The following is a 115,343-nucleotide window of genomic DNA, read 5'->3' on the forward strand; positions in this document are numbered from 1 at the left end:
CAATAACATGTGTATGGCTTGAGGTTCGCTAAACATGAGCTTTTTAACTTCACTGAAATTCTTCGTGCTGCCGCCTTCAACCATATAAGTCGCTAGTGTCCACGGGCTGCCTGAGAAGCCAATCAGCGGCACTTGACCATTCAGCTCGCGCCGAATAGTACGCACCGCATCCATCACATAGCGCAACTCTTGCTCAGGGTCTGGCACACCCAGTTTCTTGATACTATCTAAATCGCGCACTGGTCGAGCAAACTTAGGCCCTTCTCCGGCTTCAAAATAAAGGCCCAGCCCCATCGCGTCGGGAATGGTTAAAATGTCTGAAAATAGGATAGCTGCATCCAGAGCAAAACGACGCAGCGGTTGCAGCGTTACTTCGCAGGCGAGTTCAGCATTTTTGCATAAGGCCATAAAGTCGCCGGCTTGCTTGCGAACTTCACGATATTCAGGCAAATAACGCCCTGCCTGACGCATCATCCAAATGGGAGTGCGTTCGGTCGGCTGGCGCAACAAAGCGCGAAGATACAAATCATTTTTTAATTCAGACATGTCTATGATTATCCAATTTAACCATTAATTAATGCGCGCATTTTAGCAGTATTAGGATTTGCTTTCCTGATCAATTTCAGCTTTTAGCCGCATGATTAATTTATTTGCAATGGTACCTTCGGCCGGAATTCGCGGTAGATTATCAATGTCGTACCAACCGCCCTCTTCCAGCTCAAACGGATCAATCCGCACATCGCCACTGGCCCACTCCGCGATATAGCCAATCATGAGGGAGTTAGGAAAAGGCCACGACTGGCTACTTACATACTGGGCATTTTTTATCCGCACGCCAGCTTCTTCCATCACTTCACGTTCAAGGGTTTGTTCCAACGGCTCGCCAGCTTCAACAAAGCCGGCTAATACCGAATACAGTCCCTCTGGGTGTCTTTTCCCACGGGCCAGTAATATTTGTCTGCCTTTTCGTATGGCAACAATGATACATGGCGAAATACGTGGGTAGCAGCGATGTTGGCAACTGTGACAATGCATTGCTATTTCCCAATCAACAGCTTGCATACGCGACCCGCAGCGCCCACAAAACCGATGTGTTGACAAAAAGTCGGCGACTTGTTTTGAGCGTGCCGCCATAGCAAACATTTCAGTATCGGTGCCAATGATTAACTCACGCACACTGAGGAATTCACCAACCGCAGAAAAATTGGTGTCGGCAAAATCTGCTACCACCAGATAGCAATGACGCTCTCTGAGTTCACCGATGAATACCGTTTTATATTCTGATAAATCAGGGAATGGCATTTCGTCCAGCAAGCCATGAGGAATTTGCTTTTCTTCAGTAAGAAGAATCTCACCGCCAGAAATGACAAACCACCACACTGGTTCATCCTGAGCTGGGCGTTGATAGGGTTTATTCATGTAAATTAGCCCGCGATTAATCGAAAACAGTTGACGCTAGCTTAGCATCATCAGTAGATTGGTTGCTATCAAACAAACGGAGATGAACATGTTAAAACGTAACGAGCAGGCCAAGCAACGCTGGGGAGGCGACCACGCTGCGGTGGACACTTGGTTACACGAACGACAAGCCCTGCTTATCGAATATTGTAAGTTGGCTGGATTGCCACCGTATGAGCGTGACGCTCATGCCCTACCCGCGGCTCAAGACATATCTAATTTTTGCGGGTTACTCATGGATTACGTTTCGTCGGGCCACTTCGAAGTTTATGACTCAATTATACGCAACAGTAAAAATGCTCCGGAATCAACCCGAGCCTTAGCTGAAGAACTGTTCCCGTTAATTAGCGACACCACGGAAATTGCACTGGATTTTAATGATAGCTATGCCGACGTGACACCTGAAACGCAGTTGAATGGGTTTGACGGTGACTTATCGAATTTAGGCGAGGCGCTTGAACTGCGCATGGAGTTCGAAGATAGATTATTAAAGACGTTAGAGCAGCATAAGCTACTCTAACGTTCTTGCGTTCAAAGCGGATTATTGCTTCGCTTCGATTTCAACCGGTTGCTCTTCCATTGCTTCTGGATTAACAATATTCAGAAGCTCAACTTCAAATACTAAAGTGGCGTTCGGTGGAATTTGGCCATTACCAGCGCCGCGTTCGCCGTAAGCTAAATCAGCAGGAATCACGAAACGGTATTTATCACCAACGCTCATCAATTGAACACCTTCAGTCCAACCGGCAATAACACGATTTAATGGCAGAACTAACGGTTCGCCGCGCTCTACTGAGCTGTCAAAAACTTCGCCGTTGATTAAGGTGCCATGATAGTGAACTTCAACTAAATCAGTTGCTGACGGTTGTGCACCGCCCTCAGGGCCTTCTTGCATAACTTCATACTGCAACCCAGATTCGGTTACCGTTACACCTTCTTTCTTGGCGTTTTCAGCTTGATAAGCTTCGCCTTCTTCCAATGCTTTACCGCCAACAACGGTTGCACGTTGCTCGGCAATTTGCGCTTGCATAGCAGTGATTAACTCTTCAGCTTCTGCTTGTGAAATTTTTGCGTCGCCTTTCACTGCATCAACAAAACCGGCAATAACCAAGTCACGATTCAACACAAACTCGGCTTCTTCCTGACGATTCAGTGTGTCACCAACATATTCACCAAGTGTAGAACCAAAAGCGTAGGCCATTTTGTCCTGTTCAGCCTCTGGCGCAGCTTCGCTCACAGGGAATTTCTCTTGTTGCATACAACCAGTTACTGCAAGCGCTACAACAGCCAGCGCCAATGGCTTTTTAAATTGCTTCATTTATTGTCTCCAGGATTGAATTCTGTGTCAGAGTAAGTTGTAATTCGTCGCGCTGAATATACTACACATAAATAGGGGTGTTTGCCTATGGCTGCGCAACACGATGATGAATTATCGCGACGTATCGCAGACCTTGAGAGCCAATTAGCTTTTCAAGAAGATACGATTGAGACTCTTAACCAGCTAGTCACTCAACAGGCGGGCGAACTCCAACTCTTGCATCATCAGATGCGTTTATTGGGTGAAAAGTTCCAACAAATAAGTGATCCCGAAGGTTCCTCTTCCAATGACCCGTCTCAGGAAGTTCCTCCACACTACTAATATGCGCAAAACTTGACCCGATGTGACTGACCCCGTATAACATTCTTTCTACGTTTTCGGAGGTTTCATGTCGGTACAACACCCAATCATCGCAGTCACTGGCTCATCAGGAGCTGGGACCACTACAACGAGCCAAGCGTTGCGGCATATTTTCCGCTCCCTGGACGTTAAAGCTGCGTGTGTTGAGGGCGATAGCTTCCACCGATACTCACGACCCGAAATGGAGCTGGCAATTCGAAAGGCCCAAGAACAAGGGCGCCATATCAGCTATTTTGGCCCTGAAGCTAACGATTTTACGCGCTTAGAAGCACTGTTTCGCGAATACGGTGCCACCGGCAACGGGCAGATTCGTCGTTATTTACACAATTTTGATGATGCTGTGCCCTACAACCAGGTGCCTGGCACCTTCACTCCGTGGGAGCCACTCACTGCCGGAACGGATCTGTTGTTTTACGAAGGCTTGCATGGCGGCGTATCAGGCGAAGGCTACAATGTCGCTCAACATGTCGATTTACTCATCGGCATGGTACCTATTGTGAACTTGGAGTGGATTCAGAAGCTGCTGCGGGACACCTCTGAACGTGGTCACTCGCGTGAAGCGGTAACGCAAAGCATCGTCCGCAGTATGGAAGACTACATTCACCATATTGTGCCGCAGTTTTCACGTACCCACATAAATTTCCAGCGTGTTCCTACGGTGGACACGTCAAATCCATTTAGCGCCAAAGACATTCCGTCACTTGACGAAAGCTTTGTCGTTATCCGGTTTCGGGGCATGAAAAATGTCGATTTCCCGTATTACCTACGCATGATAGATGGCTCATTCATGTCACGAATGAATACGTTGGTGGTTCCGGGCGGAAAAATGGTGTTTGCCATGGAGTTAATTTTAGCGCCACTTATCGAGGAAATCATCGATAAACAGCGCAAAGGTGGATAGAGCTCGCCGTTCGTCTACAGCCAGAGGCTTTGGTATTCAGCACCCCGATCTTGGGCAAGAATTGGGGTTAAATAATCCATAATGTCGTTTATTTGCTGCGTTAATCCGAAGGGCGGATTAATAAACAGCATACCGCATCCATTTAACTTGCTTGAGTCTGTTGCTGCACGAATTAACAAATCCACCGCGAATAGTTTTTCCACCCCAGGTATAGATTTCACCTTTTGATGAAAGTCACCGACGGTTAACGGATCTTTGATTGGATACCATACCGCATAAATACCAGTGGCCCAGCGCTTGACGCCTTCTTGCAATGCTTTAACAACGTGCTCAAACTCGTCACGTTGCTCAAACGGCGGATCAATGAGCACCATGCCACGTTTCTGTGGGGGCGGTAGAAGAGCTTTTAACGCCCCATAACCGTTGGTATGTTCAAGTACCTTAATTTGCTTCGCCGCCGGAAATTCATTGCGTACATTTTCGCTCAATGCACCGCTGTCTACCCGGTGCATTTCACATAAGGTAAGTTGGTCTTGTTCGCGCAAATGCTGCGCACTAAACCATGGCGAGCCAGGATACCAGCGTAATTGTTCCGGCTGGTTTGGGTTGTTTACCTCACGAACCAGATTCACGTAACGCTGAATTGCCTCGGGTAGGTCACTGCGATTCAATAAGCGACCAATGCCTTCGACTGCCTCGCCGGTTTTCTGCGCTTGCTCACCGGTTAGATCGTACATGCCGATACCGGCATGGGTATCGAGCAGCCAAAACGGCTTTTCTTTTTGCTGCAAGTAATCAAGTGCGACGCATTGCAATACATGCTTCAGCACATCGGCAAAATTGCCAGCATGGTAACTATGCCGATAATTCATTTAGACGTTCTCAATACTATAACTGTGAGTGAGTTGCACCGATGCTTCGAGCATTTTCGCAACCGAGCAATACTTATCTGCCGACAACGCGACAGCACGCTCAACATGCTTGTCCGCAATATCTTTGCCAGTCACTACAAAATGCAGATGTACTTTCGTAAAAACTGCGGGCACAGCGTCAGCGCGTTCGCCGGTAACTTCACAACGCACTGCTGAAACGTGTTGGCGCGCTTTTTCTAGAATACTCACCACATCCACTGAGGAGCAACCTCCAGCCGCCATCAATACCAATTCCATTGGGCTTGCAGCCTCGGCTTTGTTACCGTCCATTGTTACCGAATGACCCGAACCCGACTCAGCTTCAAATACTAAGCCGTCGCGCCAATTAACCGTTGCTTGCATTGCTGCTGCCATCAGGGGCTCCTTCGTGAATGTGTTTTATAACTAAAATTTAAGGCCTGGTGCGAGTTTCTCAGGCATCGCAACATGCTCAGCTTCAACTGAAGCAACTGGGTATGCGCAATAATCAGCGGCATAATAAGCACTGGCACGATGATTACCACTGGCGCCCACGCCACCAAATGGTGCCGCACTACTTGCACCTGTAATCGGCTTATTCCAGTTCACAATGCCTGCGCGGATGCGCTTAAAGAAATACCGGTAGGTTACTTCGCTGTCACACAGAATGCCCGCTGATAAACCGTACTTGGTATTGTTGGCTTCTTTAATTGCCGCATCGAAATCGGTGTAACGATAAACTTTCAAAAGTGGCCCGAAATGCTCTATGTCAGGCATTTCTTTAACATGCGTTACATCTAAAATGCCCGGCGTCACAAAGCCAAGATTGTGATCTTTCTGCAGCATTTTTAATAACACTTTAGCGCCAGCGTCAATGAGATCATTTTGCGCCTTGACCATATCTGCTGCTGCCTTCGCCGAAATCATTGCGCCCATAAATGGTTGCGGATCAGCTTCATAGTCGCCAACTTGGATGTTTTCTGTGACTTCAATCAAGCGCTTCAATATGGCGTCGCCCTGCGGGCTCTGTTCAATAAACAAGCGACGTGCACACGTGCAACGTTGGCCCGAGGTAATGAATGCCGATTGCACAATATCGTGCACCGCGGCATCAATATTAGCGACATCTTTTACAATGAGTGGATTATTTCCACCCATTTCCAGGGCTAAAATTTTATCTGGGCGACCGGCATACAATTTGTGAAGCACATGCCCAGTATTCGAAGAACCGGTAAAGAAAAGCCCATCGATTTGTGGGTGCGCCGATAGCGCTTTGCCGGTATCAACCAAGCCTTGAACGAGGTTTAATACGCCTTTCGGCAACCCTGATTTTTCCCACATTTTGACAGTAAACTCTGCCACTTTAGGGGTCATTTCGCTGGGTTTAAATACCACTGTATTGCCCGCCAACAATGACGGCACAATGTGCCCGTTCGGGAGGTGGCCCGGGAAGTTATAAGGGCCATACACAGCAACCACACCATGTGGTTTGTGGCGTATAAATGCTTTAGCGCCAGGCATTGGGTTTTCGACGGTACCGGTACGCTCGTGGTAGGCACGTTCAGAAATGGCGACTTTACCAATCATTGCACCCACTTCTGTGAGTGTTTCCCAAATAGGCTTACCGGTTTCTTCAGCAATGATATGAGCAAATTTCTGCTTATTTTCTTCCAACAGTTCAGCGAACCGCTTACAAATTGCCAGGCGGTCTTCGAAACTGCGGTCTGCCCAATCAACAAAGGCCGCGCGAGCTGCCATCACCGCAGCGTCAACCTGCTCTTCAGTGGCGGCTTTACCTTCCCAAACAACTTCGTTACGCGCTGGGTTAACCGACTTAAATAATTCGCCTTCTCCGGCAATCCAATTGTTATTAATAAATAAATTCTGGTCTGACATTATTGTGCTCCTGTCAATGTGACAAATCGAACGTTATCACCATTTTGAACTTGCAGTGCTGCAGCTGTTTTCGCATCAATGACCACATGGTCATCAGCGAGCTCAAGGCGCGCTTGTGCGGCGCGGAAGTTTGCCACTTGTGTGTTGCAGACAATAAACCGCGACTGTTCTTTCGCAACATCTCCAATTTTTATAGGTAAGCGCTTACTTTCGCGTACGCTCTTGATATTAGAAACTTCAGCTTCTACCGTTGGACCCGCATCAAAAATATCTACATAACCGCGACAGCGAAACCCTTCACTTTGCAACATTTTTAATGCTGGGCGCGTATTATCATGCACCTGACCTATTACCGCTTGCGCCTCTGGAGGCAGCAATTTCACGTAAATAGGCAATTGCGGCATCAACTCAGCCACAAAGGTTTTTTCGCCAATACCTGTTAAATAATCTGCTTGCGTGAAATCCATTGAGAAAAAGTGCTGCTGCAACCAGCCCCAAAACGGTGATTGCCCATTTTCGTCAGATACACCGCGCATTTCAGCAATGGCCACTTCGCTAAAGCGGTTTCTAAATTCAGCCATAAACAACATGCGGAAGCGTGACAGCACACGACCATTCATATTCTTTCTAAACGGCTCGCGTAAAAACAACGTGCATAATTCACTGAACCCGGTGTAATCATTACACAGCGTGAGTGTTTCGAGTGCGTTGTAGATATCCAATTCTTTTGAATGGTGTGTCACCTTACCTAAACGGTAATGATAAAAGGCATCGGACAGGCCAACTGCAGCTTCGATAGCGCTGCAGCCAACCACTTCTCCGGTGTCCGTATCTTCCATGACAAACAAATAGCCCTCATCACCGGGCTCACTCACCTGTTCGCGCGCAAAGGCTTCTTGAGCGCGAGCAATGCGGCGACGCAATAAATCCTCGTCTACAGGCAATGAGGTAAACCCGTGACCTGATTCAACTGCACACCGGTAGAGCGCCGCATAATCCTGCGGCTTAATCGGACGAACCACTAGCATAAGGTGTCTCCGTTTGGCTTAGCCAGCAAGCTTTGCGACTGCTCGCTCAAATCGCGCCAGCCCTTCAACAATATCTTGCTCGGGGATAATCAACGACGGTGTAAAACGGATAACGCTTGGCCCAGCAATCAGGACCATGGTGCCTTCATCGGCTGCGGCGTTTAGAAAATCACGTGCTTTGCCGTCAAACTTCTCATTCAACTCTGCACCGATTAGCAAGCCTTTGCCGCGAATGTCTTTGAAAATGCCGTATTTTTCATTAATTTCCTGCAGTTTGTTTTTGAACAACTGCTCACGTACCTTCACACCTTCAAGCACGTCACTGGTATTTACGACATCAAATACAGCTTCAGCAACAGCACAAGCTAATGGGTTACCACCATAAGTGCTGCCGTGGGTGCCTGGCTTCAAATGCTGGGCAATCTCATCCGTTGTTAACATTGCACCAATCGGGAAACCACCACCAAGCGCTTTAGCGGTTGATAGAATATCTGGGCTCACACCAAGTTGCTGGTATGCGTACAGGCTTCCGGTACGACCAAACCCTGTTTGAACTTCATCGAACACCAACAACGCATTGTATTTATCACATAGCGCACGCACGCCCTTTACGAAGTCTGCATCAGGGCTAATAACGCCGCCTTCGCCTTGCAGAGGTTCCATCATTACCGCACAGGTTTGGTCAGACATGAGCTTTTCAAGTGCAGCAAGGTCGTTATAATCAACGTGTTCTACCGCACCAGGCTTCGGACCAAAGCCCTCTGAGTACGCAGGTTGGCCACCCACAGTAACGGTAAAGAAAGTGCGACCGTGAAAGCCTTTATTGAATGCAATAATTTGATTCTTTTCTGAACCAAATTTATCAAGTGCCCAGCGACGTGCCAGTTTTAATGCTGCTTCATTAGCTTCGGCGCCTGAGTTGGCAAAATACACACGATCAGCGAAGGTCGCATCTGTTAATTTCTTGGCCAAACGAATTGCTGGCTCGTTAGTAAATACGTTGCTCAAATGCCAGAGCTTGTTACCTTGCTCTGTTAGCGCTTTAACCATCGCTGGGTGGCAGTGTCCTAAACAGTTGACTGCAATACCGCCAGCAAAATCGACATATTCTTTGCCTTCCTGATCCCAAACACGAGACCCTTCACCTTTCACTGGAATCATTTTTGCCGGGTTATAGTTCGGCACCATCACTTCATCAAATAAAGCGCGATTTACGTTGATCGTAGCAGTCATAAGGTTCCCTCGTTGCCATGCAAATTAGTTTAGTTTGGCCGCTGAATAATAGCCGTATTTAGTGCGCATATTATTGCAGAAAAAAGCATCGCTGTCGTGCTTCAAGCGTAGAAAAAACGGGGGATTTCGGAGAGTTAGTTTATTTTGCAGCGCGCCTGCATAAGTATGCATGAAGCGGCAAACCTGAGTGAATAGTTAACGCAAAAATGACACTTGTCTGGCCACACAAAAGGCTAAAAACTGCCCCAAAACCTGGTGCCCATACTCGGTTTCAATTGCCTCGGGGTGATATTGAACGCCCCAGATTGGCATCTCCGCATGGCGAATTGCCATGACCTCACGTGAGCCATCTTTAGCTTCAGTCCACGCGTCCACAATAAGTTCTTTGGGAATGGAGCTGGGCGCTAAAACGAGTGAGTGATAACGTGCAACCTGAAATGGGCTTGGTAAGCCTTTGAACAACCCGTCATTTTCATGATGCAGTACCGACGTTTTACCGTGCATTACATGCTCAGCACGCACCACGCTAGCGCCAAATGCCTGACCTATGGCTTGATGCCCAAGACAAACTCCCAGTATGGGTAACTTACCAGCAAAATGGCGAATTACCTGCAAAGAAATCCCAGCCTCATTCGGTGTACAAGGGCCGGGAGAAATAACAATGCCGCTAAGTGGTAGTTCGCTGATTTCTTCAAGAGATATTTGATCGTTACGAACAACATGCACCTGTGCGTCTAATTCCCGAAAATAACGCACAACATTGTGGGTGAATGAGTCATAGTTATCGATCATTAACAGCATAAATTATGGCCGCGGTACGAATCCAATAACGTCATAAACCTTCCGTAGCGTCTTCGCAGCATGGGCACTTGCTGCGTCGGCCCCATTCGCCATAACCTGATTCAGGTAATCACGATTATTGCGCAGCTCTTGGTATCGCTGTTGAATTGGTTCTAACATAGCCACAACGGCATCAGCCGTATCACCCTTTAAATGACCATACATTTTATCTTCGTATGCAGGCACCAAATCGGCAATTGACTTGCCTGTTGCTGCCGACAAAATTGACAGCAGATTAGATACACCAGGTTTTTCTTCGGTATCAAAATAAATGCGGGCTTGCTCATCAGAGTCAGTTACTGCGCGCTTTAATTTTTTGGTGATTTTCTTCGGGTCTTCCAGTAATCCAATAAAATTATTTGGGTTTTCGTCAGACTTTGACATTTTCTTGGTGGGCTCTTGCAGGCTCATAACGCGCGCACCAACTTCCGGAATGAACGGGTCTGGTATGGTGAACACATCACCATAGATGTTGTTGAACCGCGTTGCCACGTCCCGCGCTAATTCAAGATGTTGCTTCTGGTCGTTGCCGACCGGCACTTCATTTGCCTGATAAAGTAAAATATCTGCCGCCATCAATGCTGGATAGGTAAACAAACCGGCATTGATGTTATGTGCGTGCCTATCTGACTTGTCTTTAAACTGCGTCATACGATTCAACTCACCCATTTGGGTGTAACAATTCAAGACCCAAGCCAACTGGGCATGTTCAGGCACGTGCGATTGCACGAAAATAATACTTTTTTCTGGGTCTAAACCGCAGGCCATATAAAGCGCCAAGCCGTCTAATGTTGCCTCACGCAGTTTTTCTGGATCCTGACGCACCGTAATCGCGTGCAAATCAACCAACATAAAACGGCAATCATGAGTTTCTTGCATTTTTACCCACTGACGCAGGGCGCCAATGTAATTACCAATCGAGAGTTGTCCTGACGGCTGACAGCCACTTAATACAATGGGTTTACTCATAAATTTTTATATCCGTTATTAAGCTACAGTTGCTAATTGTTTCCGCATTTCGCCGATTACTTTGGCATAGTCGGGTTGATTAAATATTGCCGAGCCTGCGACAAACATATCGGCACCGGCTGCTGCAATTTCAGCGATATTGTCGACTTTAACGCCACCATCTATCTCTAATCGAATATCGCGACCGCTGGCGTCGATTATTTTACGTGCCTGACGCAACTTATCTAAAGTTGCAGGAATAAATGACTGGCCACCAAAGCCGGGGTTAACCGACATCAATAAGATCACATCAACTTTATCGAGTACATAATCTAAATAATGTAACGGCGTAGCCGGATTAAACACTAAGCCGGCTTGACACCCAGCGGCCTTAATTTGCTGCAAAGAGCGGTCGATATGCGTCGATGCTTCGGGGTGAAAAGTAATAATCGATGCGCCCGCAGCGGCGAAGTCATCGATCATGCGATCCACTGGCTGCACCATTAAATGGACATCTATCGGTGCTTTGATACCGTAATCGCGAAGCGCCTTACAAACCATCGGCCCAATGGTGAGATTAGGAACGAAATGATTGTCCATCACGTCAAAGTGAACAACGTCAGCACCGGCGGCTAATACATTGTCGACTTCTTCGCCAAGCCGCGCAAAGTCTGCCGATAATATCGATGGTGCAATTAAAAATTCGCGCATAATCGCCTCGCTTATCAAAAAGAGGCCATAGTGTAGCAAAGGTTGGTCGGCTTGGCAGTCAAAAAAATAATGCAATAGGCTTGGCAGGTAAGCTTATTTCCTGCTATTTTAGTAGCTCATTTATTAAGCGGAGTAGTCCATGAAGCTGTCAGTTATGTCAGTCTTATTGATTGCAAGCATTGTGCTAATTAGCGCGGTGAGTGCTGCTGCGTGGCAAAATGAACCGACTAAATCGCTCGAAGAATGCAAAGCTATGATGCATAACAGCGAACAACCCAACGCTCAAAACGTCTGCCAGGCACCAGAACAAAGTGTGACATGGACCAGTTGGTTTAGCGGTAAAAGTCGCTCAACTCAATTCCATTTCCTCGATTTATTCGAGTTGTTATTTGGTTCTGCTGAATCTAAAAAGCGCGATTACAATCAACCTATTGGTGGTTAATCCGCTAATCGACACCCCCTGAGTAGCCATGTCTTCAGATAAGCGTTCGGACAAAACTTCAGATCAACCTTCAAAACCTGGTTTTTTCGATATTGTAATTAGTGTGCTTGCGGCCTTGTTTGGTGTGCAATCAGACAAAAATCGCCAACGCGACTTTAATCACGGTAATCCCGTAATCTACGTCGCAGTTGGCGCTGTGTTTGTCATTCTATTCGTAATTTCTCTAGTATTGTTAGTTAGCTGGGTTGTTCCAGACTCGTAATACCCGTATGACGCAGCAACGCTTCAACGTCTGGCTCACGGCCTCGAAACTCCTTAAATAGCTCCATCGCATCGCGCGAGCCACCCCGCTCCAAAATCGCTCGTAAAAAATCTTGCCCCGTTTCGCGATTAAATATTCCTTCTTCTTCAAAGCGCGAATACGCGTCTGCCGACAACACTTCAGCCCACTTGTAGCTGTAATAACCCGCGGCATATCCGCCAGCAAATATGTGGCCAAAGCCATGCTGAAAACGATTGTATGAAGGCGGTTTTCTGACCGCAACCTCATCACGCACCGCATCAAGAATGGCTTGAATCTGATCGCCCTGCTGCGGGTTGTAATCGCGATGAATACGCAAATCAAACAAGCTAAATTCGAGCTGTCGAACCATTTGCATCGCTGATTGGAAGTTGCGCGCAGCCAGCATGTTATCTAATAAATCCTGCGGTAGGGGCTCACCGGTTTCGAAATGGCCAGATATCATGGCAAGTGCCTCGGGCTCCCAACACCAATTTTCAAGAAACTGTGACGGCAGTTCAACCGCATCCCAAGCTACACCATTAATTCCTGACACACCGGCAACGTCAACTTTGGTTAACATATGATGTAAACCATGGCCAAATTCATGGAATAAGGTTAGCACTTCGTCATGGGTAAACAGTGCAGGCTTATCACCGACAGGTTTATTGAAGTTACAGGTCAGATAGGCCACCGGCAATTGCAGTTGATGCGTCGCGGTAATTCGACGTACTGCGCACTCTGCCATCCATGCTCCACCGCGTTTGCCTGTGCGTGCATACAGGTCTAAAAAGAAGCTACCGCGCACATCACCGTTATTATCCGTGATGACAAAATAGCGTACCTGAGGGTGCCATGCTTTTACGTTCTCCTGTTCTTCAATGTTTATTCCAAACAAGGTTTGAACCACGCCAAATAGCCCCTGCACAACCTGTTGTTCTGGGAAATAGGGGCGTAATTGCTCATCGGAGATAGCGTAGCGTTGTTGCTTCAACTTTTCGCTGAAATAGCCGACGTCCCACGCATCTAACTGCTCAACACCAAAATTATCAGCCGCAAATTTCAGAACATCCTGGTAATCTTCATGGGCCTGCGATAAGGAGTGTTTGGCTAAGTCCTGTAAAAACTGTTCCACCTGCTCTGCGGACTCTGCCATTTTTGTCGCCAGCGACAGTTCCGCGTAATTGGCAAAACCCAGTAGCTCTGCTAGTTCATGTCGCAGTGCTAAGGTTTCAGCCATAATAGCAGTGTTATCAAATTGCCCCGCTTGCGGGCCTTGATCAGAAGCACGCGTCGTGAATGCTTCGTACATAATACGGCGCAGTTCAGCGTTGTCAGCATAGGTCATCACTGGCAAATAGCTTGGGAAATCTAAGCCGAAGCGCCAGCCTTTCTGATTGTGCTCCTCAGCAGCTGCTTTGGCGGCCGCAATCGCGCTTTCTGGAAGCCCTGCCAGCATGTCTTCGGTTGTCACCAGATAGTGCCAGCCATCAGTCGCATCGAGTAAGTTATTACTGAACTGGGAAGACAGCTCAGACAGTTTCGTTTGAATTTCAGCGTAACGTTGTTTTTTATCGGCCGGTAAAGCAATGCCTGACAGTTCAAAATCACGCAGCGTATCGGTCACAACTTTACGCTGGGCCTCGGTAAGCTGCTCAAAGTTGTCACTGTCTCGCAGTGCTTTAAACGCGTTATATAAACCTTCGTGCTGGCCCACAAAGGTGCCATATTCCGACAGTTGTGGCAGGCAGCTATCGTGCGCCTCGCGCAGCTCCTTCGAACTGACCACGGCATTCAAATGCGATACTGGCGACCAACTGCGCTCCAACAAGTCGTCAACCTGCTCTAACGGCGCCACTAATCCATCCCAGCTATAGTCACCGGCAGCTATAACCGCTTCAATTGTGTTCTTACAGTCTTTAATCCGTTGCTCAATAGCCGGTATAACATGGTGCGGCTGTATTGCCTCAAACGGGGGTAAATGGTAATCAGTGAGCAAAGGGTTTTGACTCATGGAACATCCTCTTGAATAATGCGTGGATACTTTCGTCTTCTGCATAGGTATGGGCGCCGTGCAAATTTTCAAGGTCACACCGCCCTCACAACAGGTAATTACAATGACACAACAAACAACATCATGGTTACGTCAAACCTTCATCGGCGTTGCTTCCGCTACGGTTATAGCAGGTTGTAGCACACTTCCGGGTAGCGGAGAACATCAAGACACGAATCAATCGACAGGTACAGTTGCAGTTGAATTTGACGCGCTCTATCAAGAAGGCAAATATAATGCCCGTGGCGTAGGCCCTACACGCTGGTTAGCTGACGGCAGCGGTTATACGGTATTGGAGCGTGCTGAGGACGCTGGTCATCACATTGTGCGTTACCACCCACAAACCCAGCAGCGGACTGTTCTGGTGAACGCCAAAGACCTCCGTCCCGACAATAATTCTGACCCACTCGAGGTTGCCGACTACAGTTGGTCAGATGACGGCAGTAAGTTACTCCTATTCACCAACACGAAGCGCTCTTGGCGCACCCATACTCTTGGTGACTACTGGGTATTTGATTTATCCACCAAGAAATTACAACAGCTGGGCGGTAATGCTGCCGCGTCAACATTACAGTTTGCCAAGTTCGACCCACAAGCGACCCGTGTTGCATATGTTATGAACAACAACATCTATGTTGAGAACCTTAGTTCATCACGTATTACACAACTGACGAAAGACGGCAGCGACACTATCGTCAATGGCACCTTTGACTGGGTGAACGAAGAAGAGTTTTTCTTGCGCGATGGTTTTCGTTGGAGCCCTGACGGTAGCTCAATTGCTTACTGGCAATTGGACACCGAAGGTACCCCGTTGTTTACCATGATTAATAACACCGATGAATTGTACCCAACGTTAAAGCAATTTCCTTATCCAAAGGTTGGCGAGACCAATGCCGCAATGCGAATTGGTGTAATGCCTGCACAAGGTGGCGATACAACATGGATGAAAATTCCTGGTGACCCACGCCAAAATTACTTAGTGCGTATGCAATGGGCTGGCAACAGTTCGCAGCTGCTCATTCAGCAACTCACGCGCTCACAAGCCGTTAACACCGCTTTTTTAGCCAATGCGAAAACAGGAGCAGTGCAACAGCTTTTGCAAGAAGCAACCGAGAGCTGGGCCGAATACGTTGACGATCTGCAATTTATTGACAACGGTGAGTCATTCACATGGCTCAGCGAGCGCAGCGGCTTCCGCCACATCTACGTAGTGCAGCGGGACACTGGACGACTTAGCACCATCACCCGAGGTAACTGGGACGTTATCGAAGTTCTGCAAATCAATGAAAAAAACGGTTGGGTGTACTTTATTGCCTCACCTGAAACGCCGCTTGAGCGTTATTTGTTCCGCGCCAGCTTAGACGGTAGTGGCAAGCTTGAACGACTCACGCCCGATCAGCCGGGAACGCATAGCTACCAACTTTCAGCTGATGCGAAATATGCGGTGCATACGTTTTCAAATGTCGAAACGATGCCAGTTGTCGATATGATCACGCTGCCAGAGCACGAGAGTATTCGCGTTATCAAAACCAATAATGAAGCTCAGAATTCCTTTGATAAACTCAAGCGTGGAGCCTTTGAATTTTTTCAAGTTGAGGCGCAAGACGGGCTGAAATTGGATGGCTATTTAATGAAGCCAGCAGATTTTGATCCGAATAAAGAATACCCTATCGTCTACTATGTGTATGGCGAACCTTGGGGCCAAACAGTGGCAAACAGTTGGGGTGGTGAGCGCTTTTTGTTTCATACCTACTTAACCCAACAAGGCTATTTAGTCGCTTCTGTTGATAACCGCGGTACGCGTTCACCACGGGGTTTTGAATGGCGACGTTCAATTTACAAGAATTTAGGCGTTGTCACCGTTCGCGATCAGCATGATGCCTTGCAAGCCATGCTCGACCGCTGGGACTTTATTGATGAAGACCGGGTAGGTATCTGGGGGCATAGTGGTGGTGGTTCGCAAACCCTTAATGCACTGTTCCGCTACCCAGACTCGTACCATGCGGGTATGGCACTGGCTCCGGTACCTGACTTAACGTTATACGATACAATTTATCAGGAACGCTACTCGGGATTATTGCCGGAAGCGGCCGACAGTTATCGTGAAACTTCGGCAATTACCCATGCCGAAAATTTACAAGGTGACTTGTTGCTGGTGCATGGAACGGGCGACGATAATGTTCACTTTCAAGGATCAGAACGGCTCGTTAATGCGCTGATAAAACATGGCAAGCAATTTGAATATTTCGCCTACCCTAACCGCACCCATGGTATTAGCGAAGGTGAAGGAACCACGCAACATTTGCGCACCATGATGGTTGAGTTTTTAAAGCAAAACCTACCCGCTAATTAATCACTACCTTCATCACAATAATCAAGGTAATCCGCGTTCAGCACGGTCACGCCGTGCTGACGCAACCATGCCTCAGCTGCTTGATAATCCGGTGAGAGCTGCTCAACCAACCGCCAAAACGCCTTGCTGTGATTGAATTCTTTTAAATGGCATAGCTCATGTATCACCACGTTACGCACCACCCACGACGGCGCTATCCATAACTTCCATGTAAATTTCAATGCCTGCTTACGGGTACAATGCCCCCACTTGCTGGTGAAATCACCAATGCTCCATGTACTGGGAGTTAATCCGTGGTGCTCAGGCCAAGTTGCAAAAAAGTCATCAAGCCAGGCCTCGGCTTGTCGTTTATACCAACTAACAACAGTTAAGCGCGGCTCTTTATCCGCCTGACTACGCGTGGTTTTCGTAACAAACAACTCCGTACCATAGCGCTCCGCACTTTTGCGTGTTGCGGTAGCCACTTTCAAGGTCATCGGCTCACCCAGCCAGCGTAAACGCTCACCAGACTCCCACAACCGCGGAGCCAAGGCATCAAGCTGCCGGCGTTGCCGCTGCAAATGTTTATCTATCCACGCATGCTTGTCATTCACAAAGGCACGAATTGTCGCCTCTGGCATATGCCAAGGGGCTTGAATTTCAAGCTTTCCCTTTGCCACCTTGATGGCTAGGTTGCGTCGCCGCTTGCTGCGATTGATTTGATAGATAAGGGTCATCGGTATTTTCGTCGGTTAATTGGCTGTATCCGTCCGAGCGCGCATTGCACCCATGTGCGTTTTCAGCGATCATAGGCGCATTCACTTAGCAGATACAACACTCTAGCATGTCACAGGAGTAGAGCACATGACCCGACATTACGATTATCTTGCCATTGGTGCTGGTAGCGGCGGCATTGCGTCAGCTAACCGCGCAGCCATTCGCGGTGCAAAAGCTGCGGTGGTAGAAGCGAAGGCCGTGGGCGGAACATGCGTCAATGTCGGTTGTGTACCGAAAAAAGTTATGTGGTACGGCGCGCATATTGCCGAAGCGATTAAATACAGTTCGGCCTACGGCTTCGACATTGAACAAAAAGGCTTCGACTGGAGCACGTTAGTTAAAAACCGTGAAGCATACATTCAGCGTATTCACGGCGGCTACAAGCGCGGCTTTGAGGGTAACGGTGTTGACTACATTGAAGGCTTTGCGCGCTTTGTTGATGCCAATACTGTGGAAGTTAATGGCGAACATATAACTGCGGACCACATCACCATCGCTGTTGGCGGCCGGGCTATGATTCCTGATGTACCGGGTGCCGAATACGGGATTGATTCAGATGGCTTTTTTGCGTTAACTGAGCGTCCTAATAAATCCGTTGTTGTTGGCGCAGGCTACATTGCCGTAGAAATTGCCGGTGTGCTTGATGCACTTGGTTCTGATGCGCACCTGCTGGTGCGAGGCGACCGCCCACTCAGGTATTTTGACCACGACATTACCGATGCATTGCTGGAACGCATGAAGCAAGATGGCCCGGAGCTTCATACCGGGTGTATTATTGAGCGCGTTGAAAAACATAGCGACGGCACTTTGTCAGTCCATTGCGAAAATGGTCAAAGCATTGATGGCGTTGATTGCCTGGTTTGGGCCATTGGCCGTGAACCAGCCACCGATACAATAAACCTTGAAGCGGCCGGGGTTGAAGTTGATGAACACGGCTTTATTCGCACCGACAAATACCAGAATACTAATGTGAAAGGTATTTATGCTGTTGGGGATATAACCGGTGAAGCACAATTAACGCCTGTTGCCATTAAGGCTGGTCGGCTGCTGTCTGAACGCCTGTTCAACAAAGACATGCCAGACGCGCACATGGATTACAGCTTAATCCCGACCATCGTCTTTAGTCACCCAGCCATAGGTACCGTTGGTTTAACTGAAGCTGAAGCGCGCGAAGTGCACGGCGATGCTGTAAAAGTGTACCGTTCGCAATTTGCCGCAATGTACAACGCGGTTACGCCACACCGCGCCCTGAGCACATTCAAACTGGTCTGTACTGGTCCAGAAGAGCGCGTTATTGGTATTCACGGCATTGGCGAGGGTATGGATGAAATTCTGCAAGGTTTCGCGGTAGCGATGAAGATGGGCGCAACCAAGGCTGATTTTGACGCCACAGTTGCACTGCACCCAACCAGCGCTGAGGAATTTGTTACGCTGCGTTAACCTTTAACGTCAATTGTCATCGAGAGTATCCGTGACAGATGACTGTAAGGTAATCCTGTCTCAGCATGCCATTGATTGAATGCCTGCTGAATTTGCTTGGCGCCTCGTTGACTGTACGGCGAGGCATCAAGCAAATTGTGATTGCGCATAGCAGTTAAATTATCTGGCGTCAGGATATAACCATCCCAACCCACGCGACGCAGCACATGATGCGCCGCAGTACCGCCTAGTCTCGCCCCGTGTTTTTTAAAATAGCGCAACAAATCGGCTTGTTCGCTTGACGGCCAATTCGCCAAAAACCGACCAAAGCCATCGTGCTGCTCAGAGGCCTCAACAATCATGCGAGCGTTGATAGGCACCGTCGCAATTTTCTGCGGATTACGCACAATACGTACGTCACGCGCCAATTCATCAAGCCGTTCTGGTGGCACTTGCTGCCAGTACAGCGGTAAAAACCCAGCAAACGCAGCCTCAAATCCATCCCACTTATTCTCGATAACCTGCCACGCAAAACCCGCCCGAAAAACACAGCGTGTCATTTCTGCTAAGAATCGATTATCTGTCAGTGCGCTCAGCGCTTCGGGCGATGCCAGCTGCGGCATACGCTTTAGCAATGCCTGCTCACTGCCGTGTCGAGCGACCGCACGCTCGTAAAAATAGCTAAACTTCATGGCGTTCTCTTTTTTGATTATTCTTTGAATCAAAGCAAAACTTTCTATAGTATTCGTCGATTACTCTAAGAAGACAACACCAGTTGCACGCAATAGGAACGAGATGTCACAGCCAATTCCATCAACAAAACTAAAGCAGCGCTCAGGCCGCTGGCGCGTATGGCATCGCTGGTTATCTTTGTTTTTCGGCGTACAGATGGTCCTCTGGAGTATCAGTGGCGCATATATGGTGTTTTTCGAATTAAGCTTCATACATGGCGACCATTTAGTACGGTCTGTCGCTCAACAGTTACCCGCAACAGCCCAGCCAGCGCGTTTAAACGACGTATTGAAAGCATTTCCGCGAGCTCGCGAAATCACCCTGCAGAGCACGTTAATTGACGGCCGTATGGTGCCAACCTATAAAGTTTTCGGGCATAGAACCACACGACTCATCAATGCACAAACACTCGAGTTAGTGCAGTTTTCACAAACCGATATCACAGCAATATCCAATGCCTATTACGCCGCTACTGAGACACCGAAAATTCGATCGGTTGAGTATCTCGAGCGCGAAGCGCCGAGCGAAATAAGCGCCAGCCTGCTGCCAGTGTGGCAGGTTAACTACGACGATTTTGCCAACACCAGTTTATATATCTCGCCAAGAACTGGCGAATTGCTGACAAAACGTCATGATTTTTGGCGCGGTTTCGACTTCATGTGGATGCTGCACATCATGGACTATGAAGCTCGCACAAACATCACCTCCTGGCTACTGCGCATCTTTATTTTAGGTACTGGTGTGCTGATGGTTACTGGGATGGTACTACTCATTTTCACCTTACGGCAAAAACCGACGAAGGTGGTCTCATGATGCGTTTTATGCAATGGCTGCATCGCTGGCTAGGATTGGTGCTGCTGATTCAGGTCATTTTATGGCTGGTATCGGGGTTCTATTTTTCCCTGCAAGGTCATCACGCCATGTCGGGGCATCAATATAAGACCAACCCAACGGGGCTGGTTTTACGACAATATCGGCCGCAAATTGATATCCGCGACGTGTGGGAAATGTATCCGCAGGCATTATCAATAAAGTTGTATCGTGTTGGCCAAGAACCGCAGTACCAGATCAACTTACCGCAGCAACAGTTATTCATTCATGGCAGCACTGGTGAACCTTGGTTCACCAGCGCAAAACAGGCCGAACAGCTAGCGCTGGCCACCTATGATGGCCCAGGTGAACTTGAACAAGTCAGTACTATCACAACCACAGATGAAATCTTCGGGTGGCAAGGTGCGGGATACCGCGTTCAATTTCGCGACGACCTAAACACCAGAGTCTATGTGGACGCAAGCAACGGCCGCGTGCTTGACCACAGAAATACGCCGTGGTTGCTTGCTGACTGGGCATTTAAATTGCATTTTATGGATTATTCGGGCGGTCGTAATTTTAATCACCTGCTGAACTATACCGCAGCTTTTTTAGCGCTGTGGTTCACCCTATCCGGGTTAATATTGCTACTTCGTGGTATTCGCCACGGTGACTTGAACCCTCGCCGCAAGCTTTCACTGTTGGAAGCACTGCAACGCAAGCATCAACCTATTGCAAGTGGTTGCGGTGGCGGCGGTACCTGTGGGTTATGTAAAGTTGTTGTCGATTCAAATACGCCAATAACCGACGCTGAGCAGCGCTTGATCAGTACCGCCGAACTCGCGCGCGGGGTTCGCTTGGCATGCCAACATCGCGACCACGGGCAGGCTGTACAACTGTTGAACAATGATGCTAAACGGTATGAACTTACTCTCACACAGCAGCGACCGTTATCGCCACTGATCACTGAGCTAAAATTTACCGTTGCCAACTCGTTTGCGTATCAGGCCGGCCAATTCATGCAATTCGAAATTCCACATGAATCCAGCTACCTAATGCGAAATTACTCATTTGCTCAGGCACCTGATTCGGGCCTTCCTGATAAAACGGAGCTGGTGTTTTTGATACGTACCATGCCAGCACCTTCGTCAAATGTTCCAGCTGGTATCGGCTCCAGCTATTTGTGTCAGTTACAGCATGGCGAGACGGTACACGCCACTGGCCCATTTGGTGATTTTTTAACAACTGATCCAACTGTGTCCACTCGCCCACAAGTTTATATTGCTGGCGGCGTAGGTATCGCTCCGATAAGGGCGCTGGTTCAAGCTGAGTCTGCTCAGGGACGCCCCATGCACCTGTTTCATGGCGCGCGTACCACAGCTGAACTCATTTATCGCGATGAATTTGTGGCCATGCCGAACCTGCACTATGTGCCAGTCATTTCCGACACAGCAGATCAAGATATTGAGCAGGTTCAACTAGGAAATATCGATGTGGCGGCCGCGCAATGGCTACAAAACCATCCGGGTGATTACGACTTTTATGTGTGCGGCCCGCCCGCCATGTTGCAAGCAACATTGGCGATGCTGGCCTCACTCAATGTCGACTCAGCGCGAATTCGCTTCGACGACTTCGGTATTTAACACACCGCGTTTAAAAGTCTTTCATGCGGTTTTGCCCATTGCGAGCTGGTTTTGCAGCCGGAGTAGGTACATTTGCTCGAGGCGATGCACCAACCTGCGGCCGTGACGTTTGGGTACGGTTATAGCGAGGTTGCTGCGCCGGTTTATACACCGGTGCTTTGGGCTGTGTTACGGCGCGCTGTGGCGCTTTAACTTGCGGCACTGCTCGCTGGCTACTCTGCGGCGTTGGGCGATTCACCTTTTGCTGGCCCATATACGGCTGGCGAACGTTATTTTTCCGCACTGCAGATTCACGAACTGTTGGGGTGCGAACTATCGCATCACGTTTTGGTCGTGACGTTTCACGGACAACCGGATCACGCCAGTTCGACTGTGTCACACGACGCTGCGTTGGTACACTCTTGACCTCTTTACCACGCAGTGTGCGAATCACCCGCTCTTTGCTTGGCCGTTGATCGAAACTGGTAACATTTCGTGTCGCGACACTCTTCGCAGGCATCGCGCGTGAGCTTACCGTTGGGCGGACGACTTGTTGCCCATTATTCACCATATAGTACTTCGGCCGCTCAGGCTGCAAATCACGGTGGCGATATACCACACCGCGTCGATGATTCGGATTGTGATACCAACGTTTGGCATCTTGGCCCTTCATCCAGTAATCACGGCGCTTTTTCGGTGGTGCTTGGTAATAGTGATTGTTAATCACAACATAACGCTGTGGCCAGTAGAAGTGGCTATAGTAATAATGGCTAGGCACATTGTAGCTAATGCCCCAATAGATACCGGAGCCAATACTTACCGTTAACGATGGGCGCGACCAGAACACTGGCGGATGGCTATTCCACCACCACGATCCGTATACCACGCGGGTGTCATAGTAAGGTACATACACCACTTCGCGACGAACGTTTTCGATGACAATGGTTTTGTCTTCGCGCTCAACGCTCACGTGTTTATTTGAACGCAAGTTACCTGCGGTATAGGCATGGTCACGCAGCGTTTGCACGCGCGCTAACACATCTTCTTGCTGAGCAAGAAAAGCCTCACCAACAGCTTGCGTCCATTCCAGATCATCGCTCATTTGCTTCAACACTTCGGGTGTGCCCACCAGCGCTTTCACGCTCGCATCCCACGGCTCATCTGCTGCCCGCGCTAATGCTTCCTGTGGCTGCAAATGGTCATTTTTACTGACCCAACGTTCTGCTTGAACAACTTCTAACGGGTAGGTTGCTGCAATCAACACGTGTGAAAGCAGACTGTCCGGATACAGCGCAATTGGCGCCAGCAGCCTATCCAGCTCAGCCTGCGAATAATAAACGGCTTCAGCTTGTACTGGCTCTGCTTGTGCAGCAACTGGAACCAGCGCAGCACTCATCATTGATACTGAACCAAGTAAAGCAACCGCACTCAGACGGGCTTTCAAATTAAATTTTTGCATGCTTCTTGCCTCCAAACGGCAGATAGCAACAACCGCTATCAGATACTAGTTTAGTCGCTTTTTTGCACAGTTTAGTTGCGTAGAATTTTTTGTTTTTTGTAAAGACCCACCAGTTCAATGCTAATCGATTGAAATAACTAGCATTTTATTTTGAGTTATAAAAAACAAATGAAACAAATTAAACCAAACCTTGCTCAATCATGGCGTCTGCAACACGTTTAAACCCAGCAACGTTAGCACCTAACACCAAGTTTCTTGGTTGACCAAAATCGTCCGCTGTACGGGAAATGTCAGTGTAAATGTTTTTCATCACCTGCTTTAAACGTTCATCAACCTGTTCAAAACTCCAACGCTGCATGCTGGCATTTTGAGCCATTTCTAATTGGCTCGTCGCCACACCGCCGGCATTGGCTGCTTTGCCTGGTCCATAGGCAATAGAGCTTTCTTGCACGGCATCAAAAGCAGCTTCAGTAAGCGGCATATTTGCACCTTCCGCGATACCCAAACAACCATTCGCCAGCAAGCTTTCGACATCTGCTCGGGTCACTTCATTCTGCGTTGCACAAGGGAACGCCAAATCAACTTCATAACGCCATACTTGATGGCCATCTTCGGGGTATTCTTCACGCGGCGTATATTCAGCTCCGGTATGTGTTTCTAAATACTGCTCAAGTCGCTTATGTTGTTGTTCTTTTAGCTGCTTTATCAAGTCGAGATCGATACCAGCTTCATGGTAGATTGTGCCTGACGAGTCACTGCACGTTACCGGCTTCGCGCCAAGCTCATAGAGCTTTTCCATGGTGTAAATAGCGACATTGCCAGACCCCGAAACGGCGCACCGTTTACCGTCAAGTTCCACATCGCGATCGGCCATCATATAATTAGCGAAGTACACACACCCATATCCAGTGGCTTCTTTGCGCGCGTGAGAACCGCCCCATAATAAACCTTTGCCCGTTAACACACCGTCAAAACGATTAACCAAGCGCTTGTATTGACCGAATAAATAGCCAAGTTCACGCGTACCTACCCCAATGTCGCCAGCGGGAACATCCGTTTGTGGCCCAATATGGCGAAACAATTCAGACATAAAGGATTGGCAAAATCGCATAATTTCAGCATTCGACTTCCCTTTCGGATCGAAGTTGGCACCGCCTTTACCGCCGCCTATCGGGAGACCTGTTAACGCATTCTTGAAAATTTGTTCAAAGCCTAAAAATTTAATGATGGAGCCATTGACGCTGGGGTGGAAGCGCAGCCCCCCCTTGTAAGGCCCAAGCGCCGAATTGAACTCAATTCGATAGCCCTTATTGACCTGTACTTGACCATTATCATCCATCCAAGGCACGCGAAACATAATCTGACGTTCTGGTTCCACGAGCCTCGCAATGATGGCTTGTTCGCGATATTTTGGATTTTGTTCTAACAAGGGCTCGAGACTCTCGAGGACATCTTCAACTGCTTGATAAAATTCAGTTTGCGCTGGGCTTGTTTGCTGCAGTTGCTCAATCGTGTTACGGATATATGTCATCGGTTGTCCTTAAGTCGTAAAAAAGGTAGAAATTTGGCGACCTCTTGATCACACTAGCTAATCACACTAACTATAATCTACGCGCAAAAAAAGCTTTTGGCCTAGGTAAAGCTAGTTTAGTTGACTCGATAAGGATTGTAATGGCTGCATATTCCATTCTGTTTAAGCGTGTTTATGATGCTGCGGACCCAACTGACGGCGCGCGGATATTGGTTGACAGACTGTGGCCGCGTGGTATCAAAAAGGAACAGCTTGCGCATTCAATCTGGTGCAAAGAGGCTTGTCCCTCTAACCAGTTGCGCAAACAATATCATGCCGGAGATATTGATTATTCGACGTTCGCTAAACGCTATTTTTCTGAATTGGAAACTCATCCGGAAGCGCTGGTACCTATCATGCAGCGGCTACGCGAGGGCCCGGTTACCTTACTAAGCGCCGTTAAACAGTTTGAACACTCTCACCTGCCAGTGTTAAAACATGCTGTCATGCAGGCAATTCAATGTGAAGATCAACAAGCCGACGGCAACGAGTTCAGTTCGCCCGTGTGTTTTGGTAAAGATTTTAATTACTGGGGATAATTGTGAGTAACGACGTGAGTAACGACTTTATTGAAGTTTATGATGATGCGCTTTCAGCAGAGTTTTGTGACAAATTTATCGACTTATTTGAAAACAGCCCGCATAAGCAACCTGGTCGCACCGGTGGTGGTGTCGATACGGACAAAAAATTAAGTGAAGACCTTTATTTAAATCAGCATCAAGATTATGCCAACGAGTTAAAGACCATTTGCGATGTAACCACTAAATATGCGCTGGAATATTTTAAGAAATATCATTTCGCATTGATAGCGCCTGTTGCTTTGAAAGTAAAACATCCCGTTACCGGAGCACCGGTAAATTTAACGCATGAAAATTTTGATGAAATCGCCGCGGGAAAGGAACAGGCCTACATGCAATTGCTTTATCGCCTTGGCCCTATTCAAGCTCAAAAATATTTACAAGATCAGGGCAACTATAATTACTGGCACTGTGAAGTCTACCCTGAGAAGAACAGCGTTGAAGCGTTGCATCGTAGTTTGCTGTTTATGTTCTATTTAAACGATGTAGAAGACGGTGGCACCACCGACTTCTATTATCAAAACAAAAGCATCAAACCGAAGCGCGGCCGCATGGTTATCGCACCCGGTTATTTCACACACACCCACCGCGGAACGGTGCCAAAGTCTAATGATAAGTTCATTTTAACCAGTTGGATATTGCTCAACCCAGGACAGCAATTATTCGGCTGATTTTAGAACTTGCCCTGCGTCATCCAATACGGTTACGTCAACCTTGATGCCACTTCGAACACTTTGAGTGACCACACAGAAGTTCTCAAATTGCTCCAAAACACGGTCAAGTTTGTCGATTGCATCGGCCGCTTGACCAAGGTTTAACTCAACATGCATGCTACCGATACGAAGGCGGCCATCGACGCGCTCCATGTCGCCTTGAACCTTCGCTGTCACCTTACCCGGATCACCTTTAAACTTTCGGATAGCAAACATCAAACTTGCGGCAAGGCAGTTGGCAACCGCAGCTGCGAGTAATTGACTCGGCCCCGGGCCTTCGCCATGCCCAACAGGTTCCGGTTCGTCAGTAATGATCTGTCCGAACTCGCCGAAATCAACTTCAAACTTATAATTGTCAACTAACTCAAGTTTCACTTCAAACGCCGGATTTCCCATGCCTTCCTCCCATTTTTCTGCAATAATTGCGAATTCAGTCACCAAACTGCCACCTAATTACGTCGCGCGAGGAGAATGATTCATGAAGAATCCGCTGTATATTCCTTATGCAGGCCCAAATTTGCTTGAAACACCGTTACTTAACAAAGGTAGCGCGTTTACTCGCGAAGAGCGAACTGCGTTCAATTTAACCGGTTTGCTACCACCGCGCTATGAAACTATCGAAGAGCAAGTGAAGCGCTGTTACATGCAGTATTCAAGTTTTGATACCGCCATTAATAAACATATTTATTTGCGCGCAATTCAAGACAATAACGAAACACTTTTTTATCGTCTTCTGCAGCAACATCTCGAAGAAATGCTGCCAATTATTTACACGCCAACGGTAGGCGATGCGTGCGAACAATTCTCTGATATATATCGCAGTTCACGCGGTTTATTTATCTCATACGAAGATCGCGATCAGATGGAAGACATCTTGCGCAATGCGACCAAGCAAAAGGTGAAGGTGATTGTTGTTACGGACGGCGAACGCATTCTTGGTTTAGGTGACCAAGGTATTGGCGGCATGGGCATTCCTATCGGTAAACTCAGCCTTTACACCGCTTGCGGTGGTATAAGCCCTGCCTACACCTTGCCTGTGTGCCTTGACGTTGGCACCAACAATGAAAAATTACTGAATGACCCAATGTATATGGGCGCACGCCACAAACGCATCGACCAAAGCGAGTACAAAGCTTTTGTTGACCGCTTTATGAAGGCCGTACGTCGCCGTTGGCCAGCAGCCATGGTGCAGTTTGAAGATTTCGCGCAGCCCAACGCCATGCCATTGTTACGTAAGTATCGTGATGAATACTGCTGTTTCAATGATGATATACAAGGTACCGCGGCGGTTACTGTTGGCACGTTACTGGCGGCGTCACGCAGCAAAGGCATGCAGTTAAAAGATCAAAAGGTGGCGTTTGTCGGCGCTGGGTCGGCTGGCTGCGGTATTGCCGAGCAAATTATTCAGCAAATGGTCGCTGAAGGCTTAACCGATGCCCAAGCGCGCAGTCAAATCTACATGGTCGACCGCTTCGGTTTGCTGACGGAAGGCATGAGCGATTTGCGCGACTTCCAACAAGCCCTGGCACAACCCCTGGACCAGCTAACCGATTGGCAGCACAGTGGGGAGTACGCATCGCTGCTTGATGTCATGCATTGCGCCAAGCCTGGCATTCTCATCGGTGTGTCTGGGCAACCTGGTTTGTTTACCGAACAAGTTGTTCGCGCCATGCATCAATACACCGAACAACCGATTATTTTCCCGTTGTCTAATCCGTCACGGCAAATCGAAGCGCATCCAGCACATGTCATCGAATGGACCGACGGTGAAGCCATCATTGCAACAGGTAGCCCGTTTGACCCGATAAAATATAAAGGCCAGGAATATGCGATAGCGCAATGCAACAATAGCTATATATTCCCGGGTATTGGGCTGGGCGTTATCGCCATAAAGGCGCGTATTATCTCGGATGAAATGCTGATGGCAGCAAGCAATACGCTTGCTGATGAGTCACCGCGCGTGAACGGCGAAAGCGATAGCCTGCTGCCTCGCATTAGCCACATTGCTGAGTTAAGTAAGAAAATTGCGTTTAATGTGGCTAAAGTAGCCCAACAGCAAGGTCTTGCGCTCGAAGTGAGCGATGATACTTTAAGAGAGCGTATCGAGGCCAACTTTTGGAGCCCCGAATATCGCCATTACAAACGCGTAAGTATTTAATTAATCTAACTAGCGAATCGACCTATTTCCTTGTATGTTCAATACAACATGACGCAAGGAGGTCGAATGCGCTGGAGCATTTTTTGCCTGTGTCTGCTCCTCAGCCCTGCTGTTCTTGGTCAAGCCAAAGAATCTAAGGAGCAGCCACCGGAAGAGGAGGCAATGATTGATGAATTCCGAGCAGGCTTAACCAGTTCGGTGAATGCCACTGCAGCTTGGTTAGACTCGTTTTTTGCCGAGGATATTGATCCAGAGGCCTACGATACCGCCTCGGGAAGCCTAACTCTTACGCCTGTTTGGGATGAATATGATGGCTTTAAATTAGACTCAAGCTTCCGTGCCGCTGTGGTGTTTCCGCATGCTGAGCGAAAGTTCTCAGCAATTATTGGTCGCGGTGACTTCGATGATTTCATCAACGACTCTCAGCAATCCCGCCCCTCTATAATAAGACGCAACCAATCTGACGAAGAATGGATGCTTGGCTTGGGTTTTGACCCCCACCTCAGTCAGAAACACAGTTTGTCCTTTGGCGCTGGTATTCGTGGAGGCTTAAAGCTTGATCCGTACCTTCGGGCTCGCTACCGCTATGAATCGATCCTTGGTGAAAGCACAGAAGCATCGCTGCAAAGTGTCGGATTTTGGCGCGATAGCGACGGCTTTGGTATTGCTCAAACCGCGGAGTTTGACTTTGTTTTGGCGCCAAACTGGTTTGCGAAAGTTTGGGGCCGTGCAACCTTTGCCGAACGAACCGAAGGGGTTCGCTGGAACACCTCACAAAAGCTCTATTATATTTATCATTATGAACGCGCTGTCGGCGCTGAAGTTTGGTGGTCGGGTGAATCTGAACATGAAGTGCCCCTCAGGGATTACGGCCTGCGGGCACTTCATCGTAGCCGGTTCAAACGAGAATGGCTGTTTATAGAGGGCTGGGTTGGACTCCATTGGCCACGAGAAACCCTCATTGAAACACGTAAGCCGCGATGGATTGTCGGCTTAGAGTTGGAAATGTTGTTCGGCAAATAAAGTCACAACCAGCCCATTGCCGAGGCAATACTGCGGGCGCCAAGCCCAATGGCTACAGCACATACCAACCCACCAAGAATGTTCTGCAACAGTGAGTTGCGGTGCTGCGCTAAACGCGGTTGATTGCATACCCAGACCAAAAATAGCGCCATAAATGGCAACAGCAATCCATTTGCGACCTGTGCAAAAATAATCACTTCAATCGGCTTTAAACCCAACGAGGCAATAACAACACCCACGAGAAGAATCGTGAACCAAGTGGCCCGAAATTTCTTATCCTTGAGATTGTTTGAGTAACCCAGTACACCGCTCAAGGCATAGGCTGAAGCCAGAGGTGCCGTCAATGACGAGGATAGCCCTGCCGCAAAAAGGCCTAACGCCATAAAGGTGGTTGCACTGTCGCCAAACAAGGGTTGTAAGGCTTGCCCTAAATCTGCAGCACCTTGAATGGTGATAGCCTTACCGAAGAATGCTGAAGCCGCAGTACCAACTATGGCCATCGAAATAAGCCCGCCCAAAGGTATCGATACATAAATATCTTTACGCGCAGCATTAAGGTCGTCTGCAGATTGCCACTTTTGCGCGCAACTTGAAGAATGAAGAAACAAATTATACGGCACCACAGTGGTACCAATAAGCGCCACCACCATCAATATGCCACCGCTTGGCACTGACGGTATCAACAGCCCAGCCAATAGCGCACTCCAATCGGGTTGAGTCAGTAGAAAAGTCGCCAAAAACGCGATGCTCATGAGCAACACGAGGCCTATAAGCACCTTTTCGATAACTTTATAACTGCCTTGCCATAACACCACCGCGGCTAATACCCCAAGAACCACGGGAATGTATTGCCCATCAATTGGCAACAAGTCGGCAAGACCAAGCCGTGCACCACTGATATTGCCGCCCTGATAGACGCTGTTGCCAATAATGACCGCAGCAAAAATCAGCAGTACAACCAACCGCCGTAACCAAGGTCGTGATATGCCCGCGCGAATGTTTTCACCCAATCCTTGCTGCGTTACCACACCTAAACGTGCTGCCATCTCTTGCAAAATCATGGTGGCAATAACTGAGAATACCAATGCCCACAATAAGGCGTAACCAAAATTAGCCCCGGCTAACGACGCCGTAACAACCGTGCCAGGCCCGATAAAGGCAGCCGCAACAAGGGCCGCAGGGCCCATCGTGAATCGCGCTTTCTGTTTCATTATTCACCTATTTCCTGTAATATCCGCGGCTTCTCGCAGCAGCGAGTGAATCTTCGTCTATAGTTTTGTTTTACCCTAAAAACAAAATCGATCCCAAGCAAAGAAGTGAATACTACATGCTAAAGTCTGTACACCAAAACTGGTTTTCGAACCTTCGTGGTGACGTGCTGGCAGGACTTGTTGTGGCCTTGGCCCTAATTCCTGAAGCTATCGCCTTTTCCATTATCGCTGGCGTTGATCCTAAAATCGGCCTTTATGCCTCTTTTTGTATCGCTATTATCATTGCCTTTGTGGGTGGACGCCCAGGCATGATCAGCGCAGCAACAGGAGCCATGGCACTGTTAATGGTCACCTTGGTAAAAGACCATGGGTTAGAGTATTTACTCGCTGCCACCTTGCTTACGGGTGTACTGCAGATTGTTATGGGCGTGCTAAGGCTCGGCTCATTGATGCGCTTTGTGTCGCGCTCTGTTGTCACCGGCTTTGTTAATGCGCTCGCCATTTTGATATTTATGGCACAGCTACCAGAACTAACCAATGTAACTTGGCATGTTTACGCGATGACAGCAGCAGGCTTAGGCATTATTTATCTATTCCCTTACGTGCCGGTAATTGGCCGCTTGGTGCCTTCACCGCTGATTTGCATCATTGCGCTCACCATTGTGGCTGTCATGCTGAACCTTGATATTCGCACCGTTGGTGACATGGGTGACTTACCAGATACGCTACCGGTATTTTTATGGCCAGAAGTGCCCTTAACGTTCGAAACCTTGGCAATTATCTTCCCGTACTCTGCTGCGCTGGCCGTTGTTGGTTTGCTCGAATCACTGATGACAGCCACCATTGTTGACGATTTAACTGATACTACCAGCGACAAAAACCGCGAATGCCGCGGTCAAGGTATTGCCAACATCGGTGCTGGATTAATGGGCGGTATGGCTGGTTGTGCCATGATTGGGCAGTCCGTGATCAACATCAAATCAGGCGGACGCACACGCCTGTCAACGCTAATTGCAGGGGTGTTTTTGTTGGTGATGATTTTGGTGCTTGACGAGTGGCTAAAAATCATCCCAATGGCGGCCCTTGTGGCAGTTATGATCATGGTCTCTATTGGTACGTTTAGCTGGGACTCCATTCGCAACCTAAAGAAACACCCACTCTCAACCAATATCGTGATGGTCACTACCGTCGTGGTCGTTGTTGCGACACACAACCTGGCACTCGGGGTTGGTGTTGGTGTGCTGTTAGCGGCGATGTTCTTTGCCAACAAGATCGGCCACTTTATGGTGATTCAGTCGCGTATCAATGATGAAGGCTCTGAGCGAACGTACGAAGTTATTGGCCAAGTGTTTTTCAGCTCAGCTGACAAATTCGTTGATTCATTCGACTTCAAAGAGGCCGTTGATCATGTCATCATCGACCTTCACAAAGCCCACTTTTGGGATATTACGGCGGTTGCAGCGCTTGATAAAGTGGTTATTAAGTTCCGTCGCGAAGGTGCTGACGTAGAGGTTCGCGGGCTCAATGAAGCCAGTGCAACCATCGTTGACCGGTTTGGTGTTCACGATAAACCTGACGCTGCCGACAACATCATGGGCCACTAAGGAGAACAAGAATGACAAACGTAGTCGCCTGTATTGATGGCTCAAAAGCAACTGCAGCGGTATGTGATTATGCCGCGTGGGCGAGTCTGCAACTGCAAGCGCCGCTCACCCTCTTGCATGTGCTTGATGAAGGCCGTTACCCGGTAAACACTGATATGACAGGCAATATCGGCCTTGGTAGTCGTGAAATGCTGCTTGATGAGCTTGCTGAACTCGATGCGCAGCGCAACAAGCTGGCGTTACAGCAAGGGCATCATATGCTTGAGGCTGCGCAAAATCGCGTGCGTAGCAACGGCGCAGAGCAAGTTACAATGCGCCAGCGCCACGGTGACCTGGCGGATACCCTGACCGGTATGGAAGCCGACACACGGCTATTTGTATTAGGTATTCATGGGGAAGATACCAGTGAATTAGATAGTGGCAAGCGCCATATTGGTAGCCATTTGGAAACTGTGATCCGCAGCGTGCACCGCCCGATTCTACTCACACCTGAAAATTACAACCAACCCAAAAGTGTGTTGCTTGCTTATGATGGCAGTGAAACAACGCGCAAAGGCGTGGATATGGTTGCGCAGAGCCCGCTGTTCAAAGGCCTACCTATTCATGTTGTTATGGTAGATACCGATACCGCAGCCAAGCAAGAGCAACTTCAATGGGCGAAAGAAAAGCTTGAGCAACATGGTCATGAAGTTCATGTCGCCTTATTAACGGGCGATGTCGAACCCACTTTACATAGCTACCAACGTGAACATAAGCTCGATGTTTTGGTTATGGGAGCATACGGCCACTCAAGAATTCGTCAATTCTTAGTTGGCAGTACCACCACCAACATGCTAAATAATAGTAACAGCCCACTGCTTATTTTACGGTAACAATGGTGGTAACTATGTCACTAACTATGTCAGAAACCATGTTTCAAGATTATTTAGATAGCCCCCTCGGCATTGTCACCGTCACAAGCCGTGACGGTGTCAGCATTTGTGACATTTCATTTGCGCAGCCGCAGCACTATCCTTCCTGCGCAATAACAAAAACCGCGAAGCAGCAGCTTGCCGAATACTTCTCGGGCCAGCGCAATCACTTCGACTTGCCATTAAATGCTCAAGGGACGCTATTTCAACAGCGAGTCTGGCGGCAGTTGCAAACCGTCACTTACGGCAAGACCGCAAGTTATGCCGATATTGCACGCGCAATTGATAACCCAAAAGGCGTGCGTGCTGTCGGTATGGCAAATAGCCGAAACCCTATCGCCATTGTGGTGCCTTGCCACCGCGTTATTGGCGCTAATGGCACGCTGACCGGATATGCTGGAGGCTTGGATAAGAAAGAATGGTTATTGCGCCATGAAGGCGCTCTCGGAAATTAGCGCCTGCCGATATAGCTCGCGTGCATGCGCTTAACATGCGTTTCAATTTCATCGCGTAAGGCTGGCGGTTCCAGAACTTCTGCATGCTCGCCACAACTAAGTATCCACGCGACCAAATCATTACTAATAGGCATATCGACCGTTAAATGAAAATAAGAGCCATTGTGGTCTATTTTTTGTTCGGGATGCAGCGGGTTATTGATGATTAGGTTGGATAACTTTGCCGCGCATTTCAGCGTCACTTTAGCAACAGCACCATTACGCGTGTGCTGCGCCAAATTTAAAAACGGCAACTGCGGCGCACCTTGCGCGATACTCCAGCCATATGGCTTCGACCGTTCATCCGTGGTTAGTGGGAACACCTCAGACAGCTCATTTAGGTTGCGTTGTATAGTGCGTACACTAACTTCGACACCCTTTTCAGACAAGCGTTGCTGCAATGTCTTCGCATCAATTTTGTGTGGTTGCCTAGGTACGTGCTGCAACATCATAAGGTACCGTAAAACACTCTGCACTGACATGCTCCTTGTCATTTGCGTCAGGGCCATAGCTTAACCCTAAGTTGCGACACATCATGTCGCAGCATTTCAATTTTGTAAAATTACAGCAAAATCACACTATGCTACATTGTATATTGTCAGTGCTGGGGCTTTACTTAAACGAACCCGCTCGTCAAACTAGTGCACCATACCACCTATTAGGAGGTCGTCATGATTCGATTTGCATTGGCTACACTATTAGCCATGAGCGCAGTAAATATAGCTGTGGCACAAGACCAAAACGCAAAAAAAGGTCAGGAAACCGCTGAAGAAGCCAAAGAGAAGGCTGCAGAAAAACAAGATCAACGTGAAGCATTACGTGCCAAAATGAAGGCCGAAAAAGAAGCTTTACAAAAAGAACGTAATGAACAAAGTGATAAATTGAAAGATAAGCCAAAGAAAAAGAAAGGCGATAACGGCGATAACGGCGATAATTATTAAAAGTAGTCAGCTCACATCATTGTAAAAAATGCTGGCATTTATTGTCGGCATTTTTTTTAAAACTCAGCTAAACTTAGTCGTTATTTCATTATCTTATGAAGAGAAAATATGAACGACCGAGCTTGGCAAAACCAGAATTGCTTAAATTGCAACACGCCTCTGGAAGGTGAGTTTTGTCACCAATGTGGTCAGCATCACCGTGTTTACATACGAAGCATTTTTGCCGTTCTTGGTGATCTCATGGGGGAAATTGGCCATTGGGATTCACGCTTTTATCGCACCTTGCGCGGACTCTTCCTTAAACCTGGTTTTCTGACACTTGAGTTTATGCGCGGCCGCCATGCATCTTATGTGCCGCCGTTACGCTTATATTTTTTCATTTCCTTACTCGCATTCGTTGTCTTCTCTAGCTTTATTGAAATAGGTTTTAACCCTGAGACAATGAAGGCCACCGATCCAAACAATCAAATCAAAATTGAGGAGATGCGGGCTGAGCTGCCATTTCTTGACGCGGAGCAGCAGAACGTACTTACAGAGCGCATCAAATACTTGACCGCCAACCCTGATATTTTTGCACAACGCCTGACCCAACTTGCGCCGCAAATGATGCTGTTAATGCTGCCGTTTTGGGCGCTGTTCCTAAAATTGTTGTATATTTACCGTTCGCATTATTACCTTGAACATTTAACACTGGCTCTGCATACACACGCTTTCATCTTGCTGTCTCTGCTAGGCATAACCTTAGTTACAGAATTATTTGATTATTTGGCTGTAATTAGCAGTCTTACTTGGCTAGGTGATTTAGGCAGTTGGCTTGATACTGGCTTATTCCTGTGGATATTTGTTTACCTATTATTAACGCAAAAGAACTTTTATCAGCAGTCTTGGCCAGTCACAATTCTGAACTTTATTTTATGTATATTTGCGTACTTGGCGCTGCTATTGACAGCTTTTGTCGGAACCATCCTATATAGCCTATTAACAGCATAAAACGGTTGTGTGGTATGTTCTGTTTAATCGCCGCATAGTTATATAATAGCCATCATTTTATGGTATACATAAACACGTAATTGACGATGTACAGTCAACATCGATGCGTTGATTTAAGGATGAAGTTCTAATGCACGTCGAACAACCGGTTAATTTGCCGAACCTTCCGGGTATGTTGTTTCGCTCACTGTTTACTGTTGCGCGGAATGAACAAGAACCCGCTGATGCGAATGTTCTGGACGCTGAGTTCAGCGCGCCTGCGTTTACGTCTGATCAATTAAAACGCTATCATGAAGCATTTGGCGGCTTTGTTAGTGAAGTGCCTATCACACTCATTTATTGTTTGGCACAACGCGTACACTTAGCACAAATGCTTGGTGAGCACTTTCCGTGGCCAGCGCCAGGGTTAGTGCATGTCAGCAACCGTGTTGAACGTCATCAACCTATTGCTGCCGATATTGATTTTATTCTAAAGGCCTCCATCAAAATTCCTGCACGCGGTCCAAAAGTATCAGCGCGTCGTTTACGCCCTTTATTTACTGTTGAGTTTTGGCAAAATGACGAACGGGTTGCGACTTGTGTAAGTGAATATCAAGTTATGCCCAAGCAGCCAGAGGGGCCTCGTAAGCCACGCGAACATAAAATTGCAGAAGCGCCTGGAAGCGAATGGCTGCGTGTTAATTCTTGGCACATTGAAGCAAAAATTGCGCGCGACTACGCACGACTTTCCGGCGATTTTAACCCCATTCATTTACATCCATTGCTGTCACGCTGGTTTGGCTTTGATCAGCCAATCATTCACGGTATGTATATGTCAGCGCGCGCACAAGCCGAAATTGAACGTGCTGCAGGCAGACCGATTGATCGCATTGATGTGAATTTCAAACGCCCAGTGCCTTTGCCAGCCAAGATCGTTTTGTGGCAAAAACCTGAAACTGATGCCGGCACAAGCAGCGGTTATTACCAAATTTGTGGTGCTGAAGACCACCTCCAGCGTTTAGAAGGCAGCTTCAGCTTCGCCAACGACTGATCATTTCTTAGATTTCAGTCGCTCAACACCCATAAAGCGCAGTGATACGCGTTCATAGACCGGCTCAGATGTACCGCGTCGTATTTTGTACATAAAGTATTTTTCAAAAGCTACTTTTGCCCAATGCACCCAGCGCCCGCTGCCCGTCCAATTGCGATTGCGCGGCGGGTTTTGTGGCACAGCTAAGAATGCCGCACCTGTGTTACCCATATCAGCTAAACACAGCGCACTTAAAGTTGGCTCTACAAAGTCACTACCGCCTGCTTCAAGTTCCTCAATATTACTTACGATTGCGGTCGTCATAGACTCAATCATGAGGCCTGTTTTAGGGGCTCCTACTGGCACCGGTGTAGCCTCAATAGGCGGAATAGCTACACAGACACCCGCTGCAAATATATTGGGATACTTTGGTGAGCGCTGGTGTTTGTCGGTAATCACAAAACCTTTCGGATTACAGAGGTCTGGTACAGCAGCAACCGCCGGAGAACCTTTGAATGGTGGTAAGAACATTGAATGCACATAGTCTAATTGATGGTGCTTAGCCACTTCGCCCTGGTCGTTAATCTCATCAAAATCACAATGACCATCGGCAAGTTTTGTCACTTTCGCGTTGCAAATCCATTTAATACCGTGTTCACGGAATTTATGCTCCATCAAACCTTTTGAATCGCCGACTCCACCCAATCCCATGTGTCCAATATAGGGTTCAGGCGTTACAAAAGTAATCAGCACCTGATCACGAATTTTGCGCTTTCTGAGTTCATACTCAAGCGATAATACGTATTCGTAAGCAGGGCCAAAACAACTTGCGCCGGGCAACGCTCCAATGACAACAGGCCCAGGATTTTCACAGAGCTTTAAAAAGTCCTGATGTGACCTTACAGCGTGATCGACGGTGCAAATTGATTGTGAACCACCGACTTCGGGCCCAGCGCCCTCGACGGCTGCAAAATCGAGCTTCGGACCGGTACACAAAACCAAATAGTCATAGTCATGCTGACTACCATCATTTAAGATTAAACGATTTTCGCCGGCATGAATCTCTTTAACGCCCGCAGGTGAGAACTCGATATTTCGCTTACTAAAGAAGTCACCAATTGGCATAACGACATCTTCGCGCTTGCGCGAGCCTAATGCGACCCATGGATTAGACGGTACAAAATTGAATTCAGCACCTTCACCAACAACTGTGATTTGCGCCTTTTTTGGAAGTTTTTCGCGCAACTCGAAAGCCACCGAAACACCGCCTAAACCAGCACCAACAACTGTTACCCGAGCCATTATCAACTCCTAGTTTTGCTCAATTATTGTGCAACAACTATGATCCGACATTTGTATTTCGTCAATTTCTAAATTAAATTTTTTTACATTTCGCTGTAAACAAAAAAAGGCGGCCTGCAATGCAATCACAGGCCGCCTTCGCTTTGGAGATACTATTTATCTTAAACTTGAACCACTTAAATTAAGCGTGCTCGTAGCGTTCGCTTCAATATCTTCGTTAGTGAAGTGAAGCGGGCGCAATTGCGGTTCTGCTGAGTACAACATGGTTTGATCAAGGGTATGGTCAGAGAGTACATTGCCGCTCTGTGAATAGGTTAACAACCCTTCAGCCTGCGGGCCTTCGTCGGTAAATTCCATAGCGAACATCCAACTTGAACCGTACGTGATGTGGTAGCCACCTGCTTCCGCACTCAAGTCACTGCCTGGCAATAATGGATAGCGATGACGTGGTAAGAGCGTACCGTCATTACCCATATTGCTGCGGAACACGTTAAAACCACCCTCAATATTATGCGCACCAGCCCAAGGTAATTTAACACCTGACGCCGTTCCGTTAGGATTGCTACGCTCAACGAATTGCACGCTTCCTAAAGTTGCAGCCGGGTCGAGACCCGCATCAACAATGCGTTGCTGTGCCGTCGCCAATTGCTGAAGTACCGTATTGTTTGCCGCTAATGTATTTGGCGTTGTTGTTGGCAACTCTGGGTCATAGGCTACTTGCCATTGTGGTGCGCGATTAAATTCAAATGCGAACTCACGGAACATCATGGCGCCTTGGCTGGCACGGTTCATACGCCCATCCCACAACGCTAACGCATCACAAGCTGGGGTAATCACTACCTGACTTGAATCTGGCATATCAACTGGTGTTGCGCCCTGACTTTCACACAAGGCTAACAGGTCAGTTAACACAGCTTCACCTAAGAAAGTACGATTGCCGATTAAACGGTCAACCAAGTCAGCACGATTGAACCGACCGTCCACAGAACCACCTTCAGCGAGCATTTTTTGCCCCAACCGCGAACGCAGTGACTGCTGATTGCCAACCGGCCCCCACAATGGAGAGAGGCCTTCGATAGGCGCTGCTGGATTGGTTAACCAAAAGCTGTCATTTGAGTTTTGAACAAAGTCGGTACGTTCAAGTTGCGGTGCTTGTTCGAAAGGTACGGTTCCTTGCGGAATAAACGCACTGTCATCACCCGGGAATATAAATAACTCAGCTTGTTGTGTGAGTGCTTGGTATAACGGGTTTTCTGCCCATTGCGCAAGCGCTTCCGGTAGAATATTCGGCACCGATGAGCCATCGGTGAAGAAGGCATTACCGGCAGCATCAACCGCCATCGCATTGTTGAAAACCGTACCGGTAAAGTCCACAAAGGTTTGTTTATAGGCGGCAATGTCTTCCGCCATATTCATACCCAGCCAATGGTCGAATAAGTCATAGTTCGGCAAGTTAGCATCATGCAAAGCAAATGCTACATCTTGGCCAGTTTGATCGGTGCCCCATGGCAATGCATTTGGAATCACAATCACTGGGCCAAATTCACTGTAGTAACTGGTTTTACGCATGGTCATAAACGAATCAGGGCCAGTCGCGACACGAATCTCATGTGTTTTGGTCGTCATTGGTACACTTTCACCGTCCAACATATAGCTCGTACCGGTTTCATCTTCAGGATCAAGCGTGAGGCGATGAATGGTAAAGCGCGAAGCCGTCGAGAATGTGTGTGTCCACGCAACATTTTCATTAAAACCAATGTTAATGATGCCCGGCATACCTGATAGTGAACCGCCAACCACTTTTAGGTGCCCTGGCACTTCAATACCAAACTGCCAAAAGCGTTGGTTTCCAGTGTGAGGAAAATGCGGATTGGCTATCAACATGCCTTTATCCGTGGCGCTCAAATCGCTACCGATTGCCCACCCGTTGGAGCCAGCTTCAGTTGGGTTTGTATCTGGAATGCCAACAGTTGAAGCATCAAAGTTTAATGCCAACGGTTCGCCCGTTTCTGATGTTACAAAGGTTTGGTTGTTCGGTACACCCAAAAACAAGGGGCCGGTAAAGTTTGCCGCACCTGGCAACAAAGCGACGCCCTGTGCATAGGTCATAACGTCCAGTGGGGTAATGTCTTGAACCCATGGTTGTCCCGCACAAGCTGGGTCCATATCTGCAGTTTCGGTTTCGTTGATGTACTTATTATAGCCCGCTGCATACCCCGTTAAGAGTGCCTGCGCGTTGTCGCTGATTTGCTCAAAGCCTGCTTCCGCATTGGCGCGAATGCCTAAGGTCAAAAAACCAAAGTCGGTTAATAGGTTCTCTGAGTCACCCGAGCCCGGCACTGCATCTGGGCCGAAGTATAAAGCCCGTTGCGAATTGAATTTGACAACTTGGTCAGCCAGTATACAGAGGTTATCCTGTGCGAATGCGAAGCCAACGCCAAACCCTAAACTTTCCATATTGTCTGCTTTCACATACGGCACACCATAGTCCGTATACGTGATATCCGCGCTGAGCTCGCCACTTGGCGCAAAAGCTACTAAGCCGGTTGGTGGTGGTGGCACGCTAATATCTGGAGGCGTATCGTTTGAGCTATCGCCACAGGCCGCGAGTACGAAAACAGTGCTAGACCACATCAACGATGTCAGCAAGTTACGTTTGAATAAATTATTTTCCATGAGCTTACCTACTTGTTGTTCATATTTGTATGCTTTGTTGCAAACATGTAAATCAACAGCAGTATGGCCCGAACTGGTCGGAGCTGCAAGCTCAAAAATTAATCAACTTTTCCTCGCATCGCTTTGATTGAACTGCGCTTTTTCTTCGAATCAACCCGCCGTTGCTTGGCTGCTTTGGAGGGCTTGGTTGGAATTCTCTTTTTCCGCGTTGCGCCGACACTCTTAACTAATGCGACGAACTGCGCCAAAGCCGACTCGCGATTACTTAATTGGCTTCGTGATTCTTGGCACTTAATAATGATTTTGCCACTTTGAGTTACTCGGTGATCGCGCAGCATTAACAGACGCTCTTTATAAAGCTCTGGTAGTGACGAAGCGCGAATATCAAAAATCAACTGGGCTGCCGTCGAAACTTTATTCACGTTTTGCCCGCCAGCGCCGGATGAACGAATAAATTGCCATTCAATTTCCCGTTCAGGAATAGTCACGCGTTGGGAAATCACAATATCAACCATGAGCAAGTCCACCACTTCTTTGAATACGTCGTTTTACCGCTTTTAATACCAACTGCGGTTGCGCGCTGACCAAGGTAAAGCGCTCTTTTGCACGTGTGATACCGGTATACAACAGCTCTTTGGTTAATATCGGCACATCATGCTCTGGCATGATCATGACGGTATGAGTGAATTCAGAGCCTTGCGACTTATGTATGGTCATTGCATAGGCTGTGTCCACCTGAGTCAATCGACTTGGCAGTATCCAGCGAATAGCGCCATCGGCGGTTTGAAATGCAACCCGCAAAGGATCATTTGCACGCTTTTGCAGCACAATACCGATGTCGCCGTTGCGCAAGTCCATGCTGTAGTCATTATGCGTCACCATAACGGGTCTTCCAATGAACCAACCATGCTCCGCAACGTTGTCGCCGTACAGCCAATAGGCGACGCGCTGATTAAACTGGTGCATTCCCCAATCACCGTCACGTATCGCGGTTAATAACTGAAACTGTGCCAACTGATTTAAGACTGCAACGGCCCATTTATCCAGTTGTTGGTCATCGTCACTGTCAGGCCTTGCCGCAATGATAGCTTTCAACGGAGCATACCCTGCTTCTACCAAGTGCTTGATGGATGCATGACCTGGCTGCTGGGTTTGTACCACTTGAATATTATCAAACTCAGGTTGTGCGGCGGCAATCGCCTGGCTGTTGCTTAACCAGTTCGCGAGCCACTCAGTATGTTGAACGTTCACATCATGCGCCAACTTACCAATGCCTTTATTCGGGTCAAAGCGGCGGCTTTCATGAAACATGGTAGTGTGTTGGAGGTAAGGCCAGAGTTCGCCACTGGAATCAATCTTGTCATCCGGTATCGAGTAATTCGATGTGGCATTTAGCCAACTCGCTACTGCCGGCGTGTAGTGTCCGTACTCGGCCTGGTTGCACAGCTGCCCTAAAATTGCGCCAGCTTCCACTGAAGCGAGCTGATCTTTGTCACCAAGCAGAATGAGCCGCGCGTGCTTAGGCAAAGCTGCGACAACAGCTGCCATCATCTCTATATCAACCATTGATGCTTCATCAATAATTAAAACATCGGTGTGTAACGGGTTATTGCTGTTATGCCGAAACCCGCGTGAATTGGGAAGGGTACCCAGTAAACGATGCAAAGTTACCGCTTCGGTTGAAATATCTGCGCTCACGTCACTACCCGAAGGTAATGATCCAAGCTCTTCGCCAATCGATTCGCTCATTCGTGCGGCTGCTTTGCCGGTTGGCGCGGCAAGCCGTATACGCAGTGGTTCAGCTCGTCCGCGCAGTTGCTGTAACGTTGCCAGAAGACGCACAACTGTATAGGTTTTCCCAGTGCCAGGGCCACCGGTAACAATCGTGAATAGGCTACGCATTGCCATTGCACAGGCATTGCGCTGCCAACTTAATTCACTCTGGGTGCCAAACAATGCATCTAACACCTGTTTCAATGCTGCTGTGTCAACGTTCTGCTGTGCACTCATGCGCTGCGCTAAGTCGGTTTTAATGCGCTGCTCGTAGGTATGATAACGGCGCAAGTAAAGTCGCGTTCCGTCCAAAACTAAGGGGCTATTGGGCGTGTTTACTGCAGCGCTTTGACTCAGCAACTGCTGACATTGTTCTAATGACTTTATACTGGCAATTCCAGCCAACAACTGCGCTGGCTTTAGACACTGCTCAAGGCTTTCTGGCTGCGCATGATCTGGTGGGAGCGCTAAGGTCGTGTTTGCGTTCTTATACAACTGAGCCAGATCAAGGCACGGATGGCCTAGCCCCAGTTGATAGCTAACCAAGCCCGCCATGAGTGCGACAGCTTCATGGCCCTCACCAAGTTGGCGTTGCAGTTGTTCTGCCAAACTCAAATCAATAGCTCGAATCCATTGGTGTTGGTACCACAGCTGAAGCTCACGAATCATACCATTGCCTCCTGCGCTACAAACCAGTCAGCCAATTGTTCGATAAGCTGGCGTGGTGGCCGATCATAAAAAGCCCCAGCATTAGGTGCCTCTATACCGCGCAAGAATAAATACACAGCGCCGCCCACATGCGTGTCGTAGTCATATGCTGCGCCCAAGCGAGATTGCAGCAGCTTGTGCAGCGCCACCAAATAAATCACGTACTGCAGATCATAACGGCTACTCAGTATTTTATCGCGCATGGCGGCATTCGTGTAGGCAGCCAAGTCTGCACCTAAGTAGTTCGACTTGTAGTCCGCAACGTAATAGCGACCGTTATATTCAAAAACAAGATCAATAAACCCCTTGAGCATTCCGTTGAGTTGCATCGGCAACACTTTGGGCCGATCAAACTCAGGTAACACGTATTCTCGAACAAGTTGGTCAAGCTGCTGAGCATCAACCTTGTTCGCTGGAAACCAAAATTCCGGCTCGGCATGGTAATTCTCTAGGTCAGCTAAACAAATGCTGTCACCCGACACCGGTAGTGGTGTGGTAAACATAACCTGCAACCAATTAATTAAAACTGTTTGATGCGGCTCCCATGGGGCAAGCTGGGCGCGTTCGTGAACAAAGCTTTCGATTACTGCTGGCTGCTTCGCAAGCGTTGCGAAGCCTTCTTCGGCGGCATCTTCTAACAAGTTGTGCAAATAGGTTCCGGCGTCAGCGCCCTTGGGAAAGCTATGAATGGTATTTTGCAACGGTGCAGCTTGCGGATGCGGTATTGCGTCACGCTGCTCTTCAAGTGCATTTTCGCTATCAGCATCATCAGCAGCGACCCAGTCACCGTATTTCAATGCGCTGTAGCTTGCCACCCACCAAGGTTCAAACCTATGTTCTGCTGGCATTGTGCAGTATTGAATAGCCACGGCATCCTGCGATTCTGGGCAATATTTTGTGACTGCCACGTCGTCTGCTACAACAGCAACCGAGCAGCTATCTGGTGGCGTCCATTGCGCCAAATCAAGCTGGCTGCCGGCGCTCAATAAATAGTTTAGCGCGGTGTCTGCAAATGTTCGAAAGGGGGCCATGCCAATGAAGGTTGCGAATTGCGCCCGCGTTACTGCTACATATAGCTTTCGAATATCTTCTTCAAGACGTTCTTGGTCGAGCTTTGCTGCTATCGCATCATCACCTTTATCCAGCGCAACGTTAATGCTGCCATCCGCATCATGGTAAACAGCTGGGTACTTGACCCGCTTGTCCAACGTTTTGGTGCAGGCAATAAAAGGTAAGAATACCAGCGGATACTGCAGTCCTTTTGACTTATGGATAGTGATCACTTGCACCAATTGACTATCACTTTCCAGTCGAACTTGCTGTTCCTTTGCATCGGTACTGCTATTCCCCTCACGCGCCAGTTCAATGTGCTCCGCCAGATAGCGCAACAGCCCCGCCATTCCTTCGCTTACAGCCGCATGCTGCTGCAATAATTCTGCCATATGCAACAAGTCGGTTAGTTGCCTTTCGCCGTCGGCAACGCGCAACAGGCGTGCTGGCACATCATAGTCGTGTAACATGCGTTGAATCATTGCTAACACACCGTGCTGTTGCCAGCGATGGTGGTAATCCAGCACTTGTTCAGCAAAACCATCCCATTTCAATTCATCATTCAAGACCGCATCAATGTCATGCAATGATAACCCCAGTAAACGGCTCACCAGCGCAGCACGCAACAAACTCGGATCTCGGGGCTGTGCGCATGCCTGCAAAATACGAAGTAATTCAACGGCCTGTGAACTGGCAAACACTGAATCCCTATCGGACAAATACACGCTTTGAATTTCTCGCGCACGCAAGGCCGCGCGAATCATTTTGGCTTCAGTACCGCTATTTACCAATACCGCAATGTCGCTCGGTTGAATTCGCGTTAGCGCACCATTGTGCTCAAAGCCGGCATCCGGATTATTCAGTAGCTGTGCTATGTGTTCAGCTTGATGCTCAGCCAAAATTGAATTTAGCGAATAGTTATCAACTTTCTTATCGGTCGTGTAGCAATCAAACTGCATGGCAGATGGCACGTCACCATTGATCACGAAGCGGCTTTTTAAACCATTTGCCTCAACAGGTATAAAAGGCAGCGGGTCATTCCCCGTGTCTAAATCTCGAAAATAGAACGCGCCGCGAGGCGTGTCTTTCGCCTGTAAAAACAAGCTATTACTGGCGGCAACCATTGACGCTGTCGAACGGTAATTGGTGCCTAACGTATAATGGCGCCCCGTGGTTGCTAAACGCGCTTTTAAATAAGTATGAATGTCTGCATTGCGAAAGGAATAAATCGCCTGTTTCGGGTCACCAATTAAGAATATACCGGTATCAGGATAGGTGCTTTCAATGTTGTACACCTTGTCAAAAATCGCATATTGCACTGGGTCCGTGTCCTGGAATTCATCCACCATCGCAATCGGAAACTGGCTGCGAATAGTGTCAGCTAAGGCACGTCCAAACTCACCGTGCAGAGCAAACCGCAAACGGGTCAACATATCATCAAAGCCCATTTCGCCACGTTGCTGCTGAATAAAAGCGAAACGTTGCTGCATCCACTGTGCAGCGTGCTGCAGCAAACCTGAACGCGGTTTGGGCAAACCATCAACGGCGTCTTTTAAGGCAGCGAGCTTGTCCCAGAGTGGGTGGGCGGGTAGTTCGGTCTTTAATGAATTGTGTTGCAGATCGTCAGCCGTTAATTTTTGCCAGCCCGAAACGGGATCTAAAGGCGGCAATAAATCAGCATCTGTTGAAGAAATAGTGATCGCCCAATCGCGTATCTGAGCGAACCATTTTTGTACAGAATCTGCACGCAATTTATTACCGTTAACCAGTTTTTGCGTCCGCAATTCTTGCAGCATTTGCTCACATTCATCGGCCCATTGAGCCCAAGGGTACTGATGAAATTGCTCACGCACCTGTTGCTCAGCACTAAGCTGTTGGTGCAATAGTTCAGTCGGCGCTGGCAACGTCGCTGACTGCCCTTGATTCAAGATTGAACGCACAGCTTGAAACAACCGCTGGGGGTCGCTGAACTCTGCGGTAATTAGACGATAATACGGTAATTCGTGATCAGCCAGTGGGCTTACAAAAGTTCGCCAGTAATCTTCACTAACAAGCTCCCATAACGCTTGGGTGTCGGTATTTAACTGTTGTGTAAATAGGCTTCCACTTGCAAATGCATGTTCACGTAGCATGCGGTTGCACCAACCATGAATGGTATGCACCGCCGCTTCGTCCATTGCTTGCGCAGCTAAATCTAAAACACGCCCGTGTTGTGCGTGCTCAGCGGCCGGAAATTCATCTTTTAACTGCCGTAAAAATGCATCGCTGGTATCCACGTCACCACGGAAAAAAGCTGCAGCTTCACTTAAATTCGCACGGATGCGATTACGCAACTCTTCTGTTGCCGCGTCGGTAAACGTCACCACCAAAATTTCATCGGGGGTATAGCAACGGCTGGTTCCGTGCCCTAACACCAAACGTAAATACAAGGCAGCAATGGTGTAGGTTTTACCGGTACCAGCGCTGGCTTCAATTAAACGGCTGTCGTACAACGGAAACGTGAGCGGTTGTAAGGTGTTAATGCTTGTCATTGGCCCGCCTCGCTGGTCACCGAGCTCGACAACAGTGCTTGCATCATTGGCTGATACAGCACTTGTGCTAACTCATTGAAGCGTTCGCTTTGTGTTAAACACTGATAACTAGGGAAATACCGCGCGGCATACACCGCGCGCAGAACCTGTGCGGTGTGGCTTTGTGTGCTTTCTTCGTAGAACGTTTGTGCTTTCGGGTGAACAGCATTCACCTGCTCAAAGTCGAAAGATGTTGACCAATCTTTATGGTTTTCCTTAATGCCGGCAAAAGCAGCTTCAAGTTCCATCGGTAATGGCTCTTGCAACCCGATGGCGACATAGTGCATGAGTTTATCTAAAAGGTACTGCGCATCCGCTTTGGGCATCGCGGCAAAAGCTATCACACCTTCGCGCCCCAGTATTTTACTGTGGGTGGCGTGATGGCTATTTAGTAATAAATGTTCAACCCAAATTTGTACGGCATACTTAGGCCGGGGCTTGTAACTTTTAACTTTATTATCAACCACCACAGACGGCGTAACGTGCAGCCAAAGCCACTCACCCGTTGCGCCTTGCTGCAGGTTAGAAAACGTTGCTTCTACGAGTAGCCCGGATTCAAAACTCCGCTGAATTTGCACCGTGTCTACGGCCTCAGGATATCCAGCGAACAGTTCTTCTGCGCGCTCCAATAATCCTGTTGTATCTTCATAGAGCGCTTGCTTCATGGCAACGCCAGCGGCCCCCTGGGGTAACTCGCCAGCACGCTGAAAGCGCTCTAACATCGCTGCAATGGTCGTAGCGGCAGCACCTATGTCATGTCCCGCACGTAAGTTTTGTATTGCCAGCTCTAAGGTTGGCTGCAGTAGCTGCCAACGCTCGAGGTTATCAAGTGCAAACCGTTCTTCATCGCGCAAGTTCATGGTTCGATCACTGAGGTAGGTGTTGAAGCGCACTTGAGTAAATAATTTTGCCGGCTCTTTCATAAAATCGGCCAACTGCTTCACCGTCAGCGCACGCGAGGGCGTCCATAGCGGCAATGCTGCACCATTTTCAGTTTTTTCCGCGGCTTGATGATGTACTACATGCCATTCGTCAGCATAGGTAAACAACGCTTGGGCACTCGGTTTTGCAGCCGAAAAATAGGCATTGTTAAACGGTTGCAAGCGGTGCTCTAACACCCATGGTTTACCATTGCGGCGCGCGCCATAGGTATGTTGAATATGCTCCAGCAATTGACTCACCAGCACCGACGGCGGCTTTTCGCTGTTGTCCCGAATATTGCGACCTTGCCAACTGATATAAAGACAGTCTTGCGCTGACAGGATAGCTTCTAAAAATAAATAGCGGTCATCTTCTCTGCGGGAACGATCGCCGGGCCGATAGTCGTGCGCCATCAAATCAAAATCAAAGGGTTTTTGCGTACGCGGGTAATCACCGTCATTCATTCCCAATAAACAAACACACTTGAACGGAATCGCGCGCATTGGCATCAAGGTGGCAAAATTAACGCTACCTGCCAAAAACCGTTGATTCAGTGTCGGTTCATCCACGCTGCTCAGCCAGCTTTCTAGCACCACAGCTAACGAAATTGGGGTATCAAGGTGAGCACTTTGCGTTGCCTCCAACCACTGCTGCAAGCGCTGCTGCAAGCGATTCATTAATACCACGTCGCCATCTATTTCCGGCGCAAATAGCCGGGACAAAAGTGTATTAAGGTACGTGGCCCATTGCTGAGGTGTATGGGCTTGGTTTGCATGTTCAAAATGATCAGTCAGCACGTGCACAAATTGCTGCAATGCACCCACAATATCGGCGTCTAGCCCGCCAACATCGACTAACGGCTCAATGTCTTGCCAGGCTGAATCTAACGACTCCACATCCCCAGTTGCGTATCCAAGCACCATGCGCTGCAGACCAAACAGCCAGGTATTGGGATGTGCTTCTGGCAACTGCAAGTGGCGGCGGTGGTGCTCATCAAGTGCCCAGCGCACACCCGCTGCATCAATCCAATGCTGCAATGTTGCCAATTGAGATGGTTGCATCGCAAAACGGTTTTGAATCGCGTTAACTTGCAACAGATCAAAAACCTCACTCGCGTTGGCGCGCTGCTGCCCTATCGTGAGAACGTACTCCAATGCGATTAACATCGGGTGCTGATGGCGCGCGCCTTGGTCAGCCAAACTATAGGGAATGTATCTTGGGTCGCTACGCTCTACCCGACCAAACACCGCTTCGATATGCGGCGCATAACGATCAATGTCCGGCACCATAACCATGACATCGCGCGGCTTTAAATCAGGGTTTTGAGCAAATTGCGCCAACAATTGATCATGCAACACTTCCACTTCACGTTGCGGACTATGTGCACTATGGAACTGCAGCGCTTCATCGTTAAGCTGAATACCTGCCCATTGCTGCTTAGCATCTGCTGTTGCATTGAGCTGCAAGATATCAAAACGTAATGCTTCAAGCACACTAGGTTGGGGTGGCAGCTCTTGCTCAAACATATCCAGTTTTAAGGTTGGAAATTCGCCGCGTAACTGTTCGGTTTCATCGAACTGATCAAGCAACCGAATGTAGTCCCGTCCCTGCTTTCCCCAAGATGCCAATAATGGATGACTGTTAGCATGCAAATCTGCCGGGCTAAGCTCGGCCGGATGGCGACTCTGGCGGCGCGACTTCATATGCTGCTGGTAGATATCCCGACCATCAATAATATCCGCCCAGTAATATTGACAGGGGTTATGCACACAGAGCACCACCTGCGTAAAACGACTCAGTGCCTGCAGAACTTCCAGGGTTTGTTTGGGTAAGCTTGAAATGCCGAATACCACCACCCGTTGCGGAATCTTCCAGGGCCGATTCGTAACAGTCAATTGCTGGCACTGGTCAACGAATTGTTGATGCAAGTAGGCGCGGTTGTTCCAACGAGAATCGCCGACATCCGCCAACAAATAGCGCCATAACAATGGTTGCCACTGCTGCGCCTCCGGGGCTGTGCTGAAATCACCTTCGGCCCAGGCACTTAACCAATCAGCCCGGTATATTTGATATTGGTCGTACAAGTCAGCAAGCCGCTCGCTTAACTGAAAACATTTACGTTGGTCGGTATCATCGGCCATGTAACGCCGTAATGGCTCAAATTCCGGCTCGTTGAGATGTGCGGGTAACACACGCAAAATACGCCAGGTTAGTCGGTCTTTGTCGAACGGCGATTGGCGCGGCAAATCATCGCCTAGCACTGCGCGGTATGCCTGCCATTGAAAACGCGCGGGTAAGGTAACATCAACCATCGCCGCAATTCCTAACCCAGAGGCAAGATGTTGCTTTAACCATTGTGCAATGCCATTGGACTGCACCAAAATGGTTTCAGTTGCCAGCGGCGCCAGCGGATACTGCTTGCTAATCGATACCACAAGGTCGGTTAAGTCCTGTAACCGGTGGCTGTGGGCAACAATGAATCCTGGGGTAAGCGCGCTCATGACTGTTCCTCTGCATGTCTGATTGTCATCCTAACGAAATACCACGGCTTAAACCAGTGGATTACGCCAATCTGGGTCGCTGTATAGTGATATTGTGAACTGCCTGATTTTATCTATAGTAACAAGCACGTTCATTGCATTAGAAAACCAAACAAGGAGTTGTACATGCGCCAGCTATCAAACTTATTTTTAATCGTATTTGCGGCACTAGCACTCACTGCATGTGATGCGGAACCAACTGTTAATCGTATCCCTATGGATGTCGCTGATGTACCCAATATCCACCACCCAACAGCACACCATTTTACCTCAGGTAAACCCACTAAAAACGATCTGATAAAACTTAAAAATCAGGGTGTAACTGCGGTAATAAATTTACTTACAGATGCAGACATGGGTAACCATGATGAAGCCAACTGGGCACAAGAACTCAACCTGGATTATTATCGTGTACCTGTCGCTGGCAGTGCTGACTTAACCCGCGAAAATGTTGCCGAATTTGATCGTCTGTTAGCACTTACCGCAAACGAAACAGTGCTTTTGCATTGTTCTAGCAGTAATCGCGTTGGCGCCATGATGGCGCTACGCGCTGCATGGCACCAAGACGCTAACACCGAAGATGCGCTCACCATCGGCCGACAGTACGGTTTAAAAGACTTACAGACACACGTGGAAAAGCTGCTCAACGAATAAAGTTATGCTAAAATTCGTGCGCAATTTTTGACCTCGGATTTGCGATCCGATTCGCCAAAAGAAGGAAGTAACTGATGTATATTTGCGCTGCACTGTATAAGTTCGTTGAATTTAATGCGTTTGAAGCATTCCGCGAACCACTATATAACTGCATGATTGAAAATGAAGTTAAAGGTACGTTGCTGTTAGCTCGTGAAGGCATTAACGGTACCATTTGCGGCACCCGGGAAGGGGTCGACAATGTACTGCGCTTTATTCGCAGCAGCGATGCGTTTGCCGATATTGAACACAAAGAGTCGCCAAGCGACAAACAAGCGTTCTATCGCACCAAGGTAAAACTTAAAAAAGAAATCGTTACCATGGGTATCGACTGGGTTGACCCGAAGAACGTGGTTGGCACCTACGTGGAAGCGAAAGACTGGAATAATCTTATTCGCGATCCAGAAGTGTTACTCATTGATACACGCAATGACTATGAGTTTGCCGTGGGTACCTTTGAAGGTGCGGTTAACCCAAAAACAGATTCTTTTCGAGAGTTTCCTCAATACGTTAAAGAACACCTTGACCCCGACAAGCACAAGAAGGTGGCTATGTTCTGCACCGGCGGCATTCGTTGCGAAAAGTCCACAGCCTACTTGAAATCAATCGGCTTTGACGAGGTTTATCACCTAAAAGGCGGCATTCTTAAATACTTAGAAGAAGTTCCGGAAGAAGACACAACCTGGAACGGTGACTGTTTCGTATTTGACCAGCGTGTCACTGTCCGTCACGGCCTGCAACCCGGTGATTACGATCAATGCTATGCTTGCCGCATGCCAATTACCGACGCCGAAAAGCAATCCGAACACTATGTGAAAGGTGTGAGCTGTCCGCACTGCCATGACAAAACCACTGCAGAGCAAAAAGAACGTTTTGCCGAACGTGAAAAACAATTTCAATTGGCAAAGAAGCGTGGCGAAGCGCATATCCGCGATGGCAAAGTCGATGAGCTTAATCGGGTTTAATCATTGCTACTTGTTACTTGAATTGGTCTATACTGAACCTCAAGTACAAGTTAGAAATTAAATCCAAACAAGGAGTTAAACATGCAACAGTTAAACGTGATTGGTATGGATCAACATCATGCTGAGCAATTAGCAGAACGCTTAAATCAGCTGCTGGCAAACTACCAGGTGTTTTACATGAACACGCGCGGCTTTCACTGGAATATCAAAGGCCAAGAGTTCTTTGAATTGCATGCCAAGTTTGAAGAAACCTACAATGACTTGTTATTAAAGGTCGATGAAATTGCCGAGCGTATATTAACGCTAGGGCAACGTCCTCTGCATGCTTATTCCACTTACATTAAGGCAAGTGAGATTCAAGAAGCAAAAGACATTCATGACGGTAAAGCCTGTGTTCGCGAAATTCTAGACAGCTATCGCATTGTGATTCGTCTACAACGTGAAATTCTTGAGCTCGCTGGTGAATCGAATGACGAAGGTACATCATCATTAATGAGCGATTACATTAAAGAGCAAGAAAAAACTGCTTGGATGCTAACCTCGTACCTTGGTTAATCACTGCGACTCGCTCAATGAAAACCGCGCCCCCTTCGGCGCGGTTTTTTTATGCTTTTCGCAAATTGCAGGAAGTTTGCTATGCTGATTAGGTAGTAACTTAATCCATGAAAATCAAAAGGAAAAATACGATGAACAAAGTCATTGGAATCGTTCTACTGGTGGTCGGTGTCATTTTGCTGTATTTCGGATGGGAAGCATATAATTCTGTGGCTTCTGAAGCCTCTCAGGCTGTCACTGGCGAAACAACTGACGAAGCAATGTGGTACTTAATTGGTGGCGCAGTTGCTGTTATCGTTGGCTTGTATGGTGTAATTCGGGGCAAGTAATCAACCAACCGATAACCGATGAAGTTAATCTCAAAAAGGCGAGCCCAGTGGCTCGCCTTTTTCATTTATTCTTGCTGAACTAGTCGTGTTGAACATTGGGCAAGCGCAAAGCCCGAGCTGCTGCTATACCACCTAATACAATCAGTAAACCTACAACAGCTTCAACCCCTGCATAGGCTTCCAGTACCCCAAGCAAAATACCGAGCAGTAGCACCAGACCAATGACAGTATTTGAGACTGCGGTGAATTGAGCGCGTGTTTCTTGCGTAGCCATATCAATCAAGTAGGTTTTACGACCTACGCGAGCGCCATGATGTGCGACCGCGGCCATAAAAATCAGAGCGCCAGCTAGCCCTTGCTGCGCTAAATAGTCGGGCTGCCAAATATAAAGCACTAAGGCAACCGCCATAATTAATGTCGCTAAGCATGCAGCTGCTGCCATGACATGGTGGCTGGCACTATCCGACCAACGCCCCCAAAATCGGCCTGCTAGCATTCCGGCTAAACCACTGGCCAGCATCAGCCCGCCGAGCCCGGTTAAACTGCCATCACCGCTGCGCTGAATCATAACCACAATATAGGGTATCGCAAATGCTGAGGCGACCAACAACGCTCGCGTAAGTACAAACTGGCCGAAATGTTTATCGGTCCATAGCAGGCGAATTGACTTTAACGCCTCAACCAGAGCATTACCGCCACCTTCGGTTGCTCCTGGCACCTCAGGTACACGGGCATAAATAACTGCAGCAAGTAGCCACAATGCAGCCGCAAAGCTTAGCAAAACCACAAATACCCAAGCTTCGCCATCCCGTTCCGTGTTCGTTACCTCGGGCGCGAAAATAATCACCAATGCGGTTACTAACGATAGCGAACCAGCAATCGATGCCGCCAGACCTGATAGCCTTCCCCGACGGGTTTTGGAGATGGTTTTGCCCTGTACGTCTTTAATGGCAACAGAGCACACCCCGCGCGATAAACTAAACAATGCGAGAAGAATAACAACCGCCCAGCCCAGCAATACCCCTTGGGTTATTAGGATAGCAACAACCATGCCGACCAAAGCGAATGCCTGGCCAATACTACCTATAACCCAGAACCATTTACGCACCGGTGTTTGTCGCATTTGTTGCGCAATAAATAGCTGGGGCAATAAAGCGAGCGATTCACGCAACGGAACTAAGGCACTAATAAAAATACTCGGGGCACCAAGCGCAGTGAGCATCCACGGTAAAACCAAACGTGCACTAACCAATGAGTCACCCAACTTCGTTAACGTCAGCGACCAAAGGTGAGCTAAAAATGCTTGGGGTTGGTCGTTACAGGCACTCTCAGGAATGTCCTTACAAACTCGGGCATCTTCATCCTCAGCTAAATAGCCGTACATGCGATCGGTTAGCTTGGACATGGCGTCTCCTTGTTCGTTACACCCGACTAGTGATTGTGCTGTAAGTGGTGATGCAGTTCATACCAGAGCTGGCTGATGGTGTTGGAGAGTTCGAGCCAGTTTTGCAATACCGCGGGGTTAATTCGCTCCCCCGACGCACCTTCGTAAGCATTGATAAATGCACGCTGCTCAGCGCGCTCTAACTGATTGACTTGTATGCAATTAGCTAAATCGAAATAACGTTCACCTAAACCGGCATATTCCCAGTCGATAACGAGGGGAGGTCTACTTAAAAACACATGATGGAAAGCTAAATCGTTATGGCAAAAAACCGGATTATTCCCAAAACTGTCCAATAATTTACGCTGTTGTTGCAGGCGCTTTTCAAACTGGCGTGCTCGTTCAGGTTCAAACTGTACAAGATTGTCGCAATACCGCTGCACACGCGTTCGCAACGACCAAACAGGCACTTCCACTTGCAAACGATGAATATGCGCACTGATTTCACCTAAACGCTGAATTTTAGTACCAAGCGACTTTTTGTCATGCGACAAATCAGGGGTATCGATGAATGTTTGCAGCATTAAACCTTGTACTGCGTCATAATGAAGTACTTCCGGTGCCACACCATGCTCGGCTAGCTTTTGCTGCACGGCCACTTCCTGATCACGATCTAAACCGTAAGGGTGGTCAAAACGGAAGTGCTTTAATACGTAAGTACCGTTGGTTGCAGTTATTTTATACACATCATTGGCGACACCACGTAGCAAAGGCTCCGTGTTCATCACACCGTGTATTGGTAAATTCGTTAACCAGTGCTGCTGCATAAATCCTTTTGACTCCGCCGCCAATTCCACATGGCGTATACTATCAACAATACGTAAATGGCAAAAAGCCCGCTGGTTTTTTCAAACCCTTTAATGGCATACAAGTAGATATATACGCTATCAATAACTAACCAATAGAGCCAGTTAGAAAATAATTTTCGGGTCAATAACCAGGTTGCAAACAAACTATACACGGTTGTAAAACTGTCCAACCAAACTTGATCAGCGTCTGTATAGAGCGTCAGCAACCACGCACAAAGGCTAGCAATTAATGCTAGCACTATAATCGCAGCGCCATGCCAATACCACGAATATTCCATTTGCTCACTTGCTGGCGCCTGCGCCACACCGTACCGCCATTGCCACCAGCCGTATACGGCCAGAACAACGTAAATAGCCTGCAGCCCTGCTTCCATATAGAGCTGCACGCCAAACATTAAATAGGTATAAATGGCACAACTGATTGCACCTGCAAGCCAGCACCACAGCGATTGGCGCGCAGCCAACCACAAGTAAATAAGTGCAAATACAATAGCGGTAACTTCCATTTAAAGTGCCCTATTACATACTGTAATTAAAGGTGATGCCGAATCGGCGTGGCTCGCCCCATTGTACATAGGTGGTCGGCTCATACCCATCGCGTGGGTCATTACCAAAATAGAACCCACGGGTTGCGTAATCTTCATCCGCTAAGTTACGCCCCCATAACGTGATACGCCACGCATCAATCTGCCAGTTCAAGTTTGCATGCAGCAGAGTTAACTTATCACTCTGGCTGTTGTGAGAATCCGAAAAGTAAAAGCTGTCTTTGGCATCCACCTGAATACTTGCCTTCAAACTATCTGTGATCAGCCAATTTAACCCAGTATTGACTTGATAGCTTGGTGCCTGCGCTTGCTCACGCCCAGTCATATCAATCCCGTCTTCGGTGATAAAACCACGAATTTCACTATCCAGCAAACCCACGTTCGCAAACCACCATAACGACGGCTGAATTTGCATATTCAATTCAGCCTCAATGCCCCGCGTTGTTCCTGCGGCGGCATTTTCAATATACCCCACAAAGGTTTGGGCGCGATTTACCCAGCTTTTCAACTGCACTTGATCACGATTTTGATGAAACGCGGCCAAGTTAAGCGACAGCGTGTCGTCTGTGTTAACCAATTTATAGCCCACTTCAAAACTTTCTAAATATTCCGGTGCGAACGTGGCGCGCTGCAATAAAAAGGTTTCAAGCTCGGGATTGTCGGTTACTTTGCCGAGTGCATCACCATTTACACCGCCTGTTTTATAGCCTTGTGACCACGTGACGTACCATAGCTGGCCTACTTCAGGGGTGTAACTTACACTGACTCGACCGCCCGCCATGGTATTGCGTGGCTGCGCGTTTACTGCGTTGGTATCACTGTATTCGTTACGGTAGCGCTCTAAACGCAAGCCCGTGGTCAGTTTCCAGCGCGGATTAAAATAGTGCGTAAGTTCGCCATACAAGGCATTGCGCATACTGTCATAATCGCTAACAAAACGATCTTCCGCACCTAAATCCCAATTCATAAATTCGCGTTCAAGAGTTTCGTCACGCTGTAAATGGTACCAACCAACTACCCAGTCTGTTGGTACCCCAAACAAATCAAATGGCGTGTTACTTAACCACCGTATATCCAACGTGTGATCAAGGCGGTCGCGCCAATAAGCGTCAGTTGAAGAGTATTCCCAGCCGGGCGCAATGCCGACATAACTCCAGTCCTCGTCATAACTGTAGAGCGTATCTGCACTAAGAACACTGTAACTTACGCTCGTCTGATGCGTGTCCGCGCCGCTGTATGTTAATTCAAAGCGCGCAGCTTGCAGGCTTACATCGTCCTCACCTGGCTCGTCTGAATAGGTTTCACGGGTATTGTCTAATGAAAATGCGTCATAGCCGTTGTTTTGGCGGTAGGCATGCAAGGTACTACGCAGTTGCCAGTCAGCACTTAGCTCTGTCCACACATTTAAACGTGCTATACGTTCTGAGCGCGCTTGCGTGTCATCACGATTTAGATAAATATTGTCAGTGAAGCCATCATCACGCTGTTGATACACACTCAGTCGCGCTCGACCAAACTGAGCAACCTCACCACCAGCTGCGAAACCGCCTTCCAGAGCGCCATAATTTGCAGCCCCCAGTTGCCAAAAGCCATCGAAATCGGTGTTAGGCTGCGTGCTTTCAAGCACTAACATACCCGCCATGCCATCAGCGCCAAAGCGACCACTTTGTGGCCCGCGATACACTTCAACCTGGCTAATATCAAACAATTGTGCAGCCTGGCCTAGGCCACTGTAATTGATGCCATCGATTAAAATACCCACCGATGGATTAATCGGGTCAACAAATTGACTGCGCTCACCAATCCCACGAATTTGCATGAATCGAGCGCGCGAACTGCCGCTTGAGAAATTTAAATTGGGAATTACGTTGAGCACGTCTTCCATGTGTGTGCCGTGGCGTTGCCCCATTACATCAGCGGTTAATACGGACACGCTGGTGGGTGCTTCATTCACATAAAGAGAGCGGTACTGACCTTGAACAGCAATACGTTCAATGGGCTCATCGGGAGAGATTGCGGCTAGCGCAACTAAACTTATAACAGTTGAAATCATGGATCATTTCCTCAAACACAGGGTCAGAAATAATCCGGTCGGGCAGGTTTAAAAATGGAGTATGATTGCTACCATCCCTACGCCAGTATTAACCGGATCAGGTGCAAAGGGTTTGCAAATTGCATCTCAGCCATTTCGGCATCGTATTCGATGTCGCTGTGGCACCCCTTGGTAAAAATTGCGCGGCGAGTATAACAGAACTGTTTAGATAAACGCCAGTGCATCGCCGTAAAGTTGTGAAAGCGGTAAACCTTGTGCATGAAATGCATCGCGAATAACGCGCACCATTTCAAAACGCCCGGCCACGTAAATATCTGCTTCATTCAAGTCTGACTGCTCAGCCATAACTGCCTTATGCACGAGACCTTGAGCGCCATGCCAAGTTGCTGGCGCTTGCTCCACTACTGGGTAGTAGTGCATATTCGTATGCTGGTCAGATAACTTTTTTAACTGCGCATCAAAATATAAATCTTCCGGCTTACGGCCACCCCAGTATAAAGTTATAGGCCGTGTCGAGCCGCTTCGCAAATGCGCCTGCAAAATCGACCATGTATAGGAAAAGCCAGTGCCTCCAGCAATCAATATTAGTGGGCGCTCACTGTCTTCGCGATACCATGCATTTCCTAAAGGCACTTCAATGCGCACCTCGCCAGTAGCACGCATTTTATCAAGCACTTCCATCGCATAACTGTTATCAGCTGTTGCGCCAATATGTAATTCAAGTTGTTCCGTTTTCGATGGGCAGGATGCAATCGAAAACGGACGTTTATCACGTTCGCCCATAATTACCTGCGCATACTGCCCCGCCAAAAACTCGATAGGCTCTGGCAAAGTCAGCAATACACGAAACACCGATGGCGTTAAATTTTCAATGGCAGCAACACGGCACAGCAGCTCTTTCATAACAGCAAATAGTCCTTAAATTAACTCATTGGTGTGCAATGAGAGAATGTTCAAGCTTTCCCAAATATCGTCGACACGTTGCTTGACCTCGGCGTCCATCACAATCGGAACGCCCCATTCCCTATCGGTTTCACCTGGCCACTTATTGGTTGCATCCATACCCATTTTCGAGCCCAAACCAGAAACCGGTGATGCAAAATCTAGATAGTCGATTGGTGTATTTTCTATCAGAACCGTATCACGGGCCGGATCCATACGGGTGGTCATGGCCCAAATGACATCCTTCCAATCGCGCGCGTTCACATCGTCATCACAAACAATCACAAATTTGGTGTACATAAACTGGCGCAAAAAGCTCCAAACACCCATCATGACGCGTTTTGCATGCCCTGCATATTGCTTCTTCATGGTCACCACAGCAACCCGATACGAGCACCCTTCCGGTGGCAAGTAAAAATCAACGATTTCAGGAAACTGCTTTTGCAACAAGGGCACAAATACTTCGTTGAGCGCGACCCCTAAGATGGCTGGCTCATCAGGTGGCCGCCCAGTATAAGTACTATGATAAATAGGCTTGTCACGCATGGTCATATGCGTCACTGTGAATACCGGAAACGCATCAACCTCATTGTAGTAACCGGTATGATCGCCGTAGGGACCTTCCGGAGCCGTTTCGCCGGGGGCGATATAACCCTCAAGAATAATTTCAGCATGCGCTGGTACTTGTAAGTCATTGCTCAGACACTTTGCCACTTCCGTTTTTCCGTCACGTAGCAAGCCCGCAAACGCATATTCAGACAAGGTATCTGGCACCGGAGTTACGGCACCTAAAATGGTTGCTGGGTCAGCACCCAGTGCAACGGCCACCGGGAAATTCTCACCTGGATGTTCGCGTTGCCACTCTTGAAAATCTAGCGCGCCGCCACGATGCGATAGCCAACGCATGATCACCTTGTTCTTACCGAGTAACTGCTGACGGTATATGCCTAGGTTTTGACGCTCTTTATGCGGCCCACGTGTAACGGTAAGCCCCCAAGTTATCAAAGGCGCAACGTCGCCCGGCCAGCAATGCTGAATGGGTAGTTTGGTGAGATCGACATCGTCGCCAGCAAACACTACCGACTGACATGGTGCCTTTTTTAATTGCTTAGGCGACATGCTTAAAACTTTTTTATACATTGGTAATAGATTCAGGGCATCACGAAAGCCTTTCGGCGGTTCTGGCTCTTTCAAAAATGCCAGCAACTTACCTACATCACGCAATGCCTCAACCGATTCTTGCCCCATGCCCAAAGCGACACGGTCGGGCGTGCCAAATAAGTTGGCCAATACCGGAATATCATGTCCTTTCACATTTTCGAACAACAGCGCTGGCCCGCCGGCTTTTAGCGTGCGGTCAGCAATTTCAGTCATTTCAAGGTAAGGATCGATTTCTTGTTGAATGCGCTTTAATTCACCGCGCTTTTCTAACAGTTGAATGAAATCGCGTAAGTCTTGATATTTCACGCTCGCTCTCGCTTTGATTAATCAATTACCAATAAGTAAGCGCGCAGTATAAATGTTTTTGATATAGTTTTCAGCGCTGACTCGATGAACATATAGGGATATCGCCATGCTGGCGTTTTGGATCATAGCTGCTGTTACTGGATTATTAGCTCTGACGAGCCTATTACCCCGATCAAATCGCACCGTATGGTGGGTACGGGTGTGGGACTTTCCCCGTTTGCAACAAAGTGCCGTCGCTTTAATCTTATTGATTAATAGTGCATTTTTCCTACCTGCCGATGCTTACAGCACGTGGCTATTGGTGAGTATTCAACTGTTATGTGGCGCGTGGCAGTTCTGGTGGATTTTTCCGTACACACCTTTCGCCACACGCACCGTGAAACGCTACAAGCGTAAACGCGACGAAAAGAAAGTCGACGAGCACATTCGTTTATTGACGGTCAATGTACTGGAGTACAACCGACAGGGTGTGGCACTCACGCAGATTATTAATAACAATCGCCCCGATGTTATCGTCGCCGTTGAAACCGACGAGTGGTGGGAAGAGCAATTTCGCGACATTGAAGACGATTTGCCGAATGTTGTCCGCCGCCCCCAAAATAACTTATACGGTATGATGGTCTACTCGAAATGGCCGATTACCAATCTTGAAGTCACCGAGCTTGTACAAGAAGGTGTTCCTTCTATGCATTTCGATTTGCAGTTGCCCACGCGAACCATTCGTATGCATTGTGTGCATCCTGCGCCGCCAAGCCCAACTGAAAATGAAAAATCGAAACAGCGTGACAACGAACTCATGCTGGTCGCGAAACGCGCTCGCAAAGAACACGGGCCAGTGATTGTCACCGGCGATCTTAACGATGTTGCGTGGTCGAAATCCACACGAGCATTTTTGCAAGAGAGTCAGCTGCTTGACCCACGTATGGGACGCGGCATATACAACACCTTTCATGCGAAAATACCCATTATGCGATGGCCGCTCGACCATGTATTTCATAGCGATCATTTCATACTGGTTGAGCTCAAACGGCTACCGCCGTTTGGCTCTGATCACTTTGCGCTACTAACCGAACTCGCCCTAAAGCGAGAAGAGTGATTTATCCGGGGTAAAACGAAGAGATAGCGGCCTTATATCTTCGAAAATATAAGGCCGCTAATTAACTTAGCTCTTTTGGCGTTTCATCGCCTCAAAGAATTCGTCGTTGGTTTTGGTCATCTGAAGCTTGTCGATGAGGAATTCCATTGCTTCGGTTTCGCCCATTGGGTGAACGATTTTGCGCAAAATCCACATTTTCTGAAGTTCTTCTGGGCTGGTAAGAAGTTCTTCGCGACGGGTACCAGAGCGGTTAAAGTCGATAGCTGGGAATACACGCTTCTCAGCAATTTTACGGTTTAGGTGCAATTCCATGTTACCGGTGCCCTTAAACTCTTCGTAAATGACTTCATCCATTTTTGAACCGGTATCAATAAGTGCTGTTGCGATGATGGTTAAACTACCACCCTCTTCAACATTACGTGCAGCACCAAAGAAACGTTTCGGCTTGTGCAGTGCATTGGCGTCAACACCACCAGTCAGTACTTTGCCTGAACTTGGAATAACGGTGTTGTATGCTCGTGCAAGACGCGTTATCGAGTCGAGCAAGATAACCACATCTTTCTTGTGTTCAACTAAGCGTTTCGCTTTTTCAATCACCATTTCGGCAACTTGAACGTGGCGACTCGCTGGCTCATCAAAGGTTGAAGCCACAACTTCACCTTTCACTAAGCGATGCATATCAGTAACTTCTTCCGGGCGCTCGTCAATAAGAAGAACCATTAACACGCACTCTGGATGATTCGCAGCTATTGACTGAGCAATATTCTGCAGCAACAAGGTTTTACCCGCTTTCGGTGGTGCCACGATAAGACCACGCTGACCTTTACCAATTGGCGAGGCTAAATCCAGTACCCGCGCGGTAATGTCTTCAGTGGAACCGTTACCACGTTCCATCCGCAAACGCTCATTTGCGTGCAGAGGGGTTAAGTTTTCAAATAAGATTTTATTACGGGAGTTTTCAGGCTTGTCGAAGTTAACTTCGCGGATCTTCAGGAGGGCAAAATAACGCTCGCCTTCTTTCGGCGGCCGGATTTTTCCCGATACCGTGTCGCCAGTACGTAAGTTAAACCGGCGAATTTGGCTTGGCGATACATAAATATCGTCTGGCCCAGCCAAGTATGACGAGTCGGCCGAGCGCAGAAAGCCAAAGCCATCTTGCAAAATCTCTAAGGCGCCGTCGCCGTATATGTCCTCACCACTTTTCGCATGTGCTTTTAAAATGGCGAAGATAATGTCTTGTTTGCGCATGCGCGCCATGGACTCGAGGCCCATTGTCTCTGCAAGCTGAACCAGCTCGTTGACAGGTTTGTTTTTTAATTCTGTTAGATTCATAGGGGGGTTATGACTTTTTTGGCCAATGGAAATAGTTAAAGTTTATTAAGTTAAATCAATTCGGGATTTGACTGCACGGGCGCCGGAAGGCTGGCATCCTGAAGAAAAGTTCTGCAGAGAAAAGTAACACTTAAATTGAAAAACGTCCAGTTTTTCAGCATTAATTGTGTGAAAGCACAGCAAAGGTTGTTGTGGATCAATCCCCAACAACCCGCTGCAACTGCTTAGTTTTTAGATATTTTGTTCAATAAACTCAGCTAGTTGTGCTTTTGACAATGCGCCCACTTTGGTACCTGCAACTTCACCGTTTTTAAACAACAACAAGGTAGGAATACCGCGAATGTTGTACTTCGGTGGGGTTTGGTTGTTGTGGTCAACGTTCAGTTTACCAACAGTGATGCGGTCGCCGTATTCATTTGCAATGTCGTCCAGGATTGGGGCGATCATTTTGCAAGGCCCACACCACTCGGCCCAAAAATCTACTAATACTGGCTTGTCAGAATTAAGAACATCGCTCTCAAAACTTTCATCACTTAGCTGAACAATTTTGTCACTCATGATAATCTCCGCTGCTGAATTCGCGTGAAATAATAAAACCCTATTATTTCTGTTTTTGAATGTTAGCGCAAACTGATATGCTTACGCCATGAGTAAAACACACTTAACAGAGACACGCTTCGCCGATCTCGACCTGCACCCGCAGGTATTGTCCGCACTGGAAAGTGCTGGATTTGAATATTGTACACCGATACAAGCATTGAGCTTACCGATTGCATTAATCGGAAAAGACGTTGCTGGCCAGGCCCAAACAGGTACTGGTAAAACGATGGCGTTTTTAATTGCAACGTTTACAACGTTGCTGAAAAAACCACGTGTCGGTGATAAACGTTACCCGCGTGCCATTATTATGGCGCCGACGCGAGAACTTGCCATACAAATAGCCAACGATGCCGAATTGCTTGCTAAGCACTGCGACATGGAGCTTGGTATTGTTTATGGGGGCGAAGGTTATGAATCTCAACGGCAAAAGCTTGAAGCCGGTGTAGATATCTTAATTGGAACAACCGGGCGACTTATCGACTATTACAAGCAAGGCATTTATCAACTCGATAAAATCCAAACTGTGGTATTAGATGAAGCGGACCGCATGTTCGACTTAGGCTTTATTAAAGACATTCGCTACATGTTTAATAAAATGCCACCCCCAGGTGATCGCCAAAGCATGTTGTTCTCAGCAACGTTATCACAACGCGTGCAAGAACTCGCCTATGACCATATGAACTCACCAACAAAAGTTGAAGTCGAGCCACTTCGCAAAACCGGTGAGCGTATTACTGAAGAATTATTCTACCCGTCAAAACAAGATAAAATTAAGCTCCTGCTTACGTTAATCGAAGAAGACTGGCCAGAAAAAGCGATTATTTTCGCTAACACTAAGCATGTGTGCGAGAAGCTCTACAATTGGCTCGAAGCTGATGGCCATCGCGTTGGTTTATTAACTGGCGATGTACCGCAACGTAAACGTTTAAAAATTCTCGAAGAGTTCACCGACGGTTCACTCGACTTTCTCGTCGCAACCGACGTGGCTGCGCGCGGCTTACACATTCCTGAAGTGAGCCATGTTTACAACTACGATTTACCGGATGACTTTGAAGACTACGTCCATCGCATTGGTCGTACGGGGCGCGCCGGAGCTAGCGGCAAAGCAGTTAATCTTGCTTGCGAAGAGTATGTTTATAATTTACCAGCCATAGAAGAGTACATTGGGCATAGTATTCCGGTAACGAAATACGACCCTACGGCACTTCTGAGTGACCTTAAAACCCCTCGTCCAAGCCAACGACGCTCGCCACGTGGCGGCCGCCGAAGTAGCGGTGGTAATCAGCAACGGCGCAGTGGCGGTGGTGGTCGTAAGCCGTCGAGGTAACGAAACGACATGACGCAGGACGCACGCTTCGCCGCAATCGATTTGGGCTCAAACAGCTTCCATTTGATTATTGCTTCGGTGAAGCGTGACGGCAGTTACCGCATTTTGAGCCGACACCGGCAAAAAGTGCGGTTGGCCGACGGCTTCAACACGCATCTAGAAGTAAGCGAAGCTGCCATTCAACGCGGTATTGAATGCCTTAAGGGCTTTGCCGACAGGCTCCAGAATATCTCCTCTGACCGCATTCGCTGCGTGGCTACCGCCACGTTACGCAAAGCAACCAATCGCGCACAAATATTACCCCGCTTCGAGCAGGCTCTCGGGCATTCAATTGATATCATCAGCGGCGAATGTGAGGCTGAACTCATTTATCAGGGTGCAACCCAACACCTGATTAATAGCGATAAGGCTGTTTTGGTGCTAGATATCGGCGGCGCAAGCACCGAAATTATTGTCGGTAAAGGCACGCAACCTCAGCACCTCGTTAGCCTCGATATGGGTTGCGTAACGTGGCAAAACCGCTTTTTCGTCGCCAAAACTATCAACCAAGATGCCTGTGAACAGGCCATAGCGGCCGCAGGGGAGCTTATTCGCCCACACACTGAGCAGTTTATGCAGGCAGGCTGGGAACACGTTAGCGGCGCTTCTGGAACGTTTCGTGCACTGCATGACATGAATGCGCGTTATGAGCAGTTGCCAATGAGTGAAACTTGGTTGCGCGATGTACTGGGGCGCGCTATTTCACTGGGGCATGTAAAGAAACTCGGGCAACTCGGAATTCGACGTGATCGGCAAGCCGTCTTTGTTGGTGGGCTGTGTATTTTGATCGCATTGGTGGAGCATTTAAACATTCAGCATGTAAAAATTGCCGAAGGCGCGCTTCGGGAGGGCCTGCTCATAAATATGCTGACCCACCCGAACTTCTAAACCACATTCTCAATGCTTAGTTATTGCGTAATTGTTGTGCCGCATATTTAGCAAAATACGTCAAAATGCCGTCCGCACCAGCGCGTTTAAAGCCTAACAATGACTCCATGATAACGGCTTCGCTCAACCATCCATTCGCTATAGCGGCCTGCATCATCGCGTATTCACCGCTTACCTGATAGGCGAACGTCGGCACTTTAAAGGTATCTTTTACGCGCCGTACAATATCTAAATACGGCATACCCGGTTTTACCATGACCATATCGGCACCTTCTTCAATATCAAGTGCCACTTCGTGCAGAGCTTCGTCTGTATTTGCTGGGTCCATTTGGTAGGTTTTTTTATCACCACCTTTTAGGTTCCCCGCTGAGCCAACCGCGTCGCGAAATGGCCCATAAAAAGCCGATGCATATTTAGCGGAATAGGCCATAATCTGCACATGAATAAAACCATGCTCTTCAAGTGCTTCACGAATCGCTCCAATGCGCCCATCCATCATATCTGATGGTGCAACAACATCGGCACCAGCACGCGCATGCGACAAAGCCTGACGTACTAAAGCTTCAGTTGTAATATCATTCTGAACATAGCCATCATCGTCAATGATTCCGTCCTGCCCGTGGGTCGTAAACGGGTCCAGCGCCACATCGGTAATGACGCCCAGTTGCGGCACCGCAGCCTTAATCGCACGCACAGCGCGCTGTGCTAACCCGTTGTCGTCCCATGCTGCTTCAGCTGTTAGCGACTTATCTGAAGCTGGCGTTACTGGAAATAGCGCGACAGCTGGAATACCAAGAGCCGCAATTTCCTGGCACTCAGCAACAAGCAGATCAATGGATAACCGTTCCACACCCGGCATGGAGGCAACTTTTTCGCGCGCTTGCTCACCGGGTAAAACAAACACCGGATAAATTAAGTCCGCGGCGCTAAGTTGATGCTCAGCCACCATGCGACGGCTGAAATCGTGGCGCCGTAAGCGACGCATACGGCGAAAAGGAAAGTGGCTGACATGCTGCATAGATTGTCCTTCGCTAAAGCTATGAACTTGACACTGAGCGTTCGCGCTCAGCAATAACCCGAATCTGGTCGCGACCCGCGGCTTTGGCGCGGTACAAGGCCTCATCTGCGGTGGCTAATAATTGCGTGGGCTGATCATAGACGTCGGGGCTAGCAACCGCAACTCCAATACTCACGGTAATGTGCATAGGACCATGATCGGTATCAAAAGCATGCTCCCGAACCTTCTTGGCAAGGCTAACTGCCAAATCTCGTGCACCTACTTCATCAGTATCTGGCAGTAACAGGGTAAATTCTTCGCCGCCATAACGGTATAAAGTGTCGCTTGCCCGACGCAAATTACGCTTCAACAAATTGGACAGGTCAATCAGAATCTGATCGCCTAATAAATGACCGTAACTGTCATTGAGCGCCTTGAAATGATCAATATCAAGCATCATCAGCGTCAAATTCGTACCGTTTCTGCGGCAACGACGAAATTCCCGTTTAAACTCTTGGTTCAAGAATCGTCTGTTGTACAAACCCGTTAAACCATCTTCGTTACTACGCTGTTCCAGTTCTTGATTGGCTTTCTGAAGCCGAATCATCACCTTCTCAAGCTCTTCAGTGCGTTGCGAAACCATATCTTCAAGCTGATGATTCATCTGTTCTTTTAAAGCGAGCTGTTCTTTACGGCCGTCATTGAAACGAATCGCCAATGCCCACGACAGCAATAACACTTCAAATGCCGAGGCCGCCATGATGGCATAGCGTTGCACAAATACGGACTCAAATAAGCCAAGGTAACCCAGCGCATTGATACAAATTGCTGCCAGTAACGCACTAAGCGCCAAGGTATATATTCGCCCATAAATAAGGCCGCGCCGCCAAAGTACAATGCCGCTACCGAGTAGAAAGCTGGAACAAACCACAGCTAACATCAATACGAATGGAATAAGCATTGCATAGGGTAAGAAAATACTCAGCACAAAGGTTATGCCATATACAACCATAGATCGGCGTAGCCACGTATGAATGGTGTAGCTGTGAATTTTCGTTTGCAGCACGCCCATTGTCACCAGCGTCGCGAACATGATCATGATGCTGCCAATCATGGTTACAATGCGGTCTTGCAGCCATATCCAATTTGGCCATAGGTACTGAAAACCGACACCATCGAGACCGGCCATTAACAAGCCAATTGAAAGCGTGTACGCGGAATAATTTAAAAAGCTGATGTCGCGTGTGACAAGAAAGTTGAAAAGATTGTAAATAACCATGCACAGTAGTAAGCCGAAATAGAGCCCAGTAGCAGCTACCTGATACTGATTTGCCTCCATAAATTCCAACGGCTCCCATACTTCTAATGGAAAGCGCAGTGAACTCTCGGTTCTCACTCGAATATAAACTTCGTGTTCCGCATGGGTCGGTACCGGAACAACGAAGTTCTTATTGGGCACCGGGCGTGCACTGAATGGTTGCTGATCGCCCATATTGTAGTGCCGGATAATCTCGCCATTTTGCACGAAATAGGCATCGATACTGTCCAGCAATGGGTAGCCTAAGTACAGGATGCGATCCGCAGCATTAGCACCGACCTGAACCCGGAACCAATAAACCTCTGGTGTGTAACCAAATGAAACTGCTTCATTCTTCGGCACTTTTTGCCATTGCTGCAGGGGTGAACCTATCAGTTGCTGAAGCGAAGTGCTTTCGCTTTCTTGCTGATAATAGATAGTCGGTTTAAGTGGTTCTGCTTGAACCACACTAAGCGCATCCCCAAAACACAGCACCACCAGAAGCAACAGCCACCGATGGATAGTTTTGATTGTCATAGCGTCCCTATTTTTTAAAAAAAGTAAGGCTGTTTTGCCATGTTAGGGCAGCAATTTCACTGACTTCCTGATGTCTAAGCTGCGCCAAAAACTCACCAATTTTCGGTAAGTAACACGGTTCATTATACGATGGACGCGGGCGGATATTGCGGGGTAACAAAAATGGGGCGTCAGTTTCCAAAAGCAGACGATCTGCTGGAATGTCGACAACCGCATTTTGCAATTCCTGCCCTCGGCGTTCATCACACAGCCAACCTGTAATGCCTATATAACAACCAAGTTCGAGGTAACGTGCAAGCTCTTTTTTGCCGCCCGTGAAACAATGCGCCACCATTCGCGGTATATCTTGCTTATAGCGCTCGAGTAATTCGCACTGCTGCTCATGTGCATCACGTTCATGCAAATACACGGGAAGTTTTAGCTCTGCGGCTACCTGTAACTGTTTTTCGAAAACTTCAAGTTGAACCGGCTTCGGTGAATAATTACGATTGAAATCAAGACCGCACTCACCAATGGCAACAACACTCGGGTGACTGGCTAACTGCGTTAACTGATTCATAACGTCTGCGGGGGCCTCAGCTGCATCATGGGGGTGCACGCCGACAGTAGCGACCAACTGCTCAGGAAAGCGTTCACACAATGCGATTGCAGCAACGCTTTCTGATAGATTGGTGCCAATTACTAATAGTTTATTCACCTGCGCCTGCTGAGCACGCTGTAACACGCCCTCGACATCACGCAGTAATTTTCCATTGGTTAAGTTTACGCCGCAGTCAAACCAGTTCATCGCCAGTGTTTAGCCGCGCGCTATTTAATACGCTTCACGCGTGTACGGCGATTTCCGTCGGTACGGCCAAGGAAAAAGTAACTCCCAAACAGCCCACGCTCTAAGTAGTAGTCTGCGCTTTCATCAATATTAAAGCGTTCCGCACTTATCTGTTCCCATACCTGACCATCGGTGGTTTCAATCGTCAATACGCCAACTCCGTCCACGAAATAATTAGCGATTTTTATGGCAAGTCGATCGGCTTTTTGCTTTTCAGCTTCTTCGTCTGGAATGTGTTCAAAACCAAAATTATCACGCTTTGAATTGGCTGAAAGGTCTTTCTTGCCTGCCATGTTCTGCGCACGCTCCGAGGCTGGTGTTCCAGCTACAGGGCTTGAAGCCACTGAGCTGCTTTGTACATTTGCCGCGACTTCATCAAAACAAACTAAACGCTGAAGGGCGTTTTCAATGCGCTTACACGCGGCTAAGCGCTCATCTAAAGACTGCGCCTGCGCTGGAGAATTGGCACTCAGCAACACGCCAAGTGCAACTACTGAAGTAATAATTAACTGCTTCGTCATACATTAATCCTGGTTTTGTTCTGGTTTCGGTTTCGATCGATATAGACCCGCAATAAGCAAGCCAAGTTCAAAAAGCAGCCACATCGGTATCGCCAACAGGGTCTGTGAAATCACATCGGGTGGCGTTAACAACATTCCCACGACGAAAGCACCAACGATAATATAGGGACGCTTACGGCGTAATGATGAAACGCTGGTTGCACCACTCCAGCAGAGTAAAATTATGGCGATTGGCGTTTCAAATGCAATGCCAAATGCCATGAATATGGTGAGTACAAAGTCTAAATAACGGGAAATGTCTGTTGCAACAGTAACACCTTCTGGAGCTGCTCCGGCCAAAAATTTGAGCGCTAAAGGCAACACCACAAAATAGGCGAACGCAACGCCAGCGTAAAACAACAAGGTACTGCTTGCCAGTAACGGCACGACCAAGCGCTTCTCTTTGCGGTATAGCCCTGGAGCAATAAACGCCCATAACTGCCACAGCAAATAGGGTACGGCAATGGCAATTGACACCACAAAGGCTAATTTAAAGGGAGTGAAGAACGGCGTAGCGACATCTGTCGCAATCATACTTGAACCAAGCGGCAGGCTTGCTAACATTGGCGCTGCTAACCAATGATAAAGGTCATCGGCAAAAGTTGCCGCTACCGCGAACACAATACCCACCGCGATAATACTGCGAAGTAATCGATTGCGCAGTTCAAGTAAGTGATCAAGCAACGGCGACTGACTACTCATGGCTGTCTTTGTCGTTTTTTTCAGGTTTTGATGCGTAAGGCCGCTGAACTTGTTGTGCAGCAGCTTTTAATTCTGCTACCGAGCGTTGCAATTCCGGCGGCAACTTATCCATATCAAGTTGTTCTGCCTTTTGCAGGTGCTCATGCAACTCTTTAACACGCAACTCGTGTTTTAATTCATTTTGCACATTACTCGAAAATTGGCGCACGTTGTGCACGGTGCGTTGCAGCGCGCGTAGCGCCCCTGGCAGCCGCTCAGGCCCCAGCACGATCAAGCCCATAACGGCGATCACGATGAGTTCCCAAAAACCAATATCAAACATAGTGCTTATTTATCTTTTGTTTGATCAGATGCTTGTTCTTTCTTTTGATCCAGCTCTTTCTTTTCGGCATCTTCATCGGTTACCGACTTTTTGAAGCCTTTTACCGCAGAGCCTAAATCAGAGCCGATATTGCGTAATCGTTTGGTGCCAAACAACAACACAATAATCACCAAAATAATTAATAATTGCCAAAGACTTACGCCACCCATAATTTGCCTCGTTTGGTTTTAGTTAGTGCGTCGCCAGGCCGCAACGCCGCTTAGTGCTGTTGTTGCTGCCGCTAACGCTACCAACCAGTCCGGTTGGTTTGCCACAAATAATAATGTTGTACTAATAATTAAGCCGCCAGTAATAGTGGCCCACCAGGTTTGCCGCGTTTGCAACTTTTGTGCCTGACGGAGCTCAGCCAATAGCTGCTGATGAGCTTGCGCCTGTGGCTGCTGATGTTTTAAATAATCATAAAGCAAGGTTGGCATTTCAGGCAGCTTTTCTGCCCAAAACGGTGCATTTTCTTTTACCGAGCGCACTACAGCACGCCAGCCAAGCTGCTCATGCATCCATTTTTCTAAAAATGGTTTTGCAGTTTTCCATAAGTCCAACTGCGGATACAACGTACGGCCCAAACCTTCTACATACAGCAAAGTTTTTTGCAAAAGAACCAACTGTGGTTGCACTTCCATTTCAAAGCGCCGCGCCGTATTAAACAAGTTAACCAGCACGTGGCCAAATGAAATATCTGCCAACGGCTTATTAAATATCGGTTCACACACAGTGCGAATGGCCGACTCAAAGTCTTCAACGTTAATGTGCGCAGGCACCCAACCTGAATCCACATGCAGTTCAGCTACTTTGCGATAATCGCGATTGAAAAATGCCAGAAAGTTTTCAGCTAAATAGCGTTTATCATCACGGTTAAGCGTGCCTACAATGCCGAAATCGATGCCCAAGTAGCTTGGGTTATCTGGATTCTCACGCGACACAAAAATATTGCCTGGGTGCATGTCAGCGTGAAAAAAACTATCTCGAAACACTTGCGTGAAGAACACTTCTACGCCGCGCTCTGCCAGTATTTTCATATTCACGCCCATGGCCATTAACGTGTCCACGTCGCTTACTGGAATGCCATCAATGCGTTCCATCACCATCACATTATGACGGCTATAGTCGCTGTACACCGTTGGGATATAAAGCAGCGGTGAATCATCAAAATTGCGTTTTAATTGAATGGCGTTACCTGCTTCACGCAGCAAATCGAGCTCATCAATGAGTGTCTTTCGGTATTCTTTGACGACCTCTTTCGGCTTAAGGCGGCGGCCGTCTTGTAGATGGCGTGCTAACACGCCAGCAAGGGTTTCCATCAGTCGCAGGTCGGCGTCAATGGAGCTGCGAATGTCCGGTCGGATAACCTTAATCACAACATCCGCGCCAGCATCGTCACCGCGCTTCAAACGCGCAGTGTGTACTTGAGCAATAGACGCTGAGGCTAATGGATGTAAGGAAAAGTCATCAAACGCATCGTCAATCGATTTCAGATCCAGCGCTTTTTCAATGAGTTGCTGGGCTTGCTCGCCGGGAAATGCTTTAACTTTATCTTGTAATTTAGCCAGCTCGTTCGCAATATCGGGCGGCAATAAATCGCGCCGCGTTGACAGCATTTGACCAAACTTCACCCATACCGGCCCAAGTGACTCAAATGCTAACCGTAAGCGTGCACCCGCTGATTTTTGCTTATGCCTGTTTGGCATCCAGAACAGTGCATAACGCCCAACCCGTATGCTCCAAGGTAACCAGCGGGCAGGGATAATCTCATCCAAACCGTAGCTTAAGAAAGTTTTCGTGATTTGATAGGCTCGCTGGATGCGCTGGCTCACTTCGATTTCCTTTTGCCAATTTCACGTTCTAGACGGTCAACTGTTGCGCGCAGTTGCTGCAATTGCTGTTTAAATACATCAAATTCAGTCGAACTAACAAGCAATTGCTTTTCTTCAATTAAAACATCACGCACCCAATGCTTTTGATCATCAAGTGCTTGCTCAAGCCAACTGCGACTGCGCGCAAAGGCCTGGCTCAAAAAATGTGCTGGCACGTCGCCCAAGCGCTGGGCAAGCTGCTCCTGCCAGTCAATATCAAGTTCAACAAACAACCGACTAAACTGCTGCGCCAGCAACGGGTCACCGTCAATATCTAACGCATCGGCTTTGATCAAGCGGGTAATATTCGCGGTATCGCGTAATTCTGGCAGCACCGCAATGCGGGTCATAATATGGCAGTCTACCGGCTCATTATCGACCCAGCTAAACCGCAGACTATCGTCCAATGCATGCACGGTAAACGGTTTGCCAAGCTCAGTTAAAGTCACTCGAACGCGCTTATGGGCAACTTTTTTAAAGCGCTCCGACGACTGTTCGTCAAGGCTTAACAAATGGTTGGCAAGGGCTTCAGCAGCGCCGGTCGGCAGTACAGTCCACAACATCAGAATTTAAACCCACGGTGCAAAGCAACAATGCCACCGGTCAAGTTGTCAAAGGTTACCTGCTCATAACCGGCGTGCTCCATCATGCCTTTTAGCGTTGCTTGATCAGGGTGCATACGAATGGATTCAGCTAAATACTGGTAGCTCTCTGCATCGCCAGCAACCAGTTGTCCCATTTTGGGCAAAATATTAAATGAGTAGAAATCGTAAGCTTGATTAAGCATCGGTTGAATGGGTTTCGAAAACTCTAATACCAACAAGCGACCACCAGGCTTCAATACACGAAACATGGATTCCAATGCTTTTTGCTTATCTGTGACATTACGCAAACCAAAAGCGATGGTGATGATGTCAAAACTATCATCTGCAAACGGCAACTCTTCGGCGTTCGCTTGCACATAGCGCACATTGCCAACAATACCGCGATTACGTAGCTTATCGCGCCCAACTTCAAGCATGGCATCATTAATATCCGCCAAGACAACTTCACCCGTTGGCCCCACGCGGCGTGAAAACTGTGCGGTTAAATCACCCGTTCCGCCGGCGATATCGAGCACTTTCATACCGCTACGAACACCACTGCAATCAATGGTGTAGCGTTTCCATAAACGGTGAATTCCAAACGACATCAAGTCGTTCATCACGTCATATTTCTGCGCTACCGAATTGAATACGTTAGCAACCAGATTTTGCTTTTCAGTTTTCGCTACCTGCTTGTAACCAAAATCGATTGTGTCTTGATTGGAATCTTTCATGTTTAAACCTTTTTGAACATCTCGCGCTAGTGTACTACGAAATCATGCTTGGGCGTAGTGGTCGCGGCGCGGTAACCAGCGCAAGATCAAAGCATCTGCAGTTTGTGGATAGCGCGCCCAAATAGTGTGGGCTAATTCGTGTACCTGATCCACCAAGTGGCTGTGTTTAACCAGGTCGGCAACTTTCATTTCGGTTAAGCCCGTTTGCTTTTGGCCGAGCAATTCACCGGGCCCGCGTAGCTCAAGATCACGCTGGGCAATCACGAAGCCATCACTGCTGTCACGCAACACTGCCAAACGCTGCGTCGCTGTTTTAGACAACGGTGCATGGTACAGCAGTACGCAATGGCTGGCAGCGGCTCCCCGCCCAACACGGCCACGTAATTGATGCAGTTGAGCCAAACCTAAACGCTCCGGGTTTTCAATGATCATCAAGCTTGCATTGGGTACATCGACGCCCACTTCGATAACCGTCGTCGCGACCAGCAAATCCAGCTCATGCGCTTTAAAAGCAGTCATGACCGCTTCTTTTTCCTGGCTTTTTAAACGCCCATGAACCAAGCCAATACGCAGATTCGGCAGCGCTTCTTGCAACTGACTGGCGGTATCTTCCGCCGCTTGGCATTGCAACGCTTCGGATTCTTCAATCAACGTACATACCCAATACGCTTGCAAGCCTTGATCGGAGCACACGTGTTCAACACGATCGATCACTTGGTCGCGACGTGTGTCTGGAATGGCCACAGTCTTAACGGGCGTTCGGCCTGGCGGCAGCTCATCGATAATTGAGGTGGCCAAATCGGCATAGGCCGTCATCGCTAAGGTACGTGGTATAGGGGTTGCGGTCATAATTAACTGATGAGGTTGGTAGCCTTGATCAACACCTTTTTGACGCAGTTCCAGCCGTTGGTGCACCCCAAACCGATGCTGTTCGTCGATAATGACCAACGCCAAATTGTGGTAGGTCACTTCGGCCTGAAACAAGGCATGGGTGCCCACTACCAGTTGAACGCGCCCCGCTGCCACAGCAGCTAAATTTTCTTGGCGCTCCTTGGCCTTCTGCTTGCCGGCCAGCCAACCGACCTGAATACCTAATGGCTGCAGCCATTGCCGAAACGTCAATGCATGTTGTTCGGCAAGTATCTCAGTGGGTGCCATTAACGCAACTTGAAACCCCTGCCCAATTGCGGTTAGCGCAGCCAGTGCTGCAACCAATGTTTTGCCTGAGCCCACATCGCCTTGAACCAGCCGCATCATTGGCAAATCCATGGCAAGATCGGTCTGAATTTCTTGCACCACGCGTTGTTGGGCTGCGGTTGGTTTAAAGGGTAATTGCGCCAAAAATTGCTGCTGCAACGCTTCATTGATATGCAGTGCCCGTGCTTTATGCGCCTGTTTGAGTGCGCGTAACTTAAGTAAGCTCACTTGATGCGCCAGCAATTCTTCTGCAGCAAGTCGTGTTTGCGCAGGGTGAGTGCCCTCACTCAACTGTTGCAAGCTCACGTCCAATGGCGGCCGATGCAGGGTGCGAATAGCTTGCGCTAAACTCAAGCCCCCTGGGCGCAATTGTTCCGGCAACAATTCGGGCAACGCTTGATCATTTAAGTAGGTGAGTGCTTGCTCACTGAGCTTGCGCAACGTCGCTTGCTGCACTCCCTCAGTAGCTGGGTAAACAGGCGTTAGGGCTTCTTCGCCAAGGCTTGGTGTTTCATCGTCAATAATCTTGTATTCGGGGTGAATCATATCAGGCCCACTAATACCGCGACGCGCCTCGCCGAATAACTGCAAACGCGTACCTTGTGCAAACTGCTTGAGTTGTGCCGCGGAAAACTGGAAAAACACCAAATTCAACACACCGCTTGCATCGCGCACCCGCACCTTCAGCATGCGACGGCGGCCATAGGTAACCTCAGCTTTAAGTACTTCCGCAATGACCGTTGCGCTGGTGCCAGGTTGCAGGGCTGCAATCGGGTAGATACGTGAGCGGTCTTCATAACGTAACGGCAAGTGTAAGAGTACGTCCTGCACATTCACCAGCCCCAGCTTCGCCAGCTTGGTTTGTAGCTTGGGCCCCACACCTTTCAGTGTGCTTATAGGTATTCGGTGCAGGCCGTCGCCGCTCATCGTTTTGCACTCCGAATGCGTTGCCACCAGTGTTCATCGGCAACTATTTGACCGGTTTCATCTAAGCTTGGGTACGGAATGTCATTGAGCCGGCATAAACGGGCAAAAATAGGATGCCCGCCTTCAAACAATACGCGCTCGCGCTCAGCTGCGCTAACCGTTGACTGCTGATAGCAACCAGCCGCTTCGCGTTGGCGCTGTGCCTCATACAGAATCACTGCAGCGGCCACTGACACGTTAAGTGATTCAGCCATGCCCACCATAGGTATAATAATTTCATGGTCTGCGGCAGCAATAGCTTCGGGCGTTACGCCGCGGCGCTCTTGGCCCATAATGATTGCGGTTGGCTTGGTATAGTCAATGGCTCGAAAGTCTAACGCTTGTTGCGACAAGTTGGTGACCAGAATTTGTTTGCCCTCAGCGCGGAGCTGTTCGATGGCAGGATCAAGCCCGTCGTGATGGTGAACTTTGACCCATTTTTCGCTACCAACGGCCGCACCGCGCTTAATGCGCAGTGCCTGAGCGTACCAAATAGCGTGTACTTCATGAATACCAACGGCATCCGCGGTGCGCACGAGCGCAGCTAAGTTATGATTTTTGTGGACACTCTCTAAACACAACGTAAGATCAGCCTGACGCTTATCTAACAATTGTGAAATTCGTGCGAAGCGCTCCGGCGACATGATGATTTCCAACAGTTTTTCACTCAAACTTAAGGCTAGTATAACGGCATGCGTGAGTTAACCATAGTGTTTCACCACCCGGATTTCTATGTGCTGGATAAACCCGCCGGTGCGCCTATGCATGCCAACAACGACGAGCGCAGTGTTGTGCATCAGCTAAGCGAGCAAATGAACGAACCCCTGTGGCCCGTACATCGGCTTGACACACCAACGTCTGGTGCGCTGCTCGTGGCGCGCAGTCAAGCCGCTGCTGCTGCCTTAAGTGAGCTTTTCGCTCGGCGCGCTGTGCAGAAGTATTATCTGGCCATTAGTGCCGGCAAGCCGAAGAAAAAGCAAGGTTTGGTAAGCGGCGACATGCAGAACGTGCGGCGCGGCAACTGGCGTCTGCTACATACCCATGACAACCCGGCACAAACTCGGTTTATGAGTTATTCACTGAAGCCTGGTTATCGTTATTATGTTCTGAAGCCAATTACTGGGCGTACCCACCAGTTACGCGTGGCCTTAAAGAGTTTGGGCGTTCCCATTTGTGGCGATCAACGCTACGGCGGGGAGCCTGCGCAGCATTTGCATTTGCATGCTTGGAAATTACAGTTCACTTACGCCAATGCGCTTATCGATATTGAAGTACCTTGGCCCGCTTACGAAAATTTTCTGGATTTACCCGCCAGCATTTCGATGCTTTAACTTACCTGCGCGATATTCGACCAAGGTGTAGCTTGGCATTGTGGTGGAAAAAGCGGCATACTCATTGACACACATCGTTCGAAACCCAAAGGGATCAACTCATGAAACGTACAGCAATTAGCTTGGCCCTAGTCGCCGCAGCCAGCTCACTTTTTGGTGCCGCCCAGGCACAGGATACCGTCAAAATTGATGCGCAACTTGAACAAAAAATCATCGAGTGGCGTCGCGATTTGCACCAACATCCAGAATTAAGTAATCGCGAATTCCGCACCGCAAAAGTAATCACAGCGCATTTAGAAGAGCTGGGCCTGGAAGTTCAAACTGGTGTGGCCCATACCGGTGTTGTCGGTCTGCTCAAGGGCGGCAAGCCCGGCCCAACCATCGCGTTACGCGCTGACATGGACGCCTTGCCGGTTGTTGAACTCACCGATGTACCGTTCGCATCAAAAGCAGTGTCTGAATACCGCGGCAAAGAAGTTGGGGTTATGCACGCATGTGGGCATGATTTACACGTTGCCATGCTGATGGGTGCCGCAGAAAAACTAACAGCCATGCGTGACCAGCTTGCTGGAAATGTTGTGTTTATCTTTCAGCCCGCAGAGGAAGGCGCGCCCGCCGATGAAGAAGGTGGTGCAGAGCTGATGTTGAAAGAAGGTTTGTTCAAGCAGTATGCTCCTGAAGCCGTGTTTGGCATTCACGTGTGGTCAGCCGGTAACACCGGTGAAATTGGTTATCGCGAAGGCCCATTAATGGCCTCTTCTGATCGCTTCGAGATTAATGTAAAAGGCCGCCAAACACATGGTTCACGCCCTTGGGGTGGAGTTGACCCAATTGTCGCTGCGGGTCAGATTATCAGTAACACGCAAAGTATCATTTCACGCCAAGTGGATATCACCAAAGCACCTGCAGTGGTGAGCTTCGGAATTGTGGAAGGCGGCGTACGCAACAACATCATTCCGGATGAGGTATACCTGGAAGGTACCATTCGTAATTTTGATATGGGCAATCGTGCACAGATTTTTGAAAATCTGAAAACCACCGCAGAAATGACCGCGAAAGCGAGCGGTGCTGAAGCGCACGTACACATTGATGAAGGCTACCCAGTCACTATTAATAACCCAGAGCTAACGCGTCAAATGCTCCCCACCATGCAGCGCGTTGCTGGTGCGGATAACGTGAAGGTGAATGCCTTGGTCACGGGCGCAGAGGACTTTTCATTTTTTGCCCTTGAAGTGCCTGGTCTCTTCGTGTTTTTGGGAATCACACCGGAAGGCCAAAACCCCGCTGAAGCACCAAGTAACCATTCGCCTTACTTCTATGCTGACGAAGATGCACTTAAGGTAGGTACCGAGCTTTATGTGAACTGGGTGTTTGACTACGCCAACACGAATTAAGCAACACACGTGTTAAGACACGAAGAAAAAACGCCCTTTATTGGGCGTTTTTCTTAAGCATTTCTCGAATCACTTTCTTATCAATTTTCCCGACACTGGTACGTGGAATTTCGTCCACGACTTTGACCGTGTCTGGAATAGCCCACTTCTCAATCAACCCTTCATCAACATATTGCTGCATGTGCGCCACCACTGCTTGATGATCAACTTGAGCGCCAGCACGAACGGTTACTAAAGCGTGTGGACGCTCGCCCCATTCGTCGTCGGGCAAACCAATAACAGCCGCTAATTCAATATCCGGATGCTTACTGATTAAATTTTCGATGTCGAGTGATGACACCCACTCACCGCCGGTTTTAATCACATCTTTAATGCGGTCACGGATCTGTAGCGTGTAACTGCTATCAATGGTTCCAACATCGCCGGTGTGCATCCAACCATTGGCCCACAGCTCTTTACTTTTTTCCGGTTCTTTCAAGTAACCTTGCGTCAGCCACGGCGTACGCACCACAACCTCACCCATGGCTTCGCCATCGTGCGGTAAAAAGCGGCCGTTGCTGTCAATAATACGCATATTCACAAAAGGTACCGGTCGGCCAGTTTTAATACGTTCAGCAACTTGCTCATCATGGCTGAACTCAGATGCATGGAGTGGCATCCAGGTCGTGCTCAACAATGGGCAGGTTTCTGACATACCGTAACCGGTGTAAATTTCAATGCCGCGCTCTAGCGCTGCACTTGCCAAACCAGCCGTTAATGCACTACCGCCAATCAACACCTGCCAGCCACTGAAATCGATGGCCTTGGCTTTTTCACTGCTTAATACCATTTGCAAAATGGTTGGCACACAATGCGAGAACGTAACCTTTTCGGTCATGAACAGTTTCAACAGGGTTGCGGGCTCGTAACGCCCCGGATAAACCTGCTTTAATCCCATCATGGTCGCTACATAAGGCACGCCCCATGCATGCACGTGAAACATCGGTGTTATTGGCATATACACGCTGGACGATTGCATCAATTGCATGTTGTCATTCATTGAGGTCGTTGCAGCCAAGGCCATGGTGTGCAACACCAATTGACGATGGGAGAAATAAACCCCTTTTGGATTACCCGTGGTGCCTGTGGTGTAGAACGTTGTTGCGATAGCGTTCTCATCAAAATCAGGGAAATCGAAATCGGGCAGCGCTTTACGCAATAACTCTTCATATTCACCCACAGTTTTAAGCGGTGCTTCGCTGGGGGTATCTGAATCACTTAATTGAATGAATTTCTCAACCGTCATGAGTTCATGCTTCACTTTGGCCAACAACGGCAAGAAGTCGTCGTGCGCCAGCACCAGTTTGTCTTCGGCATGATTCATGGTGTACACAATCTGTTCTGGGGCTAAGCGCACGTTCACCGTGTGCAGAACCGCGCCAATCATGGGAATCGCGAAGAAACATTCCAGGTAGCGTGGGGTATCCCAGTCAAGAACAGCAACCACATCGCCGGCTTTCACACCCGCTTCTGTCAACACATTAGCAAGACGGCACACGCGCTCGTTAAATTCACGATAGCTAAAACGCTGACCGTTGTTACCACCTACAATTTCATTGTCACCGCCGTAACGTTGGCTAGATAACAACAATTGCTTAATGAGTAACGGGTACTCGTAAGCGTCTTCCGTCGGTTTTAAGAGTTTTACCGGCATAATGGTTCCTTGTTGTTCTGTATTCTTGTTATGTATTCTTGTTTTTTATTGTTCTACCACTTTCGTGTCACTTCATAAATATCGGTGCGACGATCCTTCAGGTTCGTCACCGAGCCTTCATGATGTAAGTAACGCAATTCATCTAAATTGAGATCAGAGAATATAAGTTGCTCCGTGTTGGCTGTGGTTTCCGCCAAAATAGCATCGTACGGAAACGCAAAGTCAGACGGTGAGAACACGGCCGACTGGGCATATTGCACGTCTAAACTTTCAACCTGCGGCAAATTCCCCACACTGCCACAAGTGACCACGTAACATTCGTTTTCTACGGCACGCGCTTGTGCACAATGGCGAACACGCAAATAAGCATTGCGGGTATCGGTCCAAAACGGCACAAACAAAATTTCTAAGCCCTCATCGGCCATCAGACGACCCAGTTCAGGAAATTCCACGTCGTAACAGATCAGGATGCCAATTTTGCCAGCATCGGTATCAAATACCTGCACATGATCGCCACCTTCTATGACCCAATCGCGTTTTTCATGGGGCGTAACATGGATTTTTCGTTGCTCTTCAATGGTGCCGTCACGACGGCACAAATACGAAGCGTTATAAATCACATCGTCTTCATTAATCGGCATCGACCCAGTAATAATATTGACGTTGTAGCTCACCGCCATTTGCGACATTTCACGTTTAAAACGTTCGGTGAATCCCGCCAAGAAGCGAATTGCATCCTTTTGCTGGCTCTGATCAGTTAAACCCATTAACGGCGCATTAAAGAACTCAGGGAATACCGCAAAATCACTTTGGTAACTTGATATGGCATCAACGAAATATTCCACTTGGCGCAGCATTTCTTCAACCGAGTCAATTTCACGCATTTGCCACTGCAGCGCACCCACACGAACATTGCGGATACGAGAGCCAAGGATGTTATCCGATGGCTCATATAAGAAGTTATTCCACTCCAACAAGGTAGCAAAACCGACAGACCGTTTATCTTCCGGTAAGTATTTACCCAGCAAACGCTTCACGGTGAAATCGTTTGCGAGTTGGAAGGTTAAAATCGGGTCATAAATTTCCCGGCGGTGTACAGCTTCAATGTACTGGCCTGGAGTCATTTCATCGGCATATTTATGGAAATTAACAATTCGACCGCCAGCCAGAATGGCTTTCAGATTTGATTGTCGGCACAACTCTTTACGCGCATCGTAGAGGCGCCGACCAAGGCGATAACCGCGATAGTCTGGATGAATCAGTACATCCAAACCGTAAATAGCATCGCCTTTGCGATCATTAAGGATATTTTCCCGCGCATCCATCAAATCATCATAGGTATGCGGGTTACTGAAGCGTGCATATTTAACTTTTACAGTTAATGCAACACCCACCAATTGCCCATTATCTTCCAGGCAGATTTGTCCTTCTGGGAACTCATTGATTAATTTTAAAATGGTGTGTTCGCCCCAAGCGCCACCAATGTCTGGATAAACTTTATCCATTAATGCTTTTAACTGGGGGTAATCGTCTTTGCGAAGATTACGCAACTGTAAATGAAGTTCATCCGGGCTCATAGACATCCTTTGGTGTTCTGTGTACAACTTGAATAAAGGTAAGCGTTCTACGCGGTGCTTGCAACGTCAAGATAAGACATATAAACTTCTGGACGTCTAAATATAACATAACCATTGCAAGGAATTTTATGACACAGCCAGCCAGTGCCAAGGCCCTTTTGCCTCTTGGTTTATTTCTTACGCTGTTTCTTGGCACCGGGATCTATTTCCAACAAGCGGGTGTCGACTATGCGTTTTATCAACTCGCGAGCCCTGTGGCTATTCTGCCGGCCATTATATTGGGCGTGTTGTTGAGTAAACAGGCTTTCGAACAACGTATCGACACCTTTGTCGCTGGCGTTGGTGAACGCAACATTGTCACCATGTGCATGATTTATCTGCTAGCCGGCGCTTTTTCCACAGTTGCAGCAGCTACCGGTGGTGTCGACGCGATGGTGGCATTAGGGCTAAATATCATTCCGCCGCAATTCTTATTGCCTGGCTTATTCATTATAGCTGCCGTGGTCTCAACCGCTATGGGCACATCAATGGGCACACTGGCCGCGCTCGCACCCGTAGCGCTTGGCTTGGGTGAAGCTGCAGAAATCGACTTAGCCCTACTCGCTGGGGTATTAGTCAGTGGTGCCATGTTCGGCGATAACTTGTCTTTCATTTCCGACACCACCATTGCGGCAACACGCACGCAAGGCTGTGAGATGAGTGACAAATTTAAAGCCAACCTTAAAATTTCATTGCCCGCTGCCGCCATCACGATTATTTGGTTACTCACCTACGACACCGGCGCTGTACCCCCTAAAATTCCTGAAGCGAATTTGTGGTTGAGTCTTCCGTATTTCTTCATCATTGTGCTCGCCGTGATGGGGCTAAACGTATTTGCTGTGCTGACACTGGGTATTATTCTAGCGGCAGCGTTTGGTATGTTCACGGTTGGCTACGAATGGGTGGCATTTAGCAAAGACGTATACGAAGGCTTCACCAGCATGCAAGAAATTTTCCTGCTGTCGTTGCTTATCGGCGGGCTGTCAGCACTTATCCGTCAGCAAGGCGGTTTAAAATTCTTAGCCAATACCGTCAGCGCAGTCACTGGCCGTTTATTCAAGCATAAACAGCAGCGGGCTGCGTTTGGTATCGCGGCTTTAACCGGCCTTACCAACTTCGCTGTAGCCAACAACACGGTGACCATTTTACTTTCCGGGGAAGTCAGCAAACGCTTAGCCGAAGAAGGAAATCTAGCGCCACGCCAAAGTGCCAGCCTGCTGGATATATTTGCATGCGTTGTACAAGGTGCTTTGCCCTACGGGGCTCAGGCGCTACTGATGGGCGCCAGCTTCGGACTCTCGCCGTTAGAAGTGAGTGTTCACACAGGCTATTGTTTTATTCTGGCTGGCGTTGCAATTGCAATGATCGTCTGGCGCAAGCCTCTCGAGGCCCGCACCAGCGAAGCGGTCGCTTAGTTGGTGCTCGGTATTTCCATAACACCGTCAATTTCAATTTGCGCGCCCTTTGGCAAGGCTTTTACGCCAATTGCGGCGCGCGCAGGGTATGGCATCTCAAAAAACTCCGCCATCACTTCGTTCACAATCGGGAAGTTGCCGAGGTCGGTTAAGTAAATCTGCACTTTGATCATATCTTGCAGGCAACCACCGGCAGCTTCACACACTGCAGTTAAATTTTTAAATACTTGTACAGCCTGCGCACGGAACTCTTCACTTACAAATTCCATGGTTTCAGGAACCAATGGAATTTGGCCCGACAAGTAAACCGTTGTACCTATCTTCACAGCTTGTGAATAGGTTCCAATAGCTGCGGGTGCATTTTCTGTGCTGATGATAACTTTTGACATGATTACTTCCTTAGTCGCGATACACGCTGCACATTCGGCATTTTTCGAATGTGGCGAATAACATCGGCGAGTTGTTTTCTATCGCGCACACTTAGTGCGATATCAATGTAGTAGACATTAGCATCGAGCTCTTCAGTTTTTAGGCCATGAATATTGCAGCCAGTACTTGATATCGATGCGGTAAGTTTGGCTAAAGCGCCTTGGTGGTTCACAATTTCCACCCGCACTTCAGTTGTAAATTCAGCGTCCATGTTGGTTTCCCACTGCACGGGGAAATAACGGCCGGGCTCTTCTTCATAGCCGCGCACATTTTTACATTCACGGCGGTGCACAACCAAGCCCTTGCCGGGGCTTACATGGGCAATAATATCGTCACCAGGAATTGGTCGGCAACATTTTGCAAAGCTAACCAGCAAACCTTCTGCACCGCGAATGGCTAACGTGGATTTCGCCATCGAAGCAGCTTGTTCATCTTTGAGTTGGGCCAGTTCGCCAAGTAACCGTTTTGCGATGGCTATCGACATCATGTTGCCCAAGCCAATTTCACGCAGCAATGCCGGCACGTCGTCTAGTTTCACTTCTTTTAGTACACGCTTGAAGTCTGCTGCAGGAATTTCATCATAGTTCACAGGGCCCAAAGCTGCACGCAACAATCGTTCGCCTAAATGTTCGGCTTCGCGTGACTCTTGGCCTTTCAGATACTGGCGAATTTTCGCCCGCGCTTTGCCGGTAACCGCAAAGTTCAACCATGCAATATTTGGCCGGGAACCTGGCGCCGTTTTGATTTCAACTGTTTGCCCTGTTTCTAAAGGCTTCGATAGCGAATACACCTTGTGATTAACACGCGCGCCAATGCAGGTGTTACCAATATCGGTATGCACGGCATAGGCGAAATCAACAGGCGTTGCCCCTTGCGGTAACTCAATAATGCGCCCTTCAGGCGTAAACACATAAATTTCTTCAGGGAATAGCTCGGACTTCACGTTTTCAATGAATTCAAAGGTGTTGCCGGTGCTTTGCTGCAACTCAAGCAAACTCTGCATCCAGCGCCGCGCGCGAACCTGTGCGGTCGTACCGGTGCTTTCATCGGTTTTATAAAGCCAGTGCGCTGCAACGCCACGATCTGCCATTAAGTTCATTTCTTCGGTACGAATTTGAACTTCAACGGGTATACCGTGTGGGCCTTTTAACGACGTGTGCAGCGACTGATAGCCATTCGACTTTGGAATCGCTATATAATCTTTAAAGCGCGTTTCAATGGGTTTATATAGGTTGTGTAACGCACCAAGAACGCGATAGCAGGTATCAAGTTCATCAACTATCACCCGGAACGCGTAAATATCCATCACTTGCTCGAACTTAAGCTCTTTATCGCGCATTTTCTGATAAATGCTGTAGAGGTGCTTTTCTCGGCCAAGTACGCGCGCTTTAATGCCAACGTCTTTCAAGCGCTTTTCAATTTCTTTTTGCACCCGCTCAACCAACTCACGTCGGTTACCACGGGCCTTTTTAACTTCTGACTCAAGTAGTTTCGCACGCCATGGATGCAAGGCGTGAAAGCCCAGCAGCTCAAGTTCGTTCTTGATATCGTGAATACCCAAACGATGAGCAAGTGGTGCATAGATTTCGAGCGTTTCGCGGGCTATTCGGCGACGCTTTTCGGGCCGCAAGTGCCCTATAGTACGCATATTGTGCGTGCGGTCTGCTAACTTGATCAAAATTACCCGTATGTCCTGCACCATCGCCATGATCATTTTGCGATAGTTTTCAGTTTGCAGCTCTTCTTTCGAATGAAACTGCAACTTGTCCAACTTAGACACACCTTCAACCAACTCGGCAACGGTGGAGCCAAACTGTTCAGCAAGATCTTCTTGGGTATATTGGGTATCTTCAATCACATCATGCAGCAATGCTGCCATGATGGTCTCGTGATCGAGTCGCATGTCGGCCAACAGGCCTGCAACAGCAACTGGGTGGGTAATATAAGGTTCGCCACTATGGCGTTTTTGTAGCTTGTGTCCGTCGGCGGCTAATTTGAAGGCCGCAGCAGCGCGCTCCACCTCTTCCGGTGGCAAATACTCAGCTAGCTGTTGCCTGAGGCCTTCAAACAAATACACCCGATTTACTCAAGCCCACGAATTGCGTCAACGGCTGCCATTTCTTCAGCGTCTTTTTGCGCCATTTCAGTACGCTCTTCAGCGTCCAAACGCTTCGCGTCAATAAATCCACCTTCAATTTCGCGCAAGGCGACAACTGTGGCTTTTTCATTGTTCTTCCAAGGTACCAAAGCTTCTTTGCCTTGGGTTGCCAATTGGCGGGCACGACGTGCTGATACCAGCACTAAATCAAATCGGTTGCCAATACGGTCAACAGCATCTTCTACAGTTACGCGAGCCATGTTTACTCCAACTATGTGCAAAACGGGTCAGGAATTATACGGATTTACCCGTCATTCGCCAAGAGATCTTTGAGTTTAGCAGCATGCCGCACTTGTTGTAATCCTAACTTAAGCCGCTGCGCAAATACAATATGCTCGAGTTGCGCCAGAGTTTGCTCAAATTTGTCGTTGACCAACAGGTATTCAAATTCATGATAATGCGACATTTCTGCTTGCGCTTTTGCCATACGCGAGCGAATAACTTCGTCGCTGTCTTGCCCACGGCTGCGCAGGCGTTGTTCAAGAATTTCGAGGCTTGGCGGAATAATAAAAATTGATTGGACACTTGGATGCGCTTCGCGAACCTGACGTGCCCCCTGCCAATCGATATCCAGAAAAACGTCAATGCCTTGCGCTAGCGTGCGTTCAATGTAAGTACGCGAGGTACCATAGTAATTACCGAACACGTGCGCCCATTCATAAAATTCATTATTAGCTATTTTATCTTTGAATTGGTTTTCGGTAAGAAAGTGATAGTGCTCACCATTAACTTCACCAGGGCGTGGCGCACGGGTTGTGCACGACACAGACACTTGCATGCTGTCATGGCTATGGCGTTCCAGCAACGCACGAATTAAACTGGATTTACCTGCCCCACTTGGAGCAGCCAAAATAAACAAGTTGCCGTTAGCGATTGGTGTTGTCATGAATAATTACATTGATTGGCTTGCTAATAACGGCAAAGCATAGCATGTTGCATAGACAAATAACTAGAGCGGAGAAACGGGATGACTACAGGCTGGATTATTATCATTGCAGTAGTAGTGTTGCTGGTTTACCTAATTGGCATCTACAACAAGCTGGTACGCTTTAAAAATCAATTCGAAAACGCCTTTGCGCAAATTGAAGTGCAACTGAAGCGTCGTTATGACCTGATCCCTAACTTGGTTGAAACAGCAAAAGCTTACTTGACGCACGAACGTGAAACACTTGAAGCAGTTATTTCGGCGCGGAATCAAGCTGCCGCAGCATTACCTGATGCGGCAAAAGATCCAACCAATGCGGGTGCCATGCAACAGCTCGGTGGCGCAGAGTCAGCCTTGAGCGGCGCGCTTGGCCGCCTGAACGTGGTGATGGAAGCCTACCCAGATTTAAAAGCCAACCAAAACATGATGCAGGTTAGTGAAGAGTTAACCAGTACCGAAAACCGCGTGGCATTCTCACGACAGGCATTTAACGATGCGGTGATGACCTACAACACCTATCGCCAGTCATTCCCGCCAGTGGTTTTTGCAAGCTTCTTTGGGCATAGCAAAGACGCTAACTTGCTTGAATTTGCGGACAGCGCCGAGATTCAGGCCGCACCGAAAGTCAATTTTTAAAGCGAGTGGCTTAGCATGGTTAACTTTTTTGAACACCAACAGCAGGCCAAGCGCAACACCGGCCTGCTGATTGTGCTGTTTCTGATTGCCTTTACGTTGATTATCGGTTTCGTTGCTCTCGTCACCGCTGCTATTTTCGGTGGTGTTGCAGTGCAACAAAACGGGGAGTACCACTTCAGTTGGGAACCCATCGCTTGGGTGGTGCTGTTAGTTGGCGGTGGCATTTTACTGGCCATGCTATTCAAGTGGCTCAGCCTTAAGCCCGGTGGCCACGTGGTTGCTGAAAGCTTGGGTGGGCAACGCATCTCACCGGATACCACCGACTCACTCGAGCGACGTATTCTTAACGTTGTCGAAGAAATGGCAATTGCTGCAAACATGCCGGTTCCGGCGGTTTATTTGCTTCCCAATGAAAGTAACATCAATGCCTTTGCCGCAGGTTATGAGACCAAAGATGCTGTGATTGGCTTAACCCGCGGTGCGGTCGAAACTTTTTCGCGTGAGCAACTGCAAGCAGTTGTCGCACACGAGTTCAGTCACATATTGAATGGCGACATGCGCCTTAATATTCGCTTAATTGCCGCGCTTGCAGGTATTCTTTTAATTGCACATGTGGGCCGAATATTTATCCATTCAGCGCGTTTTAGCAGTGCCCGCCGACGTGGTAATGGCAATGCGTTACCACTCGTTGGCTTAGCCTTATTCATCATCGGCTACATCGGTGTGTTTTTTGGCAATTTAATTAAGTCGGCGGTAAGTCGGCAGCGTGAATATTTAGCTGACGCCGCAGCCGTGCAATTTACTCGTAACCCAGAAGCATTATCCGGCGCGCTGCAACAAATTGGGGCGCGTGAACACGGCAGCCGCATTGCCCATGCCAATGCAGATGAAACAGCCCACCTATTCTTTGGCCAAGCGCTCAGCTCTTGGCTAACTTTAATGGCCACACACCCACCGCTGGACAAACGTATTAAACGCATTCAACCCAGTTGGAATGGTCGCTACCCGCAACCCAAGCAGGCCATGGCTCAGTCAGAAACTGAACAGCAAGCCAGCGAGTCGCAACCATCCGCACTGAATCGCTTAGCAATGTTAGCGTTGCCAGCATTATTGCTTGAGCGAGCGCGATCGCCGCAACAGGCACCACAGTTTATTCGTGACATGGTAGTGGGTCAGTTGTTCGGTGAAACGCACCCGACCTTAACGGCATTGACGCCAGCACAGCAATTAGCATTAGTTGAACTTTCAATCCCTGCACTACGCGTGGCAAAAGACTCAGACCGACTCGCGCTGCTGCAAGATCTCGAACGCCTTGACCAAAGTGGCGACTTATTCCATTGGTGCCTTTACCAGCTACTGGCCCGCCAGCTGACCAAAGACAAACGATTCCGAGTGAAGCTTGATAATGCGGAAGCCTTTGCCGCAACCGTCGTTGCGCTGAAGCGCGCTGAACGCAAAGAAGCCATCGACTTTCGTCAACTTGAACAGGCGCTCAATACGTGTAAAAGCTGGTCACCACGCGCAAAGCAGCCGCTGGTGGAGAAATGGGTTGAAACTGTCACAGCAGACCAACATATCTCAGATACCGAGCGCAAACTCGTTGCAACGTTATGTGCCTGCATTGAAGAACCCCTTCCCGATGAGATGCTGAATAACGCCTAACAACGATCGTTTTGCTGGGTTATTCCGTAATGCCATCACCAGACTGATTCAAGGAGTTATCATGTCGACCGATTTATCCCCGTTACTTCAACCATTTTCATGTAAATCACTGAACCTGCGTAATCGCGTTGTTATGGCACCGATGACGCGCAGCTTTTCTCCCGGCAACGTACCTAATGACGCAGTTGTGCGCTATTACCAGCGTCGTGCCGAAGGCGAAGTAGGCCTGATTATCACCGAGGGCGTTGAAATCAATCATCCGGGTGCCAGCGGCTTCCCGAATGTGCCCCATATTTTTGGTGAATCAGCAATGGCTGGTTGGAAGCGTGTCGTGGATGCGGTGCATCAAGCAGGTGGGCAAATTATTCCGCAATTATGGCACGTGGGCGGCGTCCGTAAGCCTGAAGATGACAATGCTGCGCCAGCCTATAGCCCGTCTGGGTTGTTCGCACCCGGCAAACCAAACGGGGTAACCATGACCCAGCAGGATATCGATGACGTGGTTGCTGCCTTTGCTGACTCAGCCAAGCAGGCAAAGGATGCAGGTTTTGACGGTGTTGAAATTCATGGTGCGCACGGTTATTTAATTGACCAGTTTCTATGGGAAGGCACCAATAAGCGTGACGATAGCTATGGCGGTTCGCTCGCGAACCGCGCCAAATTCGCCTGCGAAATTGTACGTGCCGTGCGAGCCGCTGTCGGCGAGGACTTTGCAATCGTATTTCGCTTTTCGCAATGGAAACAGCAAGACTACGACGGCAAGTTAGCGACTACTTCGGAACAACTGAAAGAATTGCTCGACCTGTTGATTGACGCGGGTGTGGATATTTTCCATGCCTCAACGCGCCGGTTCTGGGAAACAGAATTTGAAGGGTCTGACCTGAACTTAGCCGGTTGGACGCAGAAGCTAACCGGTAAACCGGCTATTTCGGTAGGCAGCGTTGGCCTTACCGAAGACTTTATCAGCGGTACCTTTGCTTCCGACAAACCGGCGGTAGAAAAGTCAGGTATTGATGAGCTCGTTAAACGGATGGGCAACCACGAATTCGAGCTCATTGCTGTTGGGCGCGCGCTACTGCAAGACCCAAATTGGCTACAAAAAATGCGTGATGGCCGTGAAGATGAGGTTGAAGCATTCAGCAAGGCCGCATTGAAAGAACTGGTGTAGCCAATGACTAAGCACCGGGTGGGATTAATTTGGTTTGAAAATGATTTGCGTACCAACGACCACCCGTTGCTGCACCACGCCGCTCAAGAATGTCAGCAACTCATTTGCTTATACTGTGTGAACCCGAAATGGTTTCAACCCAATCGTTACGGGCTGCGCAGTATGGGCGAGCTACGCTGGCAATTTTTACAACAAAGCCTGACCGACCTAGACAACCAACTGCAGACGCTCGGTCAGCGCCTATTTGTTTCCTATGAAGCGCCTTTGCATGCCGTCGCTAAATTGATTGCGGAATTTGGTGTCGACGCCATTTATCGTAGCCATCAGCCTGGTGCTTACGAGCGCCACTACTTTGATATTGTGCGCGACCGCTACCCTTTTTTAGACTACGTGCAAGATGACACCAGTACCTTGTTTGAGCGCGCGCAACTACAACAAATCATGCCGCCGCAAACTGAGAGCTTTCCGGCATCGTTTTCGAAATTCCGCAAATATGTCGAAAGCAACACCTTACGGCCAGCCATCAAAGCGCCGTTACCCGCTCCCGCGTCGTTACCGCCCAAGCCAAACCGCTTAGGGTACCCGACTGTTCGAACACCAATGAAAGCCAATAAAAGCAGCCCTTTTACTGGGGGTAGCTCGGCGGGTATGCAGCATATTCAGGGCTATTTTAATGGCGACGCTGCGCAGCGCTATAAAGTCACCCGTAACGCGCTGGATACCTGGCAGCACTCCACCAAATTTTCGCCATGGCTGGCGGACGGTTCAGTCTCGGCAAGACAAGCTCTGGCGCAATTAGACCATCATGAAGCCCTGCAAGGCGCTAATGAGAGTACCTATTGGATATTTTTTGAATTGTTATGGCGCGAATATTTTCATTGGTATGCACAGTATTACGGCAACCAACTATTTGCTGCAGGTGGTATTCAAGGACGCCGACCTAAAACGAGTTTTTACTCTGGGCGCTTCCAAAAATGGTGCCAGGGAAATACACCCTACCCAATCGTGAATGCATGCATGAAGCAGCTCAATGCCACTGGCTATATCTCCAATCGCGGCCGACAATTAGTCGCCAGCTGCTTTGTTCATGAACTTGGATTAGATTGGCGCTATGGTGCTGCCTACTTTGAGCAGCAGCTGGTTGATTATGACGTTGCAGCAAACTGGGGCAACTGGCAGTACTTAGCCGGTGTTGGTGCCGACCCGCGCGGCCATCGTTGGTTTGATCTGAGCAAGCAAACCGCAACCTACGACCCACAGCGCGAGTTTATCGAACGCTGGCAAGGTGACGACCACGAGCAGCATCTCGATCACAGCGATGCTGCTGATTGGCCAATACGCTAATTCTTAAATGCACTTAGCGCTGTTTTTGCAGCCAGGTGTACAAATGCTCGTGCATTTTCGGATCCATGATCCCCATTAAGAAATGGTGTCTATCTTGAATTAATTTCACCGTCACGTAACGCGAATTCAGCGATTCAAAATAATCATAGGGGCCAACCGGATCGACATCACTTGCGAGAATTAGCGTTGGAATTTTTACTGGCGGCAACACCTGGTGCAAATCTAAAGACGACGGATCAATTTCTTTAGTAACAAGAGCATTGCGAACACCTTCACGAATCGAGTTTTCAGAAACAATTTTGCTGGTGTTTTTGTAGGTCATCTTAGTGACTTCATAAACCGCATCTTCAAATTGACGCATCGGTGCTAACAGAACCATACCGCTGATATCGTTACGCTGTCGCGCCACATGTACCGCCGCCAAGGCACCCATCGAAAAGCCGGTTAAATAGATCGGGTGCGGCCGTTCGCGCGCTGGCAGTGAGTCAATTAACGTGGTGATCATGTCAGCATCTTCAACAGCGAAACCAGGTGCATCATGCGACGACCCGCCATGACCTTTTAAATCCGGAATAACCACATGAAAACCGATAAAACGGTAGTAATCTGCAAGAAAGAACATGGTTTCTTTACTGCCGCCATAACCGTGTAGCATCACCATGGTGCCACGGCGTGCTTCGGGAATTTGTTTACGGTCTAAAGCCAACTTGTATTCCATGGTTTTATCTTCGCCAACCGCAGTAAACGAAAATTTGCGACCGTTTTCACCCTTAATTGGCGCACCATACAAATACTCGGTGCAGCCACCCAGATGGGGCATACAAAATTGACGGGATTCACCACCAAGCTCGGCAATAAATTCTGGCATGTTGGCAGGAATACCTAAAGGCTCAACCCGATTTAATAATTTATGCTCAACATAGGTAGCACACCCTTGTAAGAGGGTGACAGCGAGCAATCCAAACCACAACTTGCGATACATCGGGGAACCTCAACATGCTTATCTGACAATTGATATATTCCCCGATAATATCACTTCTTTACGTAACGCCAACAGTCTTTACGTTGCGTTAATTAGGCAAGGGCTTGTGCCAAGTCAGCGAGAATATCGTCAATATGTTCTATGCCCACGCACAAACGTATCGCTTCAGGCTTGACGCCAACCTGCGCCTGTTCCTCTGGGGTTAGCTGACGATGCGTGGTCGACGCTGGATGACACGCCAATGATTTAGCGTCACCAATATTGACTAAACGCTTAAACAGCTGCAGCTGATCATAAAATTTCACCCCAGCTTCATAGCCGCCTTTGATACCAAAAGTTAGCAACGAAGCAGGTAATCCCCCCTTAATTGTCGCTTGAGCAAGGTGATAATGGGGGTGATCTGAGGTACCAGCATAGTTAACCCAATCCACATTTTCATGCTGGCGTAAGTAGTCAACCACCCGTTGCGTGTTTTCACAGTGCCGCTGCATCCGCACCTCTAAAGTTTCCAGACCTTGTAAAATTAAAAAGGCATTAAAGGGGGATAATGCAGCGCCGGTATTGCGAAGAGCCACAGTGCGCGCTCTCGCAATAAATGCAGCGGCCTCAAACGCTTCATTGTAAATCACGCCATGATACGCAGGTTCCGGCTGGCTAAATTGTGGGAATTTTTGACCGTACTTCGTCCAGTCAAAACGTCCGCCGTCAACCACAATGCCACCCACCGTGGTGCCATGACCACCAATATACTTGGTTAACGAGTGCACCACGATATGCGCGCCCAGCGCTAGAGGTTGGCACAAGATAGGGGTTGCGACCGTATTATCCACAATCAAAGGCACACCCGCCTGTTCCGCAACCGCTGCCAGACCTTTAATATCGGCTATATTGCCGGCAGGATTACCGATACTTTCGCAATATAGAGCCTTGGTTTTGTCATCGACCAGCGCCGCTAACGAAGCCGGAGAGTCGTCTTTTGCAAAGCGTACTTCAATGCCTAAAGCCGGAAGCTGGTGCGCAAATAGCGTATAAGTTCCACCGTAAATTTGCGGCGTGGTAACAACGTTGTCACCCTGCTTCGCCAACGTGAGCAGCGTGTAATGAATGGCTGCCATACCGGATGCAACAGCCAACCCGGCAATGCCCCCTTCAAGGGCTGCCACACGCTGCTCCAGAACATCATTGGTCGGGTTCATAATGCGCGAATATATGTTCCCCGGCACGACCAAATCAAATAAATCCGCACCATGCTGCGCGCTATCAAATTCGTAAGCCGCAGTTTGGTAAATCGGTACCGCAACCGACTTGGTGGTGGGGTCTGTTTCATAGCCGTGATGAATTGCTAATGTGGCTGGTTGATAGGATGCAGTCATGACGCCCTCTTTGAATAGATTTAACATAGATGTTTATACGTTTAGACGTCTATAATAGTTAAAAGCTATCATGGTGCAAGCATTATTTAGATTTGTTTGAGCAGTTCCAGAATATCGCTGTGCACGCCCGCGGCTGTCACTTCAGGTCCAGCCCCCGGCCCTTGTATGATTAACGGGTTGTGCTGGTACTGTTGACTGCGAATAATGAAATTCGCATTACCGGGCGGCAAATGGGCGTAGGGCGAATCGGTGTTAATGGGAACCAGGCTAGCTTCGGCGTTAATATGCCCTGAGCTGGATTGATTTACGCTGCCGATATAGCAAAATTGCCTGGCTTCAGGGAATGTCTGCAAACGCCACTGCTCAAATGCATGATCAAATAGCTCACCTTGTTCCCAAAACTCCTCAACACTGCGTTCGTGCAGCGCAGACGGGACCAGGTTCTGTAGATGAACGTCAGCGAGCTCAAGCGACCAGCCAGCATCCCGCGCCAAAATCAATAGCTTGCGGGCTACATCCATACCACTTAAATCAGTGCGCGGATCCGGTTCAGTTAAACCTAAATCGGCAGCTTTGCGCAGCCAATGCGAAAGGCTATCGCCAGGGCGATACTGCTGGAATATCCACGATAAAGAACCGGAAAAGTTGCCTTCCATTGCGGTGATGTGATCACAACAATCGAGCCGCTCACGAATCGCTTTCTGAATGGGTAGCCCAGCGCCCACTGTAGTGTTGTAGAGCCAGTGTCGCTGGTGATCGCGCAGCGCCTGCCGCACTTGCTGATAATAGTCAGGGCGACTTGAGCCAGCATATTTATTGGCGCTTATAATATTCGCACCAGCGGCTATCCAATCCGGATAGGCTCGGCTGACCGCCTTTGATGCGGTTAAGTCCAACACCACAACGGGCTGACTACGTGCGTTTACCGCGGTAATTTCGCGCACAAGGGCTTGATCTACACCATCAGGCTCACGTTGCTGCTGATAGTTCTCGGGTAAAGGCCATAACCATAGGCGTTTTGAGTTTGCTGCCGCGTGCACGTAAGCTGAGGCTGGCAGTCGGTGGGCAAAGTCACGCAACCAAGTTCGGCCAATGTTCCCTAAACCAACCACAATAATAGCGAGTTGCTTGGTTTGCATGAGTTGCATTAGCACTCCAAAAAGTGTGCAAGAACAGTTGCGTAATCGGCAGTGTTCTTAATAAAGCCGTCATGACCATACGTAGAGGGCAAAATATGACAACCGCGCCCGTCTGGCAGCGCAGCGTGAAATTCATGCAACAAACTCGGTGGAACCAGTTGATCGCTATCAAAACCAATCAACAAGGTCGGCTGCTCAATGTGGTATGGCTCAATCCGGTAATCATCAAGGGCTGGCCCAAAAATCTCAAACAATTGCCGCGCACGGGGTAGCGAACGTTCGACCGTGCGCAGACCACGACTTTCAATGTACGCGACGGCATCTTTTGGATTGGGATAATACTTGTCCATCCCATCTGCACTGCGATAGCTTAGCATTGCCAGCGCACGCGCCAATTGCGCGCCACGTTCGGGCTGTCCGGCGGCATCGCCCAAGCGCACGAACTCGCGCTGCAGTGCTCGTAACATCACTGCTTGCGCGGTCGGCCGATGGGCAGCGCCAATCACCGCCACACGTTCGAACTGCAGCCGTTTATCCTGAGCTAATTCCAGTGCTACCAAGCCGCCATAAGAACCACCTACAACGGCATGAAACTCGATCCAATCAAGCTCTTGCAAAGCGGTACTGATGTATGCCGCTTGCTCGGCAATTGTGGTGGGCAGCGCGTCAACGTCCGATGCGCCATTGCCACCAGCATAGTCAACCGTAATTACCTTAAATTTGCCCGGATTCACTGCCTCAGCAAGTCCCTGCCACCAACCATCTCCGGAAGCCGTGATGGCATCGCGGTCGCCCGAGATACCTCCCAGCACTAATACTAACGGCCCATCACCGAGTTCATTAACGTACAGCACACCACCCGGCACTGGGCAGCGGTGCGTAACAGCTGGCGCAATTGATGCTTGGGTCATTAAGTAAACCTCATTAAAATTGAATGACGCTAATGTATCGGCTTTTGCTCACAATATCAATATGGCCGTTTAGATGTCCAAAAAGAATAAATCCATAATTTTTGATATGCTTTTGTATAACGCGCGACTTATTGCGATAATCCAAGTATGTAAGTTAATAATCAGGTGACAAACAACCATGCCAAGTTTTGATATTGTTTCTGAAATCGATAAAGTTGAATTGAAAAATGCGGTGGATAATGCAACCCGTGAAATCACCACACGTTTCGATTTTCGCGGCGTAGAAGCCACTATCGAATTGAATGACCTAACGGTTACACTAACCTCAGAGTCCGACTTTCAAGTACGCCAACTGCAAGATGTTTTTAACAACCACTGTGCCAAACGCAACATCAGCATGGCGGGTATCGAAATGCCGGACGAACCAACCCATAGCGGCAAAACTTACAGCCTGGCGTTAACGTTCAAGCAAGGCATTGACCAGCCGCTGGGCAAAGAAATAACTAAGAAAATAAAAGAAAGTAAAATCAAGGTGCAAGCATCTATTCAAGGTGACAAAGTGCGCGTTACTGGCAAGAAACGTGACGACTTGCAGCAAGCAATCGCGTTGTTGAAAAACTCCGATATCGAGTTGCCGCTGCAGTTTGAGAACTTTCGCGACTAGATCAATGCCAGCGTGCCCGCTTTGCGGCAATTTGCGCACCACGCTGTTTTATCAACAACAGCGTGGTGCGCTTAGCGGACGAGAGTACTATCATTGCGAGCAGTGCCAACTGGTGCACGTGCCGCAACGGTTTCAACTTGATTCTGAAGCCGAAAAGTCGGTTTATGACCTGCATGAAAACAATCCAAATGATCCGCAGTATCGCCAGTTTTTGGCGCGAATTTTTGAGCCCATGTTCGAGCTGCTTGATGCTGGCGCGTGCGGATTAGATTTTGGCAGTGGTCCAGGCCCGACATTAAGTAGCATGTTCGCTGAAGCCGGAATGCCCTGTACAACGTATGATATTTACTATGACAACCGACCGGAGCGTCTGCGCCACAGCTATGACTATGTTGTGTGTACCGAGGTCATTGAACATGTTGCTGCGCCGCTGGAAGTTTTTAACACCCTAATCCGATGTTTAAAGCCTGGTGGTTATCTTGGCATCATGACCCAACGCTGGCTTGATGCTGAACGATTCAAAGGTTGGACGTATAGAAATGACCCAACCCATATTGGTTTTTTCCACGAACAAACGTTTCGCTACTTAGCGACAAAGTTTGCGCTTGAACTGACTATTTACCCACGCGATGTGGTAATTTTTAGAAAACCGCATGACCAAGGATAGCAACGCATGACTTCTCATTGGCAACAACGTCGCTCTGGCGACCCGGAAAATCGTCCCGGTGATCTTCGCAGCCCGTGGCAACGAGACCGTGCGCGCGTCTTGCATTCGGCTGCATTTCGGCGGTTACAATCTAAAACTCAAATCATGAACGTGGGTGAAAATGACTTTTACCGCACCCGACTAACGCACAGTTTAGAAGCTGCACAAATTGGCGCCTCGTTAATTAACCAGTTGCAACAAGTGTGCGCGCCAGAGTTGAAGCCGATGTTGCCTGACTTGAACCTCATGGAAACCCTTTGCTTGGCGCACGACATCGGTCACCCGCCGTTCGGGCATGGTGGTGAAGCCGCGCTGCATTTTAAAATGCTGGGTTCCGGTGGGTTTGAAGGCAACGGTCAAACATTTCGTATTGTTGGTAAGCTCGAAGCTTACCACCCTGAACATGGTATGGACCTAACCCGTCGGTCATTGCTCGGTTTATTAAAATACCCCGTATTGATGCCGCAACTACAGGCTCCAAAAGGCCTTGAGCACCCCGGCAGTTTGGCGCAGTGGAAACCAGCTAAAGCGCTGTTCGCATGTGACGCTGATTTGCTGGATTGGGTATTAGAGCCGCTTTCACCGGCAGACCGCGAACTGTTCCAGGCAGTAACGCCTTTACAGCAGGCGCCTTGGCAAAAGTCCATACACAAAGCCTTAGATGCCTCGCTGATGGAATTAGCCGATGACATAGCTTATGGCGTGCATGATTTAGAAGATGCTGTAGTAACCGGAACCTTAAGTGAAAGCCAATGGCATGCGCACGTTGATACCGTGATTAATCAGTTGCCAGAAAAGCTCGCGCAGTTGATGCAAGATCTCGGGCACCAGTTGTTTGCGCGTGAACATCATTTACGTAAAAACGCGATAGGGGCATTGGTGAATATCTTTGTCACCACGGTGCGCCTTGAAGAAGTGCTGCCCGAGGCCGAAGAGTCACTTATTCGATTTAACGCCACGTTGCCGAAAGATGAAGCCTACCTGCTAAAAAGCTTAAAAGACGTGGTGTTTGAACACGTGATTAATGAACCGTCAATCCAGCAGTTGCGCTATCGCAGCCAAAACATGCTGCTTGATTTGTTTACCGCACTGCATACTGAGCCGCTTCGGTTGTTGCCTCGCAACACCCGCGAACGCTGGCAGAATGCGCAACAAGACCAGGATAAAACGGCAGCTGACCGTATTTTGTGTGACTACGTTGCGGGTATGACCGACGACTACGCCGAACGGATGTATCGAAACTTATTTGTGGTCTAGCCACTCCAGCAACGTATCGATGGGTTGCGGGTGACAGAACAAATAGCCCTGCATGTAGTCGCATGCATAACGCGTTAAATAATCGCGCTCTGCTTCAGTTTCAACACCTTCCGCAACCGCCGAAATGCCTAGTTCTGCGGCCATGGTCAATACCCCTCGGGTAATTGCCGCATTGCGGGTGTTGCTTTCAATGTTTTGCACAAAACAACGATCAATTTTGAGTTTTTGCGCCGGTATCACGTTCAAATAACTCAAACTCGCAAAGCCCGTGCCAAAATCATCAAGCGCAATTTCTAACCCTAAATCACGCAAGTCAGCCATCATTTTTAATGCGCTCGCTGAATCACGTAACAGTACATTTTCGGTAATTTCGGCCATCAGCTGGTTGGGCTGAATTTTGTACTGCGCCACCAATTTGGCCACAGACTCAATAAAATCGTCACGGTAAAATTGCATGGGTGAAAAATTCACACTTACCTGCGCTATGCCCGCCTCGCGCAATCGTGCGGCGTCTTTACACGCTTGCTCAAGCACCCAATGGCCCATCGCAACGATTTGTCCAGTGCGTTCGGCGAGTGGAATAAATTCTGCTGGTGAGACATAGCCACGCTCAGGGTGCTTCCAACGCAACAGCGCCTCAACGGCCACTACGGCTCCATTACGTGACACAATCGGCTGATAGAACACCTCGAACTGGTGCGTTTGAATCGCTTCTTGCAACTGAGCACGCAACGTAATTTGCTGCTGTGTTCCCAAATCGAGATCAGGCGAGAACCATTGAAAGGTGTTGCTACCGCGACGTTTCGCTTCATACATGGCCACGTCGGCATGTTGAATCATTTCATTGGGATTCTTAACCGCTAACTCACTGCTAGCAATACCAATTGCTGCTGACAAACTCACTTCGGCGTCGTCATAAACGAAAGGACGATCAAATTGAGCCAAAATTGTACGCGCAAACTTCATCACGCTGTCATCGTCAGGCAAGCTCTGAACAACCGCAACAAATTCATCGCCACCAAAGCGTGCAAGCAAATCAGATTCCGAGGTCACTTGCTGAAGTCGCTGAGCCGTTTGCACCAGAATATGATCGCCGCACTCGTGTCCTAGGCTGTCATTTACTGGTTTAAAGCCATCCAAATCGATGAACAGTACGTAAATACGCCGCTCGCTCATCGTCACCGCTTGTTGTAAAAATCGCTCGAGTGCGGTTCGGTTTGGTAGCCCTGTTAACACGTCATGCTCAGCGTGAAATGCCAGCTTTTCTTCGCGTTCAACGCGCTCTGAAATATCATTTTGCAGACCAACAAAATGAGTTACTTCGCCGTTGCTATCACGTACGGGTGAAATAATAAGTTCATTCCAAAATGGTGTGCCATCCTTTCGGTAGTTACGAATGGTGCAACGAATTTCGGTTTGAGCACGCAACGCACTGGCAATTTCTCGCACCGTATTTGGATCGGATGTTGGCCCCTGCAATATCCGACAGTTGCGCCCTAGCATATCGTCGGCACTGTAGCCGCTCATTAGCGTAAACGCCGGATTCACGTAAATGATTGGAAAGCCCTTCTTGCGCGCGTCGCTGATAACTACCCCATTGGTACTGGCTTCAACACTGCGATCGAGTATTTGCAAGCGTTCTTCATAATCACGCTGCTGGGTTACGTCCTTTGCAATGCCATGCACACCGGTAATTTGACCATGAATAATAATCGGCATGTTGGTAATTTCGATTTGCCTAGCTTGCCCGTGGTTATTAAAAATTCGAATTTCATAATGCTGGGGTTCGCCCTGTTTGGTGGTTTCAAAATGCTCTTTAGTGCGTGCTTTGTCTTCTTCCAACACCACCATTTCATAATGCTGACCAACTACTTGTTGCTCAGTTAATTCCAGCAACTGCTCGCCAGCGTTGTTCAAACTCATAAAACGCCCTTCGCGGTCCAGTGTGAATACAGCCTCGGGGTTGTGCGTAAACAACGACAGCGCATGTTGTTCGCTGCGCTCGCGTTCTATGCGGTCATTGTGCTGGGTGATCACTAAAGAAATTAGGTCGCGGCTGCGCTCAATGAGCTTTAACTCGGCTTCAGATGGAACGCGTGCCTGAGAGGAATAAAGTGCGAAGGTACCCAGTAAATGTTTATCGCCGGGCGCAAACACGGGTATCGACCAAGCGGCTTTTAATTTGTAGTGTTCCATAAGGGTGGTAAATAATTCAAAGCGTGTATCGCTCTGCATATCTTCGACAATAACGGGCTGTTTCAATGCGGCCGCTGTACCACATGCCCCAACGCCATCGATAGTCGGAATATTTTGCAACGCCTTGATGAATTCCGGCGGTAATGTATTTACTGCAACAGCATTAAGCGCTGTGCCTTCTCGGTTAACCATCATCACCGATGCAAAACAGTCTTTAATCTGTAACTCAACCAATTCGCAAATGTCGGTAAGCTTTTCGGCCAGCGAGCGGTCTTGCGCAAGCGAACTTAAGGTGTCGTATTCAGCTTCAATAAAAGCTTGCAGGTGTTTCGATTGGCGCCGAGCCCGACGCCAAAATATGATAGCCAGCACCCAAGCGGCTGCCGTCACCAACATTAATCCGCTGATGATCGAAACAAAACCCAAGTGTTCAATCACGCGATGCTGTCCTTTTGGTTAGATTCTACGTTCTATTTCGTGCCGCTCGATAAGCATGCCACAGTAAACCAAGGCCAATAAGAATCAAGCCACTAAAAAGAATTTTCAACTCTATAAATACGGCTAAAGCTAGGCAGCTGGCAAGCCCTAAAATTGAAATCCAGCGCGGAACAAAACGTTTTTCTGCCGGAATGCGCAATGCAGCCAGGTTGGTAATGCTGTAATACACCAACACCGTAAATGCACTGAATGACCATGCAGTACGTAAATCACCCACCAAAACGATCACCAGCATGACAGCAAAGGTTACCCAAACGGCTGCAGGTGCCGAGGTACGCTCGGCATTCAATGTTGCCCAAGCCACGGGTAAATCGTTGCGGCGTGCCATCGCCAACACAACGCGCGATACCCCTAAAATCAAATTCAGAATAACACCACACATGGCAACCACAGCGCCGGCGGCAACCAATTGCTGCCAAATGCCACGAGGCATCAGTGTGGCGAGCACAAAATCTGCCGTCGTAGTCAGCGGAACATAATGCAATACACCCCAGCCGATGGCAGCGTACAGCACTGTAACCACCAGCACAGTAGCAATAATTGCTCGTGGAATAACATGGCGTGGATTCTGGACTTCTTCGCCCATTGTGGCAATGCGCCCATAGCCAGTATATGCCACAAATAATAAAGCCGCTGCGGCAAATAAATTCTGCCAGGTTGGCTCTGATTGAGCCAATTGTTCAACAGGCATGGGTAGTTGGGCACTCGAAACTATAAATATTACCAACGCCGCGATGGCAAGCAGCACCAGAATAGCGTTCGCGCGGTTGGATCGACGCAAGCCGCCCAACACCAATAGCGTAAACACTAACAGGGTGAATCCAGCAATCACCTGGGCGAGCCACGCAGGACCTGCGAGCCAACTTTGTAATGCGTAGCCTACCGCCAACGCGGCAGTGGCAGCGCTGGCGCTTTTAGCCAATACAAACAACCAACCGGCGGTGAAGCCCAACTGACGCGTCAAAAATTGATAGCCATATTCATAGGTGCCACCACTAACCGGATGAATCGCAGCCAGTTGTGCACTGGATAGTCCATTAAAGGTTGCCACAGCTGCTGCAATTAAGATGGCCCAAACTACCCACGCACCGGCTAGCTCAACACCAAAGCCGACACTGACAAAAGCACCAGTACCAATAATGGAGCCTAGCCCCAGCAGAATTGCGCCACCTAGCGCAGTGCTGCGCACTAATTGTTGGTGTTTGGCCATGTTAGCTATCCTTCTAATTCAGTTGAGGTGTTAAAAATGACAATCTTTTGCTATCTCGAAACTTCTCAAACGCTGGTCATGATCAAAGGCATGACAGGTTAACATCAGCTCGTTGACACCGGTGGCCGCAACAAAATCGCGCATGTACTTATGCACCTGATCGGGCGTGCCCGTGGCAGTATATTTAAGTGCATGATTTGCAGCCGCCAAAGCCATTGGATCAACCTGACTCTCAATGTCATCAATTGGCGCAGGTAAAGGCCCAGGGTTGCCTTGACGCAGCGCCATAAACTGTAACTGCATGGAACTTTTTAAGCGCTTGGCCGCCTGCTCTGTATCCGCTGCAAAGACATTGATTGCCGCCATCGCATACGGTTTATCGAGGTATTTTGACGGTTGAAAATTGCTATGGTAAGCCTCTAGCGCCAGCTGTAAATAGTCGGGGGCAAAATGCGAGGCGAAAGTATACGGCAACCCCATTTGCGCAGCTAATTGGGCACCAAATAAGCTCGATCCCAACAGCCACACTGGCACCTTCGAGCCCATACCCGGTATCGCTTTTATTTTCTGGTTAGGCTTGGGTTCATCCAAATACATGAGCAACTCTTGCACATCAGCAGGAAACGTATCTGCGCTGTCATAGTTGCGCCGCAGCGCTCTTAATGTCGCACCATCGGTTCCTGGCGCGCGCCCTAAACCTAAATCAACACGATCAGGGTATAGCGCCGCGAGCGTTCCAAACTGTTCAGCAGCTATTAGCGGCGCGTGATTGGGTAACATAATGCCACCGGCGCCGATGCGTATAGTACGGGTGCGGCTACCCACATAAGCCAAGGCGACCGCGGTGGCTGCACTGGCTATACCTGTCATGTTGTGATGTTCTGCCATCCAAAAGCGATGGTACCCCCAGCGCTCAACATGCTCGGCTAAATCTGCTGAGTTCTTTAAAGATACTGCAGCGCTACCGCCGACGGTAATTGGCGCTAAATCTAATACAGAAATTACTGCCATCTGGGCTCCCATTCATGAATGCATCGCTATGTTACCGAGCATCCTAACAAAGATGGCGGCAGAACATCGACTTAAGAATAGCGTAATTTCGTTACCAACTGATTAAAAACAGAACCCTTATAAAATTTGTGGTTGCAAATGCGAATCGTTATTATTTATACTTCGCACCCTAATCAATCGCTTCATTTGGGGGAAACTCAATGCAACCTACGTATGTCGCCACCGCTTTGCTCGCTGCGCTTGGCTTGTCGTTATCAACAGCTTACGCTGCCGAAGTACCTAGCTCAGAAACAGATACCAACGAGAAAATTTATGAAGTACTGCAAATTGTGGGCAGTAAAGATGATGCCCGTAAGCTCGCAGGCTCCAGTGCAGTAATTGATAACGAGCAGTTGGTTATTGAAGCGAACACCGACATCAATCAGTTATTAAAGACCGTACCGGGTGTTTACATCCGTGAAGAAGACGGTCAAGGCTTACGCCCTAACATCGGTATTCGAGCTGCCGCAGGCGGTCGCAGCAGTAAGGTAACCCTCATGGAAGATGGTGTCATGATTGCACCAGCACCATACATTGACCCAGCTGCTTATTACTTCCCTGAAGCCTATCGCATGCACACCATTGAAGTGCTAAAAGGCGCACCTTTGTTACGTTATGGTCCGCAAACCACCGGTGGTGTAATCAACATGTTGACCACCCCTATCCCCCAGGAGAACAGTGGCCGAGTTGTGGCAAAAATGGGTGAATTTAATAGCCAAGACATTCATGCGTACTATGGCGGACGTTCTGGTGATTTTGGTTTCTTAATTGATACCGTACAACGCAGCAGTGCTGGCTTTAAAGAGATTGACCGCAGCTCACGTGACGCGGGTTTCGACATCGAAGATTACTTGCTCAAATTTAGCTGGACTGGCGAACGCCAAAGCTTATTAGCGAAAGTACAATATTCAGAGCAAGTCTCAAATGAAACTTATGCTGGCTTAACCGACGCTGACTTCGCTGAAAATCCAAATCGTCGCTACGGTTTATCAGAAATCGATCAAATGGCGAATCGCCACAAAGGTTTCTCACTAACTTACAGCTTGGACGTAACGGATACCTCAAGCCTGCGCGCAATAGCCTATCGCAATGAATACCAACGTGATTGGTTCAAAACCAGCACCAGCTCGTTTATCAATGCTGCCAATGCGGGTGACGCAACTGCCCAAGCAATTCTAGACGGCACCATGGACGTGCAGGACTTACGCTACACGCATGGTAATCGTGCCTATGAGTCCTATGGCGTTGAATTGAACTTAACCACATTATTAGCCGATCATACCTTGAACGTGGGTGTGCGCGATCATAACGACACTCTTGATCGCTTCCAGCCTGTTGAAGTATTTGATCAGGTAAACGGCAGTTTAGTCTTCGATAGCATCATTGAACCAACCGGCAGTAATAACCGTTTGGAAGGTGGCGATGCACGCAGCTTCTGGATTACAGACGCATGGCAAGTAACCACTGACTTATTCGTCAACCTAGCGTTGCGCTACGAAGACGTGAAAAGCTTCCGTGAGCAATTTGACGTGGTCGATCGCTCTGAGCCGGGCAGTTTCCGTTCGAATCATACAAAAGAATGGTTACCAGGCGCATCGTTCACTTACGACATCGACAGCAACTGGCAAGTACTGGCAGGTATTCACCGCGGGTTTTCACCAATTGGCGGCGGTGCAACCGAAACCGACGAACCAGAAACCAGCACCAACTATGAAGCAGGTGTACGCTACAACGATGGCTGGTTTGTTGAGGCCTTGGCGTTTCGTAGTGACTTCAACAACCAAGCTGAAGTTTGCTCGTTGGCTAGCCCGTGCAGCAACGGGGCGACTTCAGGAACCTACGTTACCGGCGAAGCCGTGGTTCAAGGAATTGAGTTTCAGCTCGGTAACGAGTGGAAAACTGGTGAGTTTGTGATTCCTGCGCACTTCAACTACACGCTCAGCAACGCTGAAATCAGTGCTGATAACGCTCTTACTGGCGTGGAAGATGGTGACCGTTTAGCAGATATTCCAGAGCATACTATGAGCTTCAGAACGGGTATTGAGCATGCTTCAGGTTGGAATAACTATGTGGTCGCAAAATACATGGACGAAACTTGCGTGCGCGTTGGTTGCAACCGCGAAACCACTCCATTTAGCTACACCGAGTCAGTGTTCGTCGTGGATTTGATCAGCCGTTATCCACTCAGCTCACAGGCGACCGTGTTCCTGAAAGTGGATAACTTGTTTGACCAACAGCGTATTGTATCGCGCACACCGCACGGTGCTCGCCCGAATAAACCACAAACAGTTTCTGTTGGTTTGGAATACAGCTTTTAAAAGGTCTGCACGTGGGTCGGCTAGTTTCGCGGAAACTAGTCGGCCACTAGACTTCGATTACGGCCGTCGGCTTTGCTTTGATACAGCGCGTCGTCGGCCAATTTTAGCAAGTCGTCTGCGGTAAAGTTGTCTTGAACAACAGCAATACCTGCGCTCATCGTAATCTGGCCCGCCGGTGCATTCTCGTTATATAGTTCTAGCTTGGCAATGTCACGGCGAACCAACTCTGCCACTTCTAGCGCTTGCTGTTTATTCAAATTCGGCAGCAACATCACAAATTCTTCACCACCATAACGGGCAACCACATCCGCAGAGCGTTTCGCATGCGCAGCTAAAACCTTAGCAACTTGTTTCAAGCAACGGTCACCCGCGCTGTGGCCATAGGTATCGTTAAAGGTTTTGAAGTAATCGATATCAAAGTAAATCAAAGCCAATGTTCCGGCTGTACGCTTGGCGCGCGCAATTTCCTTCTTCAAGGCCTTATCAAAATACCGGCGATTTGCGAGTTGAGTTAGCTCATCGGTAATGGATAACTTCTCCAATTTCTCCATGGCCTGATTTAATTGTTCTGTGCGTTCACGTACTTTCGCATCGAGCAGCTGGTTTAGTGCCAGCAGTTCACGCTGTGGATCCAAAAAATCAGTTAAGTTATGTGACGTGCCCCAAATGTGGGTGACCTTCTCATCGTCATCAAGAATCGGCACCAAAAAGGTGCGGAACACGAATTCTTTACCCTTGTGTTTCGCTGTCTGCTCAAATTCGACAGGCTCTTTAGTCGCCAAGCATTCATAATAACCGGAGAGAATGTCGGGTGAATAAGCAGAGTGCGTGATCAGTTCTGAGAATTTGGCTCCCGGTGTCTGCCGCTTGTCTAAAGCCTGCGCTGCAGGGTTCGCTATAATCATTTCGAAATCGTCCGCAATGGGTTTGCAGACCCAAAATGGATTCAGCGATTTCTTCCAGAGCTGTTCGAAAAACAGCATCAGCTCTTCTTGATTAAATGGATTTTGTTTCACCCGTTGCCACCCTGCATTTTTTTCAACACCTTTTTAACACAGTTTCATTGAATTAAAAATAATGCTATTAACTATAGCCCCTAAATCATAGGACGTTGTGAGGAAAACATGAAAACCCTAATCGCCTTATTGCTTACACTCTGCAGCAGCGCTAGCTGGGCTACCGAAACGATGCATGAACAGGCTCGGGAAGAAATTACCAAAACTTTACACACCTTCATGGAAGGTGCCAGTATCAACAGTGCTGCAATTCACGAGGCATTTTGGGCAGACGAGTTGGTGTACACCAGTTCATCAGGTAAACGTTTTGGCAAAGCTGAATTGATGAGCGGCGTGCACGCGTCTGGTGAAATTACCGAACAGCCACTCACCAGCTATTACACCGCAGAAGATGTAGAAATTCGCTTTTTCGGGCCAACGGCGGTGGTGAACTTTACGCTCGTTGCCCACACGGACACCAACGCGGGTTATTCGCGTCAAACCTTCTTAAACAGTGGTGTGTTTGTGCAACGTGACAACCGCTGGCAAGCAGTTAACTGGAATGCCACCCGCACCGCTGAGTCATCAACTGAGTAATCACTCAGCCAAAAAAGCATGAACCCGTTGTGCCGATTCGTTCGGCACTTCTACCATCGGCATGTGACCGATGCCGTCAAAAATATGCAATTGGCTACCTGGAATTCCCTGATGCCATACTGGGGCTGCTGAAGGGCTTAAGATATTATCTTGGTTGCCCCAAACAATTAATGTTGGGGTACTAATTTGATTGAGCCTGCCATCTAACTGGTCATGGAATCGAAAGTCTTGCGCAATCCGTGCATAATCCGCCTTGCGTTCGCTATACCGTAGCGCCATGCCGCGTAATACAAAGTCAGGCACAACGGGTGGCTTGGCCATAGTAAGCTTATAAAAGTCAAAAAATTGCTGTTGGGAATCAATTTCAAACGGCGATTCACCGGCGGCGAACATTGCTTCGGTGACACTGGGTTGCGGCGGGGTAACGCCTGCCGGATTAAACAGCACAATAGACGTCGCGCGCTGTGGGTACATAATAGCAAAATTAGCTGCAATCATGCCGCCCATAGAGTTGCCAATAATCGTTGCCCGTTCTACCCCAATCTTATCCATCAATTGCGCGACACGTTTCGCTTGGCTTGACGCTCGGTATGACCAACCGCTGAAGAACCCGGTTTCACCGTGACCCGCCAAATCTGGAATCACCACGCGGTATTCCGGGTTCAGGCGATTGGCAAAGCGCAACCAAATTTCTTTTGAGGCGGTATAGCCGTGCAGCAAGATAATGGTTTTATGCGCCTGCTCGGAGTTGCGCTCATAAACTGAAAGTTGCATGTCGCCAATGTCTACCGACAACTTTTCGAACCCGTAGATACGTGCTTCAAGTGCACCCACCGCATCATAAAAAGCCAGCCCAACGCGCGGATGTAAGGTTGCTAGCCAAGCGGCGAAAACCAGCGCCAGCGTGGTGACAATAAACTTTTTCATATCCGCTCCTGCTTATACAGCTGATGGTGTTTCGGCTTCAAGCGGCTTGCCAACAACCGATACACAAAGCTAAAACCTGGAAACATCGCAATAACGTGTCCACTCTTACTCTTATACCAACTGTTACACCCGCCACTATGCCAAACCGTTTTACGCATTTCGTGATGCACCATGGTGGTGTATTCAGCTTCCGCCTGCGCCGTTACTTCAACAGCTTGCGCGTGTTGTTGTTTCGCATAGTTGAGCAATTTCATGATGTACTTCATTTGAGACTCAATCACAAATATAGCCGATGTGTGGCCGATACCGGTGTTGGGCCCAGTCACCAAATACAAATTTGGGAATCCTGGCATTGTGGTACCCAAGTAAGCTCGCGGAAACTCATGCCAAAACGCATTCAAATGCTGCCCTTTGCGGCCAATGATGTCATAACCTATGGCACCGTCAGTGGCGTCAAATCCGGTTGAATAAACAATCAGATCAAGCTCAAGCTTGGCCCCCGTCGTCGTTTCAATACCGGTTTCCGTGATGCGCGCAATACCATCGTGTTTGTCGTGTAGCGTCACATTTTCGCGGCCAAGCGCGGGATACAAAGTGTTGGATACGATGATACGTTTACAGCCAATGGTATAGTCAGGCGTCAGTTTCTGACGCAGGTCGGCATCCGGAACTTGCTTGCGCAAGTGCTTGAGCGCCGGACGCTGTGCGAAAAAGCGCATCAGCCCATGGGCATATTTAAAGGCGAACACGCGCCATTCAAGCCCCCAATAAATGGCTTTTCGTAGCGCCTGATAGATCGGTTTAATACCCAGCAACTTGCGCGTAAAGGGTGAGAATATTCGATCAGGGCGCGGCAATACCCAATGGGGCGACCGCTGAAATACATGCAGATGGCTAACGTTCGGTGCAATGGTTGGAATAACTTGCGCAGCACTGGCGCCACTGCCGATAACCGCAACGCGCTTATTGGTGTAATCGAAACTATGGTCCCAGTTATTGGTATGAAAGCTCTTGCCTTTGAATTCATCGCGCCCTGGAAAATCGGGGATAACCGGATTGCTCAATGGCCCTTGGGCACTAATAACCGAACGTGCGAATAAACGTTGCCCCGTGTCGCTATCAATTTGCCAGCATAATGTGTCTTCAAGCCATGTCAGACGCGTAACGTTGAAATTCAGAATCGCTTTGTCGCGCAGCTTATACTTGGCGATCACTTTCTTGGTATAGGCTTCGAGCTCTGGTTGCGTGGCAAACATTTGTGACCACACATAAGGTTCGCATGCCAACGAATACAGCGGTGATTGCACGTCCACTTGGGCGCCCGGGTAACTGTTCTGGCACCAGGTGCCGCCCATAAAGTTGCGCCGTTCAAGCATAACAAAGTGTTGCGTGCCCTGATTTAACAGGTTAATGGCAGCGCTTTGCCCGCCAAAACCGGTACCTATTATAGCGACTTCAAGGGGCTGTAGCGCGGTCGATTCCAAGACTATACCTTCGCTGACGCGCGTTGGTTCATACGGTCAAACCAAGCTTGCAGATGCACTTGATCAGCACCAATACGTAGCTTCACAACCCGTGCGAATCCCACTGTGGCAAACGCATTAATGTCGGCGGCGCTGAAACTATCACCCGTGATGTAGGTTTTATCTTTTAGATGATCATTCAAAAATGCTAAGAACTTTTCTGCAGCAGAAAAGCAGTCTTGGCCGTAGTCCGGGAAGCAATTCATGCGATCTTTAAAGTACCCTGAGGTGTGCTGGAAACACATACCGACCGGCACCATCAAATAAAAATCAACCCAACGTAACCACTGCTCAATCAATGCTTTTTGCTTGGGCGATTCGCCAAGTAATTTGGGGGTGTCTGGGTGTGCTTCTTCCACATAGCGGCAAATCGCCATGGTTTCCGCCAAGCTGGTGCCGTCGTCCAATACGGCAACGGGCACTTTTTTCATGGGGTTCATGGCAACAAATTCAGGGGTTAAGTTTTCACCTTTTGCGATATCAACTTCAATAAACTCAACGTTATCAAGCAAGCCTTTTTCGGCCAAAAACATACGCACGCGGCGCGGGTTGGGAGCAGTTGCTGTTTGGTAGATTTTCATTGGAGCTTCCTGTGTGTTCTATACAAGTGACAGAACACACAATGAAACAACTTTTCAGCTAACGCAAGTCAATAAATAGCATAGAGTATTTACTTTCTGCGCAGGCGTTTTTTGCGGCGTTGCCACCACACATAGGTGCCGGTAATCGCCAGCAATAACGGCGTCAAACCGACAACACTCCAGAGCACTTTAATGGGTAACCCGCCAAACGTACCAAAGTGCAAACGACGGAAGCTATCAAGCGTTTTAGCGCCGATGCCTTGGTCATTTAAATTATATGTACTTAAGTAGTCTCCGGTTTGCGCGTGGTAGTTCGACACACTGCCGTAATTACTCAGCAGCGGATTGGCAGTAGGCGCACGCCCGAATACCGTAAACGGCAACTCCGGTTCGTACGGGAACAACAAAAATGTCGCCTTGAAGCCTTCAATACGCTGCTGGCTGTCCGTAACCAATGCATCAATATTCACATTATCGTTATACAAGCGTTCACTCATAATGTGATGTTCAGCACCATCTGCGTGCTCTATCCACTCTTCGTAGAAAATCAGAATGTTGTAATAGCCACCGGTAATCGCCAGAATCAACAGAACAGGTGATGCAAAGGTACCCACCATTTTGTGTAAATCACTAAATACCGCCAGCAGTCGTTGGTTCCAGCGCAAGGTAAACAGCCGCGCCCAAAAGCGCCGATACATAATCAGCCCGGACACGCCCATAAACAGCAAAAACAATGACAATATTAAGCCAATAATCAGGCCCATATGCTCTGGCAGATTGTTTAAGTCGTTCAACAGTAGTGTGTAATGCAACTCCACCAGCCAGTCGGTTAAATAATGCCCGGTCTCTGTTGGCTGACTGAGCAAGTCACCGGTTTGGGGGTTTAGATGTACCTTGTGCCAAGTATCCGTACCTTCTTTGATCACAAATACTCGGTCGGCTTCATCGTGCCCCACCGGAAATATTTCCCAACTGCCAATTTCGAAGTTCGGAAGCTGTTGATTGATCCGAGCCGTCAACTCCGTGAGTGACAATCGCGGTTGGTCTGTTACCGGCAATGCTGCGATATCAGGTAACAGCCAGGCATCGATTTCCTTTTTGAACACTAAAATGCTGCCGGTAAGGCAAATAACAAGAAAGGGGACCATACAAATGATCCCCGCCCAACCATGCCATTTATGGAGAGTCTTTCGCATTGTTGGTTAAACCTTAAAATGTCCAGTTCAATGTGGCTGAGTAATTGGCTGGCGCACCGTAATACCCTTGGGTTGGCCACAACAAGCTGTTGATGTACTTCTTGTCGGTAACGTTGTTGGCGTTCAAAGTCACGCTCACTGCGTTGGTGATTTGATAAGCCGCCATCAGGTTTAAGCGACCATAGGCGCCTTGTGTGGTGACAATGGTTTCGCCCGCGTTGCTGTAGCTCTCTCCAACGGTTCCCTGAGTGCGCGCAATGGTGTCTTGCCATTGGAAACTCGCACCAAGTTTTAATTGCTCAGCGAAAGCTGGGCGATAGGTTAGCGCTGCACGGAATAGATTTTCTGGCGTATAGCCTTCAACAGTTGCATCGCCGTCCAGTTCAAATGATGAGGCGGCAATACTGCCTTGCAAGCCAGGCGCAATTTCGCCCGACAACTCCACCTCAAAGCCTTTGCTCGTTACCCCATCGGCGGCGCGATAAACTGATTCCGGTGCGTTGGTATTTGGATTGGTCACTGTGCCATCACCAACAGCGAGGTTCTTTTGCGTCACATCAAAGTAAGCCGCTGAAAGCAGTGCGCCACCATTAAACAGTTCCATTTTCACACCTACCTCAGCGCTTTCACCGGTAAGTGGCGGCAGACGATTAAAGTCACGATCACGTAGGTTTTGTGATTGGAACGTTTCGGTGTACGACGCATACACGGTGGTGGCATCACTCAGATTGTGAGTTAGGCCCACATAAGGAATAAATTCAGCATCATCGCGCGACTGATCAACACCATACCCGACACCTTCGGTGGTGAATTCGTTAAAGCGCCCACCTAACAAAAGTTTGGTATCTTGGCTTAAGCTTAAGCGGGTTTGTGCATAAAGGGCTTTTTGCGTGTTATCAATCACACTGCCCGCCAAACCGTCAGTGAACTCGGGAAGTGGCGTGTTGCCGTTCCAGTCTTCGAGTGCTGGCATCGCTGGGAAGCCATTACCGGTATGGAAATCGTACAGCGAAGTATCGATGTAATCTAAACGTGCGTAATTTGCACCTATCACCAACTCATGCTGGTAACCGCCAAGGTCAAAACTGCCGCTAACATATGCATCAAACATGTCCTGTTTATCGTCTAAATCATATTCACTGCCGTAACCCAGTAACCCCAGCCCCGTTTCAGGGTCAAGGCCGGTAGCTGGATCAGGTAAGTAGGTGTAGAACAGCAGGCTATCTTCGTCAGTGCGCACACGGTTGTATGCCATGCGCAACGTCCATGTATCGGTTAGGGCCGACTCAATGTCGACAAAGCTGCGGCTTTCTTTCACATTCCAACGTGACCAATCAGCGGCAATATTCACGGAACTATCGAAATCAGTGGGTGTGCCGTCGCCGTAATGTAGCGTTAGCGCACCCCACATGTTGCCGTCGGTATCACTTCGATGCTCACTGTGCCCAAGGGTAATTAAGGTGTCTGCTGACGGTGCGTAGTCCACTACACCGTAGAAAACATTTGAGGTATTTTCATAACGATCAAGATAGGATTCGCGGTTATCTGCCACGACCACGATGCGCGCGCGCAATGAGTCAGTTAACGCACCTGAAAAATCGCCTTCAACACGTTTTCCAGACCACGAACTTAAGCTAGCCGTTAGGGTACCTTTGGTTTCAGACGTGGGCCGCTTGCGTACCAAGTTGACAGTCGCTGATGGACTTCCCACGCCTGTCATAATCCCGTTGGCACCATGCACCACCTCAACGCGCTCGTACAGTGCCGAATCCACCCGCCCATGGGTATTGCTGTTGATGAGTGGCAAACCAAGACCATCAACCTGAAAGTTATTAAGCTCAAAACCTCGTGACGTATAGTACGTGCGGTCGGTTTCTACTTGCTCAACATTAATCGTGGCAGAGTTTTCAAGAATTGTGTTGAGATCGTTCAAGGCAAAATCGCGGATTTTTTCCTGAGTAATCACAGTAACCGTTTGAGGGGTTTCTTTTACGCTGATATCAAGCTTGCTAGCCGACTGCTGATCGTTGGCAAGGTACCCACTTTGTTGTTCACCTCGAATTTCAAGGCGCTCGATTGCTTCGGTGGTTTGTGGTTCAGCCGCTGCCGCGTAGGCAACTGGCATGCCAGCTAAAATTAAAGCGGAAGTTACTGCGGAAAGTTTGATCACGTCCATACCCCTGTGAATTGAATTAAACAGATTATGGGGGTGATCCTAATGTAAATGCGAATGATTCGCAATAACTTTATTTATGTAGTTAAATACCTCACGTGGCCAATGAAACTGCGCGCTACAGGCCCAAGTGCTTCGGCATCGCGGAAATTTAAATAGAAGCTGGTGGTGCGCGTGCCACCGCGAGTCAGTTGAATGGGCACCAACAAACCATACTGCAGGGCATCTGCAATAGCGCGTCGCGGCAAAAACGCGAAGCCCAAATTCTTCTGAATCAATTCTATTGATGTCGATAAATGGCTGACAGTCCAACGCTGATCAGAACCCAGCCACCCAATATCAGTTTTCTTTTCTAAACCCGAATCGCGAAGCACCACTTGTCGGTGTTGCTTTAGGTCATCGGGGGTAACTTTCTTTTTCTGCGCCAACGGATGTTCTGCACCGCATACCGCTATAAACTCAAGTTGGCAGAGATCTTCACTGAGCTCATTGGCCAGTGTAAATGGCGACAAGGCAATCTCGGCCATACCCTTATTGAGTAATTCATTGGCACCGGTCAGAATCGTTTCAATCACTTCAAGGTGAACAAGCGGAAACTCGTTTGAAACTTCAGCAAGAGCTTGGTAAAGCACATCCTTCGGAAAGGCTTCATCCACCGCTATGGCGAGTTTTGACTCAACCCCTTGCTTGAGATTTTGGGCCACATTTTCGAGCCGTTCAGTTTCTGCTAATAAGTAATTAATGCGGCGGAGCAGTTGGTGTCCTGCATGGGTTACCGAGGTTTTGCGCCCATGTACTTCAATGAGTGGAACCCCCAACTGCTCCTCTAATTTATTCACTGCATGGTGCACCGTTGATTGGCTTTTATGAACGTGATCAGCCGCTTGTTGGAAGCCGCCAAAATCTGCCACTGCCTTGAACATACGCCATTGTTCAATGGTAGAACGCGCCATGCTTGAATCTCCGTATTTCTATTGTGTGAGTTTTTGTTGCAGCCAAGCATCAACAGATGCTTTACCAGCACCCATAAACATCAGGGCAGCGCTCACGGCAAGCAGCGATAGGCCGAATTCATAACCATTGTTGCTCATAAACAAACCATTACCGATATGGACAGCAAAAATCGCCACCAGCATCGCAATACTCAATACTGCTCCGGCTGGACGAACAAGTAGCCCAATAATCAGTGCAATGCCACCGAAGAATTCAGCCGCACCGGCTAAAAATGCCATCAACACGCCCGGAGCTAATCCAATACTCTCCATCCAACCGCCCGTGCCTTCGAGACCATAACCGCCAAACCAGCCAA

At 48.5% G+C, this 115,343-nt stretch carries 104 protein-coding genes and 1 riboswitch (1 of these 105 cut by a window edge); of the genes, 38 read left to right on the forward strand and 66 right to left on the reverse strand.

Annotated elements, in window-relative coordinates:
• Together ACN0UN_RS05135 and nudC are read right to left on the reverse strand one after the other, a co-directional pair.
• A partial coding sequence (locus ACN0UN_RS05135) for a uroporphyrinogen decarboxylase family protein (protein ID WP_417659026.1) occupies window positions 1-546 on the reverse strand: 546 nt, incomplete at its 3' end.
• Window positions 547-597: 51 nt separating this feature from the next.
• Window positions 598-1,419 (reverse strand): NAD(+) diphosphatase, encoded by an 822-nt coding sequence (gene nudC, locus ACN0UN_RS05140; RefSeq protein WP_417659027.1) that lies wholly within the window; start codon window positions 1,417-1,419, stop codon window positions 598-600.
• An 88-nt stretch (window positions 1,420-1,507) separates the two neighbouring features.
• Between nudC and rsd the strand changes: the two genes are divergently transcribed.
• Window positions 1,508-1,978 (forward strand): sigma D regulator, encoded by a 471-nt coding sequence (gene rsd / locus ACN0UN_RS05145; protein ID WP_417659028.1) that lies wholly within the window; start codon window positions 1,508-1,510, stop codon window positions 1,976-1,978.
• Between the two features lie 21 nt (window positions 1,979-1,999).
• Here the strand turns inward: rsd and ACN0UN_RS05150 are convergent, their stop codons facing one another.
• Window positions 2,000-2,776, reverse strand: a complete 777-nt coding sequence (locus ACN0UN_RS05150) for an FKBP-type peptidyl-prolyl cis-trans isomerase (protein WP_417659029.1) — start codon at window positions 2,774-2,776, stop codon at window positions 2,000-2,002.
• 87 nt (window positions 2,777-2,863) lie between these two features.
• On the opposite strand from ACN0UN_RS05150, the gene ACN0UN_RS05155 reads away from it, so the two are divergent.
• Window positions 2,864-3,097: a SlyX family protein gene (locus ACN0UN_RS05155; protein WP_181950962.1), complete on the forward strand. Its 234-nt coding sequence runs from the start codon at window positions 2,864-2,866 to the stop codon at window positions 3,095-3,097.
• A 67-nt stretch (window positions 3,098-3,164) separates the two neighbouring features.
• Window positions 3,165-4,037 (forward strand): phosphoribulokinase, encoded by an 873-nt coding sequence (locus ACN0UN_RS05160; protein ID WP_417659030.1) that lies wholly within the window; start codon window positions 3,165-3,167, stop codon window positions 4,035-4,037.
• A 14-nt stretch (window positions 4,038-4,051) separates the two neighbouring features.
• Here the strand turns inward: ACN0UN_RS05160 and ACN0UN_RS05165 are convergent, their stop codons facing one another.
• The 8 genes from ACN0UN_RS05165 to rpe all read right to left on the reverse strand — a co-directional run bounded on the left by ACN0UN_RS05165 (window position 4,052) and on the right by rpe (window position 11,583).
• Window positions 4,052-4,909, reverse strand: a complete 858-nt coding sequence (locus ACN0UN_RS05165; RefSeq protein ID WP_417659031.1) for a 23S rRNA (adenine(2030)-N(6))-methyltransferase RlmJ — start codon at window positions 4,907-4,909, stop codon at window positions 4,052-4,054.
• On the reverse strand, window positions 4,910-5,311 hold the full coding sequence (locus tag ACN0UN_RS05170) for an OsmC family protein (protein WP_417659130.1): 402 nt from the start codon (window positions 5,309-5,311) through the stop codon (window positions 4,910-4,912).
• Window positions 5,312-5,353: 42 nt separating this feature from the next.
• Window positions 5,354-6,823, reverse strand: coding sequence for a succinylglutamate-semialdehyde dehydrogenase (gene astD, locus ACN0UN_RS05175; RefSeq protein WP_417659032.1), 1,470 nt, complete (start codon window positions 6,821-6,823; stop codon window positions 5,354-5,356).
• Window positions 6,823-7,851 carry an arginine N-succinyltransferase gene (astA, locus tag ACN0UN_RS05180; RefSeq protein ID WP_417659033.1) on the reverse strand — a complete coding sequence of 343 codons (1,029 nt, stop codon included), beginning with the start codon at window positions 7,849-7,851 and terminating at the stop codon, window positions 6,823-6,825. The genes astD and astA overlap by 1 nt, the downstream gene beginning before the upstream one ends.
• Window positions 7,852-7,869: 18 nt before the next feature.
• Entirely contained in the window at window positions 7,870-9,072 is a 1,203-nt protein-coding gene (locus ACN0UN_RS05185) for an aspartate aminotransferase family protein (RefSeq protein WP_417659131.1), read from the reverse strand.
• A gap of 207 nt (window positions 9,073-9,279) precedes the next feature.
• Window positions 9,280-9,885: an anthranilate synthase component II gene (locus ACN0UN_RS05190; RefSeq protein WP_417659034.1), complete on the reverse strand. Its 606-nt coding sequence runs from the start codon at window positions 9,883-9,885 to the stop codon at window positions 9,280-9,282.
• Window positions 9,886-9,888: 3 nt separating this feature from the next.
• Window positions 9,889-10,893, reverse strand: a complete 1,005-nt coding sequence (gene trpS / locus ACN0UN_RS05195; RefSeq protein ID WP_417659035.1) for a tryptophan--tRNA ligase — start codon at window positions 10,891-10,893, stop codon at window positions 9,889-9,891.
• 18 nt (window positions 10,894-10,911) lie between these two features.
• On the reverse strand, window positions 10,912-11,583 hold the full coding sequence (gene rpe / locus ACN0UN_RS05200; protein ID WP_417659036.1) for a ribulose-phosphate 3-epimerase: 672 nt from the start codon (window positions 11,581-11,583) through the stop codon (window positions 10,912-10,914).
• A gap of 139 nt (window positions 11,584-11,722) precedes the next feature.
• Between rpe and ACN0UN_RS05205 the strand changes: the two genes are divergently transcribed.
• Together ACN0UN_RS05205 and ACN0UN_RS05210 are read left to right on the forward strand one after the other, a co-directional pair.
• Window positions 11,723-12,025 carry a hypothetical protein gene (locus ACN0UN_RS05205; protein WP_417659037.1) on the forward strand — a complete coding sequence of 101 codons (303 nt, stop codon included), beginning with the start codon at window positions 11,723-11,725 and terminating at the stop codon, window positions 12,023-12,025.
• A 28-nt stretch (window positions 12,026-12,053) separates the two neighbouring features.
• Window positions 12,054-12,287: a DUF2970 domain-containing protein gene (locus ACN0UN_RS05210; protein WP_417659038.1), complete on the forward strand. Its 234-nt coding sequence runs from the start codon at window positions 12,054-12,056 to the stop codon at window positions 12,285-12,287.
• On the opposite strand, the gene prlC is transcribed toward ACN0UN_RS05210, so the two are convergent.
• Window positions 12,262-14,319, reverse strand: a complete 2,058-nt coding sequence (gene prlC, locus ACN0UN_RS05215; protein ID WP_417659039.1) for an oligopeptidase A — start codon at window positions 14,317-14,319, stop codon at window positions 12,262-12,264. The two genes, ACN0UN_RS05210 and prlC, sit on opposite strands and share 26 nt — an antisense overlap.
• A gap of 103 nt (window positions 14,320-14,422) precedes the next feature.
• On the opposite strand from prlC, the gene ACN0UN_RS05220 reads away from it, so the two are divergent.
• Window positions 14,423-16,711: a S9 family peptidase gene (locus ACN0UN_RS05220; RefSeq protein ID WP_417659040.1), complete on the forward strand. Its 2,289-nt coding sequence runs from the start codon at window positions 14,423-14,425 to the stop codon at window positions 16,709-16,711.
• Here ACN0UN_RS05220 and ACN0UN_RS05225 read toward each other — a convergent pair.
• Complete coding sequence (locus ACN0UN_RS05225) at window positions 16,708-17,427, reverse strand: M48 family metallopeptidase (protein WP_417659041.1); 720 nt, start codon at window positions 17,425-17,427, stop codon at window positions 16,708-16,710. The two genes, ACN0UN_RS05220 and ACN0UN_RS05225, sit on opposite strands and share 4 nt — an antisense overlap.
• Window positions 17,428-17,554: 127 nt before the next feature.
• Here ACN0UN_RS05225 and gorA point away from each other — a divergent pair, with 127 nt between their 5' ends.
• Window positions 17,555-18,907 (forward strand): glutathione-disulfide reductase, encoded by a 1,353-nt coding sequence (gorA, locus tag ACN0UN_RS05230; RefSeq protein WP_417659042.1) that lies wholly within the window; start codon window positions 17,555-17,557, stop codon window positions 18,905-18,907.
• Here the strand turns inward: gorA and ACN0UN_RS05235 are convergent.
• The gene (locus tag ACN0UN_RS05235) at window positions 18,904-19,578 is read right to left on the reverse strand and encodes a DNA-3-methyladenine glycosylase I (RefSeq protein WP_417659043.1); all 675 of its coding nucleotides are present in this window, start codon (window positions 19,576-19,578) and stop codon (window positions 18,904-18,906) included. The genes gorA and ACN0UN_RS05235 overlap by 4 nt on opposite strands.
• A 103-nt stretch (window positions 19,579-19,681) precedes the next feature.
• On the opposite strand from ACN0UN_RS05235, the gene ACN0UN_RS05240 reads away from it, so the two are divergent.
• Together ACN0UN_RS05240 and ACN0UN_RS05245 are read left to right on the forward strand one after the other, a co-directional pair.
• Entirely contained in the window at window positions 19,682-20,431 is a 750-nt protein-coding gene (locus ACN0UN_RS05240) for a PepSY domain-containing protein (RefSeq protein ID WP_417659044.1), read from the forward strand.
• A complete protein-coding gene (locus tag ACN0UN_RS05245; protein WP_417659045.1) occupies window positions 20,428-22,071 on the forward strand; it encodes a 2Fe-2S iron-sulfur cluster-binding protein in 1,644 nt (547 codons plus the stop codon). Before ACN0UN_RS05240 ends, ACN0UN_RS05245 begins: the two co-directional genes overlap by 4 nt.
• A gap of 10 nt (window positions 22,072-22,081) precedes the next feature.
• Here ACN0UN_RS05245 and ACN0UN_RS05250 read toward each other — a convergent pair whose 3' ends face one another.
• Entirely contained in the window at window positions 22,082-23,509 is a 1,428-nt protein-coding gene (locus ACN0UN_RS05250) for a DUF3300 domain-containing protein (protein WP_417659046.1), read from the reverse strand.
• A gap of 178 nt (window positions 23,510-23,687) precedes the next feature.
• Window positions 23,688-25,040 (reverse strand): NADP-specific glutamate dehydrogenase, encoded by a 1,353-nt coding sequence (gdhA, locus tag ACN0UN_RS05255; protein WP_417659047.1) that lies wholly within the window; start codon window positions 25,038-25,040, stop codon window positions 23,688-23,690.
• 140 nt (window positions 25,041-25,180) lie between these two features.
• On the opposite strand from gdhA, the gene ACN0UN_RS05260 reads away from it, so the two are divergent.
• Together ACN0UN_RS05260 and ACN0UN_RS05265 are read left to right on the forward strand one after the other, a co-directional pair.
• Window positions 25,181-25,618, forward strand: coding sequence for a DUF488 domain-containing protein (locus tag ACN0UN_RS05260; protein ID WP_417659048.1), 438 nt, complete (start codon window positions 25,181-25,183; stop codon window positions 25,616-25,618).
• 2 nt (window positions 25,619-25,620) lie between these two features.
• Window positions 25,621-26,328 carry a 2OG-Fe(II) oxygenase gene (locus tag ACN0UN_RS05265; protein WP_417659049.1) on the forward strand — a complete coding sequence of 236 codons (708 nt, stop codon included), beginning with the start codon at window positions 25,621-25,623 and terminating at the stop codon, window positions 26,326-26,328.
• Here the strand turns inward: ACN0UN_RS05265 and ACN0UN_RS05270 are convergent.
• Complete coding sequence (locus ACN0UN_RS05270) at window positions 26,317-26,808, reverse strand: OsmC family protein (RefSeq protein ID WP_417659050.1); 492 nt, start codon at window positions 26,806-26,808, stop codon at window positions 26,317-26,319. The two genes, ACN0UN_RS05265 and ACN0UN_RS05270, sit on opposite strands and share 12 nt — an antisense overlap.
• A gap of 40 nt (window positions 26,809-26,848) precedes the next feature.
• Between ACN0UN_RS05270 and ACN0UN_RS05275 the strand changes: the two genes are divergently transcribed.
• Window positions 26,849-28,528, forward strand: a complete 1,680-nt coding sequence (locus ACN0UN_RS05275) for an NAD-dependent malic enzyme (protein WP_417659051.1) — start codon at window positions 26,849-26,851, stop codon at window positions 28,526-28,528.
• A gap of 66 nt (window positions 28,529-28,594) precedes the next feature.
• The gene (locus tag ACN0UN_RS05280; RefSeq protein ID WP_417659052.1) at window positions 28,595-29,551 is read left to right on the forward strand and encodes a hypothetical protein; all 957 of its coding nucleotides are present in this window, start codon (window positions 28,595-28,597) and stop codon (window positions 29,549-29,551) included.
• 2 nt (window positions 29,552-29,553) lie between these two features.
• Here the strand turns inward: ACN0UN_RS05280 and ACN0UN_RS05285 are convergent, their stop codons facing one another.
• The gene (locus tag ACN0UN_RS05285) at window positions 29,554-30,762 is read right to left on the reverse strand and encodes an Nramp family divalent metal transporter (RefSeq protein WP_417659053.1); all 1,209 of its coding nucleotides are present in this window, start codon (window positions 30,760-30,762) and stop codon (window positions 29,554-29,556) included.
• A gap of 116 nt (window positions 30,763-30,878) precedes the next feature.
• On the opposite strand from ACN0UN_RS05285, the gene ACN0UN_RS05290 reads away from it, so the two are divergent.
• Genes ACN0UN_RS05290 through ACN0UN_RS05300 form a run of 3 tightly spaced genes read left to right on the forward strand, consistent with a single transcriptional unit; the run spans window position 30,879 to window position 33,732 of the window.
• Complete coding sequence (locus tag ACN0UN_RS05290; RefSeq protein WP_417659054.1) at window positions 30,879-32,366, forward strand: SulP family inorganic anion transporter; 1,488 nt, start codon at window positions 30,879-30,881, stop codon at window positions 32,364-32,366.
• Between the two features lie 11 nt (window positions 32,367-32,377).
• Window positions 32,378-33,238 (forward strand): universal stress protein, encoded by an 861-nt coding sequence (locus tag ACN0UN_RS05295; protein ID WP_417659055.1) that lies wholly within the window; start codon window positions 32,378-32,380, stop codon window positions 33,236-33,238.
• Window positions 33,239-33,252: 14 nt separating this feature from the next.
• Window positions 33,253-33,732 carry a methylated-DNA--[protein]-cysteine S-methyltransferase gene (locus ACN0UN_RS05300; protein WP_417659056.1) on the forward strand — a complete coding sequence of 160 codons (480 nt, stop codon included), beginning with the start codon at window positions 33,253-33,255 and terminating at the stop codon, window positions 33,730-33,732.
• Here ACN0UN_RS05300 and ACN0UN_RS05305 read toward each other — a convergent pair.
• Complete coding sequence (locus ACN0UN_RS05305) at window positions 33,729-34,247, reverse strand: WYL domain-containing protein (protein ID WP_417659057.1); 519 nt, start codon at window positions 34,245-34,247, stop codon at window positions 33,729-33,731. The genes ACN0UN_RS05300 and ACN0UN_RS05305 overlap by 4 nt on opposite strands.
• Window positions 34,248-34,442: 195 nt before the next feature.
• Here ACN0UN_RS05305 and ACN0UN_RS05310 point away from each other — a divergent pair, with 195 nt between their 5' ends.
• The 3 genes from ACN0UN_RS05310 (at window position 34,443) to ACN0UN_RS05320 (ending at window position 36,732) form a co-directional block, all read left to right on the forward strand.
• The gene (locus ACN0UN_RS05310; RefSeq protein WP_417659058.1) at window positions 34,443-34,712 is read left to right on the forward strand and encodes a hypothetical protein; all 270 of its coding nucleotides are present in this window, start codon (window positions 34,443-34,445) and stop codon (window positions 34,710-34,712) included.
• A gap of 108 nt (window positions 34,713-34,820) precedes the next feature.
• On the forward strand, window positions 34,821-35,702 hold the full coding sequence (locus tag ACN0UN_RS05315) for a DUF3667 domain-containing protein (protein WP_417659059.1): 882 nt from the start codon (window positions 34,821-34,823) through the stop codon (window positions 35,700-35,702).
• 130 nt (window positions 35,703-35,832) lie between these two features.
• On the forward strand, window positions 35,833-36,732 hold the full coding sequence (locus tag ACN0UN_RS05320; protein WP_417659060.1) for a MaoC/PaaZ C-terminal domain-containing protein: 900 nt from the start codon (window positions 35,833-35,835) through the stop codon (window positions 36,730-36,732).
• On the opposite strand, the gene ACN0UN_RS05325 is transcribed toward ACN0UN_RS05320, so the two are convergent.
• The 6 genes from ACN0UN_RS05325 to recC form a co-directional block, all read right to left on the reverse strand.
• Entirely contained in the window at window positions 36,733-38,013 is a 1,281-nt protein-coding gene (locus ACN0UN_RS05325) for an NAD(P)/FAD-dependent oxidoreductase (protein ID WP_417659061.1), read from the reverse strand.
• Between the two features lie 156 nt (window positions 38,014-38,169).
• Window positions 38,170-40,689, reverse strand: a complete 2,520-nt coding sequence (locus ACN0UN_RS05330) for an acylase (RefSeq protein ID WP_417659062.1) — start codon at window positions 40,687-40,689, stop codon at window positions 38,170-38,172.
• 98 nt (window positions 40,690-40,787) lie between these two features.
• Entirely contained in the window at window positions 40,788-41,204 is a 417-nt protein-coding gene (arfB, locus tag ACN0UN_RS05335) for an alternative ribosome rescue aminoacyl-tRNA hydrolase ArfB (RefSeq protein WP_417659063.1), read from the reverse strand.
• Window positions 41,197-43,131 (reverse strand): exodeoxyribonuclease V subunit alpha, encoded by a 1,935-nt coding sequence (recD, locus tag ACN0UN_RS05340; protein ID WP_417659064.1) that lies wholly within the window; start codon window positions 43,129-43,131, stop codon window positions 41,197-41,199. Before recD ends, arfB begins: the two co-directional genes overlap by 8 nt.
• Window positions 43,128-46,751 carry an exodeoxyribonuclease V subunit beta gene (gene recB / locus ACN0UN_RS05345; protein WP_417659065.1) on the reverse strand — a complete coding sequence of 1,208 codons (3,624 nt, stop codon included), beginning with the start codon at window positions 46,749-46,751 and terminating at the stop codon, window positions 43,128-43,130. The genes recD and recB overlap by 4 nt, the downstream gene beginning before the upstream one ends.
• A complete protein-coding gene (recC, locus tag ACN0UN_RS05350) occupies window positions 46,748-50,212 on the reverse strand; it encodes an exodeoxyribonuclease V subunit gamma (RefSeq protein WP_417659066.1) in 3,465 nt (1,154 codons plus the stop codon). Before recC ends, recB begins: the two co-directional genes overlap by 4 nt.
• A 165-nt stretch (window positions 50,213-50,377) precedes the next feature.
• Between recC and ACN0UN_RS05355 the strand changes: the two genes are divergently transcribed.
• The 4 genes from ACN0UN_RS05355 (at window position 50,378) to ACN0UN_RS05370 (ending at window position 52,793) form a co-directional block, all read left to right on the forward strand.
• Window positions 50,378-50,905 carry a serine/threonine protein phosphatase gene (locus ACN0UN_RS05355; protein ID WP_417659067.1) on the forward strand — a complete coding sequence of 176 codons (528 nt, stop codon included), beginning with the start codon at window positions 50,378-50,380 and terminating at the stop codon, window positions 50,903-50,905.
• Between the two features lie 74 nt (window positions 50,906-50,979).
• The gene (locus ACN0UN_RS05360; RefSeq protein ID WP_417659068.1) at window positions 50,980-51,909 is read left to right on the forward strand and encodes a rhodanese-related sulfurtransferase; all 930 of its coding nucleotides are present in this window, start codon (window positions 50,980-50,982) and stop codon (window positions 51,907-51,909) included.
• A gap of 81 nt (window positions 51,910-51,990) precedes the next feature.
• Window positions 51,991-52,464 (forward strand): Dps family protein, encoded by a 474-nt coding sequence (locus ACN0UN_RS05365; RefSeq protein ID WP_128352804.1) that lies wholly within the window; start codon window positions 51,991-51,993, stop codon window positions 52,462-52,464.
• Between the two features lie 131 nt (window positions 52,465-52,595).
• Window positions 52,596-52,793: a DUF3185 family protein gene (locus tag ACN0UN_RS05370; protein WP_417659069.1), complete on the forward strand. Its 198-nt coding sequence runs from the start codon at window positions 52,596-52,598 to the stop codon at window positions 52,791-52,793.
• 79 nt (window positions 52,794-52,872) lie between these two features.
• Here ACN0UN_RS05370 and ACN0UN_RS05375 read toward each other — a convergent pair whose 3' ends face one another.
• The 6 genes from ACN0UN_RS05375 to ubiD all read right to left on the reverse strand — a co-directional run bounded on the left by ACN0UN_RS05375 (window position 52,873) and on the right by ubiD (window position 60,053).
• Complete coding sequence (locus ACN0UN_RS05375) at window positions 52,873-54,198, reverse strand: MFS transporter permease (protein WP_417659070.1); 1,326 nt, start codon at window positions 54,196-54,198, stop codon at window positions 52,873-52,875.
• Window positions 54,199-54,224: 26 nt separating this feature from the next.
• Window positions 54,225-55,004, reverse strand: coding sequence for a phosphotransferase (locus ACN0UN_RS05380; RefSeq protein ID WP_417659071.1), 780 nt, complete (start codon window positions 55,002-55,004; stop codon window positions 54,225-54,227).
• Window positions 54,986-55,552: a nicotinamide riboside transporter PnuC gene (gene pnuC / locus ACN0UN_RS05385; protein WP_128352800.1), complete on the reverse strand. Its 567-nt coding sequence runs from the start codon at window positions 55,550-55,552 to the stop codon at window positions 54,986-54,988. The genes ACN0UN_RS05380 and pnuC overlap by 19 nt, the downstream gene beginning before the upstream one ends.
• A gap of 13 nt (window positions 55,553-55,565) precedes the next feature.
• Window positions 55,566-57,644, reverse strand: coding sequence for a TonB-dependent receptor (locus ACN0UN_RS05390; RefSeq protein ID WP_417659072.1), 2,079 nt, complete (start codon window positions 57,642-57,644; stop codon window positions 55,566-55,568).
• Between the two features lie 57 nt (window positions 57,645-57,701).
• A riboswitch (TPP riboswitch) is annotated at window positions 57,702-57,823 on the reverse strand.
• 25 nt (window positions 57,824-57,848) lie between these two features.
• Window positions 57,849-58,547, reverse strand: coding sequence for an NAD(P)H-flavin reductase (gene fre, locus ACN0UN_RS05395; RefSeq protein ID WP_417659073.1), 699 nt, complete (start codon window positions 58,545-58,547; stop codon window positions 57,849-57,851).
• Window positions 58,548-58,562: 15 nt separating this feature from the next.
• A complete protein-coding gene (ubiD, locus tag ACN0UN_RS05400; protein WP_417659074.1) occupies window positions 58,563-60,053 on the reverse strand; it encodes a 4-hydroxy-3-polyprenylbenzoate decarboxylase in 1,491 nt (496 codons plus the stop codon).
• 106 nt (window positions 60,054-60,159) lie between these two features.
• Here ubiD and ACN0UN_RS05405 point away from each other — a divergent pair, with 106 nt between their 5' ends.
• Entirely contained in the window at window positions 60,160-61,149 is a 990-nt protein-coding gene (locus tag ACN0UN_RS05405) for an endonuclease/exonuclease/phosphatase family protein (RefSeq protein WP_417659075.1), read from the forward strand.
• 66 nt (window positions 61,150-61,215) lie between these two features.
• On the opposite strand, the gene rho is transcribed toward ACN0UN_RS05405, so the two are convergent.
• Both rho and trxA read right to left on the reverse strand, forming a co-directional pair.
• Entirely contained in the window at window positions 61,216-62,481 is a 1,266-nt protein-coding gene (gene rho / locus ACN0UN_RS05410) for a transcription termination factor Rho (RefSeq protein WP_417659076.1), read from the reverse strand.
• 231 nt (window positions 62,482-62,712) lie between these two features.
• Window positions 62,713-63,039, reverse strand: a complete 327-nt coding sequence (gene trxA, locus ACN0UN_RS05415; protein WP_128352792.1) for a thioredoxin TrxA — start codon at window positions 63,037-63,039, stop codon at window positions 62,713-62,715.
• 88 nt (window positions 63,040-63,127) lie between these two features.
• Here trxA and rhlB point away from each other — a divergent pair, with 88 nt between their 5' ends.
• On the forward strand, window positions 63,128-64,408 hold the full coding sequence (gene rhlB, locus ACN0UN_RS05420; RefSeq protein ID WP_417659077.1) for an ATP-dependent RNA helicase RhlB: 1,281 nt from the start codon (window positions 63,128-63,130) through the stop codon (window positions 64,406-64,408).
• A gap of 9 nt (window positions 64,409-64,417) precedes the next feature.
• Window positions 64,418-65,335 (forward strand): Ppx/GppA family phosphatase, encoded by a 918-nt coding sequence (locus tag ACN0UN_RS05425; protein ID WP_417659078.1) that lies wholly within the window; start codon window positions 64,418-64,420, stop codon window positions 65,333-65,335.
• 16 nt (window positions 65,336-65,351) lie between these two features.
• Here ACN0UN_RS05425 and hemB read toward each other — a convergent pair whose 3' ends face one another.
• Genes hemB through trmH form a run of 12 tightly spaced genes read right to left on the reverse strand, consistent with a single transcriptional unit; the run spans window position 65,352 to window position 76,611 of the window.
• Window positions 65,352-66,353: a porphobilinogen synthase gene (hemB, locus tag ACN0UN_RS05430; RefSeq protein ID WP_417659079.1), complete on the reverse strand. Its 1,002-nt coding sequence runs from the start codon at window positions 66,351-66,353 to the stop codon at window positions 65,352-65,354.
• Window positions 66,354-66,372: 19 nt separating this feature from the next.
• Window positions 66,373-68,166, reverse strand: a complete 1,794-nt coding sequence (locus tag ACN0UN_RS05435; RefSeq protein ID WP_417659080.1) for a diguanylate cyclase — start codon at window positions 68,164-68,166, stop codon at window positions 66,373-66,375.
• Between the two features lie 7 nt (window positions 68,167-68,173).
• Window positions 68,174-68,953: a TatD family hydrolase gene (locus ACN0UN_RS05440; RefSeq protein ID WP_417659081.1), complete on the reverse strand. Its 780-nt coding sequence runs from the start codon at window positions 68,951-68,953 to the stop codon at window positions 68,174-68,176.
• Window positions 68,954-68,973: 20 nt separating this feature from the next.
• Entirely contained in the window at window positions 68,974-69,513 is a 540-nt protein-coding gene (locus tag ACN0UN_RS05445; RefSeq protein ID WP_417659082.1) for a hypothetical protein, read from the reverse strand.
• Window positions 69,514-69,516: 3 nt separating this feature from the next.
• Window positions 69,517-70,254 (reverse strand): twin-arginine translocase subunit TatC, encoded by a 738-nt coding sequence (tatC, locus tag ACN0UN_RS05450; RefSeq protein ID WP_417659083.1) that lies wholly within the window; start codon window positions 70,252-70,254, stop codon window positions 69,517-69,519.
• Complete coding sequence (gene tatB, locus ACN0UN_RS05455) at window positions 70,247-70,576, reverse strand: Sec-independent protein translocase protein TatB (RefSeq protein WP_417659084.1); 330 nt, start codon at window positions 70,574-70,576, stop codon at window positions 70,247-70,249. The genes tatC and tatB overlap by 8 nt, the downstream gene beginning before the upstream one ends.
• A 5-nt stretch (window positions 70,577-70,581) precedes the next feature.
• A complete protein-coding gene (gene tatA / locus ACN0UN_RS05460) occupies window positions 70,582-70,785 on the reverse strand; it encodes a Sec-independent protein translocase subunit TatA (protein WP_417659085.1) in 204 nt (67 codons plus the stop codon).
• Between the two features lie 18 nt (window positions 70,786-70,803).
• Entirely contained in the window at window positions 70,804-72,447 is a 1,644-nt protein-coding gene (gene ubiB, locus ACN0UN_RS05465; RefSeq protein WP_417659086.1) for a ubiquinone biosynthesis regulatory protein kinase UbiB, read from the reverse strand.
• Window positions 72,444-73,049, reverse strand: a complete 606-nt coding sequence (locus tag ACN0UN_RS05470; RefSeq protein ID WP_417659087.1) for a ubiquinone biosynthesis accessory factor UbiJ — start codon at window positions 73,047-73,049, stop codon at window positions 72,444-72,446. The genes ubiB and ACN0UN_RS05470 overlap by 4 nt, the downstream gene beginning before the upstream one ends.
• Window positions 73,049-73,804 carry a bifunctional demethylmenaquinone methyltransferase/2-methoxy-6-polyprenyl-1,4-benzoquinol methylase UbiE gene (gene ubiE / locus ACN0UN_RS05475; RefSeq protein WP_417659088.1) on the reverse strand — a complete coding sequence of 252 codons (756 nt, stop codon included), beginning with the start codon at window positions 73,802-73,804 and terminating at the stop codon, window positions 73,049-73,051. The genes ACN0UN_RS05470 and ubiE overlap by 1 nt, the downstream gene beginning before the upstream one ends.
• Window positions 73,805-73,846: 42 nt before the next feature.
• A complete protein-coding gene (recG, locus tag ACN0UN_RS05480; protein ID WP_417659089.1) occupies window positions 73,847-75,928 on the reverse strand; it encodes an ATP-dependent DNA helicase RecG in 2,082 nt (693 codons plus the stop codon).
• On the reverse strand, window positions 75,925-76,611 hold the full coding sequence (gene trmH, locus ACN0UN_RS05485; RefSeq protein WP_417659090.1) for a tRNA (guanosine(18)-2'-O)-methyltransferase TrmH: 687 nt from the start codon (window positions 76,609-76,611) through the stop codon (window positions 75,925-75,927). Before trmH ends, recG begins: the two co-directional genes overlap by 4 nt.
• Window positions 76,612-76,659: 48 nt before the next feature.
• Between trmH and ACN0UN_RS05490 the strand changes: the two genes are divergently transcribed.
• Window positions 76,660-77,298, forward strand: coding sequence for a TIGR01621 family pseudouridine synthase (locus ACN0UN_RS05490; protein ID WP_417659091.1), 639 nt, complete (start codon window positions 76,660-76,662; stop codon window positions 77,296-77,298).
• A gap of 101 nt (window positions 77,299-77,399) precedes the next feature.
• On the forward strand, window positions 77,400-78,692 hold the full coding sequence (locus ACN0UN_RS05495; RefSeq protein WP_417659092.1) for an amidohydrolase: 1,293 nt from the start codon (window positions 77,400-77,402) through the stop codon (window positions 78,690-78,692).
• 37 nt (window positions 78,693-78,729) lie between these two features.
• Here the strand turns inward: ACN0UN_RS05495 and ACN0UN_RS05500 are convergent, their stop codons facing one another.
• Window positions 78,730-80,385, reverse strand: coding sequence for a fatty acid--CoA ligase (locus ACN0UN_RS05500; RefSeq protein WP_417659093.1), 1,656 nt, complete (start codon window positions 80,383-80,385; stop codon window positions 78,730-78,732).
• Window positions 80,386-80,438: 53 nt separating this feature from the next.
• The gene (locus tag ACN0UN_RS05505) at window positions 80,439-81,962 is read right to left on the reverse strand and encodes a GNAT family N-acetyltransferase (protein ID WP_417659094.1); all 1,524 of its coding nucleotides are present in this window, start codon (window positions 81,960-81,962) and stop codon (window positions 80,439-80,441) included.
• 128 nt (window positions 81,963-82,090) lie between these two features.
• Between ACN0UN_RS05505 and ACN0UN_RS05510 the strand changes: the two genes are divergently transcribed.
• Window positions 82,091-83,416 (forward strand): Na+/H+ antiporter NhaC family protein, encoded by a 1,326-nt coding sequence (locus ACN0UN_RS05510; RefSeq protein WP_417659095.1) that lies wholly within the window; start codon window positions 82,091-82,093, stop codon window positions 83,414-83,416.
• Here the strand turns inward: ACN0UN_RS05510 and ACN0UN_RS05515 are convergent.
• From ACN0UN_RS05515 to gmk, 4 genes are read right to left on the reverse strand one after another with little or no spacing between them, the layout of a single operon-like run.
• A complete protein-coding gene (locus tag ACN0UN_RS05515; protein ID WP_417659096.1) occupies window positions 83,413-83,805 on the reverse strand; it encodes a Rid family detoxifying hydrolase in 393 nt (130 codons plus the stop codon). The genes ACN0UN_RS05510 and ACN0UN_RS05515 overlap by 4 nt on opposite strands.
• Before the next feature lie 2 nt (window positions 83,806-83,807).
• The gene (spoT, locus tag ACN0UN_RS05520) at window positions 83,808-85,922 is read right to left on the reverse strand and encodes a bifunctional GTP diphosphokinase/guanosine-3',5'-bis pyrophosphate 3'-pyrophosphohydrolase (RefSeq protein WP_417659097.1); all 2,115 of its coding nucleotides are present in this window, start codon (window positions 85,920-85,922) and stop codon (window positions 83,808-83,810) included.
• A gap of 5 nt (window positions 85,923-85,927) precedes the next feature.
• Complete coding sequence (gene rpoZ, locus ACN0UN_RS05525; RefSeq protein ID WP_128352770.1) at window positions 85,928-86,203, reverse strand: DNA-directed RNA polymerase subunit omega; 276 nt, start codon at window positions 86,201-86,203, stop codon at window positions 85,928-85,930.
• 44 nt (window positions 86,204-86,247) lie between these two features.
• Window positions 86,248-86,889, reverse strand: coding sequence for a guanylate kinase (gene gmk / locus ACN0UN_RS05530; RefSeq protein ID WP_417659098.1), 642 nt, complete (start codon window positions 86,887-86,889; stop codon window positions 86,248-86,250).
• An 81-nt stretch (window positions 86,890-86,970) separates the two neighbouring features.
• Here gmk and ACN0UN_RS05535 point away from each other — a divergent pair, with 81 nt between their 5' ends.
• The 4 genes from ACN0UN_RS05535 to ACN0UN_RS05550 all read left to right on the forward strand — a co-directional run bounded on the left by ACN0UN_RS05535 (window position 86,971) and on the right by ACN0UN_RS05550 (window position 91,738).
• A complete protein-coding gene (locus tag ACN0UN_RS05535) occupies window positions 86,971-87,564 on the forward strand; it encodes a LemA family protein (protein WP_417659099.1) in 594 nt (197 codons plus the stop codon).
• 15 nt (window positions 87,565-87,579) lie between these two features.
• Window positions 87,580-89,226 (forward strand): M48 family metallopeptidase, encoded by a 1,647-nt coding sequence (locus ACN0UN_RS05540; RefSeq protein ID WP_417659100.1) that lies wholly within the window; start codon window positions 87,580-87,582, stop codon window positions 89,224-89,226.
• 61 nt (window positions 89,227-89,287) lie between these two features.
• The gene (locus ACN0UN_RS05545; RefSeq protein ID WP_417659101.1) at window positions 89,288-90,394 is read left to right on the forward strand and encodes an NADH:flavin oxidoreductase; all 1,107 of its coding nucleotides are present in this window, start codon (window positions 89,288-89,290) and stop codon (window positions 90,392-90,394) included.
• A gap of 3 nt (window positions 90,395-90,397) precedes the next feature.
• Window positions 90,398-91,738, forward strand: coding sequence for a DASH family cryptochrome (locus ACN0UN_RS05550; protein WP_417659102.1), 1,341 nt, complete (start codon window positions 90,398-90,400; stop codon window positions 91,736-91,738).
• Between the two features lie 13 nt (window positions 91,739-91,751).
• Here the strand turns inward: ACN0UN_RS05550 and ACN0UN_RS05555 are convergent, their stop codons facing one another.
• The 4 genes from ACN0UN_RS05555 to ACN0UN_RS05570 form a co-directional block, all read right to left on the reverse strand.
• The gene (locus tag ACN0UN_RS05555) at window positions 91,752-92,720 is read right to left on the reverse strand and encodes an alpha/beta hydrolase (RefSeq protein ID WP_417659103.1); all 969 of its coding nucleotides are present in this window, start codon (window positions 92,718-92,720) and stop codon (window positions 91,752-91,754) included.
• A gap of 92 nt (window positions 92,721-92,812) precedes the next feature.
• Window positions 92,813-94,093 carry an O-acetylhomoserine aminocarboxypropyltransferase/cysteine synthase family protein gene (locus ACN0UN_RS05560; RefSeq protein WP_417659104.1) on the reverse strand — a complete coding sequence of 427 codons (1,281 nt, stop codon included), beginning with the start codon at window positions 94,091-94,093 and terminating at the stop codon, window positions 92,813-92,815.
• Between the two features lie 86 nt (window positions 94,094-94,179).
• Window positions 94,180-95,241, reverse strand: a complete 1,062-nt coding sequence (locus tag ACN0UN_RS05565) for an aspartate kinase (protein ID WP_417659105.1) — start codon at window positions 95,239-95,241, stop codon at window positions 94,180-94,182.
• Window positions 95,241-96,143, reverse strand: a complete 903-nt coding sequence (locus ACN0UN_RS05570; protein ID WP_417659106.1) for an alpha/beta fold hydrolase — start codon at window positions 96,141-96,143, stop codon at window positions 95,241-95,243. Before ACN0UN_RS05570 ends, ACN0UN_RS05565 begins: the two co-directional genes overlap by 1 nt.
• A 178-nt stretch (window positions 96,144-96,321) precedes the next feature.
• On the opposite strand from ACN0UN_RS05570, the gene ACN0UN_RS05575 reads away from it, so the two are divergent.
• From ACN0UN_RS05575 to ACN0UN_RS05585, 3 genes are read left to right on the forward strand one after another with little or no spacing between them, the layout of a single operon-like run.
• On the forward strand, window positions 96,322-96,807 hold the full coding sequence (locus ACN0UN_RS05575) for a YajQ family cyclic di-GMP-binding protein (protein WP_128352760.1): 486 nt from the start codon (window positions 96,322-96,324) through the stop codon (window positions 96,805-96,807).
• Window positions 96,808-96,811: 4 nt separating this feature from the next.
• Window positions 96,812-97,474 carry a class I SAM-dependent methyltransferase gene (locus ACN0UN_RS05580; RefSeq protein ID WP_417659107.1) on the forward strand — a complete coding sequence of 221 codons (663 nt, stop codon included), beginning with the start codon at window positions 96,812-96,814 and terminating at the stop codon, window positions 97,472-97,474.
• Window positions 97,475-97,480: 6 nt separating this feature from the next.
• Window positions 97,481-98,770: an anti-phage deoxyguanosine triphosphatase gene (locus ACN0UN_RS05585; protein ID WP_417659108.1), complete on the forward strand. Its 1,290-nt coding sequence runs from the start codon at window positions 97,481-97,483 to the stop codon at window positions 98,768-98,770.
• Here the strand turns inward: ACN0UN_RS05585 and ACN0UN_RS05590 are convergent.
• Genes ACN0UN_RS05590 through ACN0UN_RS05600 form a run of 3 tightly spaced genes read right to left on the reverse strand, consistent with a single transcriptional unit; the run spans window position 98,756 to window position 103,685 of the window.
• Window positions 98,756-101,404 (reverse strand): EAL domain-containing protein, encoded by a 2,649-nt coding sequence (locus tag ACN0UN_RS05590; protein ID WP_417659109.1) that lies wholly within the window; start codon window positions 101,402-101,404, stop codon window positions 98,756-98,758. The two genes, ACN0UN_RS05585 and ACN0UN_RS05590, sit on opposite strands and share 15 nt — an antisense overlap.
• Before the next feature lie 25 nt (window positions 101,405-101,429).
• Window positions 101,430-102,674 (reverse strand): APC family permease, encoded by a 1,245-nt coding sequence (locus ACN0UN_RS05595; protein ID WP_417659110.1) that lies wholly within the window; start codon window positions 102,672-102,674, stop codon window positions 101,430-101,432.
• 30 nt (window positions 102,675-102,704) lie between these two features.
• The gene (locus tag ACN0UN_RS05600; protein ID WP_417659111.1) at window positions 102,705-103,685 is read right to left on the reverse strand and encodes an LLM class flavin-dependent oxidoreductase; all 981 of its coding nucleotides are present in this window, start codon (window positions 103,683-103,685) and stop codon (window positions 102,705-102,707) included.
• A gap of 200 nt (window positions 103,686-103,885) precedes the next feature.
• On the opposite strand from ACN0UN_RS05600, the gene ACN0UN_RS05605 reads away from it, so the two are divergent.
• A complete protein-coding gene (locus ACN0UN_RS05605) occupies window positions 103,886-106,042 on the forward strand; it encodes a TonB-dependent receptor family protein (protein ID WP_417659112.1) in 2,157 nt (718 codons plus the stop codon).
• 35 nt (window positions 106,043-106,077) lie between these two features.
• Here ACN0UN_RS05605 and ACN0UN_RS05610 read toward each other — a convergent pair whose 3' ends face one another.
• Window positions 106,078-107,058 carry a diguanylate cyclase domain-containing protein gene (locus ACN0UN_RS05610; RefSeq protein WP_417659113.1) on the reverse strand — a complete coding sequence of 327 codons (981 nt, stop codon included), beginning with the start codon at window positions 107,056-107,058 and terminating at the stop codon, window positions 106,078-106,080.
• Window positions 107,059-107,166: 108 nt separating this feature from the next.
• Between ACN0UN_RS05610 and ACN0UN_RS05615 the strand changes: the two genes are divergently transcribed.
• Window positions 107,167-107,634, forward strand: a complete 468-nt coding sequence (locus ACN0UN_RS05615; RefSeq protein WP_417659114.1) for a nuclear transport factor 2 family protein — start codon at window positions 107,167-107,169, stop codon at window positions 107,632-107,634.
• Here ACN0UN_RS05615 and ACN0UN_RS05620 read toward each other — a convergent pair whose 3' ends face one another.
• From ACN0UN_RS05620 to ACN0UN_RS05650, 7 genes are all read right to left on the reverse strand, one after another.
• The gene (locus ACN0UN_RS05620; RefSeq protein ID WP_417659115.1) at window positions 107,635-108,561 is read right to left on the reverse strand and encodes an alpha/beta fold hydrolase; all 927 of its coding nucleotides are present in this window, start codon (window positions 108,559-108,561) and stop codon (window positions 107,635-107,637) included.
• Window positions 108,558-110,045, reverse strand: a complete 1,488-nt coding sequence (locus tag ACN0UN_RS05625; protein WP_417659116.1) for a flavin-containing monooxygenase — start codon at window positions 110,043-110,045, stop codon at window positions 108,558-108,560. Before ACN0UN_RS05625 ends, ACN0UN_RS05620 begins: the two co-directional genes overlap by 4 nt.
• A gap of 2 nt (window positions 110,046-110,047) precedes the next feature.
• Complete coding sequence (locus ACN0UN_RS05630; RefSeq protein WP_417659117.1) at window positions 110,048-110,665, reverse strand: glutathione S-transferase family protein; 618 nt, start codon at window positions 110,663-110,665, stop codon at window positions 110,048-110,050.
• 89 nt (window positions 110,666-110,754) lie between these two features.
• The gene (locus ACN0UN_RS05635; RefSeq protein ID WP_417659118.1) at window positions 110,755-111,861 is read right to left on the reverse strand and encodes a PepSY-associated TM helix domain-containing protein; all 1,107 of its coding nucleotides are present in this window, start codon (window positions 111,859-111,861) and stop codon (window positions 110,755-110,757) included.
• A gap of 13 nt (window positions 111,862-111,874) precedes the next feature.
• Window positions 111,875-114,031: a TonB-dependent siderophore receptor gene (locus tag ACN0UN_RS05640; protein WP_417659119.1), complete on the reverse strand. Its 2,157-nt coding sequence runs from the start codon at window positions 114,029-114,031 to the stop codon at window positions 111,875-111,877.
• A gap of 80 nt (window positions 114,032-114,111) precedes the next feature.
• Entirely contained in the window at window positions 114,112-114,987 is an 876-nt protein-coding gene (locus ACN0UN_RS05645) for a LysR family transcriptional regulator (RefSeq protein ID WP_417659120.1), read from the reverse strand.
• Between the two features lie 18 nt (window positions 114,988-115,005).
• Window positions 115,006-115,343: the 3' portion of a DoxX family protein gene (locus tag ACN0UN_RS05650; RefSeq protein WP_417659121.1), read on the reverse strand. 109 nt of this gene lie beyond the right edge of the window; only the last 338 of its 447 coding nucleotides appear in the window; the start codon falls outside the window, past its right edge; its stop codon occupies window positions 115,006-115,008.

Origin of the sequence: Pseudidiomarina sp. (assembly GCF_048267825.1) — a bacterium.
Taxonomy (GTDB): Bacteria; Pseudomonadota; Gammaproteobacteria; order Enterobacterales; family Alteromonadaceae; genus Pseudidiomarina.

Bases quoted from the DNA above. Each gene is read 5' to 3' on its own strand.
- ACN0UN_RS05235 (WP_417659043.1), bottom strand. From the start codon at position 19,578: ATGAAGTTTAGCTATTTTTACGAGCGTGCGGTCGCTCGACACGGCAGT.
- rpoZ (WP_128352770.1), bottom strand. From the start codon at position 86,203: ATGGCTCGCGTAACTGTAGAAGATGCTGTTGACCGTATTGGCAACCGA.
- ACN0UN_RS05355 (WP_417659067.1), top strand. From the start codon at position 50,378: ATGCGCCAGCTATCAAACTTATTTTTAATCGTATTTGCGGCACTAGCA.
- hemB (WP_417659079.1), bottom strand. From the start codon at position 66,353: ATGCAGCATGTCAGCCACTTTCCTTTTCGCCGTATGCGTCGCTTACGG.
- nudC (WP_417659027.1), bottom strand. From the start codon at position 1,419: ATGAATAAACCCTATCAACGCCCAGCTCAGGATGAACCAGTGTGGTGG.
- ACN0UN_RS05170 (WP_417659130.1), bottom strand. From the start codon at position 5,311: ATGCAAGCAACGGTTAATTGGCGCGACGGCTTAGTATTTGAAGCTGAG.
- ACN0UN_RS05240 (WP_417659044.1), top strand. From the start codon at position 19,682: ATGTCACAGCCAATTCCATCAACAAAACTAAAGCAGCGCTCAGGCCGC.
- ACN0UN_RS05360 (WP_417659068.1), top strand. From the start codon at position 50,980: ATGTATATTTGCGCTGCACTGTATAAGTTCGTTGAATTTAATGCGTTT.
- ACN0UN_RS05570 (WP_417659106.1), bottom strand. From the start codon at position 96,143: ATGACCCAAGCATCAATTGCGCCAGCTGTTACGCACCGCTGCCCAGTG.
- ACN0UN_RS05550 (WP_417659102.1), top strand. From the start codon at position 90,398: ATGACTAAGCACCGGGTGGGATTAATTTGGTTTGAAAATGATTTGCGT.
- ACN0UN_RS05160 (WP_417659030.1), top strand. From the start codon at position 3,165: ATGTCGGTACAACACCCAATCATCGCAGTCACTGGCTCATCAGGAGCT.
- fre (WP_417659073.1), bottom strand. From the start codon at position 58,547: ATGAAAGAGCTGCTGTGCCGTGTTGCTGCCATTGAAAATTTAACGCCA.
- ACN0UN_RS05300 (WP_417659056.1), top strand. From the start codon at position 33,253: ATGTCACTAACTATGTCAGAAACCATGTTTCAAGATTATTTAGATAGC.
- ACN0UN_RS05425 (WP_417659078.1), top strand. From the start codon at position 64,418: ATGACGCAGGACGCACGCTTCGCCGCAATCGATTTGGGCTCAAACAGC.
- ACN0UN_RS05325 (WP_417659061.1), bottom strand. From the start codon at position 38,013: ATGGCTCGGGTAACAGTTGTTGGTGCTGGTTTAGGCGGTGTTTCGGTG.
- ACN0UN_RS05280 (WP_417659052.1), top strand. From the start codon at position 28,595: ATGCGCTGGAGCATTTTTTGCCTGTGTCTGCTCCTCAGCCCTGCTGTT.
- ACN0UN_RS05580 (WP_417659107.1), top strand. From the start codon at position 96,812: ATGCCAGCGTGCCCGCTTTGCGGCAATTTGCGCACCACGCTGTTTTAT.
- ACN0UN_RS05405 (WP_417659075.1), top strand. From the start codon at position 60,160: ATGCTGGCGTTTTGGATCATAGCTGCTGTTACTGGATTATTAGCTCTG.
- ACN0UN_RS05545 (WP_417659101.1), top strand. From the start codon at position 89,288: ATGTCGACCGATTTATCCCCGTTACTTCAACCATTTTCATGTAAATCA.
- trxA (WP_128352792.1), bottom strand. From the start codon at position 63,039: ATGAGTGACAAAATTGTTCAGCTAAGTGATGAAAGTTTTGAGAGCGAT.
- ACN0UN_RS05225 (WP_417659041.1), bottom strand. From the start codon at position 17,427: ATGACCCTTATCTATCAAATCAATCGCAGCAAGCGGCGACGCAACCTA.
- ACN0UN_RS05150 (WP_417659029.1), bottom strand. From the start codon at position 2,776: ATGAAGCAATTTAAAAAGCCATTGGCGCTGGCTGTTGTAGCGCTTGCA.
- ACN0UN_RS05560 (WP_417659104.1), bottom strand. From the start codon at position 94,093: ATGACTGCATCCTATCAACCAGCCACATTAGCAATTCATCACGGCTAT.
- trpS (WP_417659035.1), bottom strand. From the start codon at position 10,893: ATGAGTAAACCCATTGTATTAAGTGGCTGTCAGCCGTCAGGACAACTC.
- ACN0UN_RS05540 (WP_417659100.1), top strand. From the start codon at position 87,580: ATGGTTAACTTTTTTGAACACCAACAGCAGGCCAAGCGCAACACCGGC.
- ACN0UN_RS05275 (WP_417659051.1), top strand. From the start codon at position 26,849: ATGAAGAATCCGCTGTATATTCCTTATGCAGGCCCAAATTTGCTTGAA.
- ACN0UN_RS05210 (WP_417659038.1), top strand. From the start codon at position 12,054: ATGTCTTCAGATAAGCGTTCGGACAAAACTTCAGATCAACCTTCAAAA.
- ACN0UN_RS05585 (WP_417659108.1), top strand. From the start codon at position 97,481: ATGACTTCTCATTGGCAACAACGTCGCTCTGGCGACCCGGAAAATCGT.
- ACN0UN_RS05470 (WP_417659087.1), bottom strand. From the start codon at position 73,049: ATGTTGTGGACTGTACTGCCGACCGGCGCTGCTGAAGCCCTTGCCAAC.
- rho (WP_417659076.1), bottom strand. From the start codon at position 62,481: ATGAATCTAACAGAATTAAAAAACAAACCTGTCAACGAGCTGGTTCAG.
- astD (WP_417659032.1), bottom strand. From the start codon at position 6,823: ATGTCAGACCAGAATTTATTTATTAATAACAATTGGATTGCCGGAGAA.
- ACN0UN_RS05380 (WP_417659071.1), bottom strand. From the start codon at position 55,004: ATGCAGCAGCACTGGTTAACGAATTTACCAATACACGGTGTGATGAAC.
- recG (WP_417659089.1), bottom strand. From the start codon at position 75,928: ATGAGCGGCGACGGCCTGCACCGAATACCTATAAGCACACTGAAAGGT.
- rhlB (WP_417659077.1), top strand. From the start codon at position 63,128: ATGAGTAAAACACACTTAACAGAGACACGCTTCGCCGATCTCGACCTG.
- ACN0UN_RS05535 (WP_417659099.1), top strand. From the start codon at position 86,971: ATGACTACAGGCTGGATTATTATCATTGCAGTAGTAGTGTTGCTGGTT.
- ACN0UN_RS05245 (WP_417659045.1), top strand. From the start codon at position 20,428: ATGATGCGTTTTATGCAATGGCTGCATCGCTGGCTAGGATTGGTGCTG.
- ACN0UN_RS05495 (WP_417659092.1), top strand. From the start codon at position 77,400: ATGAAACGTACAGCAATTAGCTTGGCCCTAGTCGCCGCAGCCAGCTCA.
- ACN0UN_RS05320 (WP_417659060.1), top strand. From the start codon at position 35,833: ATGCACGTCGAACAACCGGTTAATTTGCCGAACCTTCCGGGTATGTTG.
- ACN0UN_RS05310 (WP_417659058.1), top strand. From the start codon at position 34,443: ATGATTCGATTTGCATTGGCTACACTATTAGCCATGAGCGCAGTAAAT.
- ACN0UN_RS05365 (WP_128352804.1), top strand. From the start codon at position 51,991: ATGCAACAGTTAAACGTGATTGGTATGGATCAACATCATGCTGAGCAA.
- ACN0UN_RS05250 (WP_417659046.1), bottom strand. From the start codon at position 23,509: ATGCAAAAATTTAATTTGAAAGCCCGTCTGAGTGCGGTTGCTTTACTT.
- ACN0UN_RS05555 (WP_417659103.1), bottom strand. From the start codon at position 92,720: ATGTATCGCAAGTTGTGGTTTGGATTGCTCGCTGTCACCCTCTTACAA.
- ACN0UN_RS05205 (WP_417659037.1), top strand. From the start codon at position 11,723: ATGAAGCTGTCAGTTATGTCAGTCTTATTGATTGCAAGCATTGTGCTA.
- tatC (WP_417659083.1), bottom strand. From the start codon at position 70,254: ATGAGTAGTCAGTCGCCGTTGCTTGATCACTTACTTGAACTGCGCAAT.
- prlC (WP_417659039.1), bottom strand. From the start codon at position 14,319: ATGAGTCAAAACCCTTTGCTCACTGATTACCATTTACCCCCGTTTGAG.
- ACN0UN_RS05645 (WP_417659120.1), bottom strand. From the start codon at position 114,987: ATGGCGCGTTCTACCATTGAACAATGGCGTATGTTCAAGGCAGTGGCA.
- ACN0UN_RS05510 (WP_417659095.1), top strand. From the start codon at position 82,091: ATGACACAGCCAGCCAGTGCCAAGGCCCTTTTGCCTCTTGGTTTATTT.
- ACN0UN_RS05190 (WP_417659034.1), bottom strand. From the start codon at position 9,885: ATGCTGTTAATGATCGATAACTATGACTCATTCACCCACAATGTTGTG.
- ACN0UN_RS05155 (WP_181950962.1), top strand. From the start codon at position 2,864: ATGGCTGCGCAACACGATGATGAATTATCGCGACGTATCGCAGACCTT.
- pnuC (WP_128352800.1), bottom strand. From the start codon at position 55,552: ATGGAAGTTACCGCTATTGTATTTGCACTTATTTACTTGTGGTTGGCT.
- arfB (WP_417659063.1), bottom strand. From the start codon at position 41,204: ATGGTTGATATTGTGATTTCCCAACGCGTGACTATTCCTGAACGGGAA.
- ACN0UN_RS05600 (WP_417659111.1), bottom strand. From the start codon at position 103,685: ATGGCAGTAATTTCTGTATTAGATTTAGCGCCAATTACCGTCGGCGGT.
- gmk (WP_417659098.1), bottom strand. From the start codon at position 86,889: ATGACAACACCAATCGCTAACGGCAACTTGTTTATTTTGGCTGCTCCA.
- ACN0UN_RS05490 (WP_417659091.1), top strand. From the start codon at position 76,660: ATGCGTGAGTTAACCATAGTGTTTCACCACCCGGATTTCTATGTGCTG.
- tatA (WP_417659085.1), bottom strand. From the start codon at position 70,785: ATGGGTGGCGTAAGTCTTTGGCAATTATTAATTATTTTGGTGATTATT.
- ACN0UN_RS05515 (WP_417659096.1), bottom strand. From the start codon at position 83,805: ATGTCAAAAGTTATCATCAGCACAGAAAATGCACCCGCAGCTATTGGA.
- gdhA (WP_417659047.1), bottom strand. From the start codon at position 25,040: ATGACATATATCCGTAACACGATTGAGCAACTGCAGCAAACAAGCCCA.
- tatB (WP_417659084.1), bottom strand. From the start codon at position 70,576: ATGTTTGATATTGGTTTTTGGGAACTCATCGTGATCGCCGTTATGGGC.
- ACN0UN_RS05330 (WP_417659062.1), bottom strand. From the start codon at position 40,689: ATGGAAAATAATTTATTCAAACGTAACTTGCTGACATCGTTGATGTGG.
- rsd (WP_417659028.1), top strand. From the start codon at position 1,508: ATGTTAAAACGTAACGAGCAGGCCAAGCAACGCTGGGGAGGCGACCAC.
- rpe (WP_417659036.1), bottom strand. From the start codon at position 11,583: ATGCGCGAATTTTTAATTGCACCATCGATATTATCGGCAGACTTTGCG.
- trmH (WP_417659090.1), bottom strand. From the start codon at position 76,611: ATGTCGCCGGAGCGCTTCGCACGAATTTCACAATTGTTAGATAAGCGT.
- ACN0UN_RS05615 (WP_417659114.1), top strand. From the start codon at position 107,167: ATGAAAACCCTAATCGCCTTATTGCTTACACTCTGCAGCAGCGCTAGC.
- ACN0UN_RS05620 (WP_417659115.1), bottom strand. From the start codon at position 108,561: ATGAAAAAGTTTATTGTCACCACGCTGGCGCTGGTTTTCGCCGCTTGG.
- ACN0UN_RS05260 (WP_417659048.1), top strand. From the start codon at position 25,181: ATGGCTGCATATTCCATTCTGTTTAAGCGTGTTTATGATGCTGCGGAC.
- ACN0UN_RS05165 (WP_417659031.1), bottom strand. From the start codon at position 4,909: ATGAATTATCGGCATAGTTACCATGCTGGCAATTTTGCCGATGTGCTG.
- ACN0UN_RS05375 (WP_417659070.1), bottom strand. From the start codon at position 54,198: ATGTCCAAGCTAACCGATCGCATGTACGGCTATTTAGCTGAGGATGAA.
- ACN0UN_RS05505 (WP_417659094.1), bottom strand. From the start codon at position 81,962: ATGAGCCCGGATGAACTTCATTTACAGTTGCGTAATCTTCGCAAAGAC.
- ACN0UN_RS05220 (WP_417659040.1), top strand. From the start codon at position 14,423: ATGACACAACAAACAACATCATGGTTACGTCAAACCTTCATCGGCGTT.
- recD (WP_417659064.1), bottom strand. From the start codon at position 43,131: ATGATTCGTGAGCTTCAGCTGTGGTACCAACACCAATGGATTCGAGCT.
- ACN0UN_RS05445 (WP_417659082.1), bottom strand. From the start codon at position 69,513: ATGACGAAGCAGTTAATTATTACTTCAGTAGTTGCACTTGGCGTGTTG.
- ACN0UN_RS05390 (WP_417659072.1), bottom strand. From the start codon at position 57,644: ATGATTTCAACTGTTATAAGTTTAGTTGCGCTAGCCGCAATCTCTCCC.
- astA (WP_417659033.1), bottom strand. From the start codon at position 7,851: ATGCTAGTGGTTCGTCCGATTAAGCCGCAGGATTATGCGGCGCTCTAC.
- gorA (WP_417659042.1), top strand. From the start codon at position 17,555: ATGACCCGACATTACGATTATCTTGCCATTGGTGCTGGTAGCGGCGGC.
- ACN0UN_RS05295 (WP_417659055.1), top strand. From the start codon at position 32,378: ATGACAAACGTAGTCGCCTGTATTGATGGCTCAAAAGCAACTGCAGCG.
- ACN0UN_RS05290 (WP_417659054.1), top strand. From the start codon at position 30,879: ATGCTAAAGTCTGTACACCAAAACTGGTTTTCGAACCTTCGTGGTGAC.
- ACN0UN_RS05565 (WP_417659105.1), bottom strand. From the start codon at position 95,241: ATGCAACTCATGCAAACCAAGCAACTCGCTATTATTGTGGTTGGTTTA.
- ACN0UN_RS05435 (WP_417659080.1), bottom strand. From the start codon at position 68,166: ATGACAATCAAAACTATCCATCGGTGGCTGTTGCTTCTGGTGGTGCTG.
- ubiE (WP_417659088.1), bottom strand. From the start codon at position 73,804: ATGAAAGATTCCAATCAAGACACAATCGATTTTGGTTACAAGCAGGTA.
- ACN0UN_RS05635 (WP_417659118.1), bottom strand. From the start codon at position 111,861: ATGCGAAAGACTCTCCATAAATGGCATGGTTGGGCGGGGATCATTTGT.
- ACN0UN_RS05440 (WP_417659081.1), bottom strand. From the start codon at position 68,953: ATGAACTGGTTTGACTGCGGCGTAAACTTAACCAATGGAAAATTACTG.
- recB (WP_417659065.1), bottom strand. From the start codon at position 46,751: ATGACAAGCATTAACACCTTACAACCGCTCACGTTTCCGTTGTACGAC.
- ACN0UN_RS05370 (WP_417659069.1), top strand. From the start codon at position 52,596: ATGAACAAAGTCATTGGAATCGTTCTACTGGTGGTCGGTGTCATTTTG.
- recC (WP_417659066.1), bottom strand. From the start codon at position 50,212: ATGAGCGCGCTTACCCCAGGATTCATTGTTGCCCACAGCCACCGGTTA.
- ACN0UN_RS05315 (WP_417659059.1), top strand. From the start codon at position 34,821: ATGAACGACCGAGCTTGGCAAAACCAGAATTGCTTAAATTGCAACACG.
- ACN0UN_RS05595 (WP_417659110.1), bottom strand. From the start codon at position 102,674: ATGGCCAAACACCAACAATTAGTGCGCAGCACTGCGCTAGGTGGCGCA.
- ACN0UN_RS05285 (WP_417659053.1), bottom strand. From the start codon at position 30,762: ATGAAACAGAAAGCGCGATTCACGATGGGCCCTGCGGCCCTTGTTGCG.
- ACN0UN_RS05500 (WP_417659093.1), bottom strand. From the start codon at position 80,385: ATGCCGGTAAAACTCTTAAAACCGACGGAAGACGCTTACGAGTACCCG.
- ACN0UN_RS05575 (WP_128352760.1), top strand. From the start codon at position 96,322: ATGCCAAGTTTTGATATTGTTTCTGAAATCGATAAAGTTGAATTGAAA.
- ACN0UN_RS05605 (WP_417659112.1), top strand. From the start codon at position 103,886: ATGCAACCTACGTATGTCGCCACCGCTTTGCTCGCTGCGCTTGGCTTG.
- ACN0UN_RS05630 (WP_417659117.1), bottom strand. From the start codon at position 110,665: ATGAAAATCTACCAAACAGCAACTGCTCCCAACCCGCGCCGCGTGCGT.